We start from the raw sequence: 114185 nt of genomic DNA, 5'->3' as shown, positions 1-114185 counted from the left end.
GCGCCGTGTTCGGCGCGCGCGCCAAGGCGGTGCTGGCGGAGGCGGAGGGCTGGATCGCCGACGTCCTCGCCGCCGAACCTTCCGGGGCGACGGCACGCGAGCGGCGGCGGCTGGCGGCGGACGTCACCGACCTGCACGTCACCGCAACGCACATTCCCTTCGACACCGCGCGTATCCGGCCGACCCGCGCGATGCTGACCGGATTGCAGGACCGGCTGGTGCAGCTGATCCCCCTCGTTTCCGCGGTCGAGGACCGGATGCGGGTGCTGGCCGGCCGCGGGGCGGCAATGCCACCGGCGGCGACGGCGGCGATCCGCGCCTGGGTGCTCGACCCAATGCTGCCGCGTCCGGCCGCCGCGCTACCGACCGCCGCGGGCGATTGGGACGCGATGCTGCGCCTCAACCTCGCCACGCGCCTCAACGAACTCGTCACGGCGCTGGCCGAGACGCGCGCGCTGGTCGCCGCGATCGCCGATCCGGCCGCGCCGCGGCCCGCCGATATTGCCGTCGCTGTACGGCCGCTGCACCGCGATTATGGTATCGCCCTGCTATCGGCGACCGCCACGATGCTGGCCGTCCTGGGTTGCTGCCTGTTCTGGATCGTCACCGGCTGGCCGGAGGGCGCGATCGCCGCGATGATCGCCGCGGTCGTCTGCTGCTTCTTCGCGACGCTGGACGATCCGGTTCCGGCGCAGCGTGGTTTCCTGATATGGACGATCGCCTCGTTGCCGCTGGCTGCGGTGTATCTGTTCGCCGTGCTGCCGGCGGTGCACGGATTCGCCATGCTGGCGCTCGCCTTGGCGCCGCCGCTGCTCGCGCTGGGGACGCTGATGGCCATCCCCGCCTGGTACGGCCGGATGATGCCGATGCTGATCGGCTTTTCGAGCGGGCTGGCGCTCACCAATATCTATGCGGTCGATGCGGCGGGATTTTTCAACAGTAACATCGCGCAGGTGATCGGCGTCGCGGCGGCGATGATGACGACCCGGCTGATCCGCAGCATCGGTGCGGGCACCGCGATCCGCCGCTTGCGCCGTGCCGGCTGGCGCGACCTTGCCGCGCTCGTCGAGCGGCCGGCGCAGATCGCGACCTGGCGCAGCCGCATGGTCGATCGCATCGGCCTGCTCGCGGCGCGCATCGGCGAGGTCGAGGAGGAGGAGCGCGACGGCGCCGCTGCGGCCCTGCGCGAACTCCGGATGGGGTTGAGCCTCGCGCAACTTGCCGGCGACCCGCACCACCGGCCGCTGGTGCAGGCGCTGGGTGGCCATTTCCGCGACCTCACGCATGGCGACGAAGCATCGCCGCCGCCCGCCTTGCTCGACCACATCGATCAGGCGATCGCAAAGGCCGAACCCGGCGCGATCGCGAGCCTGGTCGGCTTGCGACGCAACGTCTTTCCCGCCGCGCCCGGATGGGGCGAACCGAGGCTCGTCGCATGACCGCCGACATCGATCTCAGCGGCGTGTTCGTCCACCCGCTGCTCATCGCCGCCGTCCTCGCCTTCGTCCTCGCCGAAGCGATCGGCTGGGCGTTGACCGCCACGCGACTGTACCGCTTCGTCTGGCATCGCGGCCTGTTCGACGTCGCGCTGACCGTCATCCTCTGGGCCGGACTCGCCGGTCTCATCACCGGCGGCAGCGTTGCCGCGGTTCTCGGCTAGAAAGCATATGACCCTCCATCCCCCCCTTCGCGTCGCGGGACGCGTCGTCGTCACGCTCGTCGTGGTCGCGCTGGCGCTGCTCGCCGGCCGCCGCCTGTGGGCGCATTACGAAACCGAACCCTGGACGCGCGACGGCCGCGTCCGCGCCGACATTGTCCAGGTCGCGCCCGACGTATCGGGTCTCGTCACCGACGTGCTGGTGCGCGATAACCAGCCGGTCGCGGTCGGCACGCCGCTGTTCCGCGTCGATCGTCCGCGCTACCGCCTGGCGGTTGCGCAGGCCGCCGCCGCGGTCGCCGAACAGGCGGCGCAGCTGGCACAGGCCCGGCGCGAGGCGCAGCGCAACCGCACGCTCGGCGATCTCGTCGCGGGCGAGGTACGCGAACAGGGCGACGCCAAGGTCGCGCAACTCGCCGCCGCGCTGGACCAGGCGCGCGTCGCGCTCGCCACCGCCCGACTCAACCTGTCGCGCACCGAGGTGCGGGCGAGCGTCGCCGGCACCGTCAGCAACCTCGATCTGCGACCCGGCGACTATGCCACCGCCGGTCATCCGGAATTCGCGATCATCGACCGCGGATCGCTGCACATCATCGGCTATTTCGAGGAAACCAAGCTGCCCCGTATCCGCATCGGCGATCCCGTCCGCGTCCGCCTGATGGGCGAGGCGCGCGACATCGTCGGGCACGTCCAGAGCATCGCCGGCGGTATCGAGGATCGCGACCGCAGCGCCGGGGCCAATTTGCTCGCCAACGTCAATCCGACCTTCAGCTGGGTGCGCCTGGCACAGCGCATCCCCGTCCGCGTCGCGATCGACCGGATGCCGGCGGGCGAAACGCTGGTCGTCGGCCGCACCGCGACGGTGGAGGTGATGCCGCGCACCGCCGGGGCGCCGGCATGACCGTCGCCCGCGTCCTGATGACACACATGCGCACCGGGGCGCTTTGCGCCGCGGGCCTGCTTTCCGCCTGTGCCACCGTCGGCCCGGACTATCATCGCCCCGCCGCCGCAGTGATCGAAAAGCCGTCCGCGACCGCGCCGTTCATCGGCGGTAACGAGGCCGCGTTCGCCGCGCTGGCGCCGCTTCCCGATCATTGGTGGCGGCTGTACCGGGATCCCGTGCTCGATCGCCTCGTCGCACAGGCATTGGCGGCCAACACCGACCTGCGCGTCGCGGCGGCGAACATCGCCCGCGCACAATCCGACGTCGCCATCGCCGAGGACGGTCGTCGCCCGCAGGCCACGGTGCAGGCGAGCCCCGGCTATGCCCAGCGCTCGGCGGAAGAGGAACTGTTGCCCGGCGCCGCTTTGCCCAGCAACTTCGTCTATGCCGCCAGCGCCGGCATTTCCTATCAGGTCGATCTCGTCGGACAGGTCAGGCGCGCGATCGAGGCGGCGGATGCCGACCTCGCGGCGACCCGTGCCGCCTATGACAGCGTGCGCGTCACCGTCGCCGCCGACACGACGCGCGCCTATCTCGACGCGTGTTCGGCGGGGCGGGAGATTGGCGTCGCCCAGCGCGCGCTCGACCTGCAAAGCCGCACCACGCAGCTGACCCGGCGCCTCGTCCGCGGCGGTCGCGGCATATCGCTGGATGCAACCCGATCGTCGGCACAGGAGGCGCAGGTGCGCGCGACGATGCCCGGCCTGCTCGCGGCGAAGCAGCTCGCGCTCTATCGCCTGGCGACGCTCGCCGGGCGCCCGCCGGCCGGATTCGACCGCGACGTCGCTGCCTGCACCCGCGAACCGCAACTGGCGCAGGCGATCCCGATCGGCGACGGGGCGGCGTTGTTGCGCCGTCGGCCCGACGTGCGCCGCGCGGAATGGGAATTGCGCGCCGCCACCGCACGCATCGGTGTCGCCACCGCCGATCTGTATCCCCATATTTCGCTGGGGGCCTCGGTCGGATCGGTAGGCCTGGCGGAGCGGGTTCTCGGGGGGATACCTACAAGTTTTCGTTGGGCCCGCTGATCAACTGGCAATTCCCGAATCGCACGCGTGTGCGCGCCCGGATCGCCGCCACCGAGGCCGGGCGGGACGCGGCCTTCGCACGGTTCGACGGCGTCGTCCTTGGCGCGTTGCGCGAGACGGAAAGCGCGCTGACCGTCTACGCCCGCGACCTCGACCGGATCGCGGCACTGCGCGAGGCGAGCGGCGCGGCGGGCAGGGCGGCGCGCGATGCCGAAACGCTGTTCCGCGCCGGGCGTACCGGCTTTCTGCCGGTGCTGGACGCGCAGCGTACCGCGATCACCGCCGAACAGACGCTGGCGGCGGCGCAGAGCCGGCTGGCGGCGGATCAGGTGCAGCTGTTCCTCGCGCTCGGCGGTGGATGGCAGACATAGTCCAATATGTGAGACCATGATATACATTGCGAAAGGCCGTCCAGCGTCGCATGATGTGCGAAACAGGACGGGAGAGAGAGCGATGGCGTGGTGGCACCGGGCAGGGACTATCGCAGCGATCAGGGCGGCGGCGATGGCAGCGCTGGCGATGGCCCCGCTGGCGATGGCCCCGCTGGCGATGGCCCCGCTGGCGATGGCCGCGCCGCTGGCCGCACGGCCGCTGGGCGCGCGTTCGTTCGATAGCGACTGGCGCTTCACGCGCGGCGACGTGGCGGGGGCGGAGGCCGCGGGCTTTGCCGATGCCGCCTGGACCAGCGTCGACCTGCCGCACGACTGGGCGATCGCCGGCCCCTTCGACGAACATGCCGCCGCGACCGGGTCGGGTGCGTTCCTGCCGAGCGGCGTGGCCTGGTACCGCAAGCATTTCACCCTGCCCGCCGATGCCGCCGGCAAACGTGTCTTCGTCGAATTCGACGGGGTGATGGAGCGATCGGGCGTGTGGATCAACGGCCACCACGTCGGCTATCGCCCCAGCGGCTACGCCAGTTTCCGGTACGAGGTCACGCCGCACCTGCACGCCGGCGAGAACGTCCTGGCGGTGCGCGCCGACACAGCATCGCAGCCGGCATCGCGCTGGTATGCCGGCGGCGGCATCTATCGCCACGTCCGGCTGGTCGTCACCGGCGACGTCCATGCCGACACCTGGGGTACGCAGGTCCGCGTGTCCGCCCTCGATGCGGCCATCGCCGACCTGTCGATCGGCAGCGCCGTCGTCAACCAGTCCGCCGCACCGGTCATGGCCCGGCTGGAGGCGGTGATCCGCACCCCGGACGGCCGCGAACTGACGGCCTTCACCAGTGACACGACGACGCTGCCCGCGGGCCGCACGACGGCGCTGGCGGTGACGGGCCGGCTTGCCAACCCCCGCCGCTGGGACATCGGCGATCCCGCGCTCTACAGCGCGCTCGTCCGCGTTCGCGCCGCGGACGGCAACGTGCTGTACGAAGAGCGCGTGCCGTTCGGCGTGCGCGATGCGCGGTTCGTGCCCGCGACCGGATTCTGGCTCAACGGCCGCAACGTCAAGCTGAAGGGGGTCGCGATCCACGCCGATGGCGGGCCGTTCGGCATGGCGGTGCCGCTGGCGGTCTACGAACGGCGGCTGCGCGGCCTGCAACGGCTGGGCGTCAACGCGATCCGGACCGCGCATCATCCCTTCTCGCCCGAATTCCTCGACCTGTGCGACCGGCTCGGGCTGATCGTCATGGACGAGGCGTTCGACATGTGGACGGTGGCGAAGAACCCGCAGGACTATCACCTGTTCTTCACCGACTGGTCGTCGATCGACGCGCGCGATTTCGTGCGGCGCGATCGCAATCATCCCAGTGTCGTAATCTGGTCGATCGGCAACGAGATCCACGACACGCCCTATCCCCTGGTCGCGCAGTCGATCATCGAACGGTTGAAGGCGGTCTTCCATGCCGAGGACCCGACCCGCCCGGTGACGATGGCGTTGTTCCGGCCCAACACGACGCATGATTACGAGAACGGCACCGCTGACCTGCTCGACGTGGTCGGGCAGAATTATCGCGAGACCGAACTGGCCAAGGCGCATGCCGACAAGCCGTCGCGCGCGATCATCGGGACGGAGAACAGCAAGAACCGGGGGAGCTGGATCGTGGTGCGCGACGATCCGGCCTATGCGGGCATGTTCCTGTGGACGGGCGCCGACTATCTGGGCGAGGCGGACCGGATCGGCTGGCCCGCGATCAGCAATCCGTCCGGGCTGGTCGACCGGGTCGACGGCGTCAAGCCGATCGGCTGGGAACGGGCAAGCTGGTGGTCGCAGGCGCCGGTGGTGAAGATCGCGCGGCGGGTGACCCCGGTGATCGACGTCAGCGAGATGCCGACGATGGTCGGCATCGCCGTGCCGCAGCCCAAGGGGCCGGGGGCGCTCGCCGACTGGTCGCCGACGGATCGCGGCCGGCATGACGAGACGGTCGAGGTCTATGCCAATGCCGATACGGTCGAATTGCTGCTGAACGGCCGATCGCTGGGCCGCAAGCCGCGCCATGCCGACGACAGTGCGATCACCTGGACGGTGCCGTTCGTCGCGGGCGAATTGCGGGCAGTGGGCTACCGCGCCGGCCGCAAGGTGGCCGAGGACGTCCTGCGCACGGCCGGGCCGGCACGTGCGATACGGCTGGTGCCTGAGGCGACGCGCGTCGGTTCCGGGTTCGACGATGTCGTCGCGGTCGAGGTGCAGGTGGTGGATGCGCGCGGGGTGGTGGTGCCGGATGCGACGACGCCGATCGCGCTGAGCATCCAGGGGCCGGGTGCACTCGCCGCGTTCGACAACGGCAGCATCACGGATCACACGCCGTTCACCGCCAGCGTCCGGCAGGTCGCGGGCGGTCGCGCCGTCGCCTTCGTCCGCGGCAAGGGGACTGGCCGGTTCACGCTGACGGCCCATGCCGACGGGCTGGCGGATGCGACGATCGCCGCTATCGCACGGCCCTAGGATGTGGCCGATACGACACAATCGCGAAAAATGACGCGTCGGAGTATGTTGATGGCACGCACTTCCCAACATGTGGATTGTCAGGGCAGATAATGGCTTGACCTGACACCGTTGCCGAATAGCGTGTCCCCCAAGCCGAGAAGCCGGACGTCATCCGGCCATGGCAACAGGAGAGGGGACGCAGCATGCTCAATGGTCACTTGCCCAGGATCCGCGCGACGGCATCCATCGCGGCGTTGATCGCCGGTCTGGCCGCGGCGCCGGCCATCGCACAGGCGGGTGGGACCGCGGGTTCGAACCCCAGCCCCGCGCCGCTGCCGCAGCAGCGACAGACGCCGTCCGCCGATTCGACCGCGCTGGAAACCCCCGCCGCGACCACCGCCGCCGACCAGACACCGGCCGTGCAGGGCGATGGCGACGAGATCGTCGTCACCGGCTTTCGCGCCTCGCTCAACAGCGCGCTCAACCAGAAGCGGCTGGAAACCGCGGCGGTCGACAGCATCGTCGCCGAAGACATCGGCAAATTCCCCGATTCCAACCTCGCCGAATCGATGCAGCGCGTGCCGGGTGTGTCGCTGGCACGCGGCGACGGCGGCGAAGGGCGCAACATCTCGGTCCGCGGCCTCGGCGCCGCCTTCACCCGTGTCCGCATCAACGGCATGGAAGGCACGGCGCAGACCGGTTCTTCCGACATCTATGGCGCGCAGAACGCCGGCCGCAGCTTCGACTTCAACGTCTTTCCATCGGAAATCTTCTCGGCCCTGACCGTACGCAAGACGCCGTCCGCCGATCTGGAAGAGGGATCGCTGGGTGCGACGGTCGATCTGCGCGCACCTAAGCCGCTCGACTACAAGCAGGATTTCGTCGTCGCCGCCACGCTGCGCGGCATCTACGGCGAATTGTCGAAAAAGGTGAACCCGCGCGCATCGCTGCTGGTGTCCAAGCAGTTCGGCGATGGCAAGTTCGGCATCCTGGCGTCCGGATCGTACCAGAAGCGCGAAACGCGCGAGGTCGGCTATTCCGCGGTGGACATCCTGTCGGCCAATACCAACGGCCTGACCACCAACGGCGTCAACGCGCCCTTCTGTACGCCGGTCGGCTATGCGCCGATCAGCCCGCCGCTGGGTACCAAGGGCGCGACCGCGACATTGTGCAGCACCGGCAATCCGCGGACCAGCACCGCGGCGGCGTATAATACGGTGATCGGCCTGCGCCGGCCCGACCTGCCCAACGTCCAGGGCAGCGGCGCCTTCCTGCCGCGTCTGCCGCGCTACGTGAATTCCGAACAGACGCAGGAGCGGATCGGCGGATCGGCCACGCTGCAATGGCGGCCCGACGATGCGACGAACATGTGGATCGATGGTCTCTATTCGCGCCTCGATGTCACCCGCCGCGACAATTACATCGCCGCCCTGTCCTTCGGCCGCAGCGTCACCAACAACGGCCAGCCGATGACGTCGGTGCGCGACATCGCGTTCGATTCGTTGGGATCGTTGACCAACGGCACCTTCGATGGCGTCGACGTGCGGTCGGAAGGTCTGGTCGATCACTATGTGTCCAGCTTCGGTCAGGTGAACTGGAACCTGGAGCATGACCTCAGCGACACCCTCCGGGTGACCTTGATGGCGGGCGTCAACAAGTCGATCCTGGACGGCAAGAAGCGCCTGCAGACCTTCATCGACGCGATCGACACCGACAATTTCACGATCGATTTCCGCAATGGCGGCAACACGCCGACGCTGGGCTTCGGCTTCGACGTCGCCGATCCGGCAAACTTCGCCTACGCGCCCGCGCTGTCGGACGGCACCGTATTGGGCGGCTTCAGTTTCCAGGCGCGCCCGCTGAAGCAGACCACCGTCAACCAGACCTACGAAGCCAATTTCGACTGGAAGGCGGCACCCGGCTTCACGGTCCGTGCCGGCGGCCAGTATCGCGAATCCGATTTCCACTCGGACGGCAAGCTGCCCTATCTGTCGCAGACGGTGGTCACCGCGCTGCCGGCCGGTACGACGCTGGCCAGCATCACCCGCCAGATCACCGGCGTGGACAAATTGTTCGGCACCGGCGCGCCCGCCAGCTGGGTCGCGATCGACAGCGAGGCGTGGGAAAAGACGTTCAACTTCGCCGGCGTGCGATATTGCGGTTCGGAATGCGGCGCCGCGGTGTCGCAGATCCGCGAACAGGTGACGAGTGCGTACGCCATGGCGCAGTTCGACACCCAGTCGGCGCTGCCGATTCCGGTGCGCGGCGACTTCGGCGTCCGCTACGTGCGCACCAACCAGCATTCGGTCGGCTTCATCCCGGTCGCCGATGCGACCACGCCGACCGGCCTGCGCGGCCAGCGTGCGGTGGTCGACCGCAGCTACAACGACTGGCTGCCGTCCGCCAACGTGGTGTTCGAATTGCAGCCAGAACTGCTGCTGCGCCTGTCGGGGGCAAAGGTGATGTCGCGCCCCGACCTGCCGTCGCTGGCGCCGAACAGCGGCGTCACCGCGACGACTCGGACCGGCACGCTCAACAATCCGCTGCTCGACCCGATCCGCGCCAATACCGCCGACCTTGGCCTCGAATGGTATTTCAAGCCCGGATCGCTGCTGTCGATCGCCGGTTACTACAAGGATATCGGCACCTACGTGCAGCGCATATCGAGCCAGATCCCGTTCAACCAGCTCGGCCTGCCGAGTGCTTTGCTCGCCAATACCAGCACCGATCCCAGCGAGATCTTCACCGTCAGCCAGCCGCTCAACACGCCGGGGGGCAAGTTGAAGGGGTTCGAGGTCAATGCCCAGGTCCAGCTCGACTTCCTGCCCAGCTTCCTCAGCAATCTCGGCGTCCTGGCGAACTACAACCGGGTGACGTCGAAGATCACCTACATCCTCGCCTCGGTGAACGGCGTACCGACCGTCACGACCACCGCCGACCTCGTCGGCCTGTCGAAGAATTCGGCGAGCGGCACGATCTATTACGAAGACAAGCGCTTCAGCATCCGCGGCACGGCAAGCTATCGCGACCGGTACATCCGCGGCATTCCGGCATCGCCGGGCAGCGACTTGCAGGGCAACCGCCCGAACACGTTCGTCGACGCCTCCGCCTCGTTCAACATCACCGACCAGTTCAAGCTGATCGCCGAGGTGCAGAACATCACCGACGAGCGCAACTCGCTGTACATCGACAGCAAGCGGCAGGACACGCTGTTCGAAACGCGCATCGGGCGCACGTTCACCATCGGCGCGACGGCGCGGTTCTGACGATCGATGCTGACGACCCTGCTTGCCGCCGCCGCCGCCACGACGCTCGCCATCCCGGCGTCGTGGATCGATCCGACCACCGGCCGGCAGATCGTCCGCATCGATGCCACACCGGGCAATTACGCGCTGTATTTCAACTATAATCCGTTCACGCCGCAGGGCGACCTGATGATCTATCTGACGCCCGACGGCATCCGGGTGGTCGACCTCAAGACGTGGAACACGCGACTGGTGCTGCGGGCGAAGGTCGACCGGCTGCTGTTCGCCGGGCCACGCAGCCGCAGCGCCTATTACACCATCCGCGACGTCGCGGTGGACGACGGCGGGCCGTTCCAGGTCTGGCGCGTCGACCTCGACAGCGGGGCGACGCGCAAGATCGCCGACGTGCCGGGCGGGCGGATCGAGGCGATCAACGCCGACGAAACGCTGCTGGCGGGCGAACGCGAGTTGCAGCCGCCGCCGCCCGCCATCGCCGCGCAGGGCCGGCGCGATCCGAAGACCGGCGCGCCGACCTATTCCGGTACCGGGCCGGACGGCAGGCCGCTGTCGTTCGCCGCCGCCAAGGGGCAATGGATGGCGGCGCGGCTGGCCGCGCGGGTACCGATGGAGATGTACAGCGTCGCCATCGCCGATGGCCGGCGACGGACGATCCATCGCGCGACCGACTGGCTGAACCACGTCCAGTTCTCGCCGACCGACCCCAGGCTGCTGATGTTCTGCCATGAAGGGCCGTGGGACAAGGTCGACCGCATCTGGACGATCCGCACCGACGGCACGGGGCTGACCAAGGTGCATACCAGGACAATGGCGGGGGAAATCGCCGGCCATGAATTCTGGAGCAGCGACGGGCGGACGATCTGGTACGACCTGCGTACCCCGGCAAAGGGCGCGGGCTGGCTGTCGAGCTATGACGTGACCACCGGCGCGCGCAGTCGCTATGCGATCGGCGAGGATCAGGGCTCGTATCACTTCACCCAATCCCCCGACCGCAGCGTCTTCGCCGGCGATGGCAGCAATGCGGGCAAGTGGATCAGCCTGTTCGCGGCGAGGCCTACCGCAACGCCGCAACCGGGCCTGATCGCGCCGGGGGTGTTGGAAACGACCCGGCTCGCGAACCTGGCGACGCACGACTACACGCTGGAACCCAACGAGCATTTCACGCCCGACGGCAAGTGGATCGTCTATCGCACCAATATGGAGGGCGCGCCGGCGATCTATGCCGTCGCGACCGGGGCCGCGGCGACCGGACGCTAGGCCAGCACGACGCCCGCCGCGGCGAACCGCACCTCCGTCTCGTCGACGGTGGTGCGGCCATCCGCCAGCGGCATCGCGATGGCGCGGGTGAGGTCGCGCAGCACGACCGCCTCGAACCCGTGCTCCACCGCATCCAGCGCCGACCAGCCGACGCAGAAATCGTAGGCGAGGCCGACCAGCACGCAGCGCGTCACGCCGATGTCGCGCAGATATCCGGCAAGACCCGTCGGCGTGACGCGGTCGTTTTCGCGAAAGGCGGAATAGCTGTCGATCGTCGGATTGTGACCCTTGCGCAGGATCAGGCCAGCGCTCGTCACGGCGGCGGCGACGGCGGGGTGGAAGGCGGCGCCGTGACTGCCCTGCACGCAATGGTCGGGCCACAGCACCTGCTCGCCATAGGGCATGACGACGGTCGTGAACGGGGTGGCGCCGGGATGGCTGCTGGCGAACGAGCTGTGGCCGGCGGGGTGCCAGTCCTGCGTCACGATGACATGCGCGAACGTGGCGGCGAGGTCGGCGATGGCGGGCATGATCGCATCCGCGTCCGCGACCGCCAGCGCGCCATTGGCGCAGAAGTCGTTCTGGGGGTCGATGACGATCAGCGCATCGTTGCGGTGGGGCGAAAACGGCATGGCCGCTTATCGCGCCGGATGCGATGCGGCGAAAGCCCCGGTCGCGTGGTGCGACCGGGGCTGCCGTTCAGCGGGGTGCCGTTGCGGTCGGCGCGGCGACCGGCGCGGGGGCGTTGGCGGCCACCGGCGGCGGCGGCGTACCGCGGCCATCGGCGGGCGGCGGCGGCGCGGCGTTCGGGCCGGCACCCGGCGGGGGCGGCGGCGGGCCGTCACCGCGAGGGCCGCCGGGGCCATCCCTGCCCGGGCCACCCGGGCCACCCGGACCACCCGGACCGCCGGGGCCGTGCGGACCGTGCGCCGGACCGACTTCGCGGACCTGCCCGGCGGGATCGACCAGGAAGCGCGCGCGCAACTGGCCTTCGTCATAGCGGCCCTGCACCATCACCGGGCTACCCTTGGTCACGCTGCCGGTACCGTTGCGGCCCGCATCGATCATCGCGCGGCCGCTGCCGTCCTGCACCACGAACCGGTCGCCGAACACTTCCGCGACGCGCCCCTTCACGGTGACGATGCCGTTGCTGCTGCCCAGCCTGGCGATCGGGGTGGCGATGGTGGGGGCCATCTCGATCGAGGGGCGGGTGAGCGCCACCGCGCCTGCGCCGCCGGCCGCGCCGACCGCGATCAGGGCTGCTGCGCCGAGGCCAAGGCGTTGGCGGCGTCCGATTGTCATTCTTGCCATCGAGTCTCTCTAGTTGGTGTGTCGATGACGCCGTTCTAGGACGATGCGTCCGACCCCCGCTGAACCGCACGGTTCAGTTTCGGTTTAGCGACGAGGGATACCGCCTGCCGATGCGCATCTTGCTAGTGGAAGACGACAATGACCTCGGCCCCGCGATCGCGCGCGGGCTGCGGGCGGAGCATTTCGCGGTCGACCTGATCGCCGACGGCATCGATGCCGCGCATCTGGGTGAGACGGAGGCGTATGACGCCGCGGTGCTCGACCTGGGGTTGGCGGGCAAGGACGGAATCACCGTGCTGAAGGAATGGCGCGCCGCCGGCCGCACGCTGCCGGTGCTGATCCTGACCGCGCGCGACGGCTGGTCGGACAAGGTTTCTGGATTCAAGGCGGGAGCGGACGATTACCTCGTCAAACCGTTCCGGCTCGAGGAACTGGTGATGCGCCTGCGCGCATTGGTGCGCCGCGCCGCGGGGCATGCGCAGCCCGTGCTCGCCTGCGGGCGGCTGTCGTTCGACACCCAGATCGGCCATTTCGAACTCGACGGCCTGCCGCTCAAGCTGACCGCGTTCGAATGGCGGGTGCTGTCGGCACTGATGCTGCGACGCGAGGCGGTGATCGAGCGGCTCGACCTGCTCGAGCGCGTCTACGAAGGCGATGCCGATGTCGATTCGAACAGCCTGGAGGTGATCGTCGGGCGCCTGCGCCGCAAGATCGGGGCGGAGATGATCGAGACGGTGCGCGGTCGCGGCTATCGGCTGACCTGCCTATGAAGCTGCGATCCATCCAGGGCCGCATGCTGTTGCTGTCCGCGATCGCGATCCTCGCCGCGCTGGGGATCGCTGGCTGGGCGATCGGCGGCGTGCTGGAACGGGTGGTGACCGAGGGCATCGACCGCCGGCTGGATGCGGAGATCGCGCTGCTGGCAAGCGTGGTGGACCGCGACGGACGCGTCGACCGGGCGGCGCTGGCGCAGCGCGCCGGCGCGCTGGAGGCGGGGCGCGGCTGGCGCTGGCGGATCGAGACGCCGCAGGGGGCGATCGGCTCCGCGGACCGGCCGCTGATGCACGCGGGGCCGCATCCCCCCGGTCCCGTCCCGAACCCCGGTGCCGGTCCCGGTCCAGATCCGGATGCACGTCCCGGCCCGGATGCGGAGCGGGAGCGGGGACCTGAGGCGATCGACGGCGAGGATGCCGGCGGCCACGCTATCCACGCCCGCCGCCTGACGATGGGGGCGGTGACGCTGTTCGCCGCGGCCCCGCGCGCGGTGATCGCGCGGCCGTTGCGCGATGCGCTGGTGCCGCTGCTGGCGGCGCTGGCGATCCTCGCGGTCTTGTTGGCGGCGGCGACCTGGGTGCAATTGCGGCTGGGGTTGCGGCCGCTCGGGCGGATGCGGGCACAGGTCGCGGCGATCCGCGCCGGCAAGGCGTCGCGGCTGGACGAAGACCAGCCGGTCGAACTGCGTGGCCTCGCCACCGAACTGAACGCGCTGGCTGCGGACCGAGAGGCGGCGCTGGCGACCGCACGCCAGTCCGCCGCGAACCTCGCGCATGCGCTCAAGACGCCGGTCGCGACGCTGGCATTGGGCGTGCGCGACGATCCGGCGAAGGCGGCGCAGGTCGCACGCATCGATGCGACGATCCGCCACCACCTGTCGCGCGCGCGTGCCGGCATGGTCGATGCCCGCGCCAGCACGCCGGTCGCGCCCGCCATCGCCGATCTGGTGCAGGCGATCGGGCGGCTGCATGCGGGGCGGGGGCTGTCGATCGCGACCGATAGCGCGGACGTCACCGCCGCGATCGACCCCCAGGATTTCGACGAACTGCTCGGCAACCTGCTCGACAATGCCGCACGCTATGCGGGCAGCCGCATATGGGTCGGCGCACACAGTCAGGCGGACGCGCGGTGGCTGGACCTGATCGTCGCCGACGACGGCCCCGGCATCCCCGTTGCCGAGCGGGAGCGGGTGACGCAGCCCGGCGTGCGCCTCGACGAACGCGGCGAGGGGCATGGCTTCGGCCTCGCCATCGTGCGCGAGCTCGCCGAGCTGCACGGTGGGCGGCTGACGCTATCCGAGCGGCCGGGCGGCGGACTGGAGGCACGGGTCGCCCTGCCGGCACGGCACTAAACCGCCGCCGGGGCGTACCGCATGGCGAACGTCGCATCTCGAAAGGCCGCCATGACCAGCCCCGCCCTCTTCCAACCCATCACCGTCGGATCGCTCGCGATGCGCAATCGCATCGTGATCGCGCCGATGTGCCAATATTCCGCCGAAAACGGCTGCATGACCGACTGGCATCTGATCCACCTCGGCCATCTCGCCTTGTCGGGGGCGGGGCTGCTGACGATCGAGGCGAGCGCCGTCGTCCCGGAGGGGCGGATCACCCACGCCGATGTCGGCCTATACGACGATGCGACCGAGGCGGCGATGGCGCGGGTGCTGGAATCGGTACGACGCCATTCGGACATGCCGATCGCGATCCAGCTGGCCCATGCCGGGCGCAAGGCGTCGACCGACCTGCCGTGGAAGGGCGGCAAGCAGATCGCGCCGGACCATGCCGATGGCTGGCAGACAGTCGCACCATCGCCGCTGCCGTTCGCCGATGGAGAGCATGCGCCGACCGCGCTGTCGCTCGACGATCTGAAACGCCTGTGCGACGCCTTCGCCGCGGCGGCGCGACGGGCTGCGCGGCTGGGCATCGATGCGGTGCAATTGCACGGTGCGCACGGCTATCTGCTCCATCAGTTCCTGTCGCCGCTCTCCAACCGGCGCGACGACGATTACGGCGGCAGCCTGGACAACCGCATGCGCTTTCCGCTGGAGGTATTCGATGCGGTCCGCGCCGCCTTCCCGGCGGACCGGCCGGTGACGATGCGCGTATCGGGCAGCGACTGGGTCGATGGCGGTTGGGATGCGGAGCAGACCGTCGCGTTCGCGCGGGCGCTGGAGGCGCGCGGCTGTGCGGCGATCCACGTATCCAGCGGCGGGCTGGACCCGCGGCAGGCGATCCCGGTCGGGCCGAGCTATCAGGTACCGCTGGCCCGTGCGGTGAAGCAGGGGTGCGGGCTGCCGGTGGTCGCGGTCGGCCTCATCACCGATTACGAGCAGGCGGAGGCGATCGTCGGCACCGATGATGCGGACATGATCGCGCTCGCTCGCACCATCCTCTACGATCCGCGCTGGCCATGGCATGCAGCGGCGCATCTGGGCGCGCACGTGAAGGCGCCCGATCAATATCTCCGGTCGCAGCCCCGCCAGTATCGCGACCTGTTCGACGTCGACCGGCAATTGTCTGACTAGACGCAGGCCGCCGGGCAGTGGATGAAGCGCGCAGGCCAGAAGAGGATGCTGCGATGACCGACCATGATGTGCGCACCGTGCTGCCGGTGCAGGCGATGCTGGGCGAGGGGCCGGTATGGATCGGTCGCGATAGCGCCCTGTGGTTCGTCGACATCAAGGGTCATCATGTCCATCGCTTCGACCCGGCGACGGGCGCGGCGCGGCGCTGGGACGCACCCGATCAGGTCGGCTGGGTGTTGCCGACGGCGGCCGGCGGCCTGATCGCGGGCCTGCGCAGCGGCGTGCATCGCTTCGATCCGGTGGACGGCAGCTTCGTGTTGCTGGCGCAGCCCGACGGGCATCCGGCGCACAACCGTCTGAACGATGCCGCCACCGATGGCGCTGGACGGCTCTGGTTCGGGACGATGGACGATGACGAGCGCGCGGCGAGCGGCCGGCTGTTCCGCTTCGATGGCGCGGGTGTCGCGGACAGCGGCCTGCCGCCGGTGTGCATCACCAACGGCCCCGCGATCCACGCGCCGACCGGCACGCTGTATCACACCGACACGGTCGGCAAGACGGTGTGGCGCGCGACGATCCGCGACGACGGTACCCTCGGTGCGCCCGCGCCATTCGTGACGATCGAGGACGGCGCCGGGCATCCCGACGGTTCGGTGGTGGATGCGGAGGGCTGCGTGTGGGTCGCGCTGTGGGGCGGTTGGGGCGTGCGCCGTTACGATCCCGCCGGCGTGCTGATGGGGACGGTGTCGCTGCCGGCGTCCAACATCACCAAGATCGCGTTCGGCGGCCCCGATCTGCGGACCGCCTATGCGACCAGCGCGCGCAAGGGACTGGATGCCGCCGCCCTTGCCGAGCAGCCGGAGGCGGGCAATCTGTTCGCGTTCGATCCGGGCGTGGCCGGGATCGCCGTGACACCGGTCGCGATGTAGGGTGTATCGACATTCAGCCCTCTACCTCCCCGGCGGAGGCCGGGGCCCAGCTGGAACAGGCTGGTAATGAGGCGCATTCCACCGTTACAGCGGCTTTCCCAACTGGGCCCCGGCCTTCGCCGGGGAAGCAAGCTGGTCCAAATGCCGCCCTTGCTGTTGAACGTCGATCCGACTTGGCATTGCAGCGAAGTCAGGCGGGAGGCGGAGGCCTTTCGGCACTTGTAGCGGATGCGTTGGTATAGCGAGCCGCGTGCAGGCCCCTTCACCACCTGCATGACGAAGGGGCCTGCCTGAACCGGCACGCGACATTTGCGGCCGCGCACCTATGCGCGGATCGAGGTCGTCGCGCTTGCGTACGGACCCCGGCTTACCGCGAACCGCCCTCACGCACCCCGTCGATCCGCCGGGCGACGCCCCACGCGTTGTCGTCCCGCAATCCTGCCGGTAGCAGGCCGGGCGCAAGATTCTGGAAGCACACCGGTCGCAGGAAGCGCGCGATGGCGAGCGTCCCGACCGAGGTTGTGCGGCCATCGCTGGTCGCCGGGAACGGCCCGCCATGGACCATCGCCGGTGCGACTTCGACCCCCGTCGGCCAGCCGTTCGCCAAGATGCGGCCGACACGGCGGGCGATCACCGGCACCAGCGCGGCGGCGTCCCGCTCGTCGGCGGGGTCCATCTGCAGCGTGGCGGTCAGCTGGCCTTCCAGTCCGGCGATCACCGCGGCGATCTCCGCCATGTCGCTGCAGCGGACCACGACGGAGGACGACCCGAACACCTCGTGGCTCAGCGCCGTATCGGCCAGGAATGCCTGCGCATCGGTTTCGAACACCGCGCCGACCGCCTGGTTGACGCCTTCGCCCACCTTGCCGCGCGCGACGGTGCGGACCGCGTCATGGCCGGCGAGGGCGTCGACGCCCTTTTCGAAGCTCGCATGGATGCCCGGCGACAGCATCGTCGCCGGTGCGGCGTCGGCCATCGCCGTGGCGGCCGCGGCGACGAAGGTGTCGAGGTCGGGGCCGTCGATCGCCAGCACCAGGCCGGGATTGGTGCAGAACTGCCCGGCGCCCATCGTCAGCGATGCGACGAATTCCTTCCCCAGCGCCTCGCCCCGCGCCGCGAGCGCCGCCGGAAACAGGACGACCGGGTTGATGCTCGACATTTCGGCATAGACCGGGATCGGTTCGGGGCGTTCCGATGCGATGCGCACCAGCGCCAGACCGCCGGCACGCGACCCGGTGAAACCGACCGCCTGAATGCGCGGATCGGCGACCAATGCGCCGCCCAGTGCGTTGGTTTCGCCGGGCAAATAGGCGAACACGCCGGCGGGCAGGCCGGCATCGGCCACCGCCTGCTGGATCGCACGGGCGACCATTTCACCGGTGCCGGGATGTGCGGGATGGCCCTTCACCACCACCGGGCAGCCGGCGGCAAGGGCCGATGCGGTGTCGCCGCCGGCGACCGAGAAGGCGAGCGGGAAGTTGGACGCACCGAATACGGCGACCGGACCGATCGCAAGATTGATGCGGCGCAGGTCGGGGCGGGGCAGCGGCGCCCGGTCGGGCATCGCCGGATCGATGGTCGCATCGAGGAAGTCGCCCTGGCGGACCACGCCGGCAAACAGCTTCAGCTGTCCGACGGTACGGCCGCGCTCGCCCTCCAGCCGCGCGCGCGGCAGGCCGCTCTCGCTCATCGCGCGGACGATCAGGTCGTCGCCGATCGCGAGGATGTTCTCGGCGATCGCCTCCAGGAATGCGGCGCGCGCCGCGAGGTCGGTGGCGGCATAGGTGGGGAATGCGGCCTCGGCGAGGGCGCATGCCTCCGCGACCGCATCGATGCCGGCAGAGGAGAAGTCGGGCGACAGCGTGTCGCCGCTCGCCGGATTCACCGCGGTGAACCGGTCGGATGCCTGGCGTGCTTCGCCGCCGATCAGCAGGGCGCCGTCGATCATGGGAGTACCTCTCGTGGATTATGTCTGACTTATTGTAGGGCCTATCGGCGTCGCCGACAACCGCCCCCGCAATGGCGGGTGGGTCCAGGTCCTCGCGCGTCGACCCGGTGTCAATCCGCGGATGTCGCGGCATCCCCGTCGATCGCGTGCGGATCGAGGTCCCACACCGCCGCCACCTTTTCCACCGCCTTGCGTGCGATGCCATCCAGCGCCTCGGGGCAATAGACCTGCACGTCCCAGTTGTGGCCCGATAGGCCCTGTTGCAGCAACCCCTCGTCGGGTTCCGCCAGCGTGGGGAGGAGGAAATCGATCTTCGCGCCCTCGCTGTCCCGCGAAAGATGGAGGGCGGCCTGGTTCAGCTCGTCGCGAAGCGCCGCGGCGCCAAGGGTGGGGCGGCTCATTGGCGGGTGCACACGACGGACATGGCGTTTCCTTCCCTGTTCTTGGCCAAGCGCCGCAGCGTCCGGATCGTTCCCGATTCGGTATCATCGTTGCGGTGTCCGCGAAAACCGGCATGGAGGGCGCATGCGTCCTTCCGTCATCGCCGTCCTTCCGCTGGCCAGCCTTGCCCTTGCCGGGCCTGCCTCGGCGCAAAGCACCGGTCCCGACATCGTCGTCACCGGGCGCGGCTTGCCCGCATCGCCGGGCGAGCGCGCGTTCGATATCGTCACCATCGATCGCGACCGGTTGCAGGCGAAGGCCAGCCAGCGGCTGGAAAGCGTATTGGCCGACGTCGCCGGTTTGCAGCAGTTCCGCCGCTCCGACAGCCGCACCGCCAACCCGACCAGCCAGGGCATCACCTTGCGCGGCATCGGTGGCAACGCGTCCAGCCGTGCGCTGCTGATCCTCGATGGCGTGCCGCAGGCCGACCCGTTCGGCGGCTGGGTCGCCTTTCCCGCCTATGCCACCGGGCGGCTGGGGCAGGTGCGGGTGACGCGCGGCGGCGGCAGCGGCTATTTCGGACCGGGCGCGCTGGCGGGGACGATCCAGCTCGACAGCGCGACGCCGGACCAATTGTCCCCCCTTGAGGCGAGCGCCTTCTATGGCAGCCGCCAGGCGGTGGAGGCGCAAGGGTCGGCGGCGCTGGTGCGCGGCGGCGGCTTCGCCACGCTGTCGGCGGCCTATGCGCGCGGCGACGGCTTCGTGCCGACCGTCGCCGCCAGCCGTGGCCCGGTGGACCGGGCAGCGCCCTATGAGCAGGCGTCGGGCGCACTGCGCACGGTGGTGACGATCGCGCCCTCGACCGAAGTGCAGGCCAATGTCAGCGCCTTCACCGACCGGCGCGAACGCGGCACGGCATTCACCGCTAACCGGTCGCAGGGCGCGGACGCCAGCGTGCGGCTGGTCGGGCGCGGACGCTGGGGCTGGTCGGCGCTCGCCTACCTCCAGACGCGGGCGTTCGCCTCGGGCTTCGCCAGCGTCAATGCCGCGCGCACGACGGTCAGCCAGTCGCTCGACCAGTATAATACCCCTGCCACCGGCCTCGGCGCGCGGCTGGAGGTGCAGCCGCCGGTCGGCGACGCGGTCGACCTCCGGCTGGGCGCCGACATTCGTGACGTATCGGGCAAGACGCAGGAGCTGTTCACCTTCGTCAACGCCGCACCGACGCGGCGCCGCGAAGCGGGCGGCTCGACCCGGACCAACGGGATATTCGTCGACGGCAGCGTCGCTTCGGGTGCGCTGACGCTGACCGGCGCCGCGCGCGTCGACTGGTGGAGCATCGACGGCGGCTATCTCAGCGAACGGCCGGTCGCCGGGGGTGCGGCGCTGACCGACAACCGCTTCGCGAATCGCGACGGCAGCGAATTCACCGGTCGGGTCGGTGCGGCGTGGCGGCCGGTCGATGCGGTGACGCTGCGCGGCGCGGCCTATCGCGGCTGGCGGCTGCCGACGCTCAACGAACTGTACCGCCCCTTCCGCGTCGGAAACGACATCACCGCCGCCAACGCCGCCCTCGCCCCCGAACGGCTGACCGGCATCGAGGGCGGCGTCACGCTGACGCCGTTCGCGGGCGCCAGCCTGGCGGCGACGGTGTTCCGCAACCAGCTCGACGATGCGATCGCCAACGTCACGCTGTCGTCGACCGCGACCAGCGCATCCCGGGTGCGGCGCAACCTGGATGCGATCCGCTCGACCGGGCTCGAGGTCGATGCGCGTTATGCCCTGGGCGCGTTCGACATGCTGGCATCGTGGAGCCACATCGACGCGCGGGTCCGATCATCGGGCGCGGCGGCGGCGCTCGACGGACTTCGCCCCGCGCAAACACCGCGCGATGCGGTGTCGGGGACCATCGGCTGGCGACAGCGCGGCGTCGCGCTGTCGGCGACCGTGCGCCATGTCGCAAGCCAGTTCGACGACGACCAGAACAGCCGCAGCCTGGCCCCGGCGACGACGCTGGACGGATTTGCTGCGCTACCGGTGACGCGAGGCATCGCGATCGAGGCAAGGGCGGAAAACGTTTTCGACGCGCGGGTCGAGGCGGGGATCAGCGGCGCGAACATCGTCGAACGCGCGACGCCGCGTACGCTGTGGATCGGCGTTCGCGCGAAGATCGGATGAGCGATCCGCTGCCGGTCGGTTGGCGGGCGAAGGGGATCCGGTCAAGCGGACGGAGTGCCGCGCCGGCAACCCATGGGGCCGGCGACTGGTGGGATCGCCGTGGCGCGGCCTGACGCGGCTTGGGTCAGGCGCGCGAACCCGCCCACCGGGCACCCCGGACTGGCTGCTCGCCGACGAACCCTTGGCCAGCCTCGACCCGGCGCATCAGGTCGATATCCTCGATCGGCTGCGCGGCGTCGCGCAGGAGGGCAGGGGGGTGGCGCTCGTCCTCCACGATCTGGCGCAGGCGGCGCGGATCGCCGACGACGTGCTGCTGCTGCGGCAGGGTCGCATCGTCGCGGACGGGCCGACCGCCGCGGTGCTGACGCCGGAACGCATCGCCGACGTGTTCGACGTGCGGGTCGCGATGCTGCCCGACAGCGCGATGATGGTACCGATCGGTCGCATCCTGCGCTGAACCGGTCGGCAACCGGCGCGCTCGGCCATCGACGTGGGCGGGCGGCGCCTTTATGCGATGGCCGGTGACCGCTCCCCATCGCCTTCGCCTCGACGCTGCCGCCCTCATCCACAACTGGCAGGCGCTGGACCGCCTGAGCGGTACGGCGGCGTGCGGCGCGGCGATCAAGGCGGACGGTTACGGCCTGGGCGCGGCAGGCGTCGCGGCGCGTCTGGCCGACGCGGGCTGTCGCGATTTCTTCGTCGCGACCTGGGACGAAGCCGAGCGGGTCGCCGCGTTGCGGCTGCCCTTGTCCGTGCTGCACGGCGTGCGGGCGGAGGACATGCCGATCGCACTGAGCGGCATCGCGCGCCCGGTGCTGAACAGCGACGTGCAGGTCGCGCGCTGGCGGTCCGCGAGCGGCGGGGCGTGCGACGTGATGGTCGACACCGGCATGAACCGGCTGGGCGTGTCCGCCGATGCGGTGCGGGACGGCCTGCTCGACGGCCTGACGATCGACACGCTGATGAGCCATCTCGCTTGCGCCGACGAGGATCGTGCGATGAACGCCGCGCAGCGGACTGCGTTCGCCGCATTGCGCGGGGTGACGGGCGCGCGGCGGATGAGCCTCGCCAATTCCGCCGGCATTGCGCTGGGGACGGATTATGCGTTCGACCTGACGCGGCCGGGGCTGGCGCTGTACGGCGGTGTCCCGCGCGGCGAGCTGGCCGACGCCTTGCGACAGGTGGCGATGCCGGAGGCGCAGGTGCTGCAGCGACGTACCGTCGCCGCTGGCGATACCGTCGGATACAACGCGACCTGGACTGCGACGCAGCCGACGGAGGTCGCGATCATCAATGTTGGTTACGCCGATGGCTACCTCCGCGCTTTCTCCGACCGCGGCACTGCCGACTGCGGTCGCCTGTCGGTGATCGGCCGCGTTTCGATGGACTTGGTTGCGCTCGACGTCGGTGCGGCCCCGGATCTTGCAGAGGGCGATTGGGTCCCATTAGACTTCGCCCTGCCGGATGTCGCCGCACGTAGCGGCCTGTCGCAATATGAGCTACTGACGGGGCTGGGGCGGCGTTACGAGCGGCTGTGGGCGTAATACCGCGCGCGGCTGTTGCCGGATGAAATTTTACGCGGCCACAGGTTTCGCCAGCACAACAGGATACGGGACTGGCGCGTTTCGCTAATTGCGGCGTCGTCCCGGTGCGAACGATATAGTGATCTCACCCGAAGTGTGATGCCGACAGCGGCGCACAGCGGCAATCCGGCACAAAAAAAGGGGCGAGATTTTTCTCGCCCCTTTAGATGCAGTGCGCCGTATTAGAACCGGGCGCGGAAGCCAGCGTGATAGGCGCGGCCGGTAAACCGGAAGATCGCCGTACCAACGCCATTCGCCAGCGTACCGAACGGCGGGAGCTGGTTGAACACGTTGTCGACACCCGCGTACAACTGGAAGGCGTCCTTCTTTCCGTTATTCTCGATATTCCACGTCATCTGAAGATCCGAATACGTGATCACCGGATACTTGATGGGGGACGATGCATCGATATTCGCCGGTGGCAAGCCATTCACCGAATTGAAGTTGTTGTACGCGGTCACGTACTGCGTCCCAATCAGGTGGAGGCGATACCCGAGGATAACCGGCCCGATACCGAGATCCGTGTCCCACTGGAATTCGTCCTTCGGGAAACCGATGTTCTCGAGATTATGCGTTTCGAAATCAGGATTGGTCGGATCTTGATAGTCGCTGTTCTTAAGGGTGTGAACGTAAATCATGTTCGTGTTGAACTTCACGTTCTCTGAAATGTCCTTGCGATACGAGACGTTGAAGTCGATGCCCTTGCGCTCGCGCTTCGCAAAGTTGAGCGGCGCTTGGATCAGCGAATTGGCAAGGACCTGTCCCGGAAGTTCGCCGGCGGGACCCGTGCCGGTGCCAAGGTAGCGCGAGAACGAGGAGCAGAAGACGTTGTTCAGACTTGCCGAGTCGTAACACTGGTTAACGATCGTCTGCGCGGCGACCGACGTGATGATGCCCTTCACCCGGATGTTATAGTAATCCACCGTCACCGACAGACCCGGAATGAAGCTCGGCTGGATCACGCCACCGAACGTCCAGGAATCCGATTTTTCAGGCGCCAGGTTCGGGTTGCTGCCGCTCACGATCGGGAGGGCGACGCCATTTACCAGATTATTCCGCTGTGCCGCCGTCAGCTGGGCCGTGCAATTGGTGTTACGGTTGGCGCTCGCGCCGATGTTGTTCGCCTGGCAGGGATCCTGGAAGTTGTTGGCGAAGTTCGGGACCAGCGGGAAGCCGGTTTCCGAAACGTTGGGCGCACGAACTGCACGACCGTAATTGGCCCGGAAGCGGACGTCTCTGATCGGCGACCACTGTGCACCGCCGTTGTAGGTCCAGGTCGAACCGATGCCCTTGCCGTAATCCGAGTAACGGCCGGCTCCGGTAAGGGTCAGTTCCTTGAAGAACGGCAGATCCTTGAGGAGCGGCACCTGGACCTCGCCGAAGCCTTCCTTCACCTTGAAGGCAGGCGGATCGAACAGGGGGATCGACACACCGTTGGTGTAGCCATCGGTCACGAACGGATCCTGCCTGTAATAGGCCTTCTCACGACGATATTCACCGCCGAGCGAGAAGCGGATCGGGCCACCCGGCAGCTCGAACAGCTGGCTCGTGTCACCGCCGACGAATGCCTGGATGTCGAGCTGCGTCAGCTTTGCCTTCGCGTCGAAGGCACGAGAGAAGTAATTGACGGCTGCGGTGTTATCCGAACCCCCGAACGGGTTGTACGGCCGACAGGCCGCGATATCCGCCGCCAGACGCGCCGCGTTGACCGCCGTGTCGCCGGAATTTGCACGCTGGATGGCGATTGCCGAGGCCGGATCGTATTGCGACCGACACTGAATCTGGCCCGTCACCGGATTACGGCCGGCATCCATCGCAAGCGAGAAGCGCTGGCGATCGATAAAGCCGTTGGTGTTGGTCGTCTGGTTGAACTCGCCGTAGTTGCCCGAGAGTTCATACGACCAGTCGCCATTAAACGTGCCACGAAGGCCGCCGACGATACGATAGGTTTCGCGGGTGAACTTCTCGTCACGCAGGCCAACGTCCAGCAGATTGCGTGCAAGCTGGAAACGATACGAGCCATCGGCGATTGCCGCGCGGTTGGCGGCGGTCAGGTTGCCGCCTGCCGGGCACGACGCGGTGAGGCTGGTGTTGCAACCCGACGCGAGGATCAGGTTCGCCAGCGTGGTACGGTCTGCCGCAGCCAGGAACGGGTTGTCGATACGCGGCCGCTCGCGCGCGTCGCCGATGTTGCCCGTGTTGCCCGAACCGGTCTGAATGAAAGACGGGCCGGCATTGTTGCCGACTGCCCGTACCCGGTCGTACTTCGCCTCGAGGAACACCTCCAACGCCGGCGCGAACTCGTAATGCGACAGCACGTTGAAATTGGCACGCTCGAGGAACGGCAGGATCGAGACCGTTTGGCCTTCGCGGCCAGTCGCACCGTTGCCTCCCAGGATGCCACCCGTCGGGCCGGAGCCGTAGCGCGTCCCGGTCTGCGGCGTCAGGCGACCGTCCTGGGTGAAGATGTAGGTGCAATTGTACGGCGTGCCGTTGGTGTTCGGCCCCCGGCGGTGGCCAGCGTGCCGGTGCCGCATGCCGCGATCCCGGGCTGCTGCTGGATCGGGATCAGGCCGTACGGATTATTGGTGGCGCTGTGGATATTCCGCAGGAATATCGCGTCCGGAAACCCGTCGCTGCCGCTGGTCAGCCCGCCAGGATCGGTATCAACCGTGGCGATGGCGTTTACCGTTCGGAAGTACGGAACATCAGACGCGAATACGCGCTCCTGATGCGTGAACTGGCCGCTGACGGTGATGTTGCCGCGGCCATCCGCGAAATTTTTGCCGGCAAGGACGGAAATCAGCTGGTTGCCACCAAAGCCAGGTTCATTGATGCCGGTCGAGCCACGGAGCTCCAATCCGTTGTAATCGCGCTTCAGAATGAAGTTCACGACGCCGGCAATGGCATCCGAACCGTACACCGCGGAGTTGCCGCCGGTCACGATGTCGATGCGATCGATGAGGTTGTTCGGAATGGAGTTGACGTCGGGCGACACTGCGTTGTTCAGGATGTCAGCGGCGACGTGGCGACGGCCGTTGACCAGGACCAGCGTACGTGAGGTGCCCAGACCGCGAAGATCGAGCAGGTTCAGACCGCCGATGCCGATGCCCGAGCCGGGGTTCTGCTGTGAGAAGGTGCTGGCGAGCTGCGGCAGGTCGTTCAGCACCGAACCAACGTTGGTTTGGCCTTGCGCCAACAGGCTATCGCCGCTGACCGACGTGATCGGAACGTCCGAGACGAGATTCGGGCTGCGAATGCGCGAACCGGTGATGACGATGTCTTCATTGGGGCGCGCCGAGTCGTCACTGTTCGTACCGGTGCTCGACGTACCGGCCGGCGCCTCTTGCGGCACGCATTCAGTCGTCACGGTATCAGAGCACGGAGGGAGCGTCGTCGTCTGCGCAGACGCGATCGGGGCCAACAGCATCCCGCCCGCGAGCGCGCTCGCGGATAGCAACCAATTCTTCATTTTAATCCCCTGTTTCAGGCTTTTCGCCTTTGTCAGGGGACTAACGTGTCCCAACTCAATTCATTGAAACAAGTGGATTTAATATCCACAATGGACATAGCTCGATATTCATCGGAACTGTCGCCAAAATGACACGAATCTGTCGGGTTTCGTGTCGCTTCGTTTCCAAACCGCTTAAAATGCGTCAGTCACGTTCCACGCACATCGCGATGCCCATGCCGCCGCCGATGCACAGCGTCGCCAGTCCCTTCTTCGCATCGCGCTTTTGCATCTCGTATATAAGCGTGGTCAGCACGCGTGCGCCGCTGGCGCCGATCGGGTGGCCGATGGCGATCGCGCCGCCGTTGACGTTGACCTTGTCGGCGTCCCAGCCGAGTTCCTTGCCGACCGACAGCGCCTGCGCCGCGAACGCTTCGTTGGCCTCGATCAGGTCGAGGTCGGCGATCGTCCAGCCGGCCTTTTCCAGTGCCTTGCGGCTGGCGGGGACGGGGCCGATGCCCATGATCGACGGGTCGACGCCGGCGCTCGCCCAACTCTTGATCGTCGCAAGCACGGGGGTGCCGCGCTTGTCGGCCTCCTCGCGGCTCATCAGGACCAGCGCGGCGGCGCCGTCGTTGAGGCCGCTGGCATTGGCCGCGGTGACGGTACCGTCCTTCTTGAACGCGGGGCGCACGCCGCTGACGCTGTCCAGCGTCGCACCGGCGCGAATATATTCGTCGTCGGCGACCACGGTGTCGCCCTTGCGACCCTTGATCGTCACCGGCGCGATCTCGTCCTTGAACCGGCCGCTGCCGCGTGCCGCCTCGGCCTTGTTCTGGCTGCCTACGGAAAATGCGTCCTGGTCGACGCGCGTCACCTGATATTGTTCGGCCAGATTCTCGGCGGTGATCCCCATGTGATAGCCGTTGAAGACGTCGGTCAGGCCGTCGCTGACCATCGTGTCGACCAGGCTGACGGCGCCCATCTTGGTCCCGCCGCGCATCGTCTGGGCGTGCGCGGACAGCGACATGCTCTCCTGCCCGCCGGCGACGACGATCGTGGCGTCACCGGTCTGGATCGCCTGGCATGCCAGCGCGACGGCGCGCAGGCCCGATCCGCAGACCTGGTTGACGCCCCACGCCGGAACCTCCTTGGGGATGCCCGCCGCCATCGATGCCTGTCGGGCCGGGTTCTGCCCCTGTGCGGCGGTGAGCACCTGCCCCAGGATCACTTCGGATACGTCGGCGCCGTCGACGCCGGCCTGCGCCAGCGCCGCCTCGATCGCGACGCGGCCGAGCTCGTGCGCGGGGGTGGCGGCAAACGCGCCCAGGAAACTTCCCACCGGGGTGCGCTTGGCGGCGGTAACGACGATCTCGGTCATGATGGCCCTACTCCTTTGTCCCGCCTCTACCCGGTGGCAGGGTTGCGATCCAGTGGGCGAGCGGTTCCCACAACATCGCGCGGGCACGACCGCCGACGATCATGCCGACATGGCCGAGCGCCAGGTCGCGGCGATCGGGCAGGCCCGCCGCGGTCGCTGCGGGAACGATGCGATCGGTCGCGGACACGAACTCGACCGCCGGGCAGGCGAGCCGATCGGGACCGGCGGCGCGGCTGCGGATCGTCCAGCCGCCGGTGCCGGGCAGATCGTGCGCGATGAAGCGTTCGAACAGGTCGCGCGCGCCGGCCAGCGGCAGCGGCTCGCCCGCGTTCGCCCAATCCTCGAGCTGCACGAACGATCGGGCCTGTTCGCCCGCGGGGTCGAACCGCCCGAACGCTTCGTACTTGCTCACCGTGCGGGCAGGGTCGAGTCGCCAGAAACCGGCCTGCAATACCTCCATCGGCAGCACGCCGAGCGTCTCGCAGGTCGGCCTGGCGGCGGCCCACATGTCGAGCATCACTGGCGCCGCGCTGCCATAGCCGGCGAAGCGCCACGGCGCGGCGATCAGCGCCAGTCCCGCCACCGCGCTGGCACAGGCGGCGGCCAGCGCCATCGTGCCGCCAAGGCAGTAACCGACCAGCACCGGCGGTTCGTCCAGCTGCTCGATCAGCGGGATCAGCAGCGATTCGATGTGGGCGGTCATGTCGATGTCGCGATCGGCGGGCGTCGGCGCACCCCAGTCGACCAGTGCGACGCGGCACCCCTGTCGCGTCATCCAGCGCACCAGCGATGATTCGCCCAGGTCCAGGATCGCGGGCGGATTGATCAGCGAGGGGACGAAGACGACCATGCGGCCGCGCCCGCCGTAATAGCGCAGGCTGGCGCGGCCGGCGGTGGCGAGCGCCGGCATCGGCGCGGGCGGGGCGGGGCGGGGCGCCCGCTGGTAGGCGGCGAGGCCCGCCAGCGCCGCCGCCATCCGTTCGGGATTTGCTGCGGTTTCGCTGCGCAGCATATCCAGGAACAGGGGCAATGGGCGCGGTCCGTGTTGCGGCGCGGCAAATTGAGGCGTAGCAACAGCTTCAGTCATGGACGTCCGCCTTTGCAAGGTGGGGTTGCGGACAGGGGAGCGGTATGAAGAAACAGAACGCCGACGGGATCGTCATCATCAAGAAATACGCCAACCGGCGCCTCTACAACACCGAAACCTCGTCCTACATCACGCTCGACCATCTCGCGACGATGACCCGCGAAGGCCGCGACTTCAAGGTGGTCGACGCTAAGACCGACGACGACATCACCCACAACGTCCTCACCCAGATCATCATGGAAGAGGAAAGCCGCGGCCAGACCATGCTGCCGGTCAGTTTCCTGCGCCAGCTGATCTCGATGTACGGGGATTCGATGCAGTCGATGGTGCCGGGCTATCTGGAAGCGTCGATGGATAGTTTCCGCCGCAACCAGGAACAGTTCAAGTCCGCGGTCGAGGGGGCGTTCGCCCACTCGCCGTTCGCCGAGATCGCCAAGCGCAACCTGCAGATGTTCGAAGCGGCGGCGCAGGCGTTCCAGCCGCCGGCCGGCGGTGTCGCCGCCGCGCCCGCGCCGGCTCCCGCCCCCAAGAGCAAGGACGACGAGATCGCCGCGCTGAAGGCGGAAATGGCGCGGTTGCAGGACAAGGTCGCCAAGCTCGGCTGAGGACAGGCGGCATGCCGGCGATGTTCTGGGGCGCCGGCGCGAGCGTCGCCATCGCGCTGTTCGCCGCGCTGCGGGACCGGCGACGCCGGCTGCGCGACGATCCGGACCGGGTCGGCTGGGTCGACTGGCGCACGGTGCAGATGGCGGCGCTGCTGGCGACGATCCTGCTGGTCAGCATCGGCCTGCACACGCGCTAACGCCGCGCGAACGGCGCGATGCACGCGGGCGCAGCCAGACGGTTTGCTCAGCCGGATCGGGCGCTCAGTAGAATCGGGCGAGCGTCAGCGTGCGGGTGGTCCCGTCGCACATCCCCAGCGTCACCAGCGTTCCCGATGCGCCGACCGCCCATTTCGCCAGCGTGGTGGTGGGATAATCGGGCGTGACCGCCTGTCCGTCGACGCGGCAGATCGTCTCGCCCGCCTGCCAGCCGGCGGCCGCGGCAGGGCCGCCGCGCATCACGTGCAACACCTTCAACCGGTCGCGCTCCAACCCGACCAGCAGCCCGCTCGTCGATCGCAACGGCGCCGCATCGGCATCCGGCCCGGGCTTCAGCACCATTCGCCCGGCGGCCGGATCCAGCAATACGCGATAATGTTGCAGCAGGCCCGAACCGATGCGTCCGGCGACGCCGATCGTGTCGGAAAAGCCGCCCGCCGGCTCCACCCGCGCCTCGACGTTGCGGACGACCTGCTGGCCCAGCGTCACCGCCGGCAGGATCGCGAGCGTGCTCACCGTTTCGCCGGCAAGCCCGAACGAGATGGTGGTGGTGGTCGGCAGCGCGTCGATCCGGGCGGTCTTGGCCGCGCCCGGGGCCAGCGTGATCGCTGATCCGTCGCCGGTATCGACGATCATCGGGGCGATGCGCCGGCCGCCGACCGTGGCGCTGCTTTCGTAGACCCGGCGACCGGCCGAGATCGCCAGCGGCGCCAGCGCGCCGACGAACGGCAGGCGCCCCGACGGGATCAGGCGGAAGCGGCGGTTGGCATAGTCGATGTCGAGCGCCTGGCCGCCGGTGACGTCGCGGCCGACCAGCATGTCGACCGCGCGCGCACTGCCGGTGGCGAGCGCGGGCAGGTCGGCGACGGTGACGCCGCCGCCGGTGCGGGTGAGGCCGCCGATCGTCAGCCGCCGCGTCGGCTGCCACCCGATCGCGACCGCACCGCCGCCACCGCCGCCGATCGCGGTCGCCGATCCGTTGGCGGTCACCCGCGCCGGATCGACCGCCACCGACTTGCGGGCAAGGACAGAATAGCTGACGCCGGTGTCGAGGATCGCGGTGACCGGTCGCTCGTCCAGGGTCAGCGTAAAGCGGATCTGGTTGCCCGGCGTCAGGTCGAACGGCACCCATCGTGCCTCCGCGTCGGGGGTGAGGGTCGCGATGCCCTCACGGCTGGTGCCCTGCGCGTGCGCCGGGGCACCGACGAACAGGATTAGCAGCAGCGCCGCGATGGGGCGAGGGCGGATGCGGAGCATCGGCCCGTTATAGCGGGGTTGGGCGTCCGGGAGCGACAGGGATTTTGCGATCCGCCGACGATGACGCGGATCGCGCAGACGGCAGGACGATCCGTATGCCGTCAAGCGTCAGTATGGCGGTCCCCGTGGGTGTCGGCACGTCGGGGCCGAGGACGTACATCCTGCCGGGAATATAGGCGCCCCGATCGAAGGCGGCGTGTTCCGCCTCCAGCCGCCGGATCGTCGCGCGGCTGCCGCGCGCGGCATAGACGTTGGACACCTGGCGCCCCACCTTGACCGCGCGCCATGCCACCTCCTGGAACAGGCCCAGGTCCTTGGTGACGTCGCCGGGGATGAAGGCGATCGATCGCGATGCGGCGATGGCCTGGTCCCAGCGCGGATCGCGCGTGCGGACGTAGAGCCTGTGGCGGTCGGCCTCCGCGCTCTGGGCACGGATCGCGCTCGCCATGCCGGACAGGTCGGCGAATTGAAGGGCGAGGACGCCGACCAGCGCCAGCGCGGCGCGCTCCGCCGACAGGCGATAGACCGACAGGATCGCCACGAAGATCATGACATAGCCGATCGGCCAGAACAGGCGACCCGATGCCCGCACCGGGTCGAGCGCGATCTGCAGGACTACCGGCAGGCGCATATGCAGCACCGCGAGGATGCCGAGCACCAGCAGGGCGGGCACCAGCCGGCGCAGGCGCTGCCGGGTCGCCCGCTCTCCGGTCCGCGCCGGGCAACCCCATGCGATCAGCACCGCGACACCGATCAGCACCAGCCCGCCGACGCCGAGATACTGGAAGCCCTCGAAATAGCGGGCGGGCCTCGGTTCCTGCGCGGGCAGCAGGTTGGAAAAGCTCTGGATGCCCGGATTCCACAGCGCATCCAGCGGCATGGAGAAGGCGCCGAAGTTGCGCACCGCCACCTGATCGCCGACGCCCAGCCACCATGCCAGTGCCGCGACCAGCGCCAGCATGGCGACGCCCTGGCCGATCGTCACCGCGCGCAAGCGGGGGGAACCATCGACCAGCCGCACCAGCATCGCCGATGCCCAGATCGCGCCGACCATGACCAGCAGATAGCTGTGGATAAGGGCGGTGATCGCGATCAGCGGCACCCACCAGCCCATCCGCTCGCGCCGTACCGGATCGAGGAACAGGCACAGCGCGGCCAGGATCGTCCAATGCGCCATCAGGTTGACGTGGACGAACCGGTTGGCGAGCGTCGGGGGAAAGGCGAGCAGCACGACGCCGACCCACAGCGCCACCGCACCCGGCGCATGACGGCGGAGCAGCAACCAGGCGAACAGCGCCTGGAGGATCAGGTTGAGCAGGGTGAACGGCCCCACAAGCTGCGCATCGTCCGGCAACAGGCGCGCGAACGGCTTCGCCATCAGCGTCAGCAGCGGGTTGCTGTCGGTATAGAGCACCGGCACGCCGTCCGGCGCGTTGAGCAGGTGCGTCGTGAGCGAGGCCCCGGCGGCGGGATCATGCCAATAGGCATGCGCGCCGAGCGCGTTTTCGCCATTGTCGCTCGCCCGGATCAGCCAGCCGGGATTGCCGATGTCCAACGTCGCGGCATGGAAGAACGCTAGGAACAGCAGCACGGGTATGACCAGCAGCAGCACCGGCGTCGCGGCGCGGCGCATCGTCCACCCTCCCGCCGTGAACGCGGACGGTGACGATGGCGCCGTCAGGCCCGGAACGGCCCTCGCACCGACCAGCGGGCGTACCGCGCTGGCCATCATGCGTCTGCCTGCATCATGAAACGGTCGCGCCTACAGGCACGCTTCGAGATAGGCGCTGTCGAAGCCGAACTGCTTGGCCTTGTCGAGCGTGTAGGGGCGCAGGCCCATCGAGCGATATTCGCCGATGATTTTGCCGTCGGCGCTCTCGTCCAGATATTCGAACTTGAACAATTCCTGCGTCACGATCACCGGGCCTTCCATGCCGATCACCTCGGTGACGTTGGTGACGCGGCGCGACCCGTCGCGCAGGCGCTTCACCTGAATGATGAGCTCGACCGAATCGGCGATCTGGCGGCTGATCGCCTCCTTGGGCACCTTGATGTCGGACATCATCACCATGTTCTCCATACGCGCCAGCGCCTCGCGCGGGGAGTTTGCGTGGAGCGTACACATCGATCCGTCGTGGCCGGTGTTCATCGCCGCGAGCATGTCGAAACATTCGGACCCACGAATTTCGCCCAGGATGATGCGGTCCGGGCGCATACGCAGCGCGTTCTTGACGAGGTCGCGGATGCTGATCTCGCCCTGACCCTCGAGGTTGGCGGGGCGGGTTTCGAGGGGGAGCCAGTGCGGCTGCTGCAACCGCAATTCGGCCGCGTCCTCGATCGTCAGCACCCGCTCGCCGGGGTCGATCATCTTCGACAGCGCGTTGAGCATCGTCGTCTTGCCCGAACCCGTGCCGCCGCTGATGACGACGTTGAACCGGCTGGCGCCCGCGATCTTCAGCGCGGTCGCCATCTTGGGGCTCATCGATCCGAAGCCCGCCATCATGTCGAGCGTGATCGGTTTCGCCGAGAATTTACGGATCGAGATCGCCGTGCCCTTCAGGCTCAGCGGTGGCACAATGACGTTTACGCGGCTGCCGTCCTTCAGGCGGGCGTCGGCGAGCGGCGTCGTCTGGTCGACGCGGCGGCCGACCGAATTGACGATGCGCTGCGCGATCTGGAACAGATGCTCCTCGTCGCGAAACTGGATCTGCGCCAGCTCCAGCTTGCCCTTGCGCTCGACATAGGTCTGGTCGGGACCGTTGACCATGATGTCGCTGATCGCCGGATCGGCGAGCAGTTCCTCGAGCGGCCCGAGCCCGAGCAGTTCGTCGACCAGCACCTTTTCCAGCGCGAATTGTTCGCGGCGGTTGAGCGTCAGCTTCAGCTCGGCGAGCACCTCGCCGATGATCGGGCGGAATTCCTCGGCCAGCTCGTCCTTGCCCAGCGTCGCGGCGGCTTCGGGATCGACGCGTTCGAGCAGGCGCGGCAGCACCTGTTCCTTGATCTTGTGGATCGATGCCTCGAATCCCTCGCCACGGCTGCTGCCGGCATCGCCGCTGGCGTTCTGCCGATCGGTGAGGCGCTGCATCGCGTCCAGCGAACCGGCCGGCATCGTGCCGGGCAGCGCATTCTCGCCGGGAAGCGGCATCGATTCGATCGGTGGAAACTGGCTGCCCGGCGCGGATTCCTCCGGTCGCGCCAGGCCATTGCCCTGCATCGGACGTGCTACGCCGAACGCCGGCCTCGCCGGCTGTCCGCCACTCATTCCGCTGCGACGCCCGAACGCGCTCATGCAATACCCCCTGAACCTGCCGAAAGGGGTAGGCGGCAGAGTTTGACATTTTCCTAACCAAACCCGGCCGGCGGACGATCGATGCGCCGGCGCGCTTGACAGCGGCGGGCGACTGCCGTTCGAAGGCGCGCTCATGCGCCGCCTCCTGCTACTCCTCATCGCGCTCGGCTGGACCGTCGCCGTCGCCGCGCCCGCCATGGCGGACGATATCGGCGCGACGGCACGGGGCGTCGTCCGCGTCGTCACGATCGCGGTGGTCGACGGGCAGGTGGTCGGCTTCGGCCATGGCAGCGGCGTCGCGGTCGCGCCCAACCGCATCGTCACCAACGCGCACGTCATGGAACTCGCCGAACGCTATCCCGACAACGTCGTCGTCGGGGTGGTGCCGTCGGAAGGGGACAAGAGCTACCAGGGGCGCGTCGTCGCCTATGATTCGCAACGCGATCTGGCGCTGATCGAATTCGCCGGCGCCAGTCTGCCGCCCGCCGCCCTCTACACCGGACCGGTGGGCGAGGGCGAATCGGTTGTCGCACTCGGCTATCCCGGCAACGTCGATCTCGCCACCGCCCGGTCGGCCGCCGATTACATCCGCCCGACCTCGCCGGTGCGCTCCGAGGGGGTGTTCTCCGGCCGGCGCAGCCTGACCGGGGTCGAGGTACTGCTGCACACCGCCAACATCGCTCGCGGCAATTCGGGCGGACCGCTGCTCGATCGCTGCGGCCGGGTGATCGGCATCAATTCGGCGATCACCCGGGGCGAGGAGGGCGACAGCTCGTTCGGGTTCGCGATCGCTGATACCGAGCTGGCCGCCTTCCTGCGCGAGGCGAAGCAGCCCTATGCCACGGTCGGCACGCCCTGCACCTCGATCGAGGAACGGTTGCGTGACGACAGCGAGGCGGATGCCCGCGCCCGCGCCGATGCGCTCACCACCGCCCGCGAAGCGGCGACCCGGGCGGCGATGGGCCGCGAGGAGGCGCTGGCCCGCGCCCGCGATACGGCGCAGACCCGGCGCGAAAACGTCATGGCGATCGCCGGCCTACTGCTGGTGCTCGGCGCGCTCGGCCTCGGTGGTGCGGGCCTGCTGGAATCGCGCGGGGCGCGGCGGCCGGCGCTATGGGCAGCCGGCATCGGTGGCCTCGCGATGATCGCCGCGATCGTGGTGTTCGTGCTGCGTCCCTCGGGCGAGGCGGATGTGCCGACGGCGCCGCCGGCGATGCGTCAGGTCGTGCCGAACGCACCGCTCGGCAAGCTGACCTGCATATTCCAGCCGGACAGCAGCCGCGTCACCGTATCGTCGACCGCCGACGTCGCGCTCGGCTGGGGCGGCAGCGGCTGCGTCAACGGTCGCACCCAATATCTGCCCGCCGGCGATCGTTGGGAACGCGTGCTGGTGCCGGATGGCGAACAGACGGTATCGGTGCTGCTGTTCGATCCGACGACCCGGCGCTACACCAACACCCGCTACATGCTGGGTGCGCAGGCGATGGACCAGATGCGCACGCTGCGAGGGCCCGGTGCGGACAAGGCGTGCAGCATCGACCCGTCGGTGATCGATCGCCTGGCCCAGCGTCAGGCCGCGGTGCGGGCCGCGTTGCCGCCGCTCCCCAACGAAAAACTTGTCTACGCCTGTCGCAAGACGGGCTGACACCGTTTGCCGGCGCCGCTAGCATTCGCCATGATAGGGGAGGACGGCGTTGCGCAGGAAAACGGGATTGGCGATGCTGTTGGGCGGGCTGGCGATGCTGGCGTTGCCACAATCCGCCTCCGCCGAATGGCTTGAGGCGACGTCGAAACATTTCGTCGTCTATGCGAACGGCGATGCGGACGACGTCCGGCGACAGGCGGAACTGCTGGAGCGGTTCGATAGCCTTATCCGTTACTTCAACGCCATTCCCGCCCGTGAGGAAGACGGATCGAACAAGCTGACCGTCTATGTCGTCGCGAACGACGCCGCGGTCCGGCGGATGTTCGGGGCGGGCGGCACCAACATCGCCGGCTTCTACCAGGGGCGGGCGAGCGGCTCCGTCGCGTTCACGCCGGCGCGCGGGCGCGGCGACACGTCACCCAACGCGCTGCAACCGCAGATCGTGCTGTTCCACGAATATGCGCACCACCTGATGCTGGCGAACACCCGTGTCGCCGTCCCTGCCTGGTACGGCGAAGGCTATGCGGAATTCCTGTCGACCGCGCGCTTCGAAAAGGACGTCGTCTGGGTCGGCGCGCCGGCGCAGCACCGCGCGTACGACCTGTTGATCGCCAAGGGCCTGTCTGCCGAACAATTGTTCTCGCTCGATCGCGGCAAGATGTCGGAAAGCCAGACCGCCTCGCTCTATGCCCGCGGCTGGCTGCTCACGCATTACCTGACGGTCGATGCCAAGCGGCGCGACCAGCTCGAATCCTACCTGCTGGCGGTCAACGCCGGCAAACCGGGGGAGGAGGCGGCGCGGGCGGCGTTCGGCGACCTGCGCGCGCTGGACAAGGCGCTCGCCGCCTATCTCGGCAAGTCGACGCTGCCCGCCTACAAGATCCCGCTCGATCGGTTGCCCGATCCCGTAGTGACGCTGCGGCCGCTGCGACCGGGGGAAAAGGCGATGATCGAACTTAGGATGCGCTCCGATCGCGGCGTCAACCGCGATACGGCGCAGCCCATCCTCGCCAGCGCGGTGCCGATCGGCGAACGCTATCCCGACGATCCCGTGGTGCAGGGCTGGCTGGCCGAAATGGCGCTGGACGCCGGCCGTTACGACCTGGCCGATGCCGCCGCCGACCGTGCGCTCGCGCTCGATCCGAAATCGTCGCAGGCGCTGGTCTACAAGGCGCAGGTCCATCTGCGCCGCGCGCGCGAAGCGAAGGCGACCGATCCGGCGGTGTGGCGGGAGGCGCGCAGCTGGCTGTTGAAGGCCAACAAGCTCGATGCCAACGACGCCTATGCACTGCTGCTCTATTATTCCAGCTTCGGCATGGCGCACACCAGGCCGACCGACAATGCCAAGGCGGCGCTGAGCCGCGCACACGAACTGGTGCCGCAGGATTACGGCCTCGGCTTCGGCTATGCGATGCAGGCGCTGGTCGATGACCGGATGGACGACGCCCGTGCGGCGCTGCGCCCGCTGGCCTATTCCGCGCACAGCGGTCCCAACAATCCCGCCGCCCGGCTGCTCGCACAGATCGACGCGGGCAAGACCGGCACGGCGGCGATGGCGGCGGCGGGTGCCGATATCAAGGACGCGAATCAGCCCGAATAGGCGGCTTCAGTCCCGCTCGCGGCCCAGCAACGCCTGCTTGCGCTCGATGCCATAGGCATAGCCGCCAAGGCCGCCGTCGCTGCGCGTGATCCGGTGACAGGGGACGACCACGGCCAGCGGATTGCTGCCGCAGGCCGTCCCCGCCGCGCGCACCGCGCCCGGCCGGCCGGCGGCGGCGGCGAGTTCGGCATAGCTGCGCGTCTCGCCGGCGGGAATCGTCTGCAGCGCCTGCCACACCGCCTCCTGGAATGCGGTGCCGCGCACGTCGAGCGGCAGCGCGGCGTCGCGCCCCGGCGTCTCGACCAGCGCGACGACCTCGGCGGCCAGCGTCGCCAGCGCCGCGTCGCCGGCGGCGATCTGCGCTGCGGGAAAGCGGCGTGCCAACGCATCGGCATCCTCGTCGAAGGCGACGCGGCACAGCCCCTTGTCGGTAGCGGCGATCAGCAGGGGACCAAGCGTCGTCGTCGCCACCGTCCAGCGGATCGTCACCCCCGCGCCGCCGCGCGCCCAGGCGCTGGGGCTCATCCCCAATCGCCGCGCACCATCCGCATAGAAACGGCTCGCGGCGCCATAGCCCGCTGCGTAGATCGCCGCGGTGACGCTGCCGTCGCGTTGCAGCGCCTCCGCCGCGCGCGTCGCGCGCAGCGCGCGGGCGTAAGCGGCGGGCGTCACCCCGGTCGCGCGGCGGAACAGGCGCAGGAAGTGATGCGGGGCATAGCCGACCTGCGCGGCCAGCGCCTCCAGCCCGATGCCGTCCTCCGCCGCCGCGATCAGCGCCACCGCCGCCGCCACCGCGCGGCTGTCGCGCGCCACCTCGTCCGGCTTGCAGCGCAGGCAGGCGCGATAGCCCGCCGCCCGTGCTGCGGCGCCATCGGCCAGGAAGCGGACGTTGTCGCGGTGCGGATGCCGCGCCGGGCAGCTCGGCTTGCAATAGATGCCGGTGGTCCGCACCGCCGCGACGAAGGCGCCGTCCTGCGCCCGGTCGCGGGCGGCGAATGCGGCCCAGGCCGCGTCCTGATCGATCATGGTCATGCCGACCCGATAGCCGATCGCGATCGGCGCCCCATCCCGGCGGTTGCGTTCAAAGTCCGGTGCCGCGCACCGGCGGCCGGGCGCGCATCGCCGCCACGTCCTGCGCGCCCGCCGCGAGCGCGCCGACACGGCCCAGTCCCTTGCTGACCTCGCCCCCCGCCTTGGGCGCGAACAGGCGCGCGCGGGCGTAGCGATCCGCCGCCTCGGCATAGCGTCCCGCCGCCTCCGCGCACAGCGCCAGGTTGAACGTCGTCGACCCGTTGTCCGGCACCATCTGGTCGATCGCGGCAAAGGCGGCGCAGGCGGCGGCCGGATCGCGCTTGGTCAGCCACACCGCGGTCTTGAACCGCGCGGCGACTTCGGGCGACAGGCCGTCGCGCCGCTCCTGCACGCGGATCGTGTAGCTTTCCGCATGCGGCGCCAGGTCCAGCCGGACCTCCGCCGCGACCGATTCGATAAAGCCGTGGACGACGCTGCTCACGTCGCTGGCGACGCCGCTGTCCTCGCACCATGCGTGGCGATCGTCGCGGGTCTTCCTGACCGCATAGGGCTGGCCGCCGCCGCTGCGCGTGTCCAGCCGCAGGTCGGCGCGAAAGTCGATCGTCCGCGCCACGCACGCGACGCGATACTTCTGCTTCGACACGCATTTGCCGTCCTTCTTCTCGACGCAGCGTTCCCGGCTCTCAGTATAGTCGCTGTCGGCGACCGCGACATCGGTGCCGCCGGTCAGCAGTCCGTCGGGGCGCAGGCTCGGCGGGATCAGTCTGGCATGGGGCAGCCCGTCCTCGCCAAGCTTGCCCAGGCGCCGCTCGATCGCATCGGCCAGCTCCTCGCCGTCCGGTCCGTCGAAGCGGCCGACCGCGATCGTCGGCAGAAAGCTCGCCTCGCGTGCCTGCGCCGGGAACACGCCCTCGACCCGCAATGTCTCGGCCGCCGCCGGCGTCGCGGTCATCGCCGCCACCATGCCCCCGACCAACGTCGCCACCCGCCAGCGCATCGCCTGCCTCCTCTTGCCGGATCATCGTTACGCCCGCGATCCTGAACGGCGGCAACATGACGATCCTGTCATCTCTCCACCGCTGCCATACTTGCGCTTCCGCCGACCCCATGCTAGCCGCCCGCCACCCATAGCAGGCGTGCATTTGCGCGCCCTCTTCCCCATGGGCCAACATTCGGCACGAGGACTTCGATTCCGTGGAGACATCCGGCGGTATTCAGGCAAGCTTAGGTGGGCGCTACGCGATAGCGCTGTTCGAGCTCGCGCGCGATGCCAAGAGCATCGACACGGTCGAGGCGAGCCTCGCCACGGTGCGCGACGCGCTGCGCGACAGCGACGACCTGCGCATGCTGACCGCGAGCCCGGTCGTGGCGCGCGGTGCCGCGGTGAAGGCGTTGCTCGCCGTCGCCGATACCCTGGGCGTCGATGCCACCACCAGGAATTTCCTCGGCGTCCTCGCCGAAAACCGCCGTCTTGGGCAGCTGCCTGCGATCATCCGCGCCTTCCGCACGCTCGCCGCCCGCCATCGCGGCGAGGCGACGGCAGAGGTCACCAGCGCGCACCCGCTGACCGACGACCAGGTCGGCGAGCTGAAGCAGCAGCTGCGCCAGCGGATGGGTCGCGAGGTGTCGGTCGACCTGTCGGTCGATCCCGACCTGCTCGGCGGCCTCGTCGTCCGCATCGGTTCACAGATGATCGATTCGTCGATCCGCACCCGTCTCAATACTCTCGCGCACGCGATGAAGGGCTAAGCACATGGATATCCGCGCCGCAGAAATCTCCAAGGTCATCAAGGACCAGATCAGCAACTTCGGCACCGAAGCCCAGGTCACCGAGACCGGCCAGGTGCTCAGCGTCGGTGACGGCATCGCCCGCATCTACGGCCTCGACAACGTCCAGGCGGGCGAGATGGTCGAATTCGCCAACGGCGTGCAGGGCATGGCGCTCAACCTCGAAGCCGACAACGTCGGCGTCGTGATCTTCGGCTCGGACGCGCAGATTCGCGAAGGCGACATCGTCAAGCGTACCGGCACGATCGTCGACGTTCCCGTCGGCAAGGGCCTGCTCGGCCGCGTCGTCGATGGCCTCGGCAACCCGATCGACGGCAAGGGCCCGATCGTCGCCGAAAAGCGCAGCCGCGTCGAAGTGAAGGCGCCGGGCATCATCCCGCGCCAGTCGGTCAGCGAGCCGATGCAGTCGGGCCTGAAGGCGATCGACGCACTGGTGCCGGTCGGTCGCGGCCAGCGCGAACTGATCATCGGCGATCGCCAGACCGGCAAGTCGGCGGTGGCGATCGACACCTTCATCAACCAGAAGACGGTCAATCGGGGTTCGGACGAATCCAAGAAGCTGTACTGCGTCTATGTCGCGGTCGGCCAGAAGCGCTCGACCGTCGCACAGCTGGTCAAGACGCTCGAAGAGAATGGCGCGATGGACTATTCCATCGTCGTCGCCGCGACCGCGTCGGAGCCGGCACCGCTGCAGTTCCTCGCGCCCTACACCGGCACCGCGATGGGCGAATATTTCCGCGACAACGGCATGCACGCGCTGATCGTGTTCGACGATCTGTCGAAGCAGGCGGTCGCCTATCGCCAGATGTCGCTGCTGCTGCGCCGTCCGCCGGGCCGCGAAGCCTATCCCGGCGACGTGTTCTACCTGCACAGCCGCCTGCTCGAGCGCGCCGCCAAGATGTCGGACGCCAACGGCGGCGGCTCGCTGACCGCGCTGCCGATCATCGAGACGCAGGCGGGCGACGTGTCGGCCTACATCCCGACCAACGTGATCTCGATCACCGACGGCCAGATCTTCCTCGAAACCGACCTGTTCTTCGCGGGCATCCGCCCGGCGATCAACGTCGGCCTCTCGGTCAGCCGCGTCGGCTCCGCCGCGCAGACCAAGGCGATGAAGAAGGTGTCGGGCTCGATCAAGCTCGAGCTGGCGCAGTATCGCGAGATGGCGGCGTTCGCGCAGTTCGGCTCGGACCTCGACGCCTCGACGCAGCGCCTGCTGAACCGCGGCGCCCGCCTGACCGAGCTGCTGAAGCAGGCGCAGTTCAACCCGATGCCGTTCGAGGAGCAGACCGCGTCGATCTTCGCCGGCACCAACGGCTATCTCGACAAGGTCGCGGTGAACGACGTCGTCCGCTACGAAGCGGCGATGCTGCAGGACCTGCGCGCCAATCATGCGGGCGTCCTCACCAAGATCCGCGAGACGCGCGATCTCGGCGACGAGGCGAAATCGGGCCTGAAGGCCGCGCTCGACCAGTTCGCGAAGACCTTCGCCTGAGTTTGGTGCATAGCGGCTGACACACACATGTCGTCACTCCGGACTTGTTCCGGGGGCCACCGCGCCTCAAATCCCGACGGGTCTTGAGGAGAAGTGGATGCCGGAACAAGTCCGGCATGACGGTTCGAGGGAATGGTGACGAAGTAAATGGCAAGCCTGAAGGCCCTCAAGGTTCGGATCAACTCGGTCAAATCGACCCAGAAGATCACCAAGGCGATGAAGATGGTCGCCGCCGCCAAGCTGCGCCGTGCGCAGGAGGCGGCGCAGGCCGGGCGTCCCTATGCCGAACGTCTGGAGGCGGTCGTCGCCAGCCTGTCGCGCCAGCTGGCCGGCGGCGTTGGCGTGTCGCCGCTGCTGTCGGGCACCGGCAAGGATCGGGTCCACCTGCTCGTCGTCGCCACGTCGGAACGCGGCCTCGCCGGTGCGTTCAACACCAACATCGTCCGCGCCGCCCGCCGCAAGGCGGAGGAGCTGGAAGCGCAAGGCAAGACCGTGCGTTTCTATCTGGCGGGAAAGAAGGGGCGCGTGCTCAAGCGCTTCTACCCGAACGGCATCGTCGCCGATCACGAACTCGGCCAGCACAAGACGCTGGGCTTCGCACAGGCGCGTGAGATCGCCGACGACCTGCTCGCGCGGTACGCCGCCGGCGAATTCGACATCGCCCACCTGTTCTACGCCAAGTTCGTCTCGGCGCTGGTGCAGGAACCGGTCGGCCAGCAGATCATCCCCGTCGCGGTGAGCGATTCCAAGGCGGACGTAGTGGCAACTTCGGCAACTTCCGCGCCGGTTTCGGCCGGGGCGGTGGTCGAATACGAGCCGGACGAGGAAGGCATCCTCGCCGACCTGCTGCCGCGCAACGTCGCGATCCAGGTCTTCCGCGCGATGCTGGAGAACGCCGCGTCGGAACAGGGCAGCCGTATGAACGCGATGGACAATGCCACCCGCAACGCGGGCGACATGATCAATCGCCTCTCGATCCAGTACAACCGCACGCGTCAGGCCGCGATCACGACCGAACTGGTCGAGATCATCTCGGGTGCGGAGGCACTCTAGGTTTCGCAATTCCGTCATCCCCGCGAAGGCGGCGATCCAGACGCACAGGATGTGCTATGGATCGAGACGGCAAAGTTTATGGATTCCCGCCTTCGCGGGAATGACGATGAAGGCAAGGAAGCAGTGATGGCAACCGCCGCAGATGACATCCGCCCGACGCAGTCGACGGGCAGCAGCAACACCACCGGTACGATCGCGCAGATCATCGGCGCGGTCGTGGACGTGCATTTCCCGGACACCCTGCCGGCGATCCTCTCGGCGCTCGAGACGGACAATAACGGCAACCGTCTGGTGCTCGAGGTCGCGCAGCACCTCGGCGAGAACACCGTACGCACGATCGCGATGGATGCGACCGAGGGGCTGACCCGCGGGCAGACCGTCCGCGACACCGGCGCGCAGATCAGCGTGCCGGTCGGCCCGGCGACGCTCGGCCGCATCCTCAACGTCATCGGCGAGCCGATCGACGAGCGTGGCCCGGTCCTCACCGACCTGCGCAGCCCGATCCATGCCGATGCGCCGCTGTTCGTCGACCAGTCGACCGAGAACGCCATCCTGGTGACTGGCATCAAGGTCATCGACCTGCTTGCGCCCTATGCCAAGGGCGGCAAGATCGGCCTGTTCGGCGGCGCTGGCGTCGGCAAGACCGTGCTGATCCAGGAACTCATCAACAACATCGCCAAGGGCCATGGCGGCACCTCGGTGTTCGCCGGCGTCGGCGAGCGCACGCGCGAGGGCAACGACCTCTATCACGAATTCCTCGACGCCGGCGTCATCGCCAAGGACGCCGACGGCAATCCGCAGTCGGAAGGGTCGAAGGTCGCGCTGGTGTTCGGCCAGATGAACGAGCCGCCGGGCGCCCGCGCCCGCGTCGCGCTGTCGGGCCTGACCATCGCGGAATATTTCCGCGATCAGGAAGGGCAGGACGTTTTGTTCTTCGTCGACAACATCTTCCGCTTCACGCAGGCGGGCGCCGAAGTGTCGGCACTGCTCGGCCGCATCCCATCGGCGGTGGGCTATCAGCCGACGCTGTCGACCGACATGGGCGCGCTGCAGGAACGCATCACCTCGACCAACAAGGGCTCGATCACCTCGGTGCAGGCCGTGTACGTCCCCGCGGACGATCTCACCGACCCGGCGCCGGCAACCTCGTTCGCCCACCTGGACGCGACGACCGTGCTCAATCGCGCGATCTCGGAACTCGGCATCTATCCGGCGGTCGATCCGCTCGATTCGACCAGCCGCGTCCTCGAACCGCGCGTCGTCGGCCAGGATCACTACGACACCGCCCGTGCGGTGCAGTCGCTGCTCCAGCGCTACAAGTCGTTGCAGGACATCATCGCCATCCTCGGCATGGACGAATTATCCGAAGAGGATAAGCTGACCGTGACGCGCGCCCGCAAGATCCAGCGCTTCCTGTCGCAGCCGTTCCACGTCGCCGAGGTGTTCACCGGCATCCCCGGCAAGTTCGTGCAGATCGAGGATACGATCCGCTCGTTCAAGGCGGTGGTCGACGGCGAATACGATCATCTGCCCGAAGGCGCATTCTACATGGTCGGCGGCATCGACGAAGTCGTCGCCAAGGCCGAGAAGATGGCGCAGGAATCGTAAAGCGGTTCTCCCCTCCCGCGTGCGGGAGGGGGCGGGGGCGGGCCGGCGAACGGCTGCCCCCACAGACCCACCCCCAGCCCTTCCCCCACGCGGGAGGGGAGCGAGAAACAGATGCTCCACTTCGAACTCGTCACGCCCGAAAAGCTCGTCCGGTCCGAGGACGTGTACATGGTCGTCGTTCCCGGTACCGAGGGTGACTTCGGCGTGCTGGAGGGCCATGCGCCGCTGATGTCTACCGTCCGTGACGGCGCGCTGTCGGTCTACCGCACCGAGGGCGGCGTCGCTGAGACCATCGCGATCCAGGGCGGCTTCGCGGAGGTGAACGCCAAGGGCCTGACCGTCCTCGCCGAACACGCCGCCTGATCGACCGGGTCGAAACAGCAGCGGCTCACATCCCCGTCGTTGCGAGCGTAGCGAGGCAATCCAGAGCCTGATCGGCACGCCCTGGGGTGTATCGACATTCAGCCTTATACCTCCCCGGCGGAGGCCGGGGCCCGGTCGGGGCAGGCTGGTGATGAGGCGGATGCCAGCGTCACAGCTGCTTTCCCAACTGGGCTACGGCCTCCGCCGGGGAAGCAAGCCGGTCCAAATGCCGTCTCGTTGTTGAATGTCGATCCGCCCTGGATCGCTTCGCTGCGCTGGCAATGACCGAACCGGGGATAGGCCTGATCCCGGATAGGATCGAACGGGGCGTGACCGTCTGGTATCCAATGTGAAAGCGCTGGGCGCTGTCCTACACGGTCGCATGTGACTTAAGAGCCGAGGTGATCCGGCTCTTTCTCATTGCTGCGTATACGGGCACAATTGCCCCCGATCGTTTCCGTTCAGGTGTTTATATTGTCCATGTCGGTCACGCCGCGAACAGCGATGCACCCTTCTTCACCACCGTCCGTCCCGCCGCATCGGTCACCGCATAGGTGAACCCCGGCAACAGGCAGAACGCACCGACCTCGCCGGTCGGCGACAGCGCCAGAAAGCCGACCTGCGTCCCCTTGATCGCTTGCCCACGCAGCTTGGCGATATGGCGCACCACCTCCTCGCAGGCCGCCTGCGGCGACAGGCCGGCGCGCATGGAAGCGACGACCCGCGCGCTACCGGAAACGCGGGTCACTTCCTCGCCCAGCCCGGTCGACGTGGCGGCACCCACCCCCGCCTCGACATAGAGGCCGGCACCGACCTGCGGCGAATCGCCGACCCGCCCGCGCATCTTGAACGCCATGCCCGACGTGGTGCACGCCCCCGCCATCCGGCCGTCGGCCGTGCGCGCGAGCAGCCCGATCGTGTCATGGTCCAGCGCGCCGCCGCGCGGGCGCGCGTTCTCACTATTGGCGACCGGCTTGTATTGCGAGGTCTTCAGCCAGTCGCGCCACGCCTTCTCGGCCTCCGGCGTCAGCAAATCGACCTTGGGAAAGCCCTGGTCGCGGGCGAAGCGCGTGGCGCCTTCGCCGACGATGAAGGTGTGCGGTGTCCTTTCCATCACCCGGCGGGCGACGGAAATGGCATGCACCGTATCCTCCAGCGCCGCGACCGCGCCGACGCCGCCGGCATCGTCCATGATGACGGCGTCCAGCGTGACGCGGCCGTCGCGGTCCGGGTAGCCGCTATAGCCGACCGAATGATTGTTCGGGTCCGCTTCCGGTACCATGCCGCCCGCCTCGACCGCGTCGATCAGGCTGCCGCCGGCACGAAGCCTGGCAAAGGCCGCATTGTTGGCCGCCGCGCCGAAATCCCAAGTGGACACGATCATCGCCGTCCCCCGGACCGGTGCCGCGCCGGCGACGGCCGCCGCGCCGGCGGTCGCGGCCGCCCCACCCAGAAAGTCGCGCCGCGTCGTCATGAACCTGCCCCCAGTGAAGTTCAGAGGAAGTTATACGGATCGACGTCCACCGTCACGCGCGCTTTCGCGGGCCAGTCGAGCGCCCCCAGCCAGTCGCGGATCACGTCCTGCACGTCCAGCGCCCGGCGGGCATGCACCAGCAGTCGATAGCGATGCCGTCCGCGCAGCATGGCGAGCGGGGCGGGGGCGGGGCCGTATACCGCCATCCCCTCGACCTGCGGCGCGTTGCGCGCGACCAGCCGCGCGACCTCGTTCGCGCATGCCTGTTCCTCCGACGACACCACGATCGCCGCATAGCGACCGAACGGCGGCGCACCCGCGTCGCGCCGCGCCTCGGTCTCCGCCTCGTAGAACGCATCCGCATCGCCGGTGATGAGCGCCTGCATCACCTGCGCCTTGGGGCTGTGCGTCTGGATGAACACATGGCCGGGCTTCGCACCGCGGCCGGCACGGCCCGATACCTGCCGGATCTGCTGGAACGTCCGCTCCGCGGCGCGCAAGTCGCCGCCTTCCAGCCCCAAGTCGGCATCGATCACCCCGACCAGCGTCAGGTTGGGGAAGTGGTAGCCCTTGGTGACCAGCTGCGTGCCGACGACGATGTCGATGTCGCCCGCCTCCATCCGCCCGACGAACTCCGCCGCCTTGGCCGGCGACCAGATGGTGTCACTGGTGACGACCGCGGTCTTCGCCTGCGGGAACAGCGCGGTGACCTCGTCGGCGATCCGCTCGACGCCGGGGCCGCAGGCGACCAGGCTGTCCTCCTCCTTGCACTCCGGGCAGGCGCGCGGCGTCGGCATGACGTGCCCGCAATGATGGCAGGCGAGCCGCCGCGTCAGCCGGTGCTCGACCATCCAGGCGGTGCAATTCGGGCATTGGAAACGATGCCCGCACGTCCGGCACAGCGTCAGCGGCGCATAGCCGCGTCGGTTCAGGAACAGCAGCGACTGTTCGCCCTTCGCCAGCGTTTCCTCCAGCGCGGTCACCAGTTTGGGGGCGATCCAGCGGCCGCGTTCCGGCGGGTGCTGGATCAGGTCGATTGGTTCGATCGTCGGCATTTCGGCGGCGCCATAGCGGCCGGGCAGCTTGAGTTCGGCATAGCGGCCCAGCGCGACCTGCTGGCGCGTTTCGATCGCCGGGGTGGCGCTGGCGAGGATGACCGGGCATGCCTCGAACTTGCCGCGCATCACCGCGACGTCGCGGGCGTGGTAATGGACGCCCTCCTCCTGCTTGAAGCTGGTTTCGTGCGCCTCGTCGACGACGATCAGGCCGAGGTTGCGATAGGGCAGGAACAACGCCGACCGCGCGCCGACCGTCACCAGCGCCTCACCGCTGGCGATCGCCCGCCACGCCCGGCGACGCTGCGTCGAACGCAGGCCGGAATGCCAGGCGACCGGCTCGCACCCGAATCGGTCGTGGAAGCGCTTCAGGAACGGCTCGGTCAGCGCGATCTCGGGCAGCAGCACCAGCGTCTGGCGGCCGGCACGGATCGCTTCCGCCACCGCCTCGAAATACACCTCGGTCTTGCCCGACCCGGTGACACCGTCGAGCAGTACGGGATGAAAGGCATGTTCGGCGACATTGGCGATCAATGTATCGGCGGCCGCCTGTTGCGCATCGGCGAGCGCCGGCGGCCCGAACGCGGGGTCGGGCTGCGGATAGGCGCTGTCGATGTCGACGATCACCGGTTCCAGCGCACCGGCCTTGACCAGTCCGCGGATGACCGCGTCGGATACGTCGGCGATGCTGGCAAGCTCGCGGATCAGGCCCTGCCGGTCGCCGATCCGCTCCAGCGCCTGTTCGCGCTGCGGTGTGAGGCGGGGGGGGACGTGGCCGGTGGCGCGATATTCCGTCGCGGTCCGCGCCCCTTCCAGGGCGGAGGTGGAGGCGAGCGCCATCCGTACCACCGATGCCGGCGGCGCCAGATAATAGGCCGCCGTCCATTCGATCAGCCGGCGCAACGGGGCAGCGAGCGGCGGCACGTCGACCACGCCGAGCAGGGGCCGCAGGCGATTGTCGCCGACCTCCGCGTCGGAGGGCAGGCGTTCCGCCTCCCACGCCACGCCCAGCAGCTGGCGCGGCCCCAGGGGGCGATGACGATCGATCCCGGCTCGACCGCCATGCCTGCCGGCACGCGATAGTCGAGCGGACCGAGCGCGGAGTTGAGGACGAGGACGCGGGCGCGCGAGGACATGCCGCTTATATGGGGACTGCCCGAGTCGAGGTGAAGCGTTAAGCCGCCTTGCGCGATGGACCGGGACGCCGGCCGACCCGCGCGCGCTTGGCGGCGTAGAGCATCACGTCGGCACGGCGGGCGAAGTCGCGCAGCGAATGAATCTCGTCGTCGAAGTTCGCCATGCCGACCGACCCCGCGCTCGTCATGGTGATGCCGTTCGCCTCGACCGACACCCGCAGCGCCGCCTCGATATCGACCGCCAGCTGGTCCGCCTGCGCGATCATCTGCGGGTCGGTAACGATCAGGGCGAATTCGTCACCGCCGATCCGGGCAGCGAAACAGTCGCGCAGCCACGGTTGGGTGAGCGCCGTGCCGGTCAGGCGCAGGACATCGTCACCGGCGTCGTGGCCGAGCGAATCGTTGATCGTCTTGAACCCGTCGAGGTCGATGAGCGCGAGCATCAGCGGCGACCCCTTGTCCCGGGCCGTGCCCATCGCCGTTTCCAGTTCGCGATCGAATGCGGCGCGATTGGCGATCCCGGTCAGCGCGTCGGTATCGGCGGAACGGCGCAATTGGGTTTCCAGGCCATGGCGATCGGTGATGTCCTGAAAGACGCCGATCAGGGCCTGCACGACGCCATCGCGGCTTTCCGTCTCGCATGCCGCACGGATGCGGCGGCGGCGACCATCGGCGGTGACGAGGTCGGCTTCGAAGTCGAACGGTTCACCCGTGTCGATCGTCCGGGTCAGGCGTGCCGAGACGTCGGCGCGGGCCTGCGGCGGGTAGAAATCGAGCGCCTCCGACAGCGCCGGCATGGCGCCGACCTCCAGCCCATGGATGCGATATACGTTGTCGGACCATTCCAGCGTCTGGTCGGCGACCGACAGGCGCCACGATCCGATCATCGCGATCCGTTCGGCCTGGCGGAAGATGCGATCGTTGTTGGCGAGCTGGCTGACCAGCCGTTCCCCCGCCGTGGCGATGCGGATGGCCTCCAGCGCGGTCCGCCGCGCCGCGATCAACGCCTCCGCCAGGCTGGCGAGGTGCTGCAATGCGGCATGGCCGGCGGAATTCAGCGAACGGGGTCGATCGTCGAGGACGCACAAGGTGCCGACCGGCTGACGGACACCCTCGCCATCGGCGACGTGAATCGCGGTGCCGGCATAGAAACGCGCGCCGGCGGCCACCAGCGGATTGTCGCGGAAGCGTGCGTCGTGGCTGAGATCGTCGACGATCATCGGTTCACCTTGGCGGATAGTCGAATCGCAGAATGCGATGTCGCGATCGAGCTCGCGCTCGCCCGGCGTCGTGCTGGCCTTGATCCACAGGCGATTGCGGTCGATCAGCGTGATGAGCGCGGTCGGGCAGCCGAGCAGTTCGGCGGCCAGCGCGACGAGGGCGTCGAATTCCTTTTCGGGTGCGCTGTCGAGCAGGGCGAGCGCATGCAGCGCGGCGAGCCGGCTGGTCTCGTCGTACGGCAGGGCAGACAGGGAAGCGGCATCGCTCGTCATCGGGCGACCATGGCCCCCAGGCGTTAAAATGTCCTTCCCAGAATATGTGGTCCGGGCCAGAAGAGAGGTAGAATGAACGACTTGCCGCTCCCGCTGACGTTAAGATGGGCGGCGCACCTGGCGCGTGACCGCAGGCGGTCGGCGCATACCGTCCGGGCGTATCAGGCCACCGCCGAGCGGCTGGTCGCTTTCCTCCAGGGCCATTGGGGTGCCCCCGTCGACGTGGCGGCGCTGGCCGATGTGACCGCTGCCGATCTGCGCGCGTTTCTGGCGGCGCGGCGCGAGACGGGCCTCGGCAACGCCTCTGCCGCGCGCGAACTGTCGGCGGTTCGCGGGTTCCTGGCCTTCGCCGTGCCGGACGGCGCGGCGCCGCGGCTGCGTGGGCCGCGGGTCGGGAAAGGCGTGCCGCGGCCGATCTCGCCGGACGAGGCACTCTCGCTCGCCGGGGAGGTGGCGGACGATGCGAGCGAGCCGTGGATCGGCGCGCGCGACTGGGCGGTGTTGCTGCTGCTGTACGGTGCCGGCCTGCGCATCGGCGAGGCGCTTGCGTTACCGGCGAGCGTGCTGCCGCTGGGCGAGACGCTGGCGGTGACGGGCAAGCGCGACAAGACGCGGATCGTGCCGCTGTTGCCGCAGGTCCGCGCCGCGCTGGAGCGATATGCGGCGCAGGTGCCATGGGCGCTCGCACCCGACGCACCGCTGTTTCGCGGTGCGAAGGGTGGTCCGTTGTCCCCGGGGATGATCCGGCGTTCGGTGCGGATGGCGCGGGGCCGGCTGGGATTGGGCGAGCGAACGACCCCCCATGCGCTGCGCCACAGCTTTGCGACGCATCTGCTCGGTCGCGGGGCGGACCTGCGCGCGCTGCAGGAGTTGCTGGGGCATGCGAGCCTCAGCTCGACGCAAATCTACACCGCAGTCGATGCGGCGCATCTGCTCGACGTCTATCGCCATGCCCACCCACGGGCCTAGCGTTCGCGTGGGCGCCAGGTGATGACGCGCCAGATATAGCCGATCACGATCAACGCCGTGATCGCGATCGCGATCGGGCCGACATAGCGGTCGAGTTCCTGGAAGCGCGAGCCGAGGTACACGCCGGCAGCGGCGAGGATGCTGTTCCAGATCAGACTGCCGGCGAACGTCCACACCAGGAAACGCCACAGCGGCATACAGGTGATGCCGGCCGGCAACGAGATGACCGTACGAAACGTCGGCATGAATCGGAACACGAACACCACCCAGCCGCCATGCCTGACGAAGAAGGTGTGCAGGTTCTCGACGTCCTGCCATTCCATCGTCAGCCACCGGCCGTGCCGGCCGATGAAGGGGCGAAACCGTTCGTAGCCGATGTGACGGCCAAGGTAATACCAGAAGTAATTGCCCGCCGTGGTACCCGCGGTCCCCCAGAGGACCAGCGGCACGATCGCCATGTCGCCGCGCGCCACCGCCATACCGCCGAGGCCCATGATGACTTCGGACGGGATCGGCGGGATGACGTTCTCCAGCGCCATCAGCAGAAAGATGCCGACGTACCCGCCCCAGGCGATGCCGTTGAGGATGAATTCCGTCATGTCAGCGGTTCAGGGGCATCTCGATCAGCCGCGTTCCGCCAGCTTGCGCTCGATCGCATCCCAGATGAGGCCGGCGACGTCGGTGCCGTCGAACCGTTCGATCGCGACGATGCCGGTGGGCGAGGTGACGTTGATCTCGGTCAGCCATTCGCCGCCGATCACGTCGATGCCAACGAACAGCAGGCCGCGGCGCTTCAGCTCCGGCCCGAGCGCGGCGCAGATCTCGCGCTCCTTGTCGGTCAGTTCGGTCTTCACCGCCGATCCGCCGACCGCCAGATTGGAGCGGATCTCGCCCTCGCCCGGCAGGCGGTTGATCGCGCCGACCACCTCGCCGTCGACCAGCACGATGCGTTTGTCGCCCTGCGCGACGGCGGGCAGGAACGCCTGCACCATGTGCGGTTCGCGCCACGTCTGGTTGAACACCTCGATCAGCGCCGACAGATTGGCGCCGTCGCTGCCGACGCGGAAGATGGCCTTGCCGCCGTTCCCGTGCAGCGGCTTGACGACGATGTCGTGATGCTGCGCCAGAAAGGCGCGCGCTTCGTCGAGGCTGCGGGTGATGAGCGTCGGCGGCATGAAGCGCGCATAATCGAGGACGAAGACCTTTTCGGGCGCGTTGCGGACGCTGACCGGATCGTTGACCACCAGCGTGCGGTCGGCGATCCGTTCGAGCAGGTGCGTCGCGGTGATGTAGCCGAGGTCGAACGGTGGATCCTGGCGCATCAGGACGACGTCGGCGGCCTCGCCGAGGTCGAGATTGACCGGCGCCTCGAAACGGAAATAGTCGCCTTCGCGGCGCTGGACGGTCACCGGATGCGCCTTTGCCCAGACGCGGCCATCGGCGTAACTGAGGTCTTCGGCTGTGTAGTGGAATAGGCTGTGACCACGCGCCTGGGCGGACAGCATCAGCGCAAAGGTGGAATCGCCGGCGATGTTGATGCTGTCGAGCGGGTCCATCTGGACGGCGACGGTGAGAGACATGGACGCGTTCCGATCAGTTGTTCGAGCCGGCAGGTAGGGTGCGCCAGCGCGAATGTCATCCTGTCCACGCATTCTCGATGTGGCGCGGCCGCGTGCCGGGCGCGAGCAGAATAACGTCGACGCGGATATCGTCTCCCGGCCCGGCATAGCGCGCCATCAGCACCTCCGCCGCCGCCGCGACCCGCCCCAGCCGCCGTTCGTCGATCGCGAAGTCGAGTTCGGCGGCGGTACGGCGGGTCTTCACCTCGACGAAGGCGATCAGGTTGCCACGCCGGGCGACGATATCGACTTCGCCGGCCGGCGTGCGGACACGACGGTCGAGGATGGACCAGCCCTTCAGTCGCAGCCACCATGCCGCGATGCGCTCGCCGCGACGCCCGGCGGCTTCCGCGGTCCGGCGCGCTTCGGTCGTCAGACGGCGGGGTCGGGGCGGCATGGCACCACGCTGACGGATGCGACACTCCGGCGCAAGCGCAAGGATACCCGAGGTATCATGGCAGGGCGACGCTCGTGCCAGTTTCGGTCGACCATGACGACCCCGCGGATCGCAAAGGAAAGACGATATTCGAGTGACCTATTCCACCGAAAGGACTTGGCCGGGAAGCCGGATATAGACCTCGTGCGCCCACCGGTTGAAACTTTCGACGCGGCCATATTCCATGTTCACGATGGGTTTGCGCTCGACGATGCCTTTGACCGTCACGCGTTTGCCTTTGAGATATTGGTCGGCCGAGGCGCCATATCGCCTCGTCAGCACGCTGGCGACATTGGGCGCCAGACGGAAGGTGACATTGTCGGCCGATCGATAATCGGTCGACGAGTTCAAATAGGTCGCCCTGCGCTCTTTACCGGTCGCGCGCACCGTCATGACAAATCGACCGTAATGGCCCCGCGGCATGGCATCTGCCGCAGCGATCGCCTGTTCCGGATTGAGGACGGGTTTGATGGGGTCGGTGGCCGTATCGGCGGACGACGCCAGCAGGGCTGCTGCGGCTACGATTGCTTGGATCGACATCCTATGCCTCCTTCTCGGTCATCGCCTGTGACAAAGATGCGCTGACGTTCCGTTGCGCATCGCCCATGGCGCAGCCACGTTGCAATGCCGTATCGGCTTCGAAACCCGCAAACGGCCTATCCGCCCTTCATCCTCAATGCCCGCGCATACAATTCCTTGCGGTCCAGCCCGAACGCCTTGGCCACTTCGCCCGCGGCCTTTGCGACGGGCAGGCGGGTGAGCGCCTCGGCAAGCGCAGCGTCGGCGTCGGCGGCTTCAGGGAGCGGCTCGTCGCCGGGCGGGGCGACCACGATGACGATCTCGCCCTTGGGCGGCGCATCGGCATAGCGCATGGCGAGATGGGTGAGCGTGCCGGTGACGGCTTCCTCGTAGCGTTTGGTGATTTCACGGGTGACGGCGGCCTCGCGGTCGCCCAGCCCTTCGGCAAGGGCGGACAGGCAGGCGGACAGGCGCGGGCCGGATTCGTAGAAGATCAGCGTGGCGCGGATCGCCGCGACCTCGCCGATGGCATCGACGCGGGCCTTGGCCTTGCTGGGCAGGAAACCGCAGAACAGGAAGCGATCGGTGGGCAGGCCGGCCAGCGTCAGCGCGGCGATCGCGGCGCAGGGGCCGGGGATGGTCACGACGTTGCGACCGGCGGCGCGCGCGTCGCGGACCAGTTTGTAACCCGGGTCGGAGATCAAGGGGGTGCCGGCGTCGGAGACCAGGGCGACGGCTTCGGTGGTCATGCGTGCGATCAGGCCGGGGCGCATCCCCTCGGCATTGTGGTCGTGATAGGGGATCATCGGACGTTTGGTGCCGATGTGGCGGAGCAGACCGGCGGTGACGCGGCTATCCTCGACAGCGATCAGGTCTGCGCGGGCCAAGATGTCCGCGGCGCGCGGGCTTAGGTCAGCAAGATTGCCGATGGGCGTCGCGACGATGTACAGCCCGGGTTCGAGAGGATTTTCGGATATGGCCACAGGGGACGTCATGGCAGAGGCAGCAACATTTGGACAGACATATGGGTCTGGGCTGAAGCGCTGGGCGGCAATCCTGGGGGCGGGATTGCTGGCGGCCTGTTCGACGGTGGTGCCGCGCGCGCCGGTGTCGGCGCCCGACCGGCCGACGCGCCCGCAGGTGGAGCGGCCCGACGACGTGCAGGCGGGCTTGCCGCGCGATACGCAGCGCAACCGGGTGGCGTTGCTGGTGCCGCTGTCGGGCAGCAATGCGGGCGTCGGACGCTCGATCGCCAATGCGACGATGCTGGCGGTGCTCGACACCGGCACGGACAAGGTACGGATCACCAATTACGACACCGCGACGGGTGCCGCCGCGGCCGCCCAGCGCGCCATTGCCGAGGGTGCGAAGCTGATCCTGGGGCCGCTATTGTCCGAGGACGTACGTGCGGTGGCGCCGATCGCAAAGGCGGCGCGGGTGCCGGTGCTGAGCTTTTCCAACGACGTATCGGTCGCAGGCAACGGCACGTACCTGATGGGCTATGCACCGTCGCAGTCGATCGACCGGGTGGTGCAATATGCACGCAGCCGCGGGGTGACCACCTTTGCCGGACTGATCCCCAACGGCCTGTACGGCGAGCGGGCGTCGACCGCGTTCCTGCGATCGGTTGAGGGTGCGGGCGGCGAGGTCGTGTCGCTGCAGACCTATGGCCGGGTTGCGGGCGGCATCGCCGGCGCGGTGACGCGATTGAACGCCAAGGCGCCGTATGGTGCGGTGCTGATCGCCGATGCAGGGACCAGCGCGGCGGCGGCGGCACCGCTGGTAAAGCGCGGCAGCGGCGCGTCGACCCGGATCCTGGGGACCGAATTGTGGAATTCGGAGGCGAGCCTAGCGGCGAAACCCGCGCTGAACGGCGCCTGGTTCGCCAGCGTGGCGGACGGACTGTACCGGCAATATGTCACCAAATACCGGACGCGCTACAATGCCGCGCCCTACCGTCTGTCCAGCCTTGGCTATGACGCGGTGCTGCTGACCGTGCGCATCTCGCGCGACTGGCCGGTGGGGCGGCCATTCCCGGAAGCGCGGCTGCGCGACGCGGATGGCTTTGCCGGGATCGACGGCGCGTTCCGCTTCGGCCGCGACGGCGTGGCGGAGCGGGCGCTGGAGGTGCAGGAGATTCAGGCCGGCACGGTGGTGACGGTGTCGCCCGCGCCGACGGGGTTCGGACGGTAACGCGGCCTGTGCCCCGCTGCCGTCCCTAGGTCCGTCGTCGTCCATGGACCTGATCGGCTCTGCGCGGGCGTGCCGATCCCGGCCGTCGGATGGCCATGGGCGTCAGCGTTCGCCGGGATGACGCCTGCGCGGCAAGCGTGTCCTGCCTGTCCGTCCCTGCCGTCGCTCACGCAGATGGTGCGTCGCGGACGATCAGCGGCAGGATCGCATCCAGCAGCAACGCGCCCTTCTCGGTGACGCGCAGGCGGTCGGCCTCGTGGGCGATCAGGCCCTGCGCCTCCAGCCGGGCGACCGCCGGCCAGTCGATCGGGGCGGTGCCACCGGCCAGCGCCGCGATCCGCGGCAGGTGAATCCCTTCGCGCAGGCGCAGGCCCATGACCAGCGCTTCGCTGGCGCGCTCGTAGGGGGAAAGCGGCTCCTCCACCTCGATACCGTGGCCGTTGCGGGCGACGGCGGCGAGCCAGTTCTCCGGCTTGCGGCGACGCTGGGTGGCAAGGCCGTCGCGGCGACCATGGGCGCCGGGGCCGACACCAGCGTAATCGCCATAGCGCCAATAGGTGAGGTTGTGGCGGCTTTCCGCGCCGATACGCGCGTGATTCGACGTTTCGTACGCGGGCAGGCCGGCGGCGGCGGTCATCGCGCGCGTCGCCTCGAACAGGTCGGCGGCAGTGTCGCCGTTGGGGATCGTCAGCCGCCCCTTGGCCGCATCGGTGGCGAAGCGGGTGCCGGGTTCGATCGTCAATTGATAGAGCGAGAGGTGTTCGGTCCCGAATGACAGCGCACGGGCAAGCTCGGCCTCCCACGCAGGCAGGGTCTGGCCGGGCAGCGCATAGATGAGATCGAAGCTGACGCGGCCGAAATGGCGCTGCGCGGTGTCGAGCGCGCCCAGCCCTTCGGTGACGTCGTGGGCGCGATCGAGGAACTTCAATGCGGCATTGTCGAGCGATTGCAGGCCAAGCGAGACACGGTTGACGCCGGCCGCGGCGAGGTCGGCGAAGCGTGCCGCCTCGACCGAGGATGGATTGGCTTCCAGCGTGATCTCGATATCCGCGGCCGGCGTCCAGATCGCCCGTGCCGCGTCGATGATCGCTGCGACGGTGGCGGGCGGCATCAGCGAGGGCGTGCCGCCGCCGAAGAAGATCGACCCCAACGTACGGCCGGGCAGCGCCTGCGCTTCGTAGGCGAGGTCGGCGAGCAGCGAATCGCGCCACGCCTGCTGGTCGACATCGTCCCGCACGTGACTGTTGAAATCGCAATAGGGGCATTTGGAGACGCAGAACGGCCAGTGGACGTAAAGCGCGAGCGGCGTCTTGTCGGGGGTCATGATGCTGACGATATGGCGGGGATCATGCTGAAACGCCACTCGTGGATCGCCGCTTTGCTCATGGTCGCCGGTTGCGCGCAGGCGCCCGAGCGTCCCGAACGGGTCGTCGAGCCGCGGCCGACGACGGTGAATGCGGCGCGTGGATCGGTCTTGCTGCAACGGACGATGCTGGCGGGGCATAACCGCGCGCGCGGCGATGTGGGGGCGCCGCCGCTGACGTGGAGCGAACCGCTCGCGGTGGCGGCGAAGGGTTATGCGGACACGATGGCGCGGACCGGACGGTTCGAACATGCCGCGCAGTCGCTCGGCATGGACCGGCAGGGCGAGAATCTGTGGACCGGCACGCGCGGTGCCTATCGCTTCGACGAGATGATCGGCCATTGGGTGGCGGAGCGGAAGGACTTCGTGAACCTGCCTGTCCCCCAATCGAGCCGCACCGGGCGGTGGCAGGATGTCGGCCATTACACCCAGATCGTGTGGCGTGGGACGACGCAGGTCGGCTGTGCGCTCGCAAGCAACGCCACGGACGATTATCTGGTGTGCCGCTATGCGCCGCCGGGGAACGTCATGGGGCAGGTGGCGTATTGAGGCGGGGAAGCGCGTTGGCGCGGTTACGACACCGGGCCATGCGCCCCCCAGCGCGTATCCTCCCGGACAGGGCGCAGGCCCTCCGCACACCGCGCATACGGTTTCCGGCATTCGAGCGCACGATCCATCTGGTTGCGCACCCGCTCCAGCATCCGGCAGGAGATACCCATTTCGGTATCGAGAACAATCTGCGGTTCCGGGTTCAGCCGGTGGGACGTCTCGAGATATTGCCTTAGTGCGGCAAAGGAAACGGAGTCGCCGTTCCACCGGATCGCCCCGTCCCGGGTGAGCGCGATCACGCTGGTGATCGGCTGAATACCGATCGGGGCACGCGGCACCGGCCAATAGGAACGCGGCGGCGTGCATGCACGCGGGTCGTGCGGCGAGCATGCGGTGACGACCATGCCCGCCGCCGCGATCGGCAGCAGTGTAAGCGTTCTTCTGGACATGCTCATGCACCGAGGCTGGCTGGAAGACCGTTCCAAGGCAAGTCGGGCGTACGCGGTGTCTACAAACCCGCGGTCGTATAGGGGCAGTAGACCCGCCAGCCGAGCGACCGGTACAGCGCGACGCCCATCGTGGTAGCGGTGAGAATCTGCTGCGCACGGTCGTCCGTCCGGGTGGCGCCGAGGGCGGCCATGAGCGCGCTGCCCAGGCCGCGACGGCGGTGGGGTTCGGTGGTGACGATCCGGTCGTAGGCGAAGATGCCGTCGCGTTCGGCGGCGTAACCGCTCGCCGCGACGGTGCCGTCGGGCGCGGTGATCGTCACGTGGCTGACGGCACCGGTCGTCGTCGTCGCCAGCGCGTAGCCGGGCGGCAGCGTCCGGGGCGGGATCGGCGACGCGTCGGTCACCATCATGCAATTGGCGTCGATGATCGCCCAGCGTGCCGGCAGCAGCCGGCGCAGCGTGGCCGCGTCGGCGCAGAGCTTGAGGAAGATGCGCGGCTCGGCGATCGTTTCGGCGAGGTGCAGCAGGCCGGGCACGGGTGCGGCGAAGACGTAGCGGCGCGTTTCGTCCGCAGCGTCGGTATCGACGCGCCATCCGCCACCGTCCGCTACCGGTGCGGGCAGCCCGCGCGACAGCGATCGGGCAGCGAGCCAGCCATGGACGAGGGCGGGGTCGATCGCGGTCATGTCATCTGCGGCCGCGCCGGCAGCAGCCCGGGATGCGGCCCGCCGCCGACGCCGCCTGGGCCCTCGGCCTTCCGCCTGTGCCGAAGCACGGTTCAGAGCACCGCGGCGACCAGTTGGCGGAAGGCATCGGCGCGGTGGCTGACGGCGTGCTTGGCGGCGGGATCCATTTCGCCGAACGTCTCGGCCGCGTCGACGGGCAGGAACATCGCGTCATAGCCGAACCCCGCCTTGCCGCGTGGCGGCCAGACGAGCGTGCCGTCGACCCGGCCCTCGAACCATTCCACATGGCCGTCGGGCCAGGCGAGCGCCAGCGCGCAGACGAAATGCGCCGATCGCGGCATGTCGGGTTCTTCGTTCAGCCGATCCTCCACCAGCCGCATCGCGTGGCCGAAATCCTTCGATTCCCCCGCCCAGCGCGCCGAGAAGATGCCGGGGTCGCCGCCCAGCGCATCGACGCACAGGCCGCTGTCGTCGGCCAGCGCGGGCAGGCCGGATAGATCGGCGGCCTGCAATGCCTTCAGCTCGGCATTGGCGACGAAGGTCGTGCCGGTCTCCTCCGGCTCGGGCAGGTCGAGTTCGGCCGCAGACACGGGCTCGATCCCATAGGGGCCGAGCAGTTCGGCGATTTCCCGGACCTTGCCGGCATTGTGGCTGGCGATGACCAGCTTGCCGGGGGCGAGCTTGCGGATCGCTTGCGGGGTGTGTCCCTCGCCACTCATCGTACCGCGCGCTCCTGCGCGGCGAAGATGTCCGCGCAGCCGATGCGGGCGAGGCGGAGCAGGCGGAGCAGCGCCTCTTCGTCATAGGTGGCGTGTTCGGCGGTCGCCTGCGCCTCGGCGATGTTGCCGTTTTCCAGCAGCACGAAATTGCCGTCCGCATCCGCGTTTGAATCCTCGATGTAATCGAGGTCGAGCACCGGCGTGCCCTGATAGATGCCGCAGCTGACCGCGGCGACCTTTTGCAGGATCGGATCGGTGGCGAGCTTGCCGTTTGCCATCAGCGTGTTGACGGCGAGGCGCAGCGCGACCCACGCGCCGGAGATCGATGCGGTGCGGGTGCCGCCATCCGCCTGGATGACGTCGCAGTCGAGCGTGATCTGGCGTTCGCCGAGCAGCTTCATGTCGACCACCGACCGCAGCGACCGGCCGATCAGGCGCTGGATTTCCTGGGTGCGGCCCGACTGTTTGCCCTTTGCGGCCTCGCGGCTGCCGCGGGTGTGGGTGGCGCGGGGGAGCATGCCGTATTCGGCGGTCACCCAGCCTTCGCCCTTGCCCCGCAGGAACGGCGGCACGCGTTCCTCGATGCTGGCGGTGACGAGCACCTTGGTGTCGCCGAAGCCGACCAGCACCGATCCTTCGGCATGGCGGGTGAAGTTCGGCTCGATCGAGATGGCACGCATCTGATCGGGGGCGCGGCCGCTGGGGCGCATTCAACTCTCCTCAAGGTCCAATGGCGCAACGCCCTAGACGGCGCAGGAACGCTGCGCCAGTGGTGAGCAAAGGGGACGAGCCGTGTACAAGGGAATGATCGCCGGGCTGGGCGCGGCGCTTGCGCTGTCGGGGTGCGTGACGGTCGACGCGTCGGGGTCCGGATCGGGATCGGGCGGCGCCGGCAAACCGATCGCGATCGAGAGCGAGACGATCCGCTACGAAACCGCGCCATGCTACGGCAGCTGCCCGGTCTATGCCGTTACGATCGCGCCGGACGGGCGCGGCACGTTCGAGGGCAAGCGCTTCACGGCGGTGACCGGCATCAAGGAATTCCGTGCGACGCCGGCTGCCTACCACAGCTTTGCAGCGAAGCTGGCGCCGTATCGCCCGCGCGATGCGGAAACATTGCTCCAGCCGGGCAAGCCGGGCTGCGAGAACGCGCCGACCGACATGCCGAGCGTCGACATCGTGTGGAGCGAGCTGAGCGGCGGCAGCCAGCACCTCAACGTCTATTATGGCTGCGGGCCGCAGGAGATGCGCCAGGCGCTGCGCAGCGCACCCGAATTGCTGCCGATCGCCGCGTTCATCGGGCCGCGGGGCGGCCGCTGATGTCGACTGCCGTCATTTCCATGCGGGCGGGCCCTGTGACCGGTCGGCCCGGCGTGTCGAGCGGGCGCTGAGAGTTACGGTGTTCCGCCCCAGCGTGGTATGACGGAAGGAGCAACGGGTGACTGTGGCGTGCGGGAGGCGGCCATGGGCAGCACGCACCGACAGGCCCTGTTGCCGACCCCTGATCTGCCCTAGATAAAGGCGCATGGCACCGCCCGTCACCGAATTGACCGATCGGGCGCGCGATATCTTTCGCGCGGTCGTCGACGGCTATGTCGCGACGGGCGTGCCGGTGGGATCGAAGACGATCGCGGTCGCATCGGGCCTCAAGCTGTCGCCAGCGTCGATCCGCGGCGTGATGCAGGAACTGGAGGAACTGGGGCTGCTCGCCAGCCCGCATACCAGCGCCGGGCGTATCCCGACCGAACGCGGCCTGCGGCTGTTCGTCGATGGAATGATGCAGGCGCTGGAGCCGTCCGCCGAGGAACGCGCGACGATCGAATCGCGGGTCGGCTATCACGGACCGGTCGAGGAGGCGCTGGCGGCGACGACCGCCGCCTTGTCCGGGCTGTCGGCCTGTGCGGGGCTGGTGATGGTGCCGAAACGCGAATTGGCGCTGCGGTCGATCGGCTTCGTCGGGCTGTCGCCCGATCAGGCGATGGCGGTGCTGGTTAGCGAGGACGGCAGCGTCGAGAATCGCGTGATCCAGCTGCCCGAGGGGATGACGCCCTCGGCGTTGATCGAGGCGGGCAATTACATGACCGCGACGCTGGGCGGGCTGACGCTGGCCGAGGCGCGGGCGCGGGTCGAGCGACAATTGGTCGAGGAGCGCGCCGAACTGGACGTCGCGGCGCGCACGTTGGTCGAACGCGGACTGGCGGTGTGGAGCGAGGACGGCGCACGCCGCCCGGTGTTCATCGTTCGTGGGCAGAGCCGGCTGATCGACGCGGCGGCGGCAGCGGACCTCGACCGCGTTCGCGACCTGCTCGACGACCTGGAGGGAAAGCAGGAAATCGCCAACCTGCTCGATAGCGCCAGCGCCGGCGATGCGACCCGTATCTTCATCGGTGCGGAGAACAAATTGTTCGCGTTATCAGGCTCTTCGGTGATCGCCCGGCCGTTCCGTGGGGCGGGTGGTCGGGTCGTCGGCGTGGTCGGCGTGATCGGCCCGACGCGGTTGAACTATGCCCGCGTCGTGCCCATGGTGGATTTCACGGCGGCAACGCTCGCCCGTCTGATGGGCTGATTCACACAGCTGAACCTACAGGGAATCGAATGACCGAAGAGACGAAGATCGACGCCGAGGCGCTGCGTCAGGAAACCGCCGAGGCTGCTCCCGAAGTCGCGGAGCACGACCGGGTCGCGCAGTTGGAAGATCAGCTGGCCGAGGCGAAGCAGCAGACGCTGTACGCGCAGGCCGAAATCCAGAACGTCCGTCGTCGCGCCGAAAAGGAAGTGGCGGATGCGCGGGCCTATTCGACGACGTCGTTCGCCCGCGACATCCTGTCGGTGGCCGACAATCTGTCGCGCGGCCTGTCGGCGATCCCTGCCGACCTGCGCGCCGACGAGCGGCTGAAGGGGCTGGTCACCGGACTGGAAGCGACCGGTCGCGAGCTGGAAAGCGTGTTCGCGCGCAACGGCATCACCAAGGTCGAGGCGATGGGCGCGACGCTCGACCCCAACAAGCACCAGGCGATGATGGAAGTGCCGAGCGACGCGGCACCCGGCACGATCGTCCAGGAGATGCAGGCGGGCTATATGATCAAGGATCGCCTGTTGCGCCCGGCGCTGGTCGGCGTCGCCCGCAAGCCGGACTGATCGACGCTTTTCCCTCCGGGAGGGGGGCGGTGGGGGCTCGTTTGCCGACCCCCTCCACCCTCGCCGTGTCGGAGCGGACTGAGAAAGAGCCATGAACCCCAATCTCACTACCGATCGCCCGACCTTCGTCACGCACCTCGAATGTTCGCTGACCGGCGAGAGGTACGAGGCGGACCGGCTGCACGGCCTGTCCAGGGCCGGGCGGCCGTTGCTGGTGCGCTACGACCTCGACGCGGTGAGCGCGAAACTGTCGAGGGCGGCACTCGCCGCACGGCCGACCGACATGTGGCGGTGGCGCGAGTTGCTGCCGGTGCGGCACACGGACAATGTCGTCAGCCTGGGTGAGATCGAGACGCCGTTGATCCCGATCCCCGGCAGCGCCGGCAGCGCCGGCAGCGGCAACGTGCTGGTCAAGGACGAAGGGCGCCTGCCGACCGGCAGCTTCAAGGCGCGCGGGCTCGTCATGGCGGTGGCGATGGCGAAGGAACTGGGGGTACGCACGATCGCGATGCCGACCAACGGCAACGCCGGCGCGGCACTCGCCGCTTATGCGACGCGGGTCGGTATCGAGACGATCGTCTTCTGCCCCGAGGACACGCCCGAGGTGAACGTGCGCGAGATCGCGATGCAGGGCGCGCGGGTCTGGCGCGTCAACGGCCTGATCGACGATTGCGGTGCGATCGTGGGGAAGGGCGCCGCAGAGGGGCGCTGGTTCGACTTTTCGACCCTCAAGGAACCGTACCGGATCGAGGGCAAGAAGACGATGGGGCTGGAACTGGCCGCGCAGCTGGGCTGGGAACTGCCCGATGCGATCTTCTATCCGACCGGCGGCGGCACCGGCCTGATCGGCATGTGGAAGGCGTTCGACGAGCTGGAGGCGCTCGGCTGGATCGGCCCCAAGCGGCCGCGCATGTATGCGGTGCAGGCGAGCGGGTGTGCGCCGATCGTCCGCGCGTTCGAAGACGGCGTCGAGCATGCCGAACGGTGGGAGGATGCGCATACCGTCGCGGCGGGCATCCGCGTGCCCAAGGCTGTCGGCGACTTCCTGATCCTGCGCGCGGTGCGGGCGAGCGGCGGCAAGGCGCTGGGCGTCGGCGACCCCGCCATCCTGAAGGCGGTGGACGATGCCGCGCGGCGCGACGGGCTGTTGCTGTGTCCCGAAGGCGGTGCGACGCTCGCCGCCTATCGCGAGGCACTGCGCACCGGCGAGGTCGACGAGGACGAGCGCGTGGTGCTGTTCAATTGCGCCACCGGGCTCAAATATCCGATGCCCGCGGCACCGCAGACGCTGGACCGGCACGCGGCCATCGATTTCGCCGCGCTCTAGGCCTCGCTCCGCCCCCTCGCTCCGTCCTCTTGCTCGAGAGGGCGGCTAGGCCGCGGCCAGTAGTGCTGCGGCCTGTTCGGTGGCGGCGCGCGTCGCCTGCGCCAGCCGCTTCACCTCCTGCGCGACCACCGCGAAACCCCGGCCATATTCGTGGGCACGCGCCGCCTCGATCGTCGCGTTCAGCGCCAGCAGGTTGGTCTGGTTGCTGATCGTGCCGATCGTCGCGACGATCCGCGTGACCTGGGTCATCGCATCGGCCAGGTTCTGGCGGACCTGCGCCTCGCGGGCATGACGATAGTCGGCGGCGCCGGCGGCGAAGGCACGAATGTTGATCGCGGCCAGCCGGTACAGCGCGTTGGTCAGCACGGCGTATCGTGCGGGATCGTCCGCCAGTGCGTCGCGCAGTTTGTGGTCGCGCGCCCGATAATTGTCGGACAGGCCGTTCAGGTAATCGTCGTCGTCGCCGCCACTGGCGACGAAGCGCGCGCCGCGGGCGATCATCTGGGCGTCCAGCGCCGTATCGAACGGCCCCAGGAACTTGCGGCGGGTATAGGCGATCTCGTCGGCGATGATCTGGGTCATCGTCATGTCCGTGCCGGCATACAGGGTCCGCGCGAGGGGATGGTGGCAGAAGGCGCGCGATTCGGCGACGATGACCGGTTCGAGCAGCGACCAGATGTCGCGCAGCGCGGCGACCAGATCGGGGTCGTCCAGCAGATGGGCCAGGCGGACAGGAGGAGCGGCGTACATCGATGACCTTGGCAGAAGGGAAGCGCCCCGTTGCGGGGCCTATGCCTCTAAGCCGCGGAAGGTTAATAGGACCGAAACGTAACTGGTTCGATCTGGTCAGGATTGCGCATGGCGGCGTCGCCTGCCGTCATCGCCGCCCCGTCGACGGCGGGGCAAGGATGGTCAGCCGAACGGCAGCAGGCTGTCATATTGCGCCAGCGACGGCGCACCGGGCACGCGCGCGCCGTGGCGAAGCAGAAAGGCGTGACGGACGATCTCGCCCTGCTGTTCGATTCCGTAGCGATGCAGCGGCTGACCCGGCTTCAACGCATAATCGTAGCGGCACCACGGATGCCGGGCGAGGGGCAGGCAGATGCCGCGCTGGTGTTGCCAGATATGCACCATCTCGTGGATGAACAGGCCCTGGTCGGTCAGGGCGGCGGCGGCGAAATCGTCGCGCCAGGCGGTGCCGGCCGGGTGGAAATGGATGCACCCGCACGGGGCCATCACGGTGTTGCGCGGCTGAAAGAACGCCCATTTGGTGCGCGACAGGCGGACGGCGTCATAATCGATGGCATCGCGGAACATCGACGCCGCCAGCGCGCGCTCCCCCTCGGTCAGCGCGCGCGCGGCCGGCGGTGTCCCGATCGTCAGCAGCGGCATGCGGCGCGCGCCTCACCGTTGGGCCGCATGCCGTCTCCGCGGCCGTCCGGATCGATGGATACGACCGACCGGCGATCGCGCACGACCCGGGCGTCGTCACGGCCATGGCGCCCGGCATCCGCCTGGATGCCGCAGGTCGGGCGCCGTATCAGCGTCAGGAGCCCGGCGCCGGATCGGCAGCGCCGACCGCCGTCGCGGGCGCGTAGATGCGCGCGCCATTCGCGAAATTGAGCGTCAGGTTATAGATCCGGCCGGCCTTCGCCTTGGGATTGACGTCGAACAGCATGACGTGGCGGCCGCCCGGCGCGAACACCGTGTCCTTGCCCGCCGGCACCGCGACGCTGGCGAGCGGTTTCATGCTCGCCATGCCGCCGGTTCCGGTCATGCTCTCGTGCATCTCGGCGCGGATCGCGATGTCGGCGCTGACGTTGATGAGCGTCGCGTTCGACGGTCCGCCTTCCAGCGTGAAATAGGCGACGCCCGGTCGTCCGGCGACCGCGGGCAGGCGGATCCACGCATCGTCCACCGTCACCCGGTCCGGTCCGCCGCACGCCGCCAACCCCATCGGCAGCAGTGTCGCCGCCATCAGCACCCACCCGCGCGTCATCGCTTCGTCCTTCCGCAGCCCGACCGGCCCGTTTCGCGCCATGTCACTATGGCGCGCGCCGTCTTGCGGCAAGCGGAACCCCACCTATATCGCGGCCATACACCGGAACTTGTCGCTGCCGTAACGGGGCAAAGGTTCCATGGTTTTTACTTGTGAGGGGCTAAGCAAGCACACATGGCTAAAGTAATCGGTATCGACCTCGGCACGACCAACAGCTGCGTCGCAGTGATGGAGGGCGGCAAGCCCAAGGTGATCGAGAATGCGGAAGGCGCGCGTACCACGCCATCGATCGTCGCCTTCGCCAAGGACGGCGAGCGGCTGGTCGGCCAGCCGGCGAAGCGTCAGGCCGTCACCAACGGCGACAACACGATCTTCGCGGTGAAGCGCCTGATCGGTCGGCGTTTCGACGATCCGATCACCAAGAAGGACACCGAGCTGGTCCCGTACAAGATCGCGCGCGGTTCGAACGGCGATGCGTGGGTGTCGGCGGGTGGTAAGGATTATTCGCCTTCGCAGATCAGCGCCTTCACGCTGCAGAAGATGAAGGAAACCGCCGAATCGTATCTCGGCGAGACGGTGACTCAGGCGGTCATTACCGTGCCGGCGTACTTCAACGACGCACAGCGTCAGGCGACCAAGGACGCCGGTCAGATCGCCGGCCTCGAAGTGCTGCGCATCATCAACGAGCCGACCGCGGCGGCGCTGGCCTATGGCCTTGAGAAGCAGGACGGCAAGACGATCGCCGTCTATGACCTTGGTGGCGGCACGTTCGACGTCTCGATCCTCGAGATCGGCGACGGCGTGTTCGAGGTGAAGGCGACCAACGGCGACACCTTCCTCGGCGGTGAGGATTTCGACAACAAGCTGGTCGAATATCTCGCCGAAGGGTTCAAGAAGGACGAGGGCATCGACCTGTCGAAGGACAAGTTGGCGCTCCAGCGTCTGAAGGAAGCGGCCGAGAAGGCGAAGATCGAGCTGTCGTCGGCCGCCTCGACCGAGGTCAACCTGCCCTTCATTACCGCCGACCAGAACGGTCCGAAGCATCTGGTGAAGACGATAAACCGCGCCGATCTGGAGCGGCTGGTCGACGACCTCATCAAGCGCACGATCGATCCGATGAAGAAGGCGCTGGCCGATGCCGGCCTGAAGACCGACGACATCAGCGAAGTCGTCCTCGTCGGCGGCATGACCCGCATGCCCAAGGTGCGCGAGGCGGTGAAGGCGTTCTTCGGCAAGGAGCCGCACACCGGCGTCAACCCGGACGAGGTCGTGGCGATGGGTGCGGCCATTCAGGCCGGCGTGTTGCAGGGCGACGTCAAGGACGTGCTGCTGCTCGACGTGACCCCGCTGTCGCTGGGCATCGAGACGCTGGGTGGCGTGTTCACCCGGATGATCGATCGCAACACCACGATCCCGACCAAGAAGTCGCAGACCTATTCGACCGCCGACGACAACCAGGGCGCGGTGACGATCCGCGTGTTCCAGGGCGAGCGCGAGATGGCGGCGGACAACAAGATGCTCGGCCAGTTCGACCTGGTCGGCATCCCGCCGGCGCCGCGCGGCGTGCCGCAGATCGAGGTGACGTTCGACATCGACGCCAACGGCCTCGTCAACGTGTCCGCCAAGGACAAGGGTACCGGCAAGGAACAGCAGATCCGCATCCAGGCATCGGGCGGTCTGTCGGACAATGACATCGAGCAGATGGTGCGCGATGCCGAGAAGTTCGCCGAAGAGGACAAGAAGCGTCGTGCCGGCGCCGAGGCGAAGAACAACGCCGAATCGCTGATCCACACGACCGAACGCCAGCTCGCCGACAATGGCGACAAGGTGGACGATGCGCTGAAGGGCGAGATCCAGTCGGCGATCGACGCGGCGAAGGCCGCGGTCGAGAGCAACGATGCCGACCAGATGACCGAGAAGAGCCAGGCACTGGCGCAGGTCGCCATGAAGCTCGGCCAGGCGATCTACGAGAAGCAGGCCCAGTCCGAAGCGTCGCCGGAGGGCAATGCCGGCGGCGAGGCGCCGAAGGACGATGTGGTCGACGCCGAATTCTCGGAAGTCGACGACAACAAGGCGTAACCGAGGTCCCGCCTCCGCTCCCGGCAGGGGCCACGCAAGTGAGACTTTCGTGACTTTCCGCCGGTGGCGGGGGCGTAGGGACTTTAAGGGTCGGGCATGAGCACCACAGTCGATTATTATGAGTTGCTCGAATGCGAGCGCAATGCGGACGGTGCGACGCTGAAGTCGTCGTATCGCAAGCTCGCGATGAAATACCATCCGGACAAGAATGCCGGATGCAAGGATAGCGAAGCCAGGTTCAAGGCGGTCAGCGAAGCCTATGAGGTTTTGAAGGACCCGCAGAAGCGCGCGGCCTACGATCGCTATGGCCATGCCGCGTTCCAGAATGGCGGCGGCGGCGGTGGCGGCGCACAGGACTTCGGCGGCTTTTCCGACATCTTCGAATCGGTTTTCGGCGAATTCATGGGCGGCGGTCGCAGCGGCGGCCGTGCGCAGCAGCGGCGCGGTGCAGACCTGCGCTACGACATGGAAGTCACGCTCGAAGAGGCGTTCCACGGCAAGCAGACCGAGATCACCGTCGACGTGTCCGCGCAGTGCGACACCTGCCACGGGTCGGGCGCCAAGCCCGGGACGCACGCCTCCACCTGCCGCCAGTGCAACGGCCATGGCAAGGTGCGTGCGCAGCAGGGCTTCTTCGTCGTCGAACGCGCCTGTCCGGTCTGCCAGGGTGCGGGCGAGATCATCGCCGACCCGTGCGGCGATTGCCGCGGCGAAGGACGGATCGACAAGACCAAGACGCTCAGCGTGAACGTGCCGCCCGGCGTCGATGAGGGGACGCGCATCCGCCTGTCGGGCGAAGGCGAGGCTGGACCGCGCGGAGCGCCGGCTGGCGATCTGTACATCTTCCTCCACGTCGGTCGGCATGCGATCTTCGAACGCGAAGGCACGACGCTGTTCGCACGCGCGCCGATCAGCTTCACCACGGCGGCGCTCGGCGGCGCCCTGTCGATCCCCGGATTGGATGGGCGGACGCATGAGATCAAGATTCCGGCGGGCATCCAGTCGGGCAAGCAGTTGCGCCAGCGCGGCGCCGGCATGCCGGTGCTGCAAGGCCGTGGGCAGGGCGATCTGGTGATCCAGATCGACGTCGAAACGCCGACCAGGCTGTCGGTGCGCCAGCGCGAGTTGCTGGAACTGTTCCGCGAGACGGAAACCGGTGACGAATGTCCGGCCAGCCAGGGGTTCTTTGCCAAGCTGAAGGGTGTGTTCGCGGCGGAGTGAGCGGACGCGTGTCTCGCTACACTCGTGGGGCGGGATGCTTTCCGACGAAGGCCGATCCGGCTCATGGTGAAAGTACGTCCGGTGCGCCGGATCCGGTCATGATCCTATTCGGGCGGAACTCCGGCCTGCGCCGCGGAACGGCTGTGGATCGATAAATGCGCCGACCCGCGATGGCACGCACCGCTTTTGGGTTGCGTGCGTCGGCGACGGCGCCAGACTGTCGTCAGTGAACCGGGGGGTGTGCATGCGTGGTCAGGTGTTGGGTGTAGATACGCGAACCGGCGAGGGGCTGGTCGCGGGCGATGACGGCAACCGCTATCGCTTCACGCCCGAGGATTGGGCGCAGCGCGGTGAACCCGCGATCGGGATCAAGGTCGATTTCGAAGCGAGCGGCGAACGGGCACTGAGCGTCTTTCCGATGCCGGACACGGCCGGCCACCGCCCCGTCGTCGCGCCGCCGCCGCACGTACCGGCGAACGATCGCAGCAAGATCGTGGCGGCGCTGCTCGCCTTCTTCCTCGGCACGCTCGGCATCCACCGCTTCTATCTGGGACGGACCGGATCGGGGATCGCCATGCTGGTGCTGAGCATCACCGTCATCGGCTTGCTGGTGACGGGGCCATGGGCGTTGATCGATATGGTCCGGTATCTGGTCATGTCGGACGAGGAATTCGCGTTGCGGTATCGCCGAAAGGGCTGACCGCCTAGCCGCGCTCCCCGTCGCCCGAAGGGTAAGGGAGCGGGCGGGCCGATGGGTCAGAGGGTGGAAATGATCACCCCGACCACCAGCGCCTGGGCCGCGATCGCCAGCATGCTGCTGGCTGCGGTTTCGAACATGCGCATGGAAGGTCTCCGTTGCCGGAGGAATATCCGGCAAGCGCGATATGTAAATTATTGCTCCTTTGCGCAATATTATTACATGCAATCGCACATGCGTTTCACGCAACTGTAACATTGGCATGAGAGTGCTGCGCGTGAAGCCCCGCTAGCTGGGGCGAAAGCAACGCGCGCTTGCCATCGTGGCCGGGACTTGGTCTGATCCGTCTTGTTCATGCCGGAGATCCACATGCCCCGTTCCCTGCTGCTCGCCGCCGCGCTGGTCGCCGTGCCCACGCTGCCGCTCGCTGCGGCGCCCGTCGCGGCGCCCCGCGTGCCGATCGCGACGCTCAACCAGCTGCCGCAGCCCTTGCCGCTGCCCTATGACGCGGCCGCCGATGCGAGGTCCGCGGTTGCGGCAGCGAAGGCGCGGGCGCTGAAGGGGCATCGGAAGCTGCTGATCGACATGGGCGGCAATTGGTGTCTCGATTGCCGCCTGCTTGCCGGGGTGATGGAACTGCCGGCGATGCGCGGCTTCATGGCCCGCCATTACGAGGTGGTGACGGTGGACATCGGCCGCTTCGACAAGAACCTCGACGTCCCGGCGCGCTACGGGATCAAGGGACGGCTGGCGGGCGTGCCCGCGCTGCTGATCGTCGATCCCAAGACGGACAGGGTGGTCAACGCCGGTCGCGAGACGGCATTGGCGGATGCGCGCAGCCTGACGCCGCAGGGGCTGGCCGACTGGCTGGCGCAATGGGCGTAAGGGGAAATCCTCCCCGTGCCGGGGAGGATCTCTGTCAGCCGAATACCCGGGCGAAGATCGTGTCGACGTGCTTCAGGTGATAGCCGAGGTCGAACTTCTCCTCGAGCTGCTGGGGCGACAGCGCGGCGGTCACCTCGGCATCGCCCTTCAGCAGGTCGAGCAGCGATAGCTGGCCGTCCGACTCCCACACCTTCATCGCGTTGCGCTGAACCAGCCGGTACGAATCCTCGCGGCTTACCCCTGCCTGCGTCAGCGCGAGCAGCACGCGTTGCGAATGGACGAGGCCGCCCATCTTGTTGAGGTTCTTGTCCATCCGCTCCGGGTAGACGAGCAGCTTGTCGATCACCCCGGTCAGCCGCGCCAGCGCGAAGTCGAGGGTGATCGTCGCATCCGGCCCGATGTAGCGCTCGACCGACGAGTGCGAAATGTCGCGCTCATGCCACAACGCGACATTCTCTAGGGCGGGCGTGACATAGCCGCGCACCATGCGGGCAAGGCCGGTCAGGTTCTCGGTCAGCACCGGGTTGCGCTTGTGCGGCATCGCCGACGAACCCTTCTGGCCGGGCGAGAAATACTCCTCGGCCTCCAGCACTTCGGTACGCTGCAGGTGACGGACCTCGGTCGCCAGCCGCTCGATCGAACTGGCGATGACGCCCAGCGTCGCAAAGAACATCGCATGCCGGTCGCGCGGAATGACCTGCGTCGACACAGGCTCGACCGACAGGCCGAGCTTGGCGGCGACGCGTTCCTCGACGGACGGGTCGATATTGGCAAAGGTGCCGACCGCACCGCTGATCGCGCAGGTGGCGATGTCGGCACGCGCAGCGATCAGCCGCGTCTTGCAACGGTCGAACTCGGCATAGGCCTGCGCCAGCTTCAGTCCGAACGTCACCGGTTCGGCATGGATGCCGTGGCTACGCCCGATCGTCGGCGTCATCTTGTGTTCGATCGCTCTCGCCTTGAGCACCTCGAGCAACCTGTCCAGATCGGCGAGGAGGATGTCAGACGCCTGCGCCAGCTGCACCGCCAGCGCCGTGTCGAGCACGTCGGATGAGGTCATACCCTGGTGCATGAAGCGTGCCTGGTCGCCGACATGGTCCGCAACCCAGGTCAGGAAGGCGATGACGTCGTGTTTGGTCACCGCTTCGATCGCGTCGATCGCCGGTACGTCGATCGCCGGGTTGGTGTTCCACCACGCCCACAGCGCCTGCGCCGCCTCTTTCGGCACCACACCCAGCTCAGCGAGCGCGTCGGTGGCATGTGCCTCGATCTCGAACCAGATGCGGAAGCGGTTCTCCGGTGTCCAGATCGCGGTCATCTCGGGGCGGGAATAGCGGGGGACCATGATGTTCCTTCGTCCTGATGGGCGCACGGGTCGTCGTGGCCGTTTCGGCACGACTCGCGGTTTTCTGCGGGCGACGTAGCAGCGCGGGCGTCCACCGACAAACCCGGCGGGCCGGAACCGTTGCAATGAGGAAAGCATTCCCCATCTCAAGTAAGCGCAGCGAACGGCATAATCCTTCGCTGCAAGGTTCATGAAGAACGATGGGAGACAAGCAATGCTGAAATATGCTCTTCTCGCCGGAGTGATGACGATCGCTGCACCGGCTCTGGCGCAGACCCAAACCAATACTGCGCCGCAGGCGGCGACTGCTCCGGCGGCGGTGCCGGATGGTACGCCGGTCGCCGATCCGCAGGCATCGCCGGCGACGCCGATGGATTCGGCGCAGGCGACACCCGCCGACGGCACGACGCAGAGTGCCGCCGCGGAACCGGAGGCCACCGGTGGACAGGTCGCATCGGTCGTCGAGACCGAATTTCCGACCTATGACGCCAACAAGGACGGCAAGCTGGAAAAGGCCGAATTCGCCAGTTGGATGGTGAAGCTGAAACAGGCAAGCGATCCCAAGGCGAGTGCCACCAGCGCAGAGACAAAGGCGTGGGTAAACGCGGCGTTCGCACAGGCCGACACGGACAAGAACCGGTCGGTGACTCAGCCGGAACTGGTCGGCTTCCTTAGCAAAGGCCAGTCCTGATCCCCGGCCACTAGGCAGGCATGGGCCGTCGGAGCAATCCGGCGGCCCTTTGCTTGGCGCAGGTCCGCCGCTCAGATCAGCCCCTGCGCCTTTAGGCTGACATGGCCGTTGATGCCCATGATGATATGGTCGTGCACCACGATCCCCATGGCGGCGCCGGCATCGGCGATCGTCCTCGTGATCGCGATATCGGCGCGGCTCGGTGACGGGTCACCGGACGGATGGTTGTGCACGAGGATGATCGCCGCCGAGCCGAGATCGATCGCGCGCCGGATCACCTCGCGGACATGGACGGCGGCCTGGTCGATCGAACCTTCGCTCATCACCTCGTCGCGGATCAGCATGTTTCGCGTGTTGAGGTGAAGGACGCGGAACCGTTCGATCGCGTGATGCGCCATGTCGGCCCGCAGATAGTCGAGCAGCGCCTGCCAGTTCGCCAATACCGGTCGCTCGGCCACTTCCGCCTTCAGCATCCGGATCGTGATCGCATGCGCGATCTTGATGGCGGCGGCGGACCGGTCGCTGATCCCTTTCACGCGGGTCAGCGCGGCGGCATCCGCCGTCAGCAGCCCGCCGATGCCGCCGAATTCCCGCAGCAATGCCTTGGCGATCGGCTTGGTGTCGATCCGGGGGAGGGTCAGGGTCAGCAGATATTCGATCAGTTCGTGATCGAGCAACGCATCACCGCCGCCGGCCAGCAGGCGGCCGCGCAGCCGCTCGCGATGGCCGGCGGCGTCATCGGGCGGGGTGACGGCAGGTTCGTCGGGCAAGAGCGGCAGGGGCGGCATCGCCGCCAAGCCTAGGGCGCGTCCAATGCGGGCGCAATTGCGCCGACGCGTCGCCTCCGGCTATGTGGCATCGATGGCCGAGGGCGTTGACCAGTCGAGCGATACGCCTCCTGCCGCCCCGCGCGGTTCTCGGCTGGCTCGTGCGCGCCTGCCCCGTGCCCGCCTGCCCCGACTGGGTCGGGGTGGCCGCGTCGTGCTGGGCATCGCCCTGGTGCTGTTGGTCGCGCTGATCGGCGTGTGGGTCGCGCGCAAGCCGATCGCGACGCGGGTCATCGACGGCGAATTGCGCAAGCGGGGCGTAAGCGCGCGCTATGACGTCAGCGCTCTGGGGCTCGGACGGCAACGGCTGACCAACGTCGTGATCGGTGATCCCCGCGCGCCCGATATGGTGGCGGATTGGCTCGAAGCGCAAACGCGGGTCGGGCTGAACGGCGCGAGCGTCATTGGTGTACGCGCCGGGCATGTGCGATTGCGAGGGCGATTGGTCGACGGACGGCTGGTCCTCGGCGAACTCGACAAGCTGATGGGACCGCCAACGGGCAAGGCGTTCGCACTGCCAGTGCTGCACGTCGATGTCGCCGATGCGCGGATGCGGCTGGATACGCCTTATGGCGTGGTCGGACTGAAAATGGCGGGGGCAGGCCGGCTCGACGACGGCTTTGCGGGGACGCTGGCACTGGTTAGCGATCGGCTGGCCTACGGCACCTGCGCGGCCACTGGTGTGCAGGCGGCGCTGCGCATCTCGATCGCCGACCGTGCGCCGCATGTCGTCGGACCGGTGCGAGCGGACCGGGCCGGATGTGCCGCGACGGCGGTCGCCCGCTTCGCGGGCGATCTCGACGCGCGGATGACGCCGGCCTTCACCGGCTGGTGCGGATCCGCGCGGGTCGCCACGGGCGCGGTCAGCAGCGGAGGCATCAGCATCGCCGGTGCGCGCGGCGCCATCGATTTCGAAGGCGATGCGAGGGCGACGGACGGCACGGTCGATCTGGCTGCATCGTCCGCCATGGCCGCGGCAGGTCGCGCAGACATGCTCCGCGCGCGTGGTCGTTACCGGATCGGGGCCGAACAGCTTTTTTCGGGCACCGTCCGCGTCGATGGTGCCGGCGTTGCCCCCCGGCTCCTGGCCACATTGCAGCGGAACGGTGTCGGCCACGGCACACCCGTCGGACCGTTGATCGCGGCGGCCACGCGTGCGGCGGGGCTGGCTGCCCGCAGGTTCGGCGGAGAGGCGGCATTGGCCATGCGGATGGCTGCAGGCGAAGGCCGCGTGCGGGTGGCGCGAGCCGATATGGCCGCGGCCAGCGGCGCGCGTTTCCGCAGTGGCGGCGGCAGCGGCATGACGCTCGCTTGGCCCAATGTGCGGGTCCGGATCGATACGCACGCATCGCTGTCGGGCGGCGGCCTGCCCGAGGTCTCGCTGGACCTCGCCCAGTCGCGCGCTGGCGCATCGATCCGCGGCCGGGCGGTGATCGCACCTTATATGGCCGGGACGGCGGGATTGGCGTTGACGCCGGTGTTGTTTTCGATTGCGCCGGGCGGCACGACGCGAATCGTCGCAACCGCGTCTTTGTCCGGGCCGCTGGGGGACGGTCGTGTCGACGATCTGCGGGTGCCACTCGATCTGCGCTGGAACGGACGTAATGTGCTGGTCGCCAATCCCGGTTGTACCCCGGTGGCATTCCGACGGCTCACCGTGTCCGGGCTGGCGCTCGACCCGGCGCGTACTACCATCTGTCCCACATCGGGCGCGATCCTGACGATCACCGATGGGCAGGTGGGTGGCGGCGTGCGGCTGGCTGCGACCCGGCTATCCGGGCGGCTGGGGCAGACACCGTTGACGCTGGCGGCAAGCGGGGCGCAACTGCGCCTGGGCGACCGGGGGTTCATGCTGGACGGCGTCGCCGCTCGCCTGGGCAGCCCGGACCGGATGACGCGGATCGACCTCGATCACCTCGACGGGCGGATCGCGGCCGACGGCGTGGCCGGCAGCTTCTCCGGCGGATCGGGCCAGATCGCCAACGTGCCGCTGTTGCTGGGTGCGGCGGCGGGCGACTGGTCGTTGCGCGATGGCGTCGTCGCGCTGACCGCAGCGATGACGGTGGACGATGCCGCACCCGATCCGCGATTCAAGACGCTCGCAGTGCGGGATGTCACGTTCCGCCTCGCCGACGGGATCATCGCGACACGGGGAACGCTCGTCGAGCCGACGCTCGATGTCAGGGTGGCCGACGTGACGATCGATCACCGGCTGTCGTCGGGCGGCGGCCATGCCGACATCGCGGTGCCGGGCATCGCCTTCACCGAACGGTTCCAGCCCGACCTGCTGACCCGGTTGACCTACGGCGTCGTCGCCGACGTGCGCGGCAGCGTTGCGGGGGAGGGGCACATTGCCTGGGATGCGCAGGGCGTCACCTCGACCGGCCGGTTCGCGACGAAGGATACCGCGCTCGCCGCGGCCTTCGGTCCGGTGAGCGGCATCACGACGAGCGTGCGCTTCACCGACCTGCTGGCCCTCGAGAGCGCGCCCGCACAGGTCGCGACCATCAAGACCGTCAATCCCGGCATAGCCGTGAGCGACGGCACGATCACCTACCAGTTGCTCGCCGATCAGCGCGTGCAGGTCGACAGCGGGCTCTGGCCGTTTGCCGGCGGCACGATGACGCTGTTGCCGACGACGCTTGATTTCACCGAAGCGGGCGCGCGGCGGATGACGTTTCGGCTGGACGGTGTGAAGGCCGACCAGTTCCTGGGCCAGTTCGACTTCAAGAACCTCGACGCCAGCGGCATCTTCGATGGCGAGCTGCCGATGATCTTCGACATCCAGGGCGGGCGGATCGAAAACGGGCATCTGGCGGTGCGTCAAGGCGGCGGCAGCCTGGCCTATGTCGGCGACCTGACGCAGAAGGACCTAGGGCTGTGGGGCAACATCGCGTTCCAGGCGCTGCGGTCGCTGCGCTATCGCAACCTGACGATCGGCATGAACGGACCCCTGGCGGGCGAGATGATCACCGAAGTGCGCTTCGCCGGCGTATCGCAGGGCGCGGGGGCGAAGAGCAACTTCATCGTCCACCGGCTGCAGAAGCTGCCGTTCGTGTTCAACATCCGCATCAAGGCGCCATTCCGCGGACTGCTCGATTCGGCCCAGTCCTTCTACGACCCCAGCCGCCTGATCCAGCGCAACCTGCCGGCGCTGCTCGACCGGCAGAAACAGGCCGGTCAACCGACCCGCCAGCCGGCGGCGCCGGCCATTCAGCCTCCCGCAAGCGGAACCGTGCCATGAACGAAACAGGATTGAAGATGTCGGGACGAATCACGATCTCGGGACGGATGATGGCAATGGTCATGATCGGTGCGGCAACGACGGCGTTGGGCGGGTGCATCAACGTCTCGGCTCCGGACAAGCCGATCGAGATCAATTTGAACATCAGCGTCACGCAGGAAGTGGTGTATCGTCTGGATGGAGAGGCGAAGACGCTGATCCAGCAGAATCCGGGTGGGATCTTTTGATATGAAGACGAATCGTTGGATGGTGGCCGGTGCGATGGCGATCGCGGGCCTGTCGGCAGCGGCGGTGGCGCAGCGCGATCCCGCTTATGCCGCCGCGCGCGAGGCAAAGCAGGTCGGCGAGCAGCCCGACGGCTACCTGGGCGTGGTGAGCGGCGGTGCGCCGGTGCAGGCGCTGGTCCGCGACATCAACATCAAGCGCAAGGCCGCCTATACCGCCAGCGCGCAGGCGAGCGGGTCGACGGTCGAACAGTTCGCCTTCACCAGCGGATGCAACCTGGTCGCGAAGGTCGGACAGGGTGAGATGTACAAGACGCCGTCGGGCCAGTGGAAGGAAAACACCGGCACCCCCGAACTCGACGGTCGGTGCAAATAAGGTCACCCTAGGTTGGGGGACGGCTTGTCGCAGCCGCAAACTGAAAGGCGACCGGGCCGCCCCACCGGCATTGCAGCACGACGCCACCTTCCCGTTCCGGGAGGAGGTGGGTGGTATGCGACTCTGCCCGGTTGACACCCCGGCACCCCCCACCTAAACGGACCACGCCTTGGCGGGATCGCTCGCCCTATGCGTTTTCTCCCCCGGCTGAATGATTAGGCGAGGGATGGCGCGTGGCGGACGAGGATACCGGACGAGACTTCACCAGCGCGGACGATCCGCGGCTTTCCGCGCTCGATGAGCGGCTGAAGGAAGCCCGGCATCAGGAAGCGTTGCGGACGGGGCAGGGGGCGCCGACGGCCGATGCGGGATACTCGCTCGGCAATCGCGTGCTCGCCGCCCTGATCGGAAGCCTCGTCGGCAGTGCGCTGATCGGCTGGTGTATCGACCACTGGTTGGGCACGACCCCATGGGCGCTGATCGTGATGCTGTTCCTCGGAATCGCCGTCGCGTTCAGGCAGATCATTCGGATTGCAGGCGAACGCCCGGAGTAACCCGGGCGTTTGTCGTATTAGGGAGCGTAAGCCCCAGTGGCGGTGGAGCAGATGGCGGCAGAATCGGGCAGCAAGATCGATCCGATGCACCAGTTCCTGATCGAACCCCTGTTCGGTCGGCATTGGGTCGTCGCGGGATACGACATCTCGTTCACCAACTCCGCGTTGTGGATGGTCATCACGCTCGCCAGCCTGTGGCTGTTCATGCTGGGCGGGATGAAGCGTGAGCTGGTGCCCGGCCGCTGGCAGGCCGCGGTCGAGGGTTTCACCGGCTTCGTCTCCAACATGCTGACGTCGAACATCGGGCCGCAGGGCAAGCGCTTCGTCCCCTACGTCTTCTCGCTGTTCATGTTCATCCTGTTCGCCAATATCTGGGGCCTGACCCCGGTCGGCGTCGTACCGGGCTGGCATCCGTTCACGATCACCAGCCACCTGACCGTCACCGGCGTGCTGGCGATCATCAGCTTCGCGATCGTGTTGATCGTCGGCTTCGGCAAGCACGGCTTCCATTTCTTCGCGCTGTTCGTGCCGCACGGCACGCCGAAGCTGATGATCCCGCTGATCTTCGTCGTCGAGCTGATGAGCTTCCTTGTCCGCCCCTTCTCGCTGGGCCTGCGACTGTTCGTCGCCATGACCGCGGGACATATCCTGCTGAAGGTGCTGGCGGCGTTCGTGATCAGCGGCCTGAACCTCGGCATCGGTTATGGCTTGCTCGTATCGCTGCCCAGCTTCCTGCTGATGATCGGCATCACGCTGCTCGAGCTGCTGGTCGCCGCGATCCAGGCCTATGTTTTTGCGCTGCTGACGAGCGTCTATCTGAACGACGCCGTCAACCTGCACTGAGTTTTTCGTTCCAACCTACTGATAGATATACGGGAGTTTTGACATGGACGCAGAAGCCGCCAAGATGATCGGTGCCGGTCTGGCCGCGATCGGCATGGGCCTCGCCTCGCTCGGCGTGGGCAACGTGTTCGCCAAGTTCCTCGAGGGCGCACTGCGCAATCCGGGTGCGGCGGACAGCCAGCAGGGCCGTCTGTTCATCGGTTTCGCGGGCGCAGAGCTTCTCGGCCTGCTCGCCTTCGTGACGATGATCATCCTGCTGTTCGTCGCCTAACATCCGGTATGTGCCGCCGGGCCTCCAAGGGGTCCGGCGGATCATCCGGGGTCGCGCTAAAGGTCATCAATGCCTCAGATTTCGCAGATCGCCGCTACCTACGCCTCGCAGATTTTCTGGCTGCTTATCACGTTCGGCATCCTGTATTTCGGGATCGGCAAGGTGATGGTCCCCAGGGTCATTGCGACCGTGGACGCGCGTGAAGCGCAGATCGCGGCAGACCTTGCCGCGGCAGAACAGGCGCGCCTGTCCGCCGATACGGTGGAAGCGGCATGGCGCCTGAAGATGGACGAGGCGCGCGCCGCCGCCCTCGGCGAAACCAGCGCCGCCAAGGCACAGGCCGCCAAGGCTGCCGAAAGCCAGATCCGCTCTGCGGATGCGGAGCTTGCCGAACGGCTGGCGCATCACGATCTCGCTGTCGGCAACGCCAAGGCCAACGCGATGCTCAACCTCCAGTCGGTCGCCGCGGAAGTGGCGCAGGAACTGGTGACCAAGGTGTCTGGCCTGACCGTCGGCATCGATGCCGCCGCCGATGCGGTGCGGAGGACCAGCGCTCATGGCTAATCCGGCCAGCAATCCCGACGCGACCGCTGCCGCCAATCTGGCGGACGCGGCATCGTCGACCAGCCTGCAGCCGCGCGACGTTCGCGACGGCAGCGAATTGACCGCCAACGTGTCCGAACCGGGCGCGGAACATGTCGCCGAGGCGACGGCACTCGGCTTCAACACCACCGGCTGGGTCGGCATCGCCGCCTTGTTCGTGTTGGTGGGCATGCTGATCGTCAAGGTGCCGGCGAAGATCGCCGCCAGCCTCGACAAGCAGATCGCCGGTGTACGGGCGCAGCTCGACGAGGCGAAAGTGCTGCGGGCGCAAGCCGAGACGCTGCGCGCCGAATATGAGGCGAAGGCGAAGGCCGCCGAAGCCGATGCGGCGACGATGCGTGCCCACGCGCAGCAGGAAGCGAACCAGATCATCGCCAAGGCGAAGCACGATGCGGAGGAGCTGATGGCCCGCCGCACCAAGCGCGCCGAAGACAAGATCGCCGCCGCCGAGCGCAATGCCATCGCCGAAGTGCGCGCCCTCGCCGCCGAAACCGCCTCCAAGGCCGCGGCGGTGCTGATCGCCGAGCATCACGATGCCGGTGCGGACAAGACGATGATCGATCGGTCGATTTCCGGATTGAGCCGCCTCAACTAGCCATTCGTGCCTCGCGGAACGGGAGGGGGGCCGGCGCAGCCGGGGGGAGTTGCGGTCGCGCCGGATAACGCCGCTCGTTTCCCCCTCCCTCGCTGTACGGCCGTGCTCCCCCCTCGCCGATGATACCTCTACGACCAGCGTCTCTTCACGGGTTTCCGGCGCTGTCGCTTCATCACGAGCCCGCGCTAGGAGTAACATCCATGTCGTGGCTGATCCTCGCCATCGCCGTGTTCACTGAAATCTGTTGGGCGCTCAGCCTGAAATGGGCGGCCACGGTCGCCACCTGGCAGGCGTCGAGCGTGCCGATCATCCTGTCGTTCGTGAACATGGGCCTGCTCGCCCTCGCGATGCGCGGCCTGCCTGCCGGCACGGCCTATGCGGTATGGACGGGCTGCGGCGCGGTCGGCGTCATCATCGGCGGCATGCTGCTGTTCGGCGACAAGGTCAGCACGATCCAGGCCTGTTTCATGGCGCTGACCGTGGTCGGCATCGTCGGCACGAAGATGTTCGCGCAAGCCTGAACCTTTTCCACGGCGGCGGACGTGCTACACAGGCACGGTCCGCCCGCGTGCGGACCTCTGGCGAGGTACTGGCGATGTCGATCCTGCTCATGGCGTTCCTGATCGGCATCCAGGCGCAAGCGCCGTCCCCCGCCGCCGCTGCCGCCGACAGGTTCGCGCTCGACCTGCCGCGCGACGACGCCGCGACCGTGCAACCCGAGCCGGATACCCGCCCGGTGACGCCATCTGTGACACCATCGGCTTCGCCGACGGTCGCGAACGGCGGCTTTTCGCTCGACACGCCGATCGCCGACCTCATCGCCAACGCGCAGGCCAAGGCGATCCTGGATCGCGACCTGCCGGGGTTGAGCGACGATACAAACCTCCCGAAATTTCAGACGCTATCGTTGCGCAAGCTGGCGCCGTTGAGCGGTGGGCAGATGACGGCGGCACTGCTCAACAAGGTCGGGACGGATCTGGCGGCGATCGATGCGAGTGCGCCTGCGCCCGGGAAGGTCGAAGTAAGGCGGGCCTTGCCGAGCGGTCGATAACCCCTCGGGCTCCGGCACACCTGATCGAGCACTATAGGCCACGACCTCCGGCGGCGCGGATGGCGATCGCTTCGTCGCCCAAACCGCCGCCGGGCCACTAGCCCGCAACCCCTCCGACTCCTACATGGCGGGGATGTCGTCCTACGGTCCATCCGATCGATTCAACGAAGAACGCGCCACCTACACCGTTCGCGGGTCCGACACGCCGGATCTGGAGGCCGGGATCGCCGCGATCCGCAACGTGCTGCAAACGCTGCCGACCCGATCCGGCGTCTATCGCATGCACGATGCCAAGGGCGACGTCTTGTATGTCGGCAAGGCGCGGTCGCTGAAGCAGCGCGTGGCGAACTACACGCAGGTCAAGGGCCTCACCAAGCGGTTGCAGCGGATGATCGCGCAGACCCGGTCGATGACGATCGTCACGACCAACAACGAGGCGGAGGCGCTGCTGCTCGAGGCGCAGCTCATCAAACGCTACCGGCCCGCCTACAATGTGCTGCTGCGGGACGACAAATCGTTTCCGTTCATCCTGCTGCGAAGCGATCACGACTTTCCGCGCGTGCAGAAGCATCGCGGCGCGCGGCGGGCGGCGGGCAATTACTATGGCCCGTTCGCCAGTGCGGGCAGCGTCAACAACACGCTGAACGCGTTGCAGAAGCTGTTCCTGTTGCGATCATGTACCGACGGGTTCTTCAAGACGCGTGATCGCCCGTGTCTGCTCTACCAGATCAAGCGCTGCTCCGCGCCATGCGTCGGGCGGGTCGACAAGGACGAATACAAGGAACTGGTCGACGATTGCCGCGACTTCCTGGGCGGCAAGTCGACCAAGGTGCAGGCCAAGCTTGGCGCGCAGATGCAGGCTGCCGCGGAGAACATGGATTTCGAACTGGCCGCCTTGCTGCGCGACCGGCTGAAGGCGCTCACCTTCGTTCAGGGGTCACAGGCGATCAATGCCGAAGGGGTCGGCGATGCCGATGTCTTTGCGCTCGCCTGCAAGGACGGGACGATGGGCATCCAGGCGTTCTTCATCCGCGGTGGCCAGAACTGGGGGCATCGCAGCTTCTTTCCCCAACATACCAACGAAGTGCCCGAAGACGAGGTGCTCGCCAGTTTCCTCACCCAATTCTATGAGGAGGTGCCGCCGCCCAAGACGATCCTGCTCGACCGCGACCTGAACGAAGGCGCGTTGCTGGGCGAGGCGCTTGGCGAGCGGGCGGGGTATAAGGTGGCGCTGTCGGTGCCGCAGCGGGGCGATCGCCGCCGGCTGATGGATCAGGCGAAGCGCAACGCGATCGAAGCGCTGGAACGACGGCTGGCGGAAAGCACGACGCAGGCGAAGCTGCTGCGCGAGGTTGCCGAGCTGTTCGACCTGCCCGAACCGCCCGACCGGATCGAGGTCTACGACAACAGTCACATCCAGGGAACCAATGCCCTCGGCGCGATGGTCGTCGCTGGGCCGGAAGGGTTTCGCAAGGGGCAGTATCGCAAGTTCAACATCAAGGGGAACGAGGCGGCGACCGACAGCGACGTCGGCATGATGCGCGAGGTGTTTCGCCGCCGCTTTGCGCGGGCGCAGACCGAGGATCCCGATCGCGATGGCGGCGAGTGGCCCGATCTGGTGTTGATCGACGGTGGCAAGCCGCAGCTCAACGCGGCGAAGGCGGTGCTGGAGGACCTCGGGATCGAGGACGTGTGCATGGTCGGCGTCGCCAAGGGGCCGCATCACGGCCGCGAAGGGCGCGAGGTGTTCCACATGCTCGACGGGCGGGAATTTCAGCTGCCGGTGAACGCGCCGGTGCTGTTCTACCTCCAGCGGCTGCGCGACGAAGTCCACCGCTTCGCAATCGGTGCGCACCGCGACAAACGGTCGAAGGCGATCGGCGCGAGTCCGCTGGACGAGGTTCCCGGTATCGGGCCGGCGCGCAAGAAGGCGCTGCTGATGCATTTCGGCACGGGGCGGGCCGTCCGCAACGCCAGCCTGGAAGACCTGAAAAAAGCGCCGGGCGTATCCGCGGGTGTGGCGCAGCAGGTCTACGACTTCTATCACGCCCGCTGACCTTTTCTTCACCCGCCGGCGATAGAGGAGCGGCATGGCGACACCCGTCTTCCTGACCGTCGATACCGAATTCGCCTGGCGGCATCACGCCGCGGGGCTCGACCTCGACACGATCTATACGCGGTCGCTGGAGCCTGCCGGGGTGGGCCTGAGCTATCAGCTCGAACGGCTGGCGGAACATGGGCTGAAGGCGTGTTTCTTCGTCGATCCGATGCCCGCGCTGGTATTCGGCCTGGGGCCGGTGAAGCGGATGGTCGACACCATCCTTGGAGCCGGTCAGGAGGTGCAATTGCATATGCATCCCAATTGGACCGGGGCGACGGCCGGGGATCGCGCGGCTAGCTACGGCCGGTTCCAGATGTACGAATATACGCTGGACGAACAGATCGCGTTGCTGCGCGGCGCGACCGACCTGCTGGTGGCGGCCGGTGCGCCGCATCCCATCGCATTCCGCGCGGGGGGCTATGCCGCCAACGACGACACGTTGCGCGCGCTGGCGTCGCTCGGTTTCGTCTATGACAGTAGCCACAACGGATGCGAACGGGAGGAAAGCCGGATCGGTCTGGCGCCGGACCGGATCGCGCCGGTGGCACACCATCTGATCGAGGTACCGGTGTCGGTGATCGAGGACGCCCCCGGCCTGTGGCGGACGTTCCAGCTCTGCGCACTGTCCAGCGCGGAGGCGGCGGCGGCGCTCGATCATGCGGTGGCGGAGCGGCATGCCGCGGTGACGATCGTCAGCCACGGCTTCGAACTGGCCAACCGGCTGGGCACCCGGGCGAACGGTGTGCACGTCCGCCGCTTCGACACGCTGTGCCGTTTGCTGGGCGCGCGCACGGCGGAACTGCCGACGATGCATTTCGCCGACCGGCCGGTGCTGCGGCTGGATGCCGATGATCGGCCACTGGGCGCGAATGCGCTGCGCCGACGGTTGCGGCAGGCCGAACAATTATGGTCGAACTGGGTGGCAGAGCGCGCGGCATGACGGCGGTGGCGCTGAAGTTTCAGGTCGGCGCGCGTACTCTGGTGTCGGTCGACCGGCACCTGGCACGGGTCGCGCTGTCGCTGGACGACGTACTGGCGGGGCAAGCGCCGGCGCTGCCGGCGGCCGGGCGCGACGGCTATCTGGTCACGTCGCTGCCCAGCGGGCTCGCCGGCGCGGTGCGCGGCGCTGGCTTGATGGCGATCGTCCGCCAGCGCTACACGCGCTTTTATACCGACCTGACGATCGGCCACGATGCATGGCTCGCCAGCTTGTCCGGGTCGGCGCGATCGACGCTGAAGCGCAAGACCAGGAAGGCCGCGACGGCGGGGGTGGAGGTGCGCACCTATCGCACGTCGGACGAGCTAGCGGCCTTTTACCCCCTGGCGCGCGCCGTGTCGGCCAAGACCTATCAGGAACGGCTGCTCGACGCCGGGCTGCCGGAGGATGCGGCGTCGGTGGCGCACCTGCATGATCTGGCGTCCATGGACGGGTTGCGGGCCTGGCTGCTGCTGCTCGACGGGCAACCGGCGGCGTACCTCTGCTGTACCGCGCAGGGATCGGCCCTGCGCTACGATCACGTCGGGCACGATCCGGCGTGGAACGACTGGTCGCCGGGCACGGTGTTGCAGGCGGCAGCGATGAAGACGTTGTTCGGCGATCGCTTCGCGCGCTTCGATTTCACCGAGGGCGAGGGGCAGCATAAACGGTTGTTCGCGACCGGTGGCGTCGATTGCGTCGACCTGTTGTTGCTGCGGCGCACCTTCGCGAACCGGGCGACGATGACGGCGCTGGGCGCGTTCGACGGGGCGATGGCAGCGGCGAAGCGGGCGACGCGGCACCCGATGCTGGCAGGGCTGGCAAAGCGGGTGCGGCGCTGATCCGTCCGTGGCGCGATACGGTTCGGTCGGTATAGTCGAGCCATGCACCTGAGCGCAGAAGCCATCGTCCTCGCCGTTCGTGCGCATGGAGAGCATGGTGCGGTCGTACGCGCGCTGACGCGGAGCGACGGCGTCCAGCCCGGCTACGTCCGCGGCGGGCGTTCGCGACAGATGCGACCGGTGCTGCAGCCTGCCAATGCCATTGCCGGCGAATGGCGGGCGCGGACCGGCGAGCAGCTCGCCGCGCTGACGATCGAACCTCTGCACAGCCGGGCGGCCCTGCACGGCGAACCCTTGTCTGCCGCGGCGCTGGCCTGGGTCACTGCGCTGACCGCAGCGGCGCTGCCCGAAGCGCAACCGTATCCAAGACTCTACGATGCCCTGGGCGGCGTCCTCGACGCGATCGAGGCGGCCCCCGCGGCCAGGGGCTGGGCGAGCGCGCTCGCCCGCTACGAACTGCTTCTGCTCGCCGAACTGGGCTTCGGTCTGGACCTCGATAGCTGCGTGGTGACCGGGCTGGCCGATGATCTCGCCTTCGTCAGCCCACGCAGCGGCGGTGCGGTCAGTCGCGGGGCGGCGCATGGTTACGAAGAGCGGCTGTTCGCGCTGCCGGTGTTCCTGGGCGAGGGCGGGCCGGCGGATTGGCCCGATATCCTCGCGGGCCTGGCGATCACCGGCCACTTCTTGGCACGCGACCTGTTGACCGACCGCCGGGCGGAGCCGCTGGTCGCGCGGGAACGGCTGGTGGCGATGTTGAAAAGGGCGGTTGCGTGAGGCGCGGACGCGCGGCAAGGCGTGCGGCATGGCATTGATCGCACTCCTGCCGGGCGACGGCATCGGTCCAGAGGTTATCGAGCAGGCGCTGCGGGTGCTCGATGCTCTCGAACTTGACCTGACGTACGAAGAGGCGCCGGTCGGCGGCGCGGCCTATCACGCGCTGGGGCATCCGCTGCCGGACACGACGCTGGATGTTGCGCGGCGCGCCGATGCGTTGCTGTTCGGTGCGGTTGGCGACCCGACCTGCGACGGTCTGGAGCGGGCATTGCGGCCGGAACAGGCGATCCTTGGGCTGCGCAAGCATCTCGGCCTGTTCTCGAACCTGCGTCCGGCGACGCTGTTCGAGGGATTGGAGGATGCGTCGGCGTTGAAGCCGGAGATCGCACGAGCGATCGATCTCGTCATCGTCCGCGAACTGAACGGCGATGTGTATTTTGGCGACAAGGGCCGGCGCGCGACGGCGGACGGCCATCGCGAGGGCTATGACATCATGAGCTACGACGAAACCGAAGTACGCCGCATCGCGCGCGTCGGTTTCGAGACGGCGCGGCGCCGCCGCGGCCAGCTGTGTTCGGTCGACAAGGCGAACGTGCTGGAAACATCGCAGCTGTGGCGCGATGTGGTCATCGAGGTGTCGGCGGACTATGCCGACGTGGCGCTCACTCATATGTACGTCGACAATGCGGCGATGCAGCTGGTGCGTAACCCCGGCCAGTTCGACGTCATCGTCACCGGCAATTTGTTCGGTGACATCCTGTCCGACCAGGCGTCGATGTGCGCGGGTTCGATCGGCATGCTGCCGTCTGCCAGCCTGGATGACGCGGGCAAGGGCCTGTACGAACCGATCCATGGCAGCGCTCCCGATATCGCTGGCCAGGGCAAGGCCAATCCGTGCGCCGCGATCCTGTCGGCGGCGATGATGCTGCGCCATTCGCTCGGCCAGCCCCAGGCGGCGGACCGGATCGAAGCCGCCGTAGCGCAGGCGATCCGCACCGGCGCGCGTACGGCCGATCTGGCCGGGACCATGACGACATCCCGGATGGGAGATGCGGTGCTCGCCGTTCTGTGAGCAGCTTGCTCGAGATCGCCGTCGTCATCCCGACTTTCAACGAAAAGGCGAACGTGCCGACGCTGGTCGCCAGGCTGGATCAGGCTCTGGCCGGGCGGCGCTGGGAAGCGATCTTCGTCGATGACGACAGCCCCGACGGCACCGCCGCTGCGGCCCGCGAGCTCGGCCGGATCGACGGCCGCGTACGGGTGATCCACCGGATCGGCCGTCGTGGCCTGTCGTCCGCCTGCATTGAGGGCATGTGCGCCACCGCCGCGCCGGTGGTCGCGGTGATCGATGGCGATCTGCAGCATGACGAGACGCTGTTGCCGCGGATGCTGGACCTGCTCCAGCACGATCCTGCGCTGGATCTCGTCGTCGGATCGCGCTTCGTCGACGGTGGCGGTACCGGCGACTGGGATCGCGACCGGGTCGCCAAGTCGGCGCTGGCGACCAGGTTGTCGCGCAAGGTGCTGAAGGGCGACCTGAGCGATCCGATGAGCGGCTTTTTCGCGATCCGCACCGATCTTGCGCGCCGGCTTGCGCCTGACCTGTCGGCGATCGGCTTCAAGATCCTGCTCGACCTGATGACGGCGAGCCCGGTCGCGCTGCGGTTCGCCGAGCTGCCCTACACCTTCCGCGTCCGGACCGAGGGCGAATCCAAGCTCGATCACGTCGTTGCGATGGAATATCTGATCGCGCTGTACGACCGGATGTTCGGCCGGTTCGTGCCGGTGCGCTTCGCGATGTTCTCGGGCATCGGCGTGCTCGGCGTCGGCGTGCACATGGCCGTGCTCGGACTGGCGATGCTCGTGGGCACGACCTTCCTGCCCGCGCAGATCATGGGTGCGGTGGCGGCCATGACCTTCAATTTTCTGTTGAACAACACGCTGACCTATCGCGATCGGCGCCTGAAGGGACTGCGCCAGTTGCTCGACGGCTGGGTGTCGTTTTGCGTCGTCTGTTCGGTCGGGCTGGTCGCGAATATCGGGATCGCGGCGTTCGTCCACGATGTCCGCAACAGCGGTGTCGCCGCTTCGGCGCTGATCGGCATCCTGGTCGGCGCGGTGTGGAATTACGCGCTGTCGTCCAAATTCGTCTGGGGACGCTACTGACCGGTCGTTGGCCGCGTCAGGGACGGTTGGTGCGCCGGAGTCGACCGCGCTCCATCGCGCGCGCTGTGTTTGTCATTTGACGGGATGGCCGCCGCAATGGCAGGAAGCGCCCTAAATTCGCGCGAAGCGGAGCGGAAGACCGGGCATGGCGACAAACATTGCGGCGCTCCTCAGCGAGGCGCGCGACCTAGTGGAGCAGGCGATACGACTGGTCGTCGAGGCCGACGAGACGCTCGCTGCGGCGGAGCTGGAACAGGCCCTGCACACCATCCACGATCGCGCAGCGGCGGCGGGGCGGCTTAGTTCAGGCTCGACGCGCGGCTGCCCATCTGCGCTTCAATGACCGCCTGGCAGGTGTCCGCGATCATGCGGAAGCCTGCCTCGGTCAAGGACGCGACCCCATTGCGGACCGACACGAGATCGCGCTGCACGAACACGTCGATCCAGCGACGGGCGACAGCGGCCGCCGCTGGCGCGGCTGTGATGAAATCGGCGACCGGCATGGCATGACCATCCGCGACGAACAGTGCCAGCAGCATGTCCAGCGATGGACAATGAACGAATTCCGGAGGCAGCGTCCGCTGCATCGCTCGCCGGTCCGCGATGAGTCCGAGGGCCGCGCCATGCAATTGCTGCATGATCACCGGCGATCGCATCGCGATCGTCTTCGCCCAAAACTCCACCAAGCGCTCGTTTGCCACAGCTGGCCCTCGTTTCGTGCCTCTCGTCGTTCCGGAGTTTGAGCGCGTTTGGCTTAACGAACAATATCCAAAGGCTTCATTTTGCTGGGAGATTGCTCCACGATGAAACCGTCGGACGGCTCGTTCCGGCGGTGAGTGGGCAAAAAATGGCGGAATAGGCGGGTTTGGCGATGACGTTGCTTCCCCGTGGCCCGCAACGCTCGCAGACCAAACGGTGACATCGGCACACGATGCGTGCCGTTCGGAATAGCGCATGACGCCCCCGTTCGATCGCTTCAGGCCTGCCGGCGCGAAGGATTCGATGCCCGCGCGCCGACCGAAGCCGAGCGGTCATCCCACCCGATACCAGATCGGACCGTCGGCAAAGATGTCGGCGGCCCGGGCGGCGCCGTCATCGAATTTGAGGGTGGCATCCGGAATCGTCGTTCCCCGCACCAGTACGGCCACCGCCAGCACCGCCCCGTCTATCCTCCGCGTGAAGGCGAGGATGCGATCGCTGCCGATCACCTCGACCGGCCGATAGTCCCCGTTCGCGAACAAGGCCGGGTCGGCCCGGCGCAGGGCTAGGAGGTCGACGATCAGACTGAATTTCGCCGATGCGGCGTCGCTATCGAACAGAGCCGCACGGGCGACATAATCCACTGGCCGGCGATTGTCGGGGTCGACCAGACTTAGGTCCGCCAACTCGGTGCCCTGATACAGGTCCGGCACGCCGGGCAAGGTATAGCGCAGCACCGTCTGGACCAGCGTATTGGCATCAGCGGCCGGCGCGATTTCGGCGACGAAGGCGGTGGCCTCGGCCACGAAACGCGGCTCGGCCAGATAGCTGTCGATGAGGGCGGCGGCGGCGGCTTCATATGCCTCGTCCGGCGCTTCCCACGACGAGCGCAGCTTGCCCTCGCGCAGCGCCTTCTGCTGCCACGCCTTGAGCCGATCGGCGAAATCGGCGCTCGCGCCATCGTCGGGCCAGGCACCGACGATCGTCTGGAGCAGCATGTAGCGGTCGCCGCCGTCCACCTCATGGTCCCATGCCCAGGACATCGCATCCCACGCCTCGACGCGGGCACGCCAGGCGTCGGGCATCGTGCTCAGCACCGCCAGCCGGGCGCGGACATCCTCGCCGCGCTTGTGGTCATGGGTGGCGGTGGTCAGCATCGCATGTGGCACGTCGCGGACGCGGTCGGCCATCAACGCATGGAATTCATTCACGCCGATGCCGAGGACGTTGGCATCGAACCCGACATCGTTGCGCGACAGCAGCCGCCCCGATCGATAAAAGGCAGTGTCTTCCACCGATTTCGCCGCGATCGGCGCGGAAAGCTGCTGGAAACGGCGAACGGCATCGGCGGCGTCGCCCGGTCCGTCACCGGCCAACCACGCCAGGATACGGTCGACGACATGCGCCTCCCCGGGCGGGATCAACCACGACACCCGTTCGCGCACGATGCCGCGAATCCTGGCGTCGGACGCGGGCGCGGCATCGCCGGTGCCATAGGTCCGATAGACGGGAAAGACCCACATCAGCCGCTCGATCGCGCGGCGCAGCATGGCGGGGGTCACCGCCTCGTCCGTGTTGAGCGCGACGAACGCGGCGACGCATGCATCCAGCTGGGCGGAGAACTGCCACGCCAGCAGGTCCTGCCGCGCCTCGAATTCCTCCGCCTCGAATCCTTGATAGCGGCCGCTGACATCCTGCCACAATTCTTCCAGCGGCAAAGCACCGAGCGGATCGTGGATCAGCGTCGCCACCTGTTCCATGAAGTCGTATCCACTGGTGCCGTCGACGCCCCAGTCCACCGGCTGGCCCTCACCGGCACCCAGGATCTTCTCGATGACGATCCAGGCATCGGGACCCATCCGTTCGCGCAAGCGGCGGCAATAACCGATCGGGTCGGTCAGGCCGTCGACGTGATCGACACGGACGCCGTCGATCAGCCCGTCCTCGTACAACCGGAAGTAAAGTGCGTGCGTCGCCTCGAATACCGCCGGGTCTTCGATGCGCACGCCGGCAAGGTCGTTGACGGTGAAGAACCGCCGCCAGTTCAGCGCATCGTTGGCGACCCGCCAACTGGCGAGGCGATAATGCTGGCGATCGAGCAATTCGGGTAGCGGCAGGTCACGTGGTCCCGCGCGGAGCGGGAAGCGATGCTCGCCGTATGCGACGATCTCGTCGCCCTCGACCGCGAGGTCGCCGTTGGCGAGCGATGCGGCGAGCGTGTCGCCGAGGACCGGCAGGACGATCCGATCGCGCCAGTCGATGTCGAAGACACGGGCGTGGTCGCTCGCTTCGCCTTTCGCGAGGACGTCGTTCCACCAGCCATTGCCGCCGCCCGCCACGCCCATGTGGTTGGGAACGATGTCGATCACCACACCCATGCCGCGTGCCTTGAGCGCTGCGACGAGACTGCGAAAGGCGTCCTCGCCGCCAAGTTCCGGATTGATGCGCGTCGGATCGATCACGTCATAACCGTGCGTCGAGCCGGCGCGTGCTACGGTGATCGGCGACGCATAGAGGTGACTGACCCCAAGCCGGTCGAGATACGGCACCAGTTCCTCCGCATCGGCGAAGGTGAAGTCCTTGTGGAATTGCATGCGGTAGGTGGCGCGGGGGATCGTCATGCTGGCGTCCTTGCGGAGAGAAGGGCGGTGCGACGGGCGACGTCGGGGCGGGCGAGCAGCGCCGCAACCGTGTCGGGCATCCGGCGGCGCCAGTTGGGATGTTCGTCGGTGGTGCCGGGCAGGTTCGGCTGTTCCTCTATCCCGATCAGATCCTCCAGCGGCACGATGGTGATCGGGCACGGCGCCTGCGCGGTGAACGCGATCGCCGCATCGATTGCCGGCGCGGCATCGCCCGGCAGCGGACCGTCGGCGACACCGGCCGCTTCGCATGCCGTCCACAGCGCCTTCTTTTCGCCGATCCGGCGCAGGCGATCGGCAGGTTCGTCGTTGCCGCCGCGCTTCAGCTTGTAGTTCCACATGATGTCGCGGCAGCTCCACCAGCCCGCCAGCGTCGCCGTATCATGGGTGCCGGTCATCGCGACCGCCTGTTCGTCCCACCGGTTCGCGGGCGTGAACCCCTGAGCGTCGCGCTCGAACGGCAACACCCGCATGCCCAGCATGCCCCTTGCCGCCATCGTGTCGCGGAACCCGGGCGGCACGGTGCCAAGGTCCTCGCCGATGACGATCGCGGCGGCACGATGAGATTCGAGCGCGAGAATACGCAACAGATCGTCGAACGGCATCGTCAGATAGGCCCCGTCGCTCGCCTTGCCGCCGTCAGGAATTACCCATAGCCGCTTGAGGCCGAGCGCATGGTCGATGCGCAGGCCGCCGGCATGGGTGAGCGCCGCGCGCACGGTGCGGATGAATGCGTCGAATCCGGTACGGCGCATGGCGAACGGCGATAGCGCGGTTATTCCCCAATTCTGCCCTTGCGGCCCGAGCGGATCGGGCGGCGCACCAATCGACAGTCCGGTAAGCAGGTCGCCGCGGCGGCTCCACGCATGGCTGCCGCCCGCATCCATGCCGACGGCAAGATCGGCGATCAGGCCGATGCGCATGCCGGCGTCCCTGGCGGCGGCTTGCGCCCGTGCCAGGCTGCGCTCGGCAAGCCATTGCAGGAACGCGTAGAAGCTTACGTCGCTGGCATGGTCCGCGGCAAAATGCCCGACGGCGGGGCTGGCGGGATCGTGATAGGCGGCGGGCCAATCCTGCCAGCCGCATACACCGAAATGCGCGTGCAATGCGTCGTAGCGGGCGTGCTCGTTCCAATCCTGCCGCTCGGCGCGATCGGCATCGAATTGTGCGAGCACGTCGTGAGGCGCTTGATCGAACGCCCGCCGTAGATGGGCCAGGCGTGCGGGCAGCGCTCGCTGCCAGTCGATCAGCGCGCCGCCGTCATCCTCCGCAGGCGCAACGCCGACCAGCGTCGGGTCGGCGAGCAGCGCGTGGTGGAACAGCCTGCTCGACGGGGCATAGGGGCTGAAGCGACGGGCGTCGTCCGGAAACAGCGCGTGGGTCGGGCTGATGGCCACCGCATCGGCGCCCGCGGCGGCGAACGCGCGCGTCGCCTCGGCGAGCGTGCCGAGATCGCCATAGGCACTGCACCGTCCGCCCCGCAGCGCCGGGATCTGAATGGCGGCACCCCAGCTATGCCCCGGCGGCGGCGCGACGCATCGGCGAGGCGCGACCGCGAGCGTGATCGAAGTGCCATGAATGTCGAGCCGGTAATAACCGGGGCAATCGATCGCCGGCATGGTGCCGTTGGCGGCAACCATGACGGCGCGTTCGGTGCCGTCTTCGAGCGTCAGGGTGGCCGGGCCGGCGCGCGTGGGGAGGGCGATCGGCAACCCCGCGTCGGCGGTGATGAAGCGGGCACCCTCGATCTGCGTGTCGAGGGTGTCGAGGATCGCGCGAACGACGTCGTCGGTGACACGATGCCGACGTCCGTCCGCATCCTCCCAATCCCTATGGATGCCGGCATCCTCGGCCCGCTTCGCCAGATCGGTCATGGCACGATGCTCCTCATACCATCGCCCTCGCGGCGCATACTGGGGGCCAGTCCGTGGGACCGGCATTCGAGACTACGGCCGTGCCACTCATCAGCCAGGGCCGTGGCGGGAGGGCGCAGCCAATGTGGCGGGGGTGGACGGGGGTGCCGAACGTGGCGTCCGGCTGCCACTGCGGGGCGACGGAACCGCGACCGCCATCATCGCGACAGCCACGCACGGAACCGCTCGCCTTCGCTGTGCAGCACCTCGCCCTCGATGTCCGGCAGCGGGTCCGGGTCATAGGCGAGATCGATGGCGATCGTCAGCACGCTGCCATCGCCCAGCTGCCAACGGGCGGTCACCGCCGCCGCGCCGGTCGCCTCTGCGTCGAGCGATGTCGTGCCGGCCAGATGCGGTACGATCGCCGATTGGCGTAGCATGATCAGATCGCGGACCAGGTCCCGCCAGGCTGCCGCATCCGGTCCCGGCTGTGGCTTCGATCGCTCGAACGTCTCGATCGCATTGGGATCGGGGATACACTCGCGTGCCGCCGGATCGGCGAAGGCGTCGAACTTGGCGAATTCCTTGCGCCGACCCTCGCGTACCGCGTCCGCCAGTTCATCGTGGAAATCGGTGAAGAACAGGAAGGGGCTCTCGCTCCCCTCTTCTTCGCCCATGAACAGCAACGGGATCTGCGGCCCGAGCAACAGCAGCGCGGTCGCCGCCCGCAGCCGCGCGGTGTCGGTCAACAGCGTCAAGCGTTCGCCCAGCGCCCGATTGCCGGTCTGGTCGTGGTTCTGCAGAAAGGCGACGAAGCGGGTCGGCGACAGCTGCCCGCTGGGCTTCCCGCGCGGCTTGCCGTCGTGGTTCGGCGACCCTTCCCCCTGATAGATGAAGCCATCCGACAGGCAGCGCGCCAGCCGCTCCGCCGGCCGATCGGCGAAATCGCCGTAATAGGCGCTGGTTTCATCGGTCAGCAGGACATGCAGGACGTTGTGGAAATCGTCGTTCCACTGCGCGTCATACCCACGCTCGCCCAGCCGATCCGCGTCATTCTCCTCGTTCTCCAGCACCAGATGGATGTGACGATCCGGGAACGCCGCCCTGATCTCCACCGCCATCGCGTCGAGGAACGCCGGGTCGGCGATGGCATGCACCGCGTCGAAGCGCAGCCCATCGATGCGATAATCGCCGAGCCACATCAGTGCATTGTCGACGAAGAAGCGGTGCACCGCGTCGCGTCGGACCGCGACCGCACCACCCCACGGCGTGTGGACGTCGGCGTCGAAGAAGTCCGGAGCGTAGGTCGACAGGTAATTCCCGTCGGGACCGAAGTGATTGTAGACGATGTCGAGGAAGACCGAGAGGCCGAAGGCGTGCGCGGCGTCGACGAGCGCCTTCAGGTCGGCGGGCGAGCCATAGGCCTCTGCCGGGGCGTAGGGCAATACGCCGTCATAGCCCCAGTTGCGCGTCCCGCCGAACGCGTTCACCGGCATCAGTTCGATCGCGGTGAAGCCCAGCGCGGCGAGCGCCGGTAGCCGGTCCATCACGCCCCGGAATCCGCCGAGCAGGCCCGCGTGCAGTTCGATCAGCACCGTCTCTTCCCACCGCCGTCCGCGCCAGTCGGGGACGGTCCATGGATAGGCGTGATCGATCACCACGCTCCACCCATGGACGCCGCCCGATTGCGCGCGGCTCGCGGGATCGGGCACCGCCAGATCGTCGCAGCGGAAGCGATAGCGCGTTCCGGCTGGCGCGCGGGTGGTCGCGACGAACCAGCCGTCGTCCTCCGCCGTCATCGTGACCGGTTCGCCGCCATCAATCTCGACCGTCACCGCGGCGGAAGCCGGCGCCCATAGCGCGAAGCGCGTGCGCCCGTCGTCGAGCAGCGCCGCGCCCCAGTGCCGCGTCATGCCGCCGCCTCGCCATCCACGCCGATCGTCCAGGCCAGCAGTACCGCGCCCTGCGGCGACACCTCGTAGCTGTCCTCGATCGTCACTTCGCCTTGATCGGGTTTGGCACTGTCGATCAGCACGGTGCGCCGGGCATGGGGGGCGGGCAGGTGAAAGGCGACCGGATCGGACGAGCCGTTGACCAGCAGCGACACCGCCTCGACCTCGCCGGCCGCATTGGTGCTGGCGCGGCGCATCATCAGCGCGCGGCCTTCCGGATTCTGCCAGTCGTCCGCGCTCAACTGCTCGCCGCGTTCGTCCCACCATTCGATGTCGTCGATGCCATGCCCCGGCGAATCCTGTCCGTAGAGGAAGGTCGCAGCGCGCAGCACCGGGTAGCGGCGGCGCAAGTCCGCCAGACGCGCGACGAAATCGATCTGCGTCTGCCCCGCAGGCGTCTCGGCCGCGGTCCAGTCGAGCCAGCTGATGGCGTTGTCCTGGCAATAGGCGTTGTTGTTGCCCTGCTGCGTCCGTCCGAATTCGTCGCCCGCGACCAGCATCGGCGTGCCGAGCGAGGCGAGCAGGGTGGTCAGCATCGAGCGTTGCACGCGCCCGCGCGCGTCGTTGATCGCGGCATCGTCGGTCGGCCCCTCATGCCCCCAGTTTCGCGAATGATTGTTGTCATGGCCGTCGCGATTGTCCTCGCCGTTCGCCTCGTTGTGGCGCTCTTCATAGGTCACGGTGTCGGCGAGGGTGAAACCATCGTGCGCCGACAACAGGTTGATGCTCGCCCACGGCCGCCGCGCGCGACGATCGAACAGGTCGCCCGAACCCGACAGCCGCGCCGCCAGATCGCCGCGCTGACCGGCATCGCCGCGCCAGAACTGGCGCATGGTGTCGCGATATTTGTCGTTCCATTCGGCGAAGCCGGGGGGGAAGTTGCCGAGCTGGTATCCGCCCGGGCCGACGTCCCACGGCTCCGCCATCAGCTTGAGGCGGCCAAGTACCGGGTCCTGCCGGACGACGTCGAAGAAGGCGGCGCCGGGGTCGAAGCCGTCATCCTCGCGGCCCAGCGTCAGCCCCAGGTCGAAGCGGAAGCCGTCGATGCCGAAGCTGGTCGCCCAATAGCGCAGCGAATCGGTCACCATCTGGATGACCCGTGCCTTGCTGAGGTTCAGCGTATTGCCCGTGCCGGTGTCGTTGATGCTGTAGCGCGGCTGATCCTTGACCAGCCGGTAGTAGCTCGCGTTGTCCAGGCCGCGCCACGACAGCGTCGGCCCCTTTTCCGATCCTTCGCAGGTGTGGTTGTAGACGACATCCAGGATCACCTCGATCCCCGCCTTGTGCAGGCGGTGGACCGCGCGGCGCAGCTCGTCCTGGCTGTCGGTCGACATGTACGCCTGTTCGGGCGCGAAGAAGCCGAGCGTGTTATAGCCCCAATAGTTGCTGAGGCCCTTTTCCTGCAAGAAGCGATCCTGCGTGAAGCTGTGGATCGGCAGCAGTTCCAGCGCGGTGACGCCGATCCGCTTAAGGTGTTTGATGACCGCAGGGTGGCCGAGGCCGGCATAGGTGCCGCGTTCGCGCGGCGGCACCAGCTCCATCAGCTTGGTCAGGCCCTTGACGTGCGCCTCATAGATAACCGTTTCCGACCACGGGGTGTTCGGTTTCGTATCGCGCGACCAGTCCCAATGGTCGTCGACCACCACCGCCTTGGGCATGGCGGGCGCGCTGTCGCGCTTGTCGAAGCTGAGGTCTTCGCGGGCATGGCCGACCTTGTAGCCGTGCAGCGCGTCGGTCCATTTGATCTGGCCGGCGAGCTTGCGCGCATAGGGGTCGAGCAGCAGCTTGTTGGGATTGAACCGATGGCCGTTTTCGGGTTCGTAGCGGCCGTGCGCGCGATAGCCGTACAACAGGCCGGGCGCGGCATCGGGCAGATAGCCGTGCCACACCTCGTCCGTGCATTCGGTGAGCGCGATGCGTTGCAGTTCGCGTTTGCCGGAGGGGTCGAACAGGCACAATTCGATGCGGTCGGCATTGGCCGAAAAGACCGCGAAGTTGACGCCGAGCCCGTCGAACGTGGCGCCGAGAGGATAGGGCGAGCCCGGTTCGAGCCGGTCGGGCAAAGCGTGCAAGTCGGTGACCCCCATCTGGTCTTTACGATAATCGGGGGCTTGAACGCAGGTGCAGCATGGAAGGTCCCGGTTCGGAACGGACCGGATCAAAGAACCGCGATGCGCCGGAGGCACGCGCCCCCGGCGTCGATCGGCGGCGCGATCGTCAGCGCTTCGCGAGGGGGTCGAGGCCGGCCGCACGCCATTCGGCCAGGCGCTTGCAGGTGCGCTGCGGAATGCGGCTGCCGGTGACGCGGTCGACCAGGCAGACGCGCGGATTGGCGGCGACCGGGTCGGTCTTGGCGACCGGTTGCGGCGTGGGCGTTCCGGTCGCGACCGGCGCGTTGGATGAGGCGAGGAGGGCGGCGGCGATAGCGGTAACGAACACGAACTTTCTCCCTGGCGGAGCAGCCTCTATCGGCTGCACAATGGGCATTGCAGGTTGCATGCCAAACGCTGTGCAGGGTGGGCGGCGGGGATTTGGCCGATTGTCCGGCGCGCGATCCGCCAACAACCGGCGCGATCTGCCGATTGTCAGCGAGGCGGCTTGCTGAGAAACCGCGATCCCGGGAGGCAGAACCGCCAGGGCGTATCGATCGCCGCGGAAATCCCGATGCGACGACCGGCGTGAACCGGGGCGGCGGCCGGCGCCGGCGCGAGGGCGAACGGCGCCCGATCGAGTGGCGCATGGTCCAGCGACCGGTCGACGCCCAGCGCTTGGCAGAGCCGTCCGGGCCCGGCGCACAGCAAGCGCGGATCGTCGAGGCCGCGGCGGGCGATCATCGCGTCCACCCCCTGCACCGGTTCGATCGCGCGGATCAGCACGGCGTTCCCGGGCCGGCAGACGAAGTTGAGGCACCAGTGCAGGCCATAGCTGCGATAGACATAGGCGTGGCCGGCGGGGCCGAACATCGCCGCATTGCGCGGGGTCGGACCGCGGACGCTGTGCGACGCGGGATCGGCGGGGCCATAGGCCTCCGTCTCGACGATGACGCCGCCGACGCCGTCGACCAGCAGGCTGGCGCCGATCAGATCGCGCGCGACCCGTTCCACGTCGCGATCGAAATAGGTCGTGGGAAGGGAGGGGAGGAAGGACGGGGGCGGCTGCATCTCTGTCGCCGCTCTACCGCCGCGGCGCGCGATGGTTCCCCGCGAATGCCTCAGCCATTCCAGCCGTGATCGGACGCCCAGGCGACGAACAGGTCGATCCATGGCACCGGCGTGCCGTTGCGGTGCGCGGCGGGCGGGCCGTGACCGCCGCGTTCGAAGATCATCAATTCGCTCGGCACCCTGGCCGCCTGCAACGCCTGCCACATCAGGATGGCGTTGCGCGGCGGCACGACGGGATCGTCGGCATTGGCGGCGACGAAGGTCGGCGGCATGTCGGCCGGCAGGTCGACCTGCGCGGAATACCGCCGCTGCCAGTCGGCATCGCCGGCGTGAGCGCCCAGCAGTTCGCGGCGGGACTGCGCATGGACGCCGTCGTCGCCCATGGTGATGACCGGGAAGAACAGCCCCGCGATGTCGGGGCGTGCCGACAGGCGGTCGGCGGCATCGACCGGATCGTAGACCCGCAACGCCGCCCGCCCGGCGAGCCGCGCGGCGACGTGGCCGCCGGCGGAAAAGCCGGTGACCGCGATGCAGGCGGGATCGATCGGCCAGCGCGTGCCGGCGCCCGCGCGGATCACCCGCATCGCGCGCTGCGCGTCCTGCAACGCGACGTCCGGTCCCGCCGCCCAATCGTCATGCGGCAGCCGGTACAGCATTTCGAAGGCGGTCACCCCGCGCGCCGCGAAGTCGCGGGCGATGCCGCCACCGGTGCGGCCGACTGCGACCCGCGCATAGCCGCCGCCGGGGCAGATCAGCACCGCCGCGCCATTGGGCCTGGCGGGTCGCACAACGGTGAGCATCGGCATCGCGACGTGCGGCCAGGCGATATCGTCCGCACCGCCGGTCGGCGAGCGCTTCACCCATTGGTCGGCGACGTGCCCGTCGCCACCCGGCGCCGCGCCCGGCCATAGCGGAAAGCGATCCGCGGTGCCCTGCGCGACCGCGGCGGCGGACAGCGACGAGGACAGGAACGAGGGGAGGGGCAGCAGTGCGGCAAGGCCACCGGCGATCAACGTGCGGCGATCGGTCATCTCAATTCCCGTCGGGTCGCGTGGCGTCGCGCAGGACGCTGGGCATAAGGCGGAAGGTCGCCGGATCGGGCGGGCGCCCCGGATCGAAGGGCGCAAGATCGCGGCGGACGTGCGCGCCGAGCGGCAGGCCGGTCATCGCCTGTGCGATGCTGCGCGCCAATACCCAGGCGCCGTAATTGTCGTGGTGCGTCGCATCCTTGCCGCCGTCGTTGAATGCCAGCGGCGCCCGTGCCGGCCCCAATGCCTGATAGAAGGCGATGCTGGCGGCGTTGAGGTCGATGATCGCGACGCGCTGTTCCGCCGCCACCGCCCGCACCGCGGCGGCATAGTCGGCCAGTGTCGGCTTTATCCGGTTCCCGGTCCATGTCCGCCGCTCGGGCGAGGTGACCAGGATGGGCGTGACGCCGCGCCGCCTGAATTCGGCGATCCAGGCGCGCAGATAATCGCGATAGGTGGTCGCCGCGTCCGCATAGGTCTGCGGCCATTGCACCTTCTGGTCGTTGTGGCCGAACTGGATCAGGGCCGTGTCGCCGGGCTTCACCGATTCCAGCACCTTGGCGAAACGGAGTTCCGCCATGAACGACTTCAGCGTCTCGCCCGATTCGGCATGATTGGCGATCGCGATATCGGGGGTCATGAACACCGGCAGCATCTGCCCCCAGCTCGCCGCGGGTTCGGCGGGCTGGTCGGTGACGGTGGAATCGCCGAGCAGAAAGACGGTCGGGACTGCGACCCCTTCGACCGTGATCGCCACCGGCGCATCGCCGAGCAGTTCCAGCGTCAGCTTGTCGTCCCAGTCGAACGCGCCGCGGTCGCGCGGCTTCAACAGCACATGGTCGCCGCCGGGTGCGTTGGCGGGCGGGGGCGCCAGCGCGGCGTCGCGGACGTTGACGATGAAGCTGCGGGTGACGCTGCGCCCTGCCGGGACGGTGACGGCATCGAGCATCAGGCGGCGCGATTCCGCTTTGATCGTGGTCGTCGTCGGGGCGCCCTTGCGGCCAAGCGTGACCGTGACGCGATAATTGCCTGGTGCGGCGGCGATCGAGAACAGGGCGCTGCTGCCGGGTTCGAAACCATAGCCGTCGGCATAAAGCCGGTCGGGCGGAACGCGGGTGGCGCCCGTCATGGCGGGGCCGAAGGTGAAGGTGCGCACGGCGGTATCCGGGTGCTGGCCCTGGTTCGATCGGGCGGGCACCGATGGCGCGGGCGCCGCGTGGTCCATCCGGGCGCCGGCCTGCACCGACGAACCGAGCAGGAGGGCCAGCGCCACCGTCAGTTGCACGTCGGCCCGCCTGCCGGCGTCGTCCGGGTCAGCGCCGGGACGTGCGGGGTCACCCGTTTGGCGATCGGCAGCCGCGTCTGCCGCAATCCGACCGCGACCAGATCGGCCACCCGCCGCGCGCCGAGTTCGCTGAAGTGCGTGTCGTCCACCACGCCATTGGGATAGCCCGGCGCACCCGCGGCGCCATCGTAATGCAGGTAATAGGCCTTGGCCGCCTCCGGCCCGGCGGCCTGCACCCAGGCCTGCGACATCTTGCCGAGATCGATCAGCGGGGTGCGCGTCGCCTTCGCCACGCGGCGTGCCGCATCGGCATAGGTGGGGAAGCTCGGCTGCTCGACACCGTCCTTGAAGTCGCGGCGCGCCACCGGCGTCAGGATCACCGCCTTCGCGCCCGCCGCCTTGGCGACATCCAGGAACCGGTGCAGGTTCGCAATATATTGCTCGACGGTGGTGTAGCGTTCGGGCTTGTCGACGCTCGCATCGTTGTGGCCGAACTGGATCAGCAGGGTATCCCCCTTGCGCAGGTCGGCGGCGATCGTGTCGAGCCGCCCCTCGCGGATGAAGCTGTTGGTACTCCGCCCGCCGATCGCCCGGTTTTCGACCGTCACGCCGGGTACTGCGCACCGCAGCATCGTGCCCCAGCCGGACTGGGGATATTTCTCGGCCTTGTAATCCTGTGCGGTGGAATCGCTCGCGATGAAGATGCGCGGCGGCTCCGGGGCGGCGGCTCCCGTCAGCAGGACCAGCATCATCGCGCCGAGCAGGCTGCGCTTCATGGCACTCTCCACATCGTGTTTCTTTGTTCCGCATCATGCGGCGCTCGCACCACCAGTGCAACCGTCAATATGTGAGATGTAATATGATTATTCGGGAAACACTTGGCAGCCGGATGCGGGCGACCTAAGCAGGGGACATACGTCGACACAGGGCGACGAACGATGGTGGAGAAGATGCAGAGACCGATGGCGATCCCGCTGATGGCGCTGCTGATGGCTGTGGGCGCTGCCGCGCCGGCGTCCCGGTTCGTATCGTCCGCATCACTGGCGGATTGGCGGATCGAGGCGGAATCGCCCGATGCGCGGGTGACGATGCGATCCGGCGTCATCGACATCGACACGCCCAAGGGGCTGACCCTGTGGTGGCGGCGTCCCGTGGCGGCGCCGGTCGCGATCAGTTTCGAGGCGGTGGCGGTCGCCGCCGGCGGGGTCAACGATCAGGTCAGCGATCTCAACGCCTTCTGGATGGCGACCGATGCCGATGGCGGATCGGTGATCGCGCATCACCGCAGCGGCGCCTTCGCCGCCTACGACGACCTCAAGACCTATTATGTCGGCATCGGCGGCAACCGCAACACGACGACCCGCTTCCGCCGCTACGTCGGCCAGGCCGGCAATCGTCCGCTGCTCCCCGAACACGACCGCTCGGCCGCCGCCGACATGCTTCGTCCCAATGCGTGGACGCGGATCCGGCTGATCGCCGACGGGCGCGGCGTGGCGGTGGAGCGCGACGGACGCCGGCTGTTCACGCTTGCCGATGCGCAACCCTACCGGCGCGGCCATTGGGGGCTGCGCACCACCTGGAGTCACCTGCGCATCCGCCGCGTCGTGGTGACGCAGCTCTGATGGAGAGAGACATGCACCTCAGCCGACGCGATACGATCAGGGCGGGGCTGCTCGGCGGCGTCGCCGTCTGGCTGCCGGCGGCGGCGACCGCGGCACCGGCGTTCGCGGCTGCGCCCGTGCGCTGGATCGACGGGGCGGCGCCGGCGATGCATGCGGGGCAGACGTTCGGCGTGGCATGGCCGCGCGGTGCGCTGAAACGCGGCAGCCGGCTGGCGGTGCGGTCGGCGGGCGTCGCGGTGCCGGCGCAGAGCTGGACGACCGCGACTTGGCCCGACGGGTCGATCAAATGGTCGGCGCACGCGATCCCCGCCGATGTCGCACTGGCCGAGCTGTCCGTCACCCGCGGACGCGACACCGCGCCGCAGCAGCCGGTGCGCGTCACCGAAAGCGCCGGTGCGGTGGTCGTTGAGGTCGGCGACCTGCGATGGGACATCGCCCGGTCCGGCGAGGCGCTGATCCGCTCCGCCAGCCAGGGCGGCCGGCCGGTGCTCGGCCCGGTCGCCCTCGTCGGTGCGGTGCGCAGCGATCCGCTGCATGGCGATCCAGCTCCGTTCACCGGTGCGATCGACCGCGTTACCGTCGAACAGCGCGGGCCGGTGCGGGCGGTGGTGAAGATCGAGGGGTATCACGTCACCGGTGAACGGCGGTGGTTGCCGTTCACCGTCCGCCTCTATGCCTATGCGGGATCGGCGGGTCTGCGGATCGTGCACAGCGTGGTGTTCGATGTTGACGCGACGAAGGACTTCCTGTCTGCTCTCGGCGTGCAGGCGACGGTGCCGATGACCGGGGCGCTGCACGACCGCCACGTCCGGATCGCCACCGATCGCCAGATGCTGGTCGAGGGGGTCCGCCCGCTGACCGGGCTGCGCCGCGATCCCGGCAAGGCGTTCCGGGACGCGCAGATCGCGGGCCGGGCGGTGCCGCCGCTGGCCGAGATGGCGCCGGCCGTGCGCGATACGTTGGACCGCATTCCCGCGTGGGGCGATTTCCGCCTCGAACAGCCCAATGCCCATGGCTATGCGATCACCAAGCGCACCGGGCCGGGGCAGGGCTGGGTCGACAGTGCCGAAGGCGCGCGCGCACCGGGCCTCGCCTATGTCGGCGGGCCGGCCGGCGGCGCGGCGATCGGCGTCCGCTATTTCTGGCAGCGGCATCCGACCGCGCTCCATATCGACGGGGCGACGGGCGACGACGCGCGACTGACGGCCTGGCTGTGGTCGCCGGAGGCGCCGGCGATGGATCTGCGCCCGTATCACGGCACCATGGGCATGGCGGGATACGACGCGCAAAACGAGGGGCTGTCGGTCACCTACGAGGATTACGAGCCGGGATGGGACGATGCGTCGGGCATCGCGCGCACCAGCGAGCTGATGCTATGGGCGCTGCCCGCGACCCCGCCGACCGAAACGCTGGCGGCGATGGCGGCGATGCAGGCGCAGCCGTCCCAGCTGATGACCGCGCCGGCGCACCTGCATGCGGCGCAGGTGTTCGGCGACTGGAACCTGCCCGACCGTTCGACCGCCAACCGCAAGGCGATCGAGGACCAGCTGGTCGACCTGATCGATTTCTACGCGGGCGAGGTCGATCGCCGGTCCTGGTACGGTTTCTGGAACCACGGCGACGTCATGCACACTTATGACGCGGACCGGCACCAGTGGCGCTACGACATCGGCGGTTTCGCCTGGGCGAACAGCGAATTGTCGCCAGACCTGTGGCTGTGGACGCAGGTGTTGCGTACCGGCGATGCGCAGGCGTTCCGGCTGGCGGAGGCGATGACCCGGCATACCGGCGAGGTCGACGTCTACCACACCGGCCGTTTCCGCGGCCTCGGCACGCGCCACGGCGTCCAGCACTGGAGCGACAGTTCGAAACAGCCGCGGGTCAGCAACGCCAGCTACCGCCGCATCTTCTATTACCTGACCGCGGACGAGCGCGTCGGCGACCTGCTGCGCGACCTCGTCACCTCGGACCAAGCGCTGACCCGGGTCGAGATCGGGCGCAAGGTGCCCGGCGCCAAGCGGCCGGTGCTGCCGCCGGGGACGATCGAGATGACGTTCGGCACCACCTGGTGCCCGCTGGCGGCGGCGTGGCTGACCGAATGGGAGCGGACCGGCGACACCCGCTGGCGGGATCGCATCCTGGCCGGGCTCGACACCATCGGTCGCCTGCCGCACGGCTGGATGACGGGCAGCGCGCCGTTCGACATGGCGACCGGCCGCTTCATCGACCAGAATCGCAAGATCGGCCTGTCCCACCTCAACGCGGTGTTCGGCGCGGTCGAGGTCAGTTCCGAACTGATCCGCCTGCTCGACGTGCCGCGCTACCGGGCGGCGTGGCTGGAATATTGCCGCTGGTACAACGCACCGCAGGCCGAATATCTCGCCCGCTTCGGCGCGCCGTTCGGCCCGCGCAACCTGCGCGAGGGGCATGCGCGGCTGACCGCCTATGCGGCGTTCGAGGAGAAGGATGCGGCGCTGGCGATGCGGGCGGCGCAGGAATTCCTGTCGGGCGATGCCGGCCTTGGCACATGGCCCGCCGACCCGCGGCGCACGGTCGCGGGCGTGGTGGAATGGCCGGGCGTGTCGACCAACGCCTCGGCGCAATGGGGGCTTGCCGCCATCCAGACGCTGGCGCTGGTTCCGGACGCGCTGGACCGGGTGCCGATCGTCGCGCCCGATGCGCCGGGCCGCAAGCGGGCAAAGGACAACGGCCGCGATTGAGCGCATGCCGGCGTGTCGCCCGTGTCCCGGCCCTGGCCGGGGACACGGGCGACACGCCGGCATGCGCGATTACGCCGCCGCGTTCGCCAGATAGCGTTCCAGGTCGTCGCTGCCGCCGATCTGTTCGCCGTCGATGAAGACCAGCGGCGTCGTCGCCACATCGTGTTCGGCCTTGAACGCCTCCACCTCCTCGCGCGTTCGCAGGATGTGGTCGTCGACCTCATACCCCTCCGCCTGCAGGATCTGCTTGGCGCGGACGCCGAACGGACAAATGTGATCGGGCAGCACCATGCGGTACAGGGTGGCCTTGCGGGTATCGGTCATCGGAAACATCCTCGCGCGAGAGTCCAGCCTATAGCGAAGCGCGGGGCGCGACGTTCCGTCAGCCCGCTGGCGTCAGCCGAGCTGCGACCAGCGGCGTCACCCGATCGGCGATCCGCGCGACGCCGGCCGGGTTGGGATGCACCCGGTCCGCCTGCATCAGCGCGAGATTGCCGATCACGCCGTCGAGGACGAAGGGATACAGGGCCGCCCGGTCGCGCCGGGCGAGGTCGGGCCAGATGGCATCGAATGCGGTCACGTAATCGGCGCCCAGGTTCGGCGGTGCCTTCATGCCGGTCAGCACCACCGGCAGGCCGCGCCGGTGCAGGTCGTCGAGCATCGCGGTCATGTTCGCCCGCGTTTCCGTGGCAGGGATCTGGCGCAGCACGTCGTTGCCGCCCAGCCCGAGCAGCACGAGGTCGGGCTTGCGCGGCAGATTGTCGAGGACGAAGCCCAGCCGCTGGCGCCCGGCCGCGGTGGTATCGCCGGACACGCCGGCATTGACGATCGTCGCGTTGATCCCGCCGCGCCGCAGCCGCGCCTGGATCGCGTCGGGCAGGCTTTGCCCCCGATCGAGGCCATAGCCCGCGTACAGGCTGTCGCCGAATGCCAGTACCAGCCGCTCCGGCCCCGCCGGGCGCGCGACCGTCGCCTCGCCCGGCGCCGCAGACGCGGTGGGCGAGGGTGCCGGTGCCGGCCGATCGCACGCGGCGATCAGCAGGGGGAGCAACAGGGCTTGGACAAGACCGGCGCGTGCCGCATAGCGCTTCGATTCCTGCAAGGTCCGTTCTCCGATCATGACCCCATCCGCTATGGTGATCCAAGCCCGCGATGTCACGCTGACGCTCGGCGACACCGCGATCCTGCGCGGCGTCGACCTGTCGGTCGCGCCCGGCGAGAGCGTCGCGCTGCTCGGCGCATCGGGATCGGGCAAGTCGTCGCTGATGGCGGTGCTCGCCGGCCTCGAGCGGGCGAGCGGCGGCAGCGTCCATGTCGACGGCCTCGATTTCGGTGCGCTCGACGAGGATTCGCTGGCCCGCGGCCGCCGCGGCCGGATCGGCATCGTCCTTCAGGCCTTCCACCTGCTGCCCACGATGACCGCGCGCGAGAATGTCGCGGTGCCGATGGAACTGGCCGGTGCGGCCGACGCATGGGCGCGGGCGGGCGACGAACTGGCCGCCGTCGGCCTTGGCCATCGCCTGGATCACTATCCCGCGCAATTGTCGGGCGGCGAGCAGCAGCGCGTCGCCATCGCCCGCGCGCTCAGCCCCCGGCCGCCGCTGGTGTTCGCCGACGAACCGACCGGCAACCTCGACACCGCGACCGGTGCCGGCATCATGGACCTGCTGTTCGCACGCCGCGCCGCGATCGGCGCGACCCTGCTGGTCATCACCCACGACCGCGGCCTGGCCGAGCGATGCGACCGGGTGGTGACGCTGGCCGACGGGCGTATCGTGTGAGCAGCTGGGGCTTCGCCTGGCGGCTGGCGCGGCGCGAACTCGACTGGCGGTTCCGCGGATTGCGCCTGCTCGTCGTCTGCCTGGTGCTCGGCGTCGGTGCGCTCGCGGCGATCGGCGGGCTGGCCGATGCGGTGGGGCGCGAACTGGCATCGCGCGGAGCCGTCATCCTGGGCGGCGACGTCGAATTCGCGGTATCGCAGCGCCGCGCCGCACCTGCCGAGCGCGTGGCGATGGCGGCCGTCGGCGAGGTGTCGGAAACGATCCGCATGCAGGCCAATGCCGTCGCCGGCGGGGCGGCGGCGCCGATCCAGCTGAAGGCGGTCGATGCCGCCTATCCGCTCTATGGCCGGATCACGCTGGTGGACGGGCGCAGGGTAGCGGGTCCGCCGCCGGGGCAGGCGTGGATCGTGCCGGCGCTGGCCGAACGGCTGGGCCTGCGACGCGGCGGACGCCTGCGGATCGGTGCGGCGACGCTGACCGTCGCGGGTGTCATCGCCGACGAACCCGATCGGCTGGGCGAGGGCTTCACGCTCGGCCCGGTCGCGATCGTCGCGCTGGACACGCTGCCGGCGACGCAGCTGATCCAGCCCGGCAGCCTCTACGACACCCGCTATCGCATCCGACTGCCGGCGGGGCGCGACCCCGCGGCGGTATCCGAACGGTTTCGCGCCGCCTTCCCGGCGGGCGGATGGGAGGCGAAGACCCGCGACCGCGCCTCTCCCGGCGCATCGCGCTTCGTCGACCGCATGGGCGAATTCCTAACGCTGGTCGGCCTCGCCGCACTGGCGATCGCCGGCATCGGCGTCGGGAACGGCGTCGCCTCGTTCCTCGCCGCCCGGCGCGGCGGCATCGCCACGCTGAAGGTGCTGGGCGCGACCACCGCCGACATCGCCCGCATCTATGCGATGGAGATCGGCGCAGCGGCGCTCGCCGGCGTGGCCGGGGGGCTCGCCATCGGGATCGTCATGGTGCCGCTGCTCGGCAAGGCATTGTCGGGCGCGCTGCCGATCGTCCCCGATCTGACGCCGCAGGCATGGCCGTTGCTACGTGCGGCCGCCTATGGCCTGCTGATCGCCGCCGCCTTTGCCGCGCCACCGCTCGCCGCCGCCGGGGCGACGCCCGCCGCCGGCCTGTTGCGCGGTGCGCTCGCCCAGATGCGCGCAAGCTCGTGGCGCGGCCGGATCGTCGCGGGACTCGCCGGCGGCGCCGCCATCGCTCTCGCGATCGCCACATCTGCGCAGCCGGCCATGGCGGCATCCTTCCTTGCCGCGGTGGCGGGCGTGCTGCTGGTGCTGACCGGCCTTGGCCGGCTGGTGCGGATCGCGGCGCGTCGCCTGCCCGCGCCGCGCCGGCCGTTTTTGCGCCTTGCCATCGCCGCGCTGCACCGGCCCGGCGCGCGTACCGAGGCATTGGTGGTCGCGCTCGGCCTGGGCCTCACATTGTTCGTGCTGCTCGCGGCGATCCGCACCAGCATCGATGCGAATATCGCCACCACCGTGCCCGCACGCGCGCCGTCGCTGTTCGCGCTCGACGTGCCGCGCCCGCGCGAGGCGGAATTCCGCCGCACCGTCACCGCCGCCGCCCCGGCCGCGGTAATCAAGACGGTGCCGATCCTGCGCGGCACCATCACCGCGTATCGCGATGTGCGCGTTGCCGACCTCAAGACCCTGCCGGAAGGGGCCTGGGCGCTGCGCGGCGAGCGCGGACTGACCTATGCGGCGACCGTGCCGGAAGGGAGCACGTTGGTTGCCGGGCGCTGGTGGCCGCGCGACTATGCCGGGCCGCCGCTGGTGTCCGTCGACGAACGGCTGGCGCGGGCGCTCCACCTCGCTGTCGGCGATACGCTGACGGTCAGCCTGCTCGGTGTCGAACGGACCGCGCGGATCGCGTCGCTGCGCAAGATCGAATGGGATACGCTGGGCTTCAATTTCGTGCTGGTCTTCTCGCCCGACACGCTGGTCGATGCGCCGCACAACCTGGCGGCGACGATCGACCTGCCGAAGGGGGCGGAGGGCCAGGTGACGCGGGCGCTGCTCGCGCCGTTCCCGTCGGTCTCGGTGATCGAGGTGCGTGGCGTGTTGGCGCAGGTTCGCGACCTTGTCGGGCAAGTCGCCGCAGCGATCGCCGCTGCCGCCGGCGTCGCGGTCGCGGCGGGTATCGCGGTGCTGGTGGGCGCCATCGCCGCGGCGCGGGAGGCGCGCACCTATGACGCGGTGATCCTGCGGACCCTGGGGGCGACGCGGCTGCAGTTGCTGGCGGTGCAGGCGCTGGAATATCTGCTGCTCGGCGCGGTGGTAACGTCGGTCGCGCTCGCGCTGGGCCTCGGCGGTGCGTGGTACGTCGTCGTGCGGATGTTCGATTTCGCCTGGGCACCCGATCCGGTCGCGGTCGGCGTCACGCTGCTGGCCGGCCTCGGCATCACGCTGGCCATCGGGCTAGCAGGGGCGTGGCCGATCCTCGGCATCCGCCCCGCACGGGCGCTACGCCAGGTGTGACGCCCGCGTCGGGCGCGTCACGTCCAGTACAGCACCCGCGCGAACGGCAGCTCCCGCGCAATTTCGGTTTCGAAGAAGCGGCGCAACGCCGTCATCGTGGGCGCGTCATAGACGTGCTTGACCGATCCGAACTTGGTCCGCTTCTCGGTCCGGTTGGCCTCGCCCATGTCGAGGTCGGACCCCGGATACCAGCTGTCCAGCACCGCCTTCGACCCCGGCGTATAGCGATGGGTGATGAGTTCAATCGTGCAATCCACCGCCGGCACGGTCCGCAGCGCCGCGCCGGCCTGCGCGATCAACTCGCCATAGGCCGCCTGCCACCCCTCGGCGGCGATGATCGGCGCGATCGTCAGCCCGACCGGATAGCCGGCCCGCGCCATTTCGGCCAGCGCGGCCAGCCGCGCTGCCACCGGGCTGGTGCCCCCTTCGAACCGGGCGAATTGCGCGGGATTGATCGACGCCCGCATCCGGGTGCGGCCCTGGTGATCCAGCGCCAGCAACGGCTCGACCGCATCGAACTTGGTCGTGAAGCGCAATTGCACCGGCGCCTGCCACCGGCCGAACGCCGCGATCAGCGTCGACAGCGATCCGGTCAGATGCTCCAGTGCGAGCGGATCGGTGTAGCAACTGGCCTCATAGGTCGTGCCTTCGCCGGCCCGCGCCGCGGATCGCGACGTAATCGTCCCTTCACCCAGATAGGCGGGCAGGGCGGCGACGATCGCGGGCAGATTGGCATAGACGCGCGTGATCGGCGGACCCTTCAGCGACCCTGCCAGGTAGCAATAGCTGCAATGCGCCGGGCAGCCCTCCGCCAGGTCGACGCGCCAGTCCGCCGATGGTGCGATCGGTTGCAGCCGCAGCTTCGATGGCGGCGCAACCGTCACCGCCAGCGTCCGCTTCGCCTCCGCATAGGCGCGGCGCGGATCGTCGGGCAAGCCAAGCGCCAGCCGGTCGGATGCCAGCGTCTCCACCGCGATGCCCAGCGCCGTCGCGCGATCGGCGATGGCGCGGCCATGCTCCCACGCCATCGCCGATCGCGTCACCAGCACCCGGCGCGGCAGCCATGGCCCACGACCGCTCACCGTTCCGTCCTTGCCCATGCGGCATAGGGCGTGTTCGCCGCCATGTGGCGGTTGAGGTCGGGGGCGCCGTCGTCCCACCAGACCGGCCCGCGCTCGCCCAGCGCCCGTTTGGCGGCATCCACGCGCGCCCGTGCGGCATGTTCCGCCGCGGCATCCTGCGCGCGCAGCGCGGCGCCGACGTCGCGTCGTGCCGTCATCAGGGCGTCGACCAGCGTGTCGTGCTCCTGCGGCGACAGCGCCGGGTTGGCCTTTCGCCACAACCGGCCACGCACCATCAGGTAACGGCCGTCGGGGGTCGTCGGGGCATCGCTCATCCCCGTCCAACGCGCGCGGCATCGGTTTTGCATCAAATCATGTCGCGATGCACCCGATCGACGCCGAAACGTTTGGCCTGCACGCCTCCAACGAAAGATTTGCCGTGTATCATTTTCTCGTCGCCGAGAGCGAAACCGCCGACGAGCGCGACGCACGCCGCCGTCACGCGGGCCGCAGTTCTGGCGAAAGCTATGCGGCCACCCTCGAACAGATGCATCCGGGCGTCGCGATCACGCGCATTGCGCCCGCCGACGGGGCGGCGGAGGTGCCGTCCGCGGATCGCATCGCCCGCTACGATGCGGTTTTCGTCACCGGATCGCCGCTCCACATCTATGACGACACGCCGGAAGTGCAGCGCCAGCTTGCCTTCATGCGCGCGGTGTTCGCCAGCGGCACGCCCGCATTCGGGTCCTGCGCCGGGCTGCAACTCGCCGTCGCCGCCGCCGGCGGGCGGGTGCGCAAGATGCCGGAGCGGATCGAGGCCGGTATCGCCCGGCGTATCACCGCCACCGCCGATGGTCGCCATCATCCCCTGCTCGCCGGGCGGGCGCCGGCATGGGACGCGCCCGCGATCCACGGCGACGAGGTCGAGGAATTGCCCGTCGGCGGTCTCCTGCTGGCGAGCAACGCCGTCACCCGCGTGCAGGCGGCCGAGATCCGACACGACGGCGGCGTCTTCTGGGGCGTGCAATATCATCCCGAACTCAGCCCCGGCGAGATTGCGGTGGCGCTGCGTCGTCAGGCCGACGACCTGATCGAGGCGGGGCTGGCACGGGACGAAGCGGGGGTCGAATGCCGCGCCGCGCTGCTCGACGCGCTCCATGACGCTCCCGACGATCGCGCCGTGCTGTGGGCGCTCGGGCTGGACCGGCAATTCGCCAACGAAGACACGCGCCGCCTCGAAATCAGCAACTTCATCGCGACCCTGGTCGCACCCCGCCGGCGCGCGGCATGACCGGGCGGATGACGGTGTATTTCGATGGCGGCGCACGGCCCAATCCGGGGCGGATGGAAATCGCGGTCGTCACCGGCGGACGCAGCCATGTCCGTGACGATGTCGGGCAAGGCGACAATTGCACGGCCGAATGGCTGGCGCTGTGCTTCGCCGCGGAGATCGCGCGCGCCGCGGCGGCGCAGGACGTGCTGTTCGTCGGCGATTCGCGAACCATCGTGGAACAGGCGCTGGGACGCTGGGCATGCCGCAGCCCCCAACTGCAACCGCATCTCGCCGCCTATCGCGCGATCGTCGCCGCGATCCCGCGCGTGCACGTCCGGCATGTCCGCCGGTCCAAGAACCTCGCCGGCTACGCGCTGGCGCAGCGCCATCCGCGCTGATCGTTTCGCACCTGCGGAAACTGTCGGCAGCCCGTGCGTTGACGCGCGCAATCATTTCACAGGAGAAACGGCATGAACCAGGATCAGATCGAAGGCGTGGCGACCGACCTTACCGGCAAGGTCAAGGAATCGTTCGGCAAGGCGACGGGCGACACGCAGACCGAGGGCGCCGGTGCCGCCGATCAGCTGAGCGGCAAGGTGCAGAAGACGATCGGCGATACCAAGGAAGCCGTTGCCCGGAATGCCGCGCCGCTCGCCGACAAGGCGCGCAAGTTCGCCAACGATCGCCCCTGGACCGCTGCCGCGCTGGTCGGTGTCGTCGGTGTTGCGATCCTGAACACGCTGCGGGGCAAGAAGGCGTAAGCGCCGAGGGCCTCGCTAAGAAGAAGGGGCGCCGGTTTCGACCGGCGCCCCTTTTTCGTTCCATGCTCCGGCGGAGCGGGCGATCAGGACTTCAGGCCCTTGGCCATGTTGAGATGCGCCGCCACCGTGGGGACGAGACCGGTCGCGAAGGTCTTCAGCGCCGGGACGTCGCCGGTCGCGCCATAGGCCTTCAGCATGTCGAGCGTCTGCTGGTGGCCGGACTGCTGAGCCGCGATATAGGCCGTGTCGAAATCGGCGCCCTTCTTGCCCTGCAAGGCATCGACCGTCGCCTGCTGCTCGGCATTGAGCTTCGGGTCGGGCGTGATCGCCGGGGTCAGACCCGATGTCGTCGCCTTGAGCTTGTCGGTCGACGCGGTGTGTGCGGCGATCATCTGGTTGGCGTATTTCTTGACCGCCGCCGAATTGCTGTTGTCGAGCGCCAGTTTCGACGTCGCGATCTCGAATGCATCGCTTGCCGCGGCGGTGTTGGCGAAGACCTGCCCACCCGTCGCCGGCACGGTCGCATTGTCGCCGGCCATGCCGACGTTGCCGGCATCGAACGTCGCACCGTCGTTGGTCGCCATGCTCGTGTCGGTGGTGTTGGCGGTATCCGTCTTCTGGCCGCAGGCGGCGAGCGCCAAGGCCGATGCCGACAGGATCATCATGGTTTTCTTCAACATTTCCATCTCCCTTACAACGCGGCCCTCAACGTGTCGGCCAGTCAACCCGTTCCGCCGCTGCAACGGCCGGCATGCCGCACGGGCCGGGAGCGTTCCGGTCCGCCCGACGTTGGCACCTTCATCGGTCCGACAGGAGAACGACGTTGAGCATCTTCGGCAATATCATGGGCAAGATCTTTCATCACAAAGCGGACACCGCATCCGCACCGCAGCAGCCGCCGCAGACGACCCAGGCCGCTCCGGCGCAGGCCCCCGCTCCGGCCGCGGCACCCCCGGCAGCGCCAGCCGCGCCGGCGCAGCCGGTCGACGTCGGCGCTGTTCTGGCCGAGATGGCGGCGATGAAGAACGGCGGTGGCAACTATCAAAGTTCGATCGTCGATCTGCTGAAGCTGCTCGACCTCGATTCCAGCCTTTCGGCCCGTAAGGAGCTGGGTCAGGAACTGGGGGTCCATGCCGGTGACGACGGCAGCGCCGAACAGAATATCGCGCTGCACAAGGCAGTGATGGCAAAGCTTGCCGAAAACGGCGGGATCGTGCCGGACAGCCTGCGGAACTGAGCGACCGTCGCCCCTGAGATCGTTGTCCCCGTGAAGACGGCCATGATGCCGTTGGCGGTAGGCGTCGGCATTGGCATATGTCGAGCACCGCCCTTACGGGCTGACGATCCCGGGGGTGGCGGCCCCCGAGAAAAATTACGTCACCCCGATTGACCGGTTCCCCCGGCCAAGCAATGATCGGTGTATGAGGCAGGCAAGTCGCTCGCCTCGCATCAATGCGGCGCCCACGGCAAACATGCCGGCTCGCGCCGATCCGGGGGGACGAGAGCCTTGCATAGACGCGATTTCCTGGCCGCAACCGGCATGGCGCTGGGAGGCGGCGTGCTGCCGTCCTTCCTCGGTCGCGCGATCGCGGCGGAAGAGCTGCAATCGACCATCGACGTCGCCGTCAAGAAGCGGCTCGCCGATGCCGCCTTGAACGCTGCCAAGTCGGCGGGCGCGACCTATTGCGACGTCCGCGTCGGCCGCTACATGCGCCAGTTCGTCATCACGCGCGAAGCCAACGTCCAGAACGTGGTCAACACCGAATCGCTGGGCACCGGCGTGCGCGTCATCGCCGATGGCGCCTGGGGCTTTTCCGCCACCAACGACATGACGCCGGAGGCGGTG

At 68.3% G+C, this 114185-nt stretch carries 107 protein-coding genes and 1 pseudogene (2 of these 108 running past the window's edge); 62 read left to right on the top strand and 46 right to left on the bottom strand.

All coding sequences use genetic code 11. The features are described 5' to 3' along the window. The 8 genes from GTH33_RS02705 to GTH33_RS02675 form a co-directional block, all read left to right on the top strand. Positions 1-1439: the 3' portion of an FUSC family protein gene (locus GTH33_RS02705; protein ID WP_163956986.1), read on the top strand. 484 nt of this gene lie to the left of the window's left edge; the window shows 1439 of its 1923 coding nt (coding positions 485-1923); the start codon falls outside the window, past its left edge; the stop codon is at positions 1437-1439. Continuing rightward, positions 1436-1660, top strand: coding sequence for a DUF1656 domain-containing protein (locus GTH33_RS02700; protein ID WP_163956985.1), 225 nt, complete (start codon positions 1436-1438; stop codon positions 1658-1660). Before GTH33_RS02705 ends, GTH33_RS02700 begins: the two co-directional genes overlap by 4 nt. A gap of 7 nt (positions 1661-1667) precedes the next feature. Further along, positions 1668-2558 (top strand): efflux RND transporter periplasmic adaptor subunit, encoded by an 891-nt coding sequence (locus GTH33_RS02695; RefSeq protein ID WP_163956984.1) that lies wholly within the window; start codon positions 1668-1670, stop codon positions 2556-2558. Beyond that, complete coding sequence (locus tag GTH33_RS02690) at positions 2555-3628, top strand: efflux transporter outer membrane subunit (protein ID WP_338054396.1); 1074 nt, start codon at positions 2555-2557, stop codon at positions 3626-3628. The genes GTH33_RS02695 and GTH33_RS02690 overlap by 4 nt, the downstream gene beginning before the upstream one ends. After that, a complete protein-coding gene (locus GTH33_RS18345) occupies positions 3616-3999 on the top strand; it encodes a TolC family protein (protein WP_478050868.1) in 384 nt (127 codons plus the stop codon). The genes GTH33_RS02690 and GTH33_RS18345 overlap by 13 nt, the downstream gene beginning before the upstream one ends. A gap of 82 nt (positions 4000-4081) precedes the next feature. Next, positions 4082-6517, top strand: a complete 2436-nt coding sequence (locus GTH33_RS02685) for a glycoside hydrolase family 2 TIM barrel-domain containing protein (protein WP_243848173.1) — start codon at positions 4082-4084, stop codon at positions 6515-6517. Positions 6518-6702: 185 nt separating this feature from the next. Beyond that, a complete protein-coding gene (locus GTH33_RS02680) occupies positions 6703-9765 on the top strand; it encodes a TonB-dependent receptor (protein ID WP_163956983.1) in 3063 nt (1020 codons plus the stop codon). 6 nt (positions 9766-9771) lie between these two features. Then, positions 9772-11019: an oligogalacturonate lyase family protein gene (locus GTH33_RS02675; protein WP_163956982.1), complete on the top strand. Its 1248-nt coding sequence runs from the start codon at positions 9772-9774 to the stop codon at positions 11017-11019. Here the strand turns inward: GTH33_RS02675 and pncA are convergent. Then, positions 11016-11651 (bottom strand): bifunctional nicotinamidase/pyrazinamidase, encoded by a 636-nt coding sequence (gene pncA, locus GTH33_RS02670; protein WP_163956981.1) that lies wholly within the window; start codon positions 11649-11651, stop codon positions 11016-11018. The genes GTH33_RS02675 and pncA overlap by 4 nt on opposite strands. Positions 11652-11718: 67 nt before the next feature. Continuing rightward, a complete protein-coding gene (locus GTH33_RS02665) occupies positions 11719-12330 on the bottom strand; it encodes a hypothetical protein (RefSeq protein WP_163956980.1) in 612 nt (203 codons plus the stop codon). A gap of 110 nt (positions 12331-12440) precedes the next feature. Between GTH33_RS02665 and GTH33_RS02660 the strand changes: the two genes are divergently transcribed. From GTH33_RS02660 to GTH33_RS02645, 4 genes are read left to right on the top strand one after another with little or no spacing between them, the layout of a single operon-like run. Then, positions 12441-13100, top strand: coding sequence for a response regulator (locus GTH33_RS02660; RefSeq protein ID WP_163956979.1), 660 nt, complete (start codon positions 12441-12443; stop codon positions 13098-13100). Beyond that, entirely contained in the window at positions 13097-14455 is a 1359-nt protein-coding gene (locus GTH33_RS02655; RefSeq protein WP_243848172.1) for an ATP-binding protein, read from the top strand. Before GTH33_RS02660 ends, GTH33_RS02655 begins: the two co-directional genes overlap by 4 nt. A 51-nt stretch (positions 14456-14506) precedes the next feature. Beyond that, the gene (locus GTH33_RS02650; protein WP_163956978.1) at positions 14507-15628 is read left to right on the top strand and encodes an NADH:flavin oxidoreductase/NADH oxidase; all 1122 of its coding nucleotides are present in this window, start codon (positions 14507-14509) and stop codon (positions 15626-15628) included. A 53-nt stretch (positions 15629-15681) separates the two neighbouring features. Then, complete coding sequence (locus GTH33_RS02645; RefSeq protein ID WP_163956977.1) at positions 15682-16557, top strand: SMP-30/gluconolactonase/LRE family protein; 876 nt, start codon at positions 15682-15684, stop codon at positions 16555-16557. A gap of 367 nt (positions 16558-16924) precedes the next feature. On the opposite strand, the gene GTH33_RS02640 is transcribed toward GTH33_RS02645, so the two are convergent. Next, positions 16925-18505, bottom strand: coding sequence for an aldehyde dehydrogenase (NADP(+)) (locus tag GTH33_RS02640; protein ID WP_163956976.1), 1581 nt, complete (start codon positions 18503-18505; stop codon positions 16925-16927). 110 nt (positions 18506-18615) lie between these two features. Beyond that, positions 18616-18906 carry a hypothetical protein gene (locus tag GTH33_RS02635; protein ID WP_163956975.1) on the bottom strand — a complete coding sequence of 97 codons (291 nt, stop codon included), beginning with the start codon at positions 18904-18906 and terminating at the stop codon, positions 18616-18618. A 124-nt stretch (positions 18907-19030) separates the two neighbouring features. Between GTH33_RS02635 and GTH33_RS02630 the strand changes: the two genes are divergently transcribed. From GTH33_RS02630 to GTH33_RS02620, 3 genes are all read left to right on the top strand, one after another. After that, complete coding sequence (locus GTH33_RS02630; RefSeq protein WP_163956974.1) at positions 19031-21064, top strand: TonB-dependent receptor; 2034 nt, start codon at positions 19031-19033, stop codon at positions 21062-21064. A gap of 19 nt (positions 21065-21083) precedes the next feature. Then, positions 21084-21521 carry an ATP-binding cassette domain-containing protein gene (locus GTH33_RS02625; protein ID WP_338054395.1) on the top strand — a complete coding sequence of 146 codons (438 nt, stop codon included), beginning with the start codon at positions 21084-21086 and terminating at the stop codon, positions 21519-21521. Positions 21522-21585: 64 nt separating this feature from the next. Continuing rightward, complete coding sequence (locus tag GTH33_RS02620; RefSeq protein WP_249054979.1) at positions 21586-22608, top strand: alanine racemase; 1023 nt, start codon at positions 21586-21588, stop codon at positions 22606-22608. A 221-nt stretch (positions 22609-22829) separates the two neighbouring features. Here the strand turns inward: GTH33_RS02620 and GTH33_RS02615 are convergent, their stop codons facing one another. The 4 genes from GTH33_RS02615 to GTH33_RS02605 form a co-directional block, all read right to left on the bottom strand. Further along, the gene (locus GTH33_RS02615) at positions 22830-25184 is read right to left on the bottom strand and encodes a TonB-dependent receptor domain-containing protein (protein WP_249054977.1); all 2355 of its coding nucleotides are present in this window, start codon (positions 25182-25184) and stop codon (positions 22830-22832) included. Continuing rightward, on the bottom strand, positions 25091-26119 hold the full coding sequence (locus GTH33_RS18100) for a TonB-dependent receptor plug domain-containing protein (RefSeq protein ID WP_249054974.1): 1029 nt from the start codon (positions 26117-26119) through the stop codon (positions 25091-25093). Before GTH33_RS18100 ends, GTH33_RS02615 begins: the two co-directional genes overlap by 94 nt. 184 nt (positions 26120-26303) lie before the next feature. Continuing rightward, positions 26304-27479 carry an acetyl-CoA C-acetyltransferase gene (locus GTH33_RS02610; protein ID WP_163956972.1) on the bottom strand — a complete coding sequence of 392 codons (1176 nt, stop codon included), beginning with the start codon at positions 27477-27479 and terminating at the stop codon, positions 26304-26306. A gap of 7 nt (positions 27480-27486) precedes the next feature. Next, positions 27487-28509, bottom strand: coding sequence for an alpha/beta fold hydrolase (locus tag GTH33_RS02605; RefSeq protein ID WP_163956971.1), 1023 nt, complete (start codon positions 28507-28509; stop codon positions 27487-27489). Between the two features lie 101 nt (positions 28510-28610). Between GTH33_RS02605 and phaR the strand changes: the two genes are divergently transcribed. Together phaR and GTH33_RS02595 are read left to right on the top strand one after the other, a co-directional pair. Then, on the top strand, positions 28611-29171 hold the full coding sequence (phaR, locus tag GTH33_RS02600; protein ID WP_163956970.1) for a polyhydroxyalkanoate synthesis repressor PhaR: 561 nt from the start codon (positions 28611-28613) through the stop codon (positions 29169-29171). 11 nt (positions 29172-29182) lie between these two features. After that, a complete protein-coding gene (locus tag GTH33_RS02595; RefSeq protein WP_163956969.1) occupies positions 29183-29368 on the top strand; it encodes a hypothetical protein in 186 nt (61 codons plus the stop codon). A gap of 64 nt (positions 29369-29432) precedes the next feature. Here the strand turns inward: GTH33_RS02595 and GTH33_RS02590 are convergent, their stop codons facing one another. The 3 genes from GTH33_RS02590 to GTH33_RS02580 are packed head-to-tail and all read right to left on the bottom strand — an operon-like array spanning position 29433 to position 33936. Next, entirely contained in the window at positions 29433-30644 is a 1212-nt protein-coding gene (locus GTH33_RS02590) for an aspartyl protease family protein (RefSeq protein WP_163956968.1), read from the bottom strand. A gap of 7 nt (positions 30645-30651) precedes the next feature. Further along, entirely contained in the window at positions 30652-32376 is a 1725-nt protein-coding gene (locus GTH33_RS02585; RefSeq protein WP_212592675.1) for a DUF6311 domain-containing protein, read from the bottom strand. Between the two features lie 30 nt (positions 32377-32406). Continuing rightward, on the bottom strand, positions 32407-33936 hold the full coding sequence (locus GTH33_RS02580; RefSeq protein ID WP_163956966.1) for a TadA family conjugal transfer-associated ATPase: 1530 nt from the start codon (positions 33934-33936) through the stop codon (positions 32407-32409). Positions 33937-34069: 133 nt separating this feature from the next. Between GTH33_RS02580 and GTH33_RS02575 the strand changes: the two genes are divergently transcribed. Both GTH33_RS02575 and GTH33_RS02570 read left to right on the top strand, forming a co-directional pair. Then, positions 34070-35581 (top strand): S1C family serine protease, encoded by a 1512-nt coding sequence (locus GTH33_RS02575; RefSeq protein ID WP_163956965.1) that lies wholly within the window; start codon positions 34070-34072, stop codon positions 35579-35581. A 73-nt stretch (positions 35582-35654) separates the two neighbouring features. After that, positions 35655-37181: a tetratricopeptide repeat protein gene (locus GTH33_RS02570; protein ID WP_163959543.1), complete on the top strand. Its 1527-nt coding sequence runs from the start codon at positions 35655-35657 to the stop codon at positions 37179-37181. A gap of 6 nt (positions 37182-37187) precedes the next feature. Here GTH33_RS02570 and ada read toward each other — a convergent pair whose 3' ends face one another. Continuing rightward, positions 37188-38213, bottom strand: a complete 1026-nt coding sequence (gene ada, locus GTH33_RS02565; RefSeq protein ID WP_163956964.1) for a bifunctional DNA-binding transcriptional regulator/O6-methylguanine-DNA methyltransferase Ada — start codon at positions 38211-38213, stop codon at positions 37188-37190. Between the two features lie 49 nt (positions 38214-38262). Continuing rightward, positions 38263-39210, bottom strand: coding sequence for a hypothetical protein (locus GTH33_RS02560; RefSeq protein ID WP_243848171.1), 948 nt, complete (start codon positions 39208-39210; stop codon positions 38263-38265). 197 nt (positions 39211-39407) lie between these two features. On the opposite strand from GTH33_RS02560, the gene GTH33_RS02555 reads away from it, so the two are divergent. The 5 genes from GTH33_RS02555 (at position 39408) to GTH33_RS02535 (ending at position 44520) form a co-directional block, all read left to right on the top strand. Continuing rightward, entirely contained in the window at positions 39408-39962 is a 555-nt protein-coding gene (locus GTH33_RS02555; RefSeq protein WP_163956963.1) for a F0F1 ATP synthase subunit delta, read from the top strand. A gap of 4 nt (positions 39963-39966) precedes the next feature. Next, positions 39967-41496 (top strand): F0F1 ATP synthase subunit alpha, encoded by a 1530-nt coding sequence (atpA, locus tag GTH33_RS02550; RefSeq protein ID WP_163956962.1) that lies wholly within the window; start codon positions 39967-39969, stop codon positions 41494-41496. A 147-nt stretch (positions 41497-41643) separates the two neighbouring features. Further along, the gene (locus GTH33_RS02545) at positions 41644-42549 is read left to right on the top strand and encodes a F0F1 ATP synthase subunit gamma (RefSeq protein ID WP_163956961.1); all 906 of its coding nucleotides are present in this window, start codon (positions 41644-41646) and stop codon (positions 42547-42549) included. Between the two features lie 126 nt (positions 42550-42675). After that, complete coding sequence (atpD, locus tag GTH33_RS02540) at positions 42676-44157, top strand: F0F1 ATP synthase subunit beta (protein WP_163956960.1); 1482 nt, start codon at positions 42676-42678, stop codon at positions 44155-44157. Between the two features lie 111 nt (positions 44158-44268). Next, positions 44269-44520 (top strand): ATP synthase F1 subunit epsilon, encoded by a 252-nt coding sequence (locus GTH33_RS02535; protein ID WP_163956959.1) that lies wholly within the window; start codon positions 44269-44271, stop codon positions 44518-44520. A gap of 487 nt (positions 44521-45007) precedes the next feature. Here GTH33_RS02535 and GTH33_RS02530 read toward each other — a convergent pair whose 3' ends face one another. From GTH33_RS02530 to GTH33_RS02520, 3 genes and pseudogenes are all read right to left on the bottom strand, one after another. Next, the gene (locus tag GTH33_RS02530) at positions 45008-45994 is read right to left on the bottom strand and encodes a glycosylasparaginase (RefSeq protein ID WP_163956958.1); all 987 of its coding nucleotides are present in this window, start codon (positions 45992-45994) and stop codon (positions 45008-45010) included. 20 nt (positions 45995-46014) lie between these two features. Next, positions 46015-48185, bottom strand: a pseudogene (locus tag GTH33_RS02525) (primosomal protein N'). A gap of 38 nt (positions 48186-48223) precedes the next feature. Next, entirely contained in the window at positions 48224-49678 is a 1455-nt protein-coding gene (locus GTH33_RS02520) for a sensor domain-containing diguanylate cyclase (protein WP_163956957.1), read from the bottom strand. Positions 49679-49750: 72 nt separating this feature from the next. Between GTH33_RS02520 and GTH33_RS02515 the strand changes: the two genes are divergently transcribed. Next, positions 49751-50647, top strand: a complete 897-nt coding sequence (locus GTH33_RS02515) for a tyrosine recombinase XerC (protein WP_163956956.1) — start codon at positions 49751-49753, stop codon at positions 50645-50647. On the opposite strand, the gene GTH33_RS02510 is transcribed toward GTH33_RS02515, so the two are convergent. The 5 genes from GTH33_RS02510 to rsmI form a co-directional block, all read right to left on the bottom strand. Then, positions 50644-51246, bottom strand: a complete 603-nt coding sequence (locus tag GTH33_RS02510; RefSeq protein ID WP_163956955.1) for a DedA family protein — start codon at positions 51244-51246, stop codon at positions 50644-50646. The genes GTH33_RS02515 and GTH33_RS02510 overlap by 4 nt on opposite strands. 24 nt (positions 51247-51270) lie before the next feature. Then, entirely contained in the window at positions 51271-52227 is a 957-nt protein-coding gene (gshB, locus tag GTH33_RS02505) for a glutathione synthase (protein WP_163956954.1), read from the bottom strand. Between the two features lie 55 nt (positions 52228-52282). Further along, positions 52283-52663 (bottom strand): YraN family protein, encoded by a 381-nt coding sequence (locus GTH33_RS02500; protein ID WP_163956953.1) that lies wholly within the window; start codon positions 52661-52663, stop codon positions 52283-52285. A gap of 138 nt (positions 52664-52801) precedes the next feature. Beyond that, positions 52802-53242, bottom strand: a complete 441-nt coding sequence (locus tag GTH33_RS02495) for a hypothetical protein (protein WP_163956952.1) — start codon at positions 53240-53242, stop codon at positions 52802-52804. A 116-nt stretch (positions 53243-53358) separates the two neighbouring features. Next, the gene (gene rsmI, locus GTH33_RS02490) at positions 53359-54216 is read right to left on the bottom strand and encodes a 16S rRNA (cytidine(1402)-2'-O)-methyltransferase (protein ID WP_163956951.1); all 858 of its coding nucleotides are present in this window, start codon (positions 54214-54216) and stop codon (positions 53359-53361) included. On the opposite strand from rsmI, the gene GTH33_RS02485 reads away from it, so the two are divergent. After that, positions 54215-55414, top strand: coding sequence for a penicillin-binding protein activator (locus tag GTH33_RS02485; RefSeq protein ID WP_163956950.1), 1200 nt, complete (start codon positions 54215-54217; stop codon positions 55412-55414). The two genes, rsmI and GTH33_RS02485, sit on opposite strands and share 2 nt — an antisense overlap. A 166-nt stretch (positions 55415-55580) precedes the next feature. Here GTH33_RS02485 and hemW read toward each other — a convergent pair whose 3' ends face one another. After that, a complete protein-coding gene (hemW, locus tag GTH33_RS02480) occupies positions 55581-56738 on the bottom strand; it encodes a radical SAM family heme chaperone HemW (RefSeq protein ID WP_163956949.1) in 1158 nt (385 codons plus the stop codon). Between the two features lie 24 nt (positions 56739-56762). Here hemW and GTH33_RS02475 point away from each other — a divergent pair, with 24 nt between their 5' ends. Then, on the top strand, positions 56763-57326 hold the full coding sequence (locus GTH33_RS02475; RefSeq protein WP_243848170.1) for a CAP domain-containing protein: 564 nt from the start codon (positions 56763-56765) through the stop codon (positions 57324-57326). 23 nt (positions 57327-57349) lie between these two features. On the opposite strand, the gene GTH33_RS02470 is transcribed toward GTH33_RS02475, so the two are convergent. The 4 genes from GTH33_RS02470 to rph all read right to left on the bottom strand — a co-directional run bounded on the left by GTH33_RS02470 (position 57350) and on the right by rph (position 59890). Further along, positions 57350-57730, bottom strand: a complete 381-nt coding sequence (locus tag GTH33_RS02470; RefSeq protein ID WP_163956947.1) for an ExbD/TolR family protein — start codon at positions 57728-57730, stop codon at positions 57350-57352. 104 nt (positions 57731-57834) lie between these two features. Continuing rightward, positions 57835-58461 (bottom strand): GNAT family N-acetyltransferase, encoded by a 627-nt coding sequence (locus GTH33_RS02465; RefSeq protein ID WP_163956946.1) that lies wholly within the window; start codon positions 58459-58461, stop codon positions 57835-57837. 92 nt (positions 58462-58553) lie between these two features. Continuing rightward, positions 58554-59180 (bottom strand): RdgB/HAM1 family non-canonical purine NTP pyrophosphatase, encoded by a 627-nt coding sequence (gene rdgB, locus GTH33_RS02460; protein ID WP_163956945.1) that lies wholly within the window; start codon positions 59178-59180, stop codon positions 58554-58556. Then, positions 59177-59890 (bottom strand): ribonuclease PH, encoded by a 714-nt coding sequence (gene rph / locus GTH33_RS02455; RefSeq protein ID WP_163956944.1) that lies wholly within the window; start codon positions 59888-59890, stop codon positions 59177-59179. Before rph ends, rdgB begins: the two co-directional genes overlap by 4 nt. Positions 59891-59972: 82 nt before the next feature. Here rph and GTH33_RS02450 point away from each other — a divergent pair, with 82 nt between their 5' ends. The 4 genes from GTH33_RS02450 to GTH33_RS02435 all read left to right on the top strand — a co-directional run bounded on the left by GTH33_RS02450 (position 59973) and on the right by GTH33_RS02435 (position 63645). Beyond that, on the top strand, positions 59973-60500 hold the full coding sequence (locus GTH33_RS02450) for a DUF6438 domain-containing protein (RefSeq protein ID WP_249054973.1): 528 nt from the start codon (positions 59973-59975) through the stop codon (positions 60498-60500). A 205-nt stretch (positions 60501-60705) separates the two neighbouring features. Beyond that, complete coding sequence (hrcA, locus tag GTH33_RS02445) at positions 60706-61746, top strand: heat-inducible transcriptional repressor HrcA (RefSeq protein WP_163956943.1); 1041 nt, start codon at positions 60706-60708, stop codon at positions 61744-61746. A gap of 29 nt (positions 61747-61775) precedes the next feature. Then, positions 61776-62318 (top strand): nucleotide exchange factor GrpE, encoded by a 543-nt coding sequence (gene grpE, locus GTH33_RS02440; protein ID WP_163956942.1) that lies wholly within the window; start codon positions 61776-61778, stop codon positions 62316-62318. Between the two features lie 91 nt (positions 62319-62409). Beyond that, entirely contained in the window at positions 62410-63645 is a 1236-nt protein-coding gene (locus GTH33_RS02435) for a threonine synthase (protein ID WP_163956941.1), read from the top strand. 45 nt (positions 63646-63690) lie between these two features. On the opposite strand, the gene GTH33_RS02430 is transcribed toward GTH33_RS02435, so the two are convergent. The 3 genes from GTH33_RS02430 to GTH33_RS02420 all read right to left on the bottom strand — a co-directional run bounded on the left by GTH33_RS02430 (position 63691) and on the right by GTH33_RS02420 (position 65644). Further along, positions 63691-64395, bottom strand: coding sequence for a methyl-accepting chemotaxis protein (locus tag GTH33_RS02430; protein ID WP_163956940.1), 705 nt, complete (start codon positions 64393-64395; stop codon positions 63691-63693). A gap of 162 nt (positions 64396-64557) precedes the next feature. Further along, the gene (locus tag GTH33_RS02425) at positions 64558-65037 is read right to left on the bottom strand and encodes a vgr related protein (RefSeq protein ID WP_163956939.1); all 480 of its coding nucleotides are present in this window, start codon (positions 65035-65037) and stop codon (positions 64558-64560) included. Between the two features lie 154 nt (positions 65038-65191). Next, positions 65192-65644, bottom strand: a complete 453-nt coding sequence (locus GTH33_RS02420) for a copper chaperone PCu(A)C (RefSeq protein ID WP_243848169.1) — start codon at positions 65642-65644, stop codon at positions 65192-65194. Between the two features lie 174 nt (positions 65645-65818). On the opposite strand from GTH33_RS02420, the gene dnaK reads away from it, so the two are divergent. From dnaK to GTH33_RS02400, 4 genes are all read left to right on the top strand, one after another. Continuing rightward, positions 65819-67723, top strand: coding sequence for a molecular chaperone DnaK (gene dnaK, locus GTH33_RS02415; RefSeq protein ID WP_163956937.1), 1905 nt, complete (start codon positions 65819-65821; stop codon positions 67721-67723). A gap of 96 nt (positions 67724-67819) precedes the next feature. Then, positions 67820-68944, top strand: a complete 1125-nt coding sequence (dnaJ, locus tag GTH33_RS02410; RefSeq protein WP_163956936.1) for a molecular chaperone DnaJ — start codon at positions 67820-67822, stop codon at positions 68942-68944. A 256-nt stretch (positions 68945-69200) separates the two neighbouring features. Then, positions 69201-69644, top strand: a complete 444-nt coding sequence (locus GTH33_RS02405) for a TM2 domain-containing protein (protein ID WP_249054971.1) — start codon at positions 69201-69203, stop codon at positions 69642-69644. A gap of 366 nt (positions 69645-70010) precedes the next feature. Next, positions 70011-70526, top strand: coding sequence for a thioredoxin family protein (locus GTH33_RS02400; RefSeq protein WP_243848168.1), 516 nt, complete (start codon positions 70011-70013; stop codon positions 70524-70526). 34 nt (positions 70527-70560) lie between these two features. On the opposite strand, the gene purB is transcribed toward GTH33_RS02400, so the two are convergent. Next, on the bottom strand, positions 70561-71871 hold the full coding sequence (gene purB, locus GTH33_RS02395) for an adenylosuccinate lyase (protein WP_163956933.1): 1311 nt from the start codon (positions 71869-71871) through the stop codon (positions 70561-70563). A gap of 214 nt (positions 71872-72085) precedes the next feature. On the opposite strand from purB, the gene GTH33_RS02390 reads away from it, so the two are divergent. Beyond that, positions 72086-72562 (top strand): EF-hand domain-containing protein, encoded by a 477-nt coding sequence (locus GTH33_RS02390; RefSeq protein WP_163956932.1) that lies wholly within the window; start codon positions 72086-72088, stop codon positions 72560-72562. Between the two features lie 71 nt (positions 72563-72633). Here the strand turns inward: GTH33_RS02390 and radC are convergent, their stop codons facing one another. Continuing rightward, entirely contained in the window at positions 72634-73350 is a 717-nt protein-coding gene (gene radC / locus GTH33_RS02385; protein ID WP_163956931.1) for a RadC family protein, read from the bottom strand. A gap of 73 nt (positions 73351-73423) precedes the next feature. On the opposite strand from radC, the gene GTH33_RS02380 reads away from it, so the two are divergent. The 17 genes from GTH33_RS02380 to GTH33_RS02300 all read left to right on the top strand — a co-directional run bounded on the left by GTH33_RS02380 (position 73424) and on the right by GTH33_RS02300 (position 88352). Then, positions 73424-76633 (top strand): intermembrane phospholipid transport YdbH family protein, encoded by a 3210-nt coding sequence (locus GTH33_RS02380; RefSeq protein ID WP_163956930.1) that lies wholly within the window; start codon positions 73424-73426, stop codon positions 76631-76633. A 17-nt stretch (positions 76634-76650) separates the two neighbouring features. After that, positions 76651-76860: a YnbE family lipoprotein gene (locus tag GTH33_RS02375; protein ID WP_163956929.1), complete on the top strand. Its 210-nt coding sequence runs from the start codon at positions 76651-76653 to the stop codon at positions 76858-76860. 1 nt (position 76861) lies between these two features. Next, positions 76862-77233, top strand: coding sequence for a YdbL family probable chaperone protein (locus GTH33_RS02370; RefSeq protein WP_163956928.1), 372 nt, complete (start codon positions 76862-76864; stop codon positions 77231-77233). Positions 77234-77466: 233 nt separating this feature from the next. After that, positions 77467-77787, top strand: coding sequence for an AtpZ/AtpI family protein (locus tag GTH33_RS02365; RefSeq protein WP_163956927.1), 321 nt, complete (start codon positions 77467-77469; stop codon positions 77785-77787). A 51-nt stretch (positions 77788-77838) separates the two neighbouring features. Beyond that, positions 77839-78630, top strand: coding sequence for a F0F1 ATP synthase subunit A (locus GTH33_RS02360; RefSeq protein WP_163956926.1), 792 nt, complete (start codon positions 77839-77841; stop codon positions 78628-78630). Positions 78631-78673: 43 nt separating this feature from the next. Continuing rightward, positions 78674-78901 carry a F0F1 ATP synthase subunit C gene (locus GTH33_RS02355; RefSeq protein ID WP_038662560.1) on the top strand — a complete coding sequence of 76 codons (228 nt, stop codon included), beginning with the start codon at positions 78674-78676 and terminating at the stop codon, positions 78899-78901. A 69-nt stretch (positions 78902-78970) separates the two neighbouring features. Continuing rightward, positions 78971-79465: a F0F1 ATP synthase subunit B family protein gene (locus GTH33_RS02350; RefSeq protein WP_163956925.1), complete on the top strand. Its 495-nt coding sequence runs from the start codon at positions 78971-78973 to the stop codon at positions 79463-79465. Next, on the top strand, positions 79458-80099 hold the full coding sequence (locus tag GTH33_RS02345) for a F0F1 ATP synthase subunit B family protein (protein WP_163956924.1): 642 nt from the start codon (positions 79458-79460) through the stop codon (positions 80097-80099). Before GTH33_RS02350 ends, GTH33_RS02345 begins: the two co-directional genes overlap by 8 nt. Positions 80100-80299: 200 nt before the next feature. Next, positions 80300-80620, top strand: coding sequence for a DMT family transporter (locus GTH33_RS02340; RefSeq protein ID WP_163956923.1), 321 nt, complete (start codon positions 80300-80302; stop codon positions 80618-80620). A gap of 74 nt (positions 80621-80694) precedes the next feature. Next, positions 80695-81150, top strand: a complete 456-nt coding sequence (locus tag GTH33_RS02335) for a hypothetical protein (protein ID WP_163956922.1) — start codon at positions 80695-80697, stop codon at positions 81148-81150. Positions 81151-81283: 133 nt separating this feature from the next. Beyond that, positions 81284-83206, top strand: coding sequence for an excinuclease ABC subunit UvrC (gene uvrC, locus GTH33_RS02330; RefSeq protein ID WP_163956921.1), 1923 nt, complete (start codon positions 81284-81286; stop codon positions 83204-83206). 34 nt (positions 83207-83240) lie between these two features. After that, positions 83241-84191 carry a polysaccharide deacetylase family protein gene (locus GTH33_RS02325; RefSeq protein ID WP_163956920.1) on the top strand — a complete coding sequence of 317 codons (951 nt, stop codon included), beginning with the start codon at positions 83241-83243 and terminating at the stop codon, positions 84189-84191. After that, complete coding sequence (locus GTH33_RS02320) at positions 84188-85069, top strand: GNAT family N-acetyltransferase (RefSeq protein ID WP_243848167.1); 882 nt, start codon at positions 84188-84190, stop codon at positions 85067-85069. Before GTH33_RS02325 ends, GTH33_RS02320 begins: the two co-directional genes overlap by 4 nt. 42 nt (positions 85070-85111) lie before the next feature. Next, on the top strand, positions 85112-85843 hold the full coding sequence (recO, locus tag GTH33_RS02315; protein WP_163956918.1) for a DNA repair protein RecO: 732 nt from the start codon (positions 85112-85114) through the stop codon (positions 85841-85843). Between the two features lie 28 nt (positions 85844-85871). Continuing rightward, positions 85872-86915, top strand: a complete 1044-nt coding sequence (leuB, locus tag GTH33_RS02310) for a 3-isopropylmalate dehydrogenase (RefSeq protein WP_163956917.1) — start codon at positions 85872-85874, stop codon at positions 86913-86915. After that, a complete protein-coding gene (locus GTH33_RS02305; RefSeq protein ID WP_163956916.1) occupies positions 86912-88009 on the top strand; it encodes a glycosyltransferase family 2 protein in 1098 nt (365 codons plus the stop codon). Before leuB ends, GTH33_RS02305 begins: the two co-directional genes overlap by 4 nt. Before the next feature lie 145 nt (positions 88010-88154). Next, positions 88155-88352 (top strand): hypothetical protein, encoded by a 198-nt coding sequence (locus GTH33_RS02300; RefSeq protein WP_163956915.1) that lies wholly within the window; start codon positions 88155-88157, stop codon positions 88350-88352. Here GTH33_RS02300 and GTH33_RS02295 read toward each other — a convergent pair. From GTH33_RS02295 to GTH33_RS02250, 10 genes are all read right to left on the bottom strand, one after another. After that, on the bottom strand, positions 88309-88710 hold the full coding sequence (locus GTH33_RS02295; RefSeq protein WP_163956914.1) for a hypothetical protein: 402 nt from the start codon (positions 88708-88710) through the stop codon (positions 88309-88311). The genes GTH33_RS02300 and GTH33_RS02295 overlap by 44 nt on opposite strands. A gap of 330 nt (positions 88711-89040) precedes the next feature. Beyond that, positions 89041-91329 carry a malto-oligosyltrehalose synthase gene (gene treY, locus GTH33_RS02290; RefSeq protein ID WP_163956913.1) on the bottom strand — a complete coding sequence of 763 codons (2289 nt, stop codon included), beginning with the start codon at positions 91327-91329 and terminating at the stop codon, positions 89041-89043. Beyond that, positions 91326-93221 carry a 4-alpha-glucanotransferase gene (gene malQ / locus GTH33_RS02285; RefSeq protein WP_163956912.1) on the bottom strand — a complete coding sequence of 632 codons (1896 nt, stop codon included), beginning with the start codon at positions 93219-93221 and terminating at the stop codon, positions 91326-91328. Before malQ ends, treY begins: the two co-directional genes overlap by 4 nt. A 197-nt stretch (positions 93222-93418) precedes the next feature. Next, positions 93419-95113, bottom strand: a complete 1695-nt coding sequence (gene treZ, locus GTH33_RS02280; RefSeq protein WP_163956911.1) for a malto-oligosyltrehalose trehalohydrolase — start codon at positions 95111-95113, stop codon at positions 93419-93421. After that, positions 95110-97239, bottom strand: coding sequence for a glycogen debranching protein GlgX (gene glgX / locus GTH33_RS02275; protein ID WP_163956910.1), 2130 nt, complete (start codon positions 97237-97239; stop codon positions 95110-95112). Before glgX ends, treZ begins: the two co-directional genes overlap by 4 nt. Positions 97240-97369: 130 nt before the next feature. Next, positions 97370-97591 carry a hypothetical protein gene (locus GTH33_RS02270; RefSeq protein ID WP_163956909.1) on the bottom strand — a complete coding sequence of 74 codons (222 nt, stop codon included), beginning with the start codon at positions 97589-97591 and terminating at the stop codon, positions 97370-97372. A 146-nt stretch (positions 97592-97737) separates the two neighbouring features. After that, entirely contained in the window at positions 97738-98313 is a 576-nt protein-coding gene (locus GTH33_RS02265) for a DNA-3-methyladenine glycosylase (RefSeq protein ID WP_163956908.1), read from the bottom strand. Between the two features lie 50 nt (positions 98314-98363). Next, positions 98364-99344 carry an alpha/beta hydrolase gene (locus GTH33_RS02260; protein WP_163956907.1) on the bottom strand — a complete coding sequence of 327 codons (981 nt, stop codon included), beginning with the start codon at positions 99342-99344 and terminating at the stop codon, positions 98364-98366. A gap of 1 nt (position 99345) precedes the next feature. After that, on the bottom strand, positions 99346-100626 hold the full coding sequence (locus GTH33_RS02255; protein ID WP_249054970.1) for a rhamnogalacturonan acetylesterase: 1281 nt from the start codon (positions 100624-100626) through the stop codon (positions 99346-99348). Beyond that, positions 100617-101402, bottom strand: coding sequence for a rhamnogalacturonan acetylesterase (locus GTH33_RS02250; RefSeq protein WP_163956906.1), 786 nt, complete (start codon positions 101400-101402; stop codon positions 100617-100619). Before GTH33_RS02250 ends, GTH33_RS02255 begins: the two co-directional genes overlap by 10 nt. Positions 101403-101576: 174 nt before the next feature. Between GTH33_RS02250 and GTH33_RS02245 the strand changes: the two genes are divergently transcribed. Together GTH33_RS02245 and GTH33_RS02240 are read left to right on the top strand one after the other, a co-directional pair. Further along, a complete protein-coding gene (locus tag GTH33_RS02245) occupies positions 101577-102248 on the top strand; it encodes a DUF6250 domain-containing protein (RefSeq protein ID WP_243848166.1) in 672 nt (223 codons plus the stop codon). Continuing rightward, the gene (locus GTH33_RS02240) at positions 102248-104968 is read left to right on the top strand and encodes an exo-rhamnogalacturonan lyase family protein (RefSeq protein ID WP_243848165.1); all 2721 of its coding nucleotides are present in this window, start codon (positions 102248-102250) and stop codon (positions 104966-104968) included. Before GTH33_RS02245 ends, GTH33_RS02240 begins: the two co-directional genes overlap by 1 nt. A 69-nt stretch (positions 104969-105037) precedes the next feature. On the opposite strand, the gene GTH33_RS02235 is transcribed toward GTH33_RS02240, so the two are convergent. Continuing rightward, on the bottom strand, positions 105038-105292 hold the full coding sequence (locus GTH33_RS02235; RefSeq protein WP_163956905.1) for a glutaredoxin domain-containing protein: 255 nt from the start codon (positions 105290-105292) through the stop codon (positions 105038-105040). Positions 105293-105350: 58 nt separating this feature from the next. Then, positions 105351-106088: an arylesterase gene (locus GTH33_RS02230; RefSeq protein WP_163956904.1), complete on the bottom strand. Its 738-nt coding sequence runs from the start codon at positions 106086-106088 to the stop codon at positions 105351-105353. Positions 106089-106101: 13 nt separating this feature from the next. Between GTH33_RS02230 and GTH33_RS02225 the strand changes: the two genes are divergently transcribed. After that, positions 106102-106749: an ABC transporter ATP-binding protein gene (locus tag GTH33_RS02225; RefSeq protein WP_249054968.1), complete on the top strand. Its 648-nt coding sequence runs from the start codon at positions 106102-106104 to the stop codon at positions 106747-106749. After that, on the top strand, positions 106746-109244 hold the full coding sequence (locus tag GTH33_RS02220) for an ABC transporter permease (protein ID WP_249054965.1): 2499 nt from the start codon (positions 106746-106748) through the stop codon (positions 109242-109244). The genes GTH33_RS02225 and GTH33_RS02220 overlap by 4 nt, the downstream gene beginning before the upstream one ends. 17 nt (positions 109245-109261) lie before the next feature. Here GTH33_RS02220 and GTH33_RS02215 read toward each other — a convergent pair whose 3' ends face one another. After that, a complete protein-coding gene (locus tag GTH33_RS02215; RefSeq protein WP_249054964.1) occupies positions 109262-110326 on the bottom strand; it encodes an SPL family radical SAM protein in 1065 nt (354 codons plus the stop codon). Beyond that, complete coding sequence (locus tag GTH33_RS02210; protein ID WP_163956900.1) at positions 110323-110640, bottom strand: hypothetical protein; 318 nt, start codon at positions 110638-110640, stop codon at positions 110323-110325. The genes GTH33_RS02215 and GTH33_RS02210 overlap by 4 nt, the downstream gene beginning before the upstream one ends. Before the next feature lie 47 nt (positions 110641-110687). Between GTH33_RS02210 and GTH33_RS02205 the strand changes: the two genes are divergently transcribed. From GTH33_RS02205 to GTH33_RS02195, 3 genes are all read left to right on the top strand, one after another. Continuing rightward, complete coding sequence (locus GTH33_RS02205) at positions 110688-111596, top strand: type 1 glutamine amidotransferase (protein ID WP_208403907.1); 909 nt, start codon at positions 110688-110690, stop codon at positions 111594-111596. After that, the gene (locus GTH33_RS02200; RefSeq protein WP_243848164.1) at positions 111593-111976 is read left to right on the top strand and encodes a reverse transcriptase-like protein; all 384 of its coding nucleotides are present in this window, start codon (positions 111593-111595) and stop codon (positions 111974-111976) included. Before GTH33_RS02205 ends, GTH33_RS02200 begins: the two co-directional genes overlap by 4 nt. 72 nt (positions 111977-112048) lie before the next feature. Next, positions 112049-112339 carry a CsbD family protein gene (locus GTH33_RS02195; protein WP_163956899.1) on the top strand — a complete coding sequence of 97 codons (291 nt, stop codon included), beginning with the start codon at positions 112049-112051 and terminating at the stop codon, positions 112337-112339. 83 nt (positions 112340-112422) lie between these two features. Here the strand turns inward: GTH33_RS02195 and GTH33_RS02190 are convergent, their stop codons facing one another. Further along, complete coding sequence (locus GTH33_RS02190; protein ID WP_338054393.1) at positions 112423-113019, bottom strand: DUF4142 domain-containing protein; 597 nt, start codon at positions 113017-113019, stop codon at positions 112423-112425. Positions 113020-113162: 143 nt separating this feature from the next. On the opposite strand from GTH33_RS02190, the gene GTH33_RS02185 reads away from it, so the two are divergent. Both GTH33_RS02185 and GTH33_RS02180 read left to right on the top strand, forming a co-directional pair. Continuing rightward, on the top strand, positions 113163-113576 hold the full coding sequence (locus tag GTH33_RS02185; protein WP_163956898.1) for a DUF3597 family protein: 414 nt from the start codon (positions 113163-113165) through the stop codon (positions 113574-113576). A gap of 270 nt (positions 113577-113846) precedes the next feature. Continuing rightward, positions 113847-114185 carry the beginning of a TldD/PmbA family protein gene (locus GTH33_RS02180; RefSeq protein ID WP_163956897.1) on the top strand. It continues 1296 nt past the right edge of the window, so 339 of the gene's 1635 nt are visible here — the first part of the coding sequence; the start codon lies at positions 113847-113849; its stop codon lies beyond the right edge, outside the window.

This window comes from Sphingomonas insulae, assembly GCF_010450875.1.
GTDB lineage: Bacteria > Pseudomonadota > Alphaproteobacteria > Sphingomonadales > Sphingomonadaceae > Sphingomonas > Sphingomonas insulae.
The sequence above is the reverse complement of the archived record's forward strand: the minus strand, read 5'-3'. Positions and strand labels throughout refer to the sequence as shown.

Coding starts and splice junctions, on each gene's coding strand:
- GTH33_RS02700 (WP_163956985.1), top strand. CDS start 1,436: ATGACCGCCGACATCGATCTCAGCGGCGTGTTCGTCCACCCGCTGCTC.
- GTH33_RS02695 (WP_163956984.1), top strand. CDS start 1,668: ATGACCCTCCATCCCCCCCTTCGCGTCGCGGGACGCGTCGTCGTCACG.
- GTH33_RS02690 (WP_338054396.1), top strand. CDS start 2,555: ATGACCGTCGCCCGCGTCCTGATGACACACATGCGCACCGGGGCGCTT.
- GTH33_RS02685 (WP_243848173.1), top strand. CDS start 4,082: ATGGCGTGGTGGCACCGGGCAGGGACTATCGCAGCGATCAGGGCGGCG.
- GTH33_RS02680 (WP_163956983.1), top strand. CDS start 6,703: ATGCTCAATGGTCACTTGCCCAGGATCCGCGCGACGGCATCCATCGCG.
- GTH33_RS02675 (WP_163956982.1), top strand. CDS start 9,772: ATGCTGACGACCCTGCTTGCCGCCGCCGCCGCCACGACGCTCGCCATC.
- pncA (WP_163956981.1), bottom strand. CDS start 11,651: ATGCCGTTTTCGCCCCACCGCAACGATGCGCTGATCGTCATCGACCCC.
- GTH33_RS02665 (WP_163956980.1), bottom strand. CDS start 12,330: ATGGCAAGAATGACAATCGGACGCCGCCAACGCCTTGGCCTCGGCGCA.
- GTH33_RS02660 (WP_163956979.1), top strand. CDS start 12,441: ATGCGCATCTTGCTAGTGGAAGACGACAATGACCTCGGCCCCGCGATC.
- GTH33_RS02655 (WP_243848172.1), top strand. CDS start 13,097: ATGAAGCTGCGATCCATCCAGGGCCGCATGCTGTTGCTGTCCGCGATC.
- GTH33_RS02650 (WP_163956978.1), top strand. CDS start 14,507: ATGACCAGCCCCGCCCTCTTCCAACCCATCACCGTCGGATCGCTCGCG.
- GTH33_RS02645 (WP_163956977.1), top strand. CDS start 15,682: ATGACCGACCATGATGTGCGCACCGTGCTGCCGGTGCAGGCGATGCTG.
- GTH33_RS02640 (WP_163956976.1), bottom strand. CDS start 18,505: ATGATCGACGGCGCCCTGCTGATCGGCGGCGAAGCACGCCAGGCATCC.
- GTH33_RS02635 (WP_163956975.1), bottom strand. CDS start 18,906: ATGAGCCGCCCCACCCTTGGCGCCGCGGCGCTTCGCGACGAGCTGAAC.
- GTH33_RS02630 (WP_163956974.1), top strand. CDS start 19,031: ATGCGTCCTTCCGTCATCGCCGTCCTTCCGCTGGCCAGCCTTGCCCTT.
- GTH33_RS02615 (WP_249054977.1), bottom strand. CDS start 25,184: ATGCGGCACCGGCACGCTGGCCACCGCCGGGGGCCGAACACCAACGGC.
- GTH33_RS18100 (WP_249054974.1), bottom strand. CDS start 26,119: ATGAAGAATTGGTTGCTATCCGCGAGCGCGCTCGCGGGCGGGATGCTG.
- GTH33_RS02610 (WP_163956972.1), bottom strand. CDS start 27,479: ATGACCGAGATCGTCGTTACCGCCGCCAAGCGCACCCCGGTGGGAAGT.
- phaR (WP_163956970.1), top strand. CDS start 28,611: ATGAAGAAACAGAACGCCGACGGGATCGTCATCATCAAGAAATACGCC.
- GTH33_RS02595 (WP_163956969.1), top strand. CDS start 29,183: ATGCCGGCGATGTTCTGGGGCGCCGGCGCGAGCGTCGCCATCGCGCTG.
- GTH33_RS02590 (WP_163956968.1), bottom strand. CDS start 30,644: ATGCTCCGCATCCGCCCTCGCCCCATCGCGGCGCTGCTGCTAATCCTG.
- GTH33_RS02585 (WP_212592675.1), bottom strand. CDS start 32,376: ATGATGGCCAGCGCGGTACGCCCGCTGGTCGGTGCGAGGGCCGTTCCG.
- GTH33_RS02580 (WP_163956966.1), bottom strand. CDS start 33,936: ATGAGCGCGTTCGGGCGTCGCAGCGGAATGAGTGGCGGACAGCCGGCG.
- GTH33_RS02575 (WP_163956965.1), top strand. CDS start 34,070: ATGCGCCGCCTCCTGCTACTCCTCATCGCGCTCGGCTGGACCGTCGCC.
- GTH33_RS02570 (WP_163959543.1), top strand. CDS start 35,655: ATGCTGTTGGGCGGGCTGGCGATGCTGGCGTTGCCACAATCCGCCTCC.
- ada (WP_163956964.1), bottom strand. CDS start 38,213: ATGACCATGATCGATCAGGACGCGGCCTGGGCCGCATTCGCCGCCCGC.
- GTH33_RS02560 (WP_243848171.1), bottom strand. CDS start 39,210: ATGCGCTGGCGGGTGGCGACGTTGGTCGGGGGCATGGTGGCGGCGATG.
- atpA (WP_163956962.1), top strand. CDS start 39,967: ATGGATATCCGCGCCGCAGAAATCTCCAAGGTCATCAAGGACCAGATC.
- GTH33_RS02545 (WP_163956961.1), top strand. CDS start 41,644: ATGGCAAGCCTGAAGGCCCTCAAGGTTCGGATCAACTCGGTCAAATCG.
- atpD (WP_163956960.1), top strand. CDS start 42,676: ATGGCAACCGCCGCAGATGACATCCGCCCGACGCAGTCGACGGGCAGC.
- GTH33_RS02535 (WP_163956959.1), top strand. CDS start 44,269: ATGCTCCACTTCGAACTCGTCACGCCCGAAAAGCTCGTCCGGTCCGAG.
- GTH33_RS02530 (WP_163956958.1), bottom strand. CDS start 45,994: ATGACGACGCGGCGCGACTTTCTGGGTGGGGCGGCCGCGACCGCCGGC.
- GTH33_RS02520 (WP_163956957.1), bottom strand. CDS start 49,678: ATGACGAGCGATGCCGCTTCCCTGTCTGCCCTGCCGTACGACGAGACC.
- GTH33_RS02515 (WP_163956956.1), top strand. CDS start 49,751: ATGAACGACTTGCCGCTCCCGCTGACGTTAAGATGGGCGGCGCACCTG.
- GTH33_RS02510 (WP_163956955.1), bottom strand. CDS start 51,246: ATGACGGAATTCATCCTCAACGGCATCGCCTGGGGCGGGTACGTCGGC.
- gshB (WP_163956954.1), bottom strand. CDS start 52,227: ATGTCTCTCACCGTCGCCGTCCAGATGGACCCGCTCGACAGCATCAAC.
- GTH33_RS02500 (WP_163956953.1), bottom strand. CDS start 52,663: ATGCCGCCCCGACCCCGCCGTCTGACGACCGAAGCGCGCCGGACCGCG.
- GTH33_RS02495 (WP_163956952.1), bottom strand. CDS start 53,242: ATGTCGATCCAAGCAATCGTAGCCGCAGCAGCCCTGCTGGCGTCGTCC.
- GTH33_RS02485 (WP_163956950.1), top strand. CDS start 54,215: ATGGCAGAGGCAGCAACATTTGGACAGACATATGGGTCTGGGCTGAAG.
- rsmI (WP_163956951.1), bottom strand. CDS start 54,216: ATGACGTCCCCTGTGGCCATATCCGAAAATCCTCTCGAACCCGGGCTG.
- hemW (WP_163956949.1), bottom strand. CDS start 56,738: ATGACCCCCGACAAGACGCCGCTCGCGCTTTACGTCCACTGGCCGTTC.
- GTH33_RS02475 (WP_243848170.1), top strand. CDS start 56,763: ATGCTGAAACGCCACTCGTGGATCGCCGCTTTGCTCATGGTCGCCGGT.
- GTH33_RS02470 (WP_163956947.1), bottom strand. CDS start 57,730: ATGGTCGTCACCGCATGCTCGCCGCACGACCCGCGTGCATGCACGCCG.
- GTH33_RS02465 (WP_163956946.1), bottom strand. CDS start 58,461: ATGACCGCGATCGACCCCGCCCTCGTCCATGGCTGGCTCGCTGCCCGA.
- rdgB (WP_163956945.1), bottom strand. CDS start 59,180: ATGAGTGGCGAGGGACACACCCCGCAAGCGATCCGCAAGCTCGCCCCC.
- rph (WP_163956944.1), bottom strand. CDS start 59,890: ATGCGCCCCAGCGGCCGCGCCCCCGATCAGATGCGTGCCATCTCGATC.
- hrcA (WP_163956943.1), top strand. CDS start 60,706: ATGGCACCGCCCGTCACCGAATTGACCGATCGGGCGCGCGATATCTTT.
- grpE (WP_163956942.1), top strand. CDS start 61,776: ATGACCGAAGAGACGAAGATCGACGCCGAGGCGCTGCGTCAGGAAACC.
- GTH33_RS02435 (WP_163956941.1), top strand. CDS start 62,410: ATGAACCCCAATCTCACTACCGATCGCCCGACCTTCGTCACGCACCTC.
- GTH33_RS02430 (WP_163956940.1), bottom strand. CDS start 64,395: ATGTACGCCGCTCCTCCTGTCCGCCTGGCCCATCTGCTGGACGACCCC.
- GTH33_RS02425 (WP_163956939.1), bottom strand. CDS start 65,037: ATGCCGCTGCTGACGATCGGGACACCGCCGGCCGCGCGCGCGCTGACC.
- GTH33_RS02420 (WP_243848169.1), bottom strand. CDS start 65,644: ATGACGCGCGGGTGGGTGCTGATGGCGGCGACACTGCTGCCGATGGGG.
- dnaK (WP_163956937.1), top strand. CDS start 65,819: ATGGCTAAAGTAATCGGTATCGACCTCGGCACGACCAACAGCTGCGTC.
- dnaJ (WP_163956936.1), top strand. CDS start 67,820: ATGAGCACCACAGTCGATTATTATGAGTTGCTCGAATGCGAGCGCAAT.
- GTH33_RS02400 (WP_243848168.1), top strand. CDS start 70,011: ATGCCCCGTTCCCTGCTGCTCGCCGCCGCGCTGGTCGCCGTGCCCACG.
- purB (WP_163956933.1), bottom strand. CDS start 71,871: ATGGTCCCCCGCTATTCCCGCCCCGAGATGACCGCGATCTGGACACCG.
- GTH33_RS02390 (WP_163956932.1), top strand. CDS start 72,086: ATGCTGAAATATGCTCTTCTCGCCGGAGTGATGACGATCGCTGCACCG.
- radC (WP_163956931.1), bottom strand. CDS start 73,350: ATGCCGCCCCTGCCGCTCTTGCCCGACGAACCTGCCGTCACCCCGCCC.
- GTH33_RS02380 (WP_163956930.1), top strand. CDS start 73,424: ATGGCCGAGGGCGTTGACCAGTCGAGCGATACGCCTCCTGCCGCCCCG.
- GTH33_RS02375 (WP_163956929.1), top strand. CDS start 76,651: ATGTCGGGACGAATCACGATCTCGGGACGGATGATGGCAATGGTCATG.
- GTH33_RS02370 (WP_163956928.1), top strand. CDS start 76,862: ATGAAGACGAATCGTTGGATGGTGGCCGGTGCGATGGCGATCGCGGGC.
- GTH33_RS02360 (WP_163956926.1), top strand. CDS start 77,839: ATGGCGGCAGAATCGGGCAGCAAGATCGATCCGATGCACCAGTTCCTG.
- GTH33_RS02355 (WP_038662560.1), top strand. CDS start 78,674: ATGGACGCAGAAGCCGCCAAGATGATCGGTGCCGGTCTGGCCGCGATC.
- GTH33_RS02350 (WP_163956925.1), top strand. CDS start 78,971: ATGCCTCAGATTTCGCAGATCGCCGCTACCTACGCCTCGCAGATTTTC.
- GTH33_RS02345 (WP_163956924.1), top strand. CDS start 79,458: ATGGCTAATCCGGCCAGCAATCCCGACGCGACCGCTGCCGCCAATCTG.
- GTH33_RS02340 (WP_163956923.1), top strand. CDS start 80,300: ATGTCGTGGCTGATCCTCGCCATCGCCGTGTTCACTGAAATCTGTTGG.
- GTH33_RS02335 (WP_163956922.1), top strand. CDS start 80,695: ATGTCGATCCTGCTCATGGCGTTCCTGATCGGCATCCAGGCGCAAGCG.
- uvrC (WP_163956921.1), top strand. CDS start 81,284: ATGTCGTCCTACGGTCCATCCGATCGATTCAACGAAGAACGCGCCACC.
- GTH33_RS02325 (WP_163956920.1), top strand. CDS start 83,241: ATGGCGACACCCGTCTTCCTGACCGTCGATACCGAATTCGCCTGGCGG.
- GTH33_RS02320 (WP_243848167.1), top strand. CDS start 84,188: ATGACGGCGGTGGCGCTGAAGTTTCAGGTCGGCGCGCGTACTCTGGTG.
- recO (WP_163956918.1), top strand. CDS start 85,112: ATGCACCTGAGCGCAGAAGCCATCGTCCTCGCCGTTCGTGCGCATGGA.
- leuB (WP_163956917.1), top strand. CDS start 85,872: ATGGCATTGATCGCACTCCTGCCGGGCGACGGCATCGGTCCAGAGGTT.
- GTH33_RS02300 (WP_163956915.1), top strand. CDS start 88,155: ATGGCGACAAACATTGCGGCGCTCCTCAGCGAGGCGCGCGACCTAGTG.
- treY (WP_163956913.1), bottom strand. CDS start 91,329: ATGACGATCCCCCGCGCCACCTACCGCATGCAATTCCACAAGGACTTC.
- malQ (WP_163956912.1), bottom strand. CDS start 93,221: ATGACCGATCTGGCGAAGCGGGCCGAGGATGCCGGCATCCATAGGGAT.
- treZ (WP_163956911.1), bottom strand. CDS start 95,113: ATGACGCGGCACTGGGGCGCGGCGCTGCTCGACGACGGGCGCACGCGC.
- glgX (WP_163956910.1), bottom strand. CDS start 97,239: ATGGGGGTCACCGACTTGCACGCTTTGCCCGACCGGCTCGAACCGGGC.
- GTH33_RS02265 (WP_163956908.1), bottom strand. CDS start 98,313: ATGCAGCCGCCCCCGTCCTTCCTCCCCTCCCTTCCCACGACCTATTTC.
- GTH33_RS02260 (WP_163956907.1), bottom strand. CDS start 99,344: ATGACCGATCGCCGCACGTTGATCGCCGGTGGCCTTGCCGCACTGCTG.
- GTH33_RS02250 (WP_163956906.1), bottom strand. CDS start 101,402: ATGAAGCGCAGCCTGCTCGGCGCGATGATGCTGGTCCTGCTGACGGGA.
- GTH33_RS02245 (WP_243848166.1), top strand. CDS start 101,577: ATGCAGAGACCGATGGCGATCCCGCTGATGGCGCTGCTGATGGCTGTG.
- GTH33_RS02240 (WP_243848165.1), top strand. CDS start 102,248: ATGGAGAGAGACATGCACCTCAGCCGACGCGATACGATCAGGGCGGGG.
- GTH33_RS02235 (WP_163956905.1), bottom strand. CDS start 105,292: ATGACCGATACCCGCAAGGCCACCCTGTACCGCATGGTGCTGCCCGAT.
- GTH33_RS02230 (WP_163956904.1), bottom strand. CDS start 106,088: ATGATCGGAGAACGGACCTTGCAGGAATCGAAGCGCTATGCGGCACGC.
- GTH33_RS02225 (WP_249054968.1), top strand. CDS start 106,102: ATGGTGATCCAAGCCCGCGATGTCACGCTGACGCTCGGCGACACCGCG.
- GTH33_RS02210 (WP_163956900.1), bottom strand. CDS start 110,640: ATGAGCGATGCCCCGACGACCCCCGACGGCCGTTACCTGATGGTGCGT.
- GTH33_RS02205 (WP_208403907.1), top strand. CDS start 110,688: ATGCACCCGATCGACGCCGAAACGTTTGGCCTGCACGCCTCCAACGAA.
- GTH33_RS02200 (WP_243848164.1), top strand. CDS start 111,593: ATGACCGGGCGGATGACGGTGTATTTCGATGGCGGCGCACGGCCCAAT.
- GTH33_RS02195 (WP_163956899.1), top strand. CDS start 112,049: ATGAACCAGGATCAGATCGAAGGCGTGGCGACCGACCTTACCGGCAAG.
- GTH33_RS02190 (WP_338054393.1), bottom strand. CDS start 113,019: ATGTTGAAGAAAACCATGATGATCCTGTCGGCATCGGCCTTGGCGCTC.